The sequence below is a fragment of the Pseudomonas entomophila genome (assembly GCF_029478665.1).
GTDB classification, from domain to species: Bacteria; Pseudomonadota; Gammaproteobacteria; order Pseudomonadales; family Pseudomonadaceae; genus Aquipseudomonas; species Aquipseudomonas entomophila_F.
Genome location: NZ_JARPQB010000005.1, coordinates 1 through 112,659 on the forward strand (window position 1 = coordinate 1; position 112,659 = coordinate 112,659).

Below are 112,659 nucleotides of genomic sequence, written 5' to 3' on the forward strand. Positions count from 1 at the left end.
TCGTGCGCCATCAGGGCAATAAGCTGATGCAGACCCAGGCCTGGGACCCGGCCGGGCGCTTGCAGGAGCAACTGCTGGGCAGCCATGACGGCCAGTCCACGCTGCTCAAGCGTCAGTACCGCTACGACGCTGCCGGCCAGCTGACCAATATCCACGACAGCCGTCGGGGGCCGTTGGAGTACCAATACGATCCCGTCGGCCGCCTGCTTAAGGCCACCAGCCGCTTGGGCGTGGAAACCTTCGCCTTCGACCCGGCCGGTAACCTGCTGGACCAGAAAACCCAGGAACTGAACCGCCCGCTGGAAGCCGATCCGCGTCGCAACAAACTGATGGACAACCTGCTGCGCGAATACGCCGGGACCCACTACCGCTACGACGAACGCGGCAACCTGATCCACCGCCTGCACAACGGTGCCCATGCGCACTTCACCTGGGACTTGTTCGACCGGCTAACGGGTTACAACGACGACAAGCTCAAGGTCGACTACAGCTACGACGCCCTGGGTCGTCGTCTGCACAAACACTCGGTGGCGCACTTCTGGGACCGCCCCGAAGCGGGAACTGGCTGGAATCAACTGCAACGGGCCAAGCGCCAGCGTGAACTCGGCTGCGGTTTCACCCTGTTTGGTTGGGATGGCGACACCCTGGCCTGGGAAAGCTCACCGCCGCGTGATGAGGGTGACACCGGGCGCACCGTGCATTACCTGTACGAGCCGGGCAGCTTCGTACCGGTCGCCCAGGCCCTGCGCAAAAGCCCGATCCGTCTGCACAAGCAACCAGACTGGAGTCAGCGCGAATACGACTTCGATCAGGATCCACTGTGGCACACCGAGGTAAAACCACAGGCGTTCGAGGCGATTGCCTGGTACCAGTGCGACCACCTTGGCACGCCGATGGAGCTGACCGACGAACAGGGTAATGTCGCTTGGGCCGGGCAGTACAAGGCCTGGGGTGAGGTCCGTGAAGAACGCTCGGCGTGGGCCAAACAACACGGCCTGGGCAACCCAATTCGCTTCCAGGGTCAGTACCACGACCATGAGACAGGGCTGCACTACAACCGATATCGTTATTACGATAATCACAGTGGCCGTTTCATCTGTAAGGATCCTATAAGCTACGCAGGTGGGCTTAACCTCTTCACGTATGCACCTAATGCAATACAGTGGATTGATCCGAGAGGACTTACTAAGAAAAAAGGCAGTAAAAATTTCGGCTCTGCTGAAGAGGCTGCTGACGCTGCCTTGGCTTCGGGTAGGGAGAATGGTGCAGCAGCAGAGTTAAGAATCAACGGTCGGGTCTACACTGGCGTAAGCAGTGAAGTGGTCGATCATTCGCCAGTAGTAACCGGGGCGCTTATGGGAACGCCATTGGAAGAACAGGCACCTTGGCATGGCGGGTGTGCCGAAATCGTGTGTTTAGATAAAGCATTAGAGGATGGTGTCGACCCTGCAGGTGGTAAGGCCAAGGCCGTAAATATCGGAAAGTCGGGGAAGGGACATGGAACCCACAAGCCTGCATGCAAAAGCTGTCGTGATGTAATGAAGCATTTAGGAGTGGAATGGGAATGAGCTTTGCTTACGGTGAGATTGTATGGCCTGAAGATGGCCGAGAGGCAAATATATTGCTAAGAGACTTTATGCTCAAAGCCCTCAGAGCAATTGGCTATAAGTTTCCTGAAGTGTTGCCGGATCCAATGGGTCTAGCTGGCAAGTATGTTTCATGTGAAATCGGGCAGCTAGAATGCACAGAGTTGGCTGCAAAATGGAGGGGGCAAATTGCAGGCGTGGCGGGAGTTAGAGATTTCCATAGTAAAGATGCACTGAGCGCCCGTTTGGCTATGCTATTGCTTAGTATTGATGAGTCTGACGATCAAGAGATGATGTCAGAGAAATTAAGTTGGTTTATGGAGTTTCTTCAATGTGGTGGTGAGAACTACAGGTTGGCGGATGAAATTCTAGTAAAACATTTTATCAGCTACGTAGAGAAGTGATTCCGCAGTGAAGTACTAGAAAAATGGGGCGAGTTTATTTCCACTGCTCTATAGCGGGTGAAATAAATGCGTCCTTTTTTTGCGGAACCTGATCGCGGATTGACTAATAAGTTATGCAGAAGTTGTGGCTTCATAATGCTTTAAGGTTCAAGTGAAATGAAATCGGAAAAAGTAGTGTGGCCTGATAGTTTGGTCGATTCTGTTTTTTTATACCGGCGTTTTATTTTTGATCTTCTGGTGGAAGGTGGCGTCGATTATAGTAGCTTTCTTTATAATCCGCTGAGCATGTTAATTGGGGATGCTGGGAGTGCATCTGGTGAGAAGTCTCGAGAAGAGGCAGTTTTTTGGTGGTGGAAATATGTCGATGATAATGGGTATATCAGAGATCTTGACTCGGAGATGTCAATCAGGGCCAGATTTGCAATTGAGTTGCTAACAGCCGTGCCTAAAAGCGTTGAGGATTTTTATGAGCTGAGGGAGCGATTTTCCTGGGTTCTACAATTCTCAGGTAAGCTGGGTATTTCTGATGATTTATTGTCTGAAGTTGTGGCGAAGCATTTTTTAATTGGTGGGTAAGTTGATTTAAAGTGCAGATATTCGATTGATGTAGAGTAAAAGGGGATGGGTCTATTTTTTTGCTGCTCTAAAATAGAGAAAATAGACCCGTCCCCTTTCCTAAGTTTTTGTGCGCCATGCTCGGTTGTAATTAAAAGACTTGGGATTAAGGATGGAGTAGAGTAATGCTTGATCAATATTATTATTCAAAGGCTGACGAACTTGAAGAGCTGGCAATAGATAAGCGAGTGTCTGCAAGCCATTTGGCTGCTTGGTATGCTGATTTTCTTATTGTCATGCATGACCGGCTTATGGTGCTCACGCCAAATCATATTGTCATGAATGACGTGAGGGCTCGCATTGAAGCTCTTCGTTTAGCTGGAGTGGATAATATTGATAAAGAGCAGCGCGATAGTTCGCTGGTTATGCTTTGGCGAGTGCACGATACGAAAAAGGCTGAGGATGAAGTACTGGCGGCATATGCTAGGGCAGCAATATGTTGCTTTGCTGGTGATAAAGAATGGGAAGAAAGTAATGCGGATAGTGAAACGCCTATATACTATCTTTTTCTTTACTTGGTTGTTTTTGGTTCGGAGGCTTTAGATAGGTTCTATGATTTTCTGAAAAATAAGATTGCTTGCTTTTGATTATTGCTAGGGAGTAAAAGGGGACGAGTAAAAGGGGGCAGATTTATTTTCCTGTTTTTGAGTGGTGAAAATAAATCTGCCTCCTTTCTGCGTCCTTCACTTCAGGATTGAGTCATGAAATTTGCTATAGGGTTTATCGTTTGGCCGTCGGGAGCTAGAGCCGCTAATTTGCTGTTGAAGTGTTTTATGCTTAAGGCCTTGGAACTATCGAGGATCAATTTGTCAGATGGCGAGATTGATCCTGCAGAAGTGGTGCGTGGCTATGTCGCTGGAGATGTCTCTGCGGCTCATTGTAAGAAGCTGGCAGCAGATTGGCTCGCTAGACTGGATTCGGTTGATAGGGTTCGCGAGTTTCAAGATAAAAATATTTTGCTAGTTCGTCTGGCTAACTCATTGCTTGATGTTGATGAGGGAGGGGTGATGAGTTATGCGGATGAATTGGGGTGGTTTATTGAGCTGCTAGGTTTTTATGGGGTTGATTATTACGGGGCAGTCAGGCCTATGATGGTCGAATATTTTTCTCCTTATTTGGGTGAGTAGTCTTGGAAAAAGGGGGCGAGTAAAAGGGGCAGATTTACTTTTACTACTCCAAATCAGAGAAAATAAATCTGCTTCATTCTTCCTCTCATGGATACTATAGTTTTCCTTAAGGTATATTTATGTGGCTAAAGTATGCATTGAATAAAATTAAGGTTGACCACATGTTTGGTGATATTTTAGATATGGAGGGTGCCGAGCTAGTCGGCTTTAAATTTCATGACGGCTCTTCAGTTTATTTCTCGTTCTTGATAGTAGGGGTTCCAGATAAGTGTCCCGAGAAATGGAAGGGGCATGGGTATAATGCCATGAGTGTCACGTTGAATTTTGGAGGGGTGAAAGAGTTTAGGTCGAATCTGACCAGGGTAAATTTTTGCTGCGTTCCAATAATTAATAGCTCGCCAGACGGTGCCTCTATTTCAATTGAGGCGCCTGATGCGTCGATTTTTTGTGAGTCTGAGTATGTGAGTATAGATGGGGTGACGCCATATATTGATATTAGATGGGATTGATTTGTGTGTAAAAAATATTTGAACGGGCGGGTTACTGGAGGTTGGCTAGTAAAAAATGGGTGTTTGTTTTTCCTCTTTTTAGTGGGAGAAATACAGTAAGAGGGGACGGATTTATTTGTTTTGTGTGCTTGAAAGCAAGATGGAGGCATTCGAGGATTATGCAATGGAAGAGCTTAATGAGTTTGCCAGTGCAGAAGATGCCTTTGATTACTTTTGGCTAAAACAGGTTGATGTTGAAAAGTTTTCTTCTATCAAGGGGGTATTGCCTTTTTAGGTGGCGGAATAAGGGTGTTAGGTAGGTCTTGTGGCCATGTTGCGGAAAAGCGTAATGTTAGAAATGGAGTTTTACTATGCTTAGGGCGCTAGATCAGTTGATGGTTGATAGGTTTGAGGAAGATTTTTTAAGTTCCGATCTGACTATTTATGATCTTTCTTCCTGTTTGGCAGGCTATTTAAAATGTATGTTGGTCTCGGGGTATGTCGATTTTCCTGATGGTGAGGTGAAACGCCAACTTGTTAGCCTCTTGGGCTCTGCTGAGCGGAAAGAATGGCCCGCGACTGAGACCCCTGAAAAAGAGAAGGCCAGAAAATATTTCTGGTTTACAGTGAATTTGTACAAAGGTGTGGATGATGTTTTATCGTCTTTCGCCAGGTGCTGTGTTTTTTGCGCGAACAATGATGAGGATTGGGCGGATCAATTGTTAGGCGAAGACACACCTTTTCTGCTGTATGCTGATGAGTTGGATAGAATGCGGGGTGGGGAAACAAAGGAGTTAGTGGCGTACTTTAGAGCGGCTTTGAGCTTGCCCGCTCCAATGTGAAGTGAGTGGAAGCTTTAGCTTGTGACTGAAGCGCAGTACCTCTGCCTGATTATGATTGACAGGTTTGTCGCCAAGTGGGGATATATGTATTCCCCAGTGTTATTGAGTTGCCATGATATTAAAGATTGGAATGACGCTTACGCTGTTCAATGGATGAAAAAGGAAGATCTTGTGGATGAGTTTACCGAGATAGAAATAAGGCTGAATCAGGGTGAGATCAATGCCTTGAAAAAAGCCTTGCGGTATTTGAAGTTTGAGTGCGAAGAGACAGGGTCTTTGATCTTTTCGGGTAGTCCTTTGATTAATTCGGCCTTTGATAAGTTGATAGCGGGTAGTTATTTGGCTGAGTGTGAGTTGAGGTTCTATGCTGAAGGAAATTCATATACTGAGGAATGCATGTTGGATAAGTTAAGGCGAAATTGGGAGTTTGAGGGGCGAGGTGAATTCGAGGACGGTGTTGACTCCGAGTATTTTAGAGAGTGTATTCGCCCTTATAGGAAATTATGAAATTGCTTTGGTTGAGGGACCGATAGTGAACAATACGCTCAGGAACAGCCCTGATAGTCTTCAGGATGAGGTATGCAAGCGGTATGGTGTGACGCCAACCGCTCCCGAAGCGCGAGTGGCTGTCGCGCTTGGCACGCTGAATGGATCTCCAATCTATGGCACTCGTATCCGAGGTGCGGAAGAGGGTGGGGTGAGTTGGTTTTTCCACTGCGGGGAATTTTCGGAGGCGGACGATTTCTACCAGGCACTTCATACCTATCACCTGAAAGAGGATTTGCCAGAAGTCGTCAAGTATCTTTACCTTCCTGAAGGTGCTTATTTTATTATTGACAGAAATGGATACGAAGACGTCTGGTTTGATGAGTAACCTCGCTTGGCGCGTGAGGGTGCAATATAATCCGTCCTGCTGTGGAGTGGGTAGCACCTTGGTTTGGGAAAGCGCTGCCCTATAAAGTAATGGATATCTATTTAAGGGATTGTAGAAGCATTTTATGGAAAAGGTAGAAGCATTTTCGGTCATCAAGGTTTTTGTCTCGGACCGAGGCCCTGTCTATGAGGAGCTTCCTGCGCTTTGGAAAGGCGAGGGTGTTTATGAGCTTTTGTCCTCCCCCGGTTTGGCGCTGAATCTCGCAAAAGGCGATTTGATTAACATCGAGGACCCCAACGCCCCAGCCGTGGTGATAAAAAGGGGTGGGAATTTTTGCATCAATTTGTATGCGGATCATATTGATGCGGATACGCTGTCAACGCTGGAGTCACAGGTAAACGTTCTGTTGAACGGTACGCTTGATGGTGTGTATAGGGGGAACCTGGCGTTCAGTGTTCCAGCGAGAAGTGGAAAGGAGAACATAAGGGAGGTATTTAACCGCTTCAAAGAAGCTACCGGGATTGAGTGGTACTATTCAAATATATATAAAAATTATAATGACCTTGATGATGACACGCTGCTGGATTGGTGGCTTGAAGCTGATTGACTAGACCTTGGGTGCTCACAGGGTCGTACGTTTATATCGATGTGGTTTGACAAGCAGTTGTAGTTCGTTAGTGTTCATGAGTTTTTGTATTGGGTGATATTGTCTGGCCGGTAGAAGGGCGGGAATCAAACGCTTTTTGATCGCGCATGCAGGCAGAGATTGAGCCTGTCTTGGGGGCGGAAAACTTTGGCCGATTCGTTGATTATTTTTATGGCTGAAAGCCGTGCGGGTCGCACGGGCCGGTGACAAGGGGATCTGAATGTCTAAATTGACCCACACCCAGGTATCGGGATGTGAAGTCGGTTCTTCTGAATCGCTGAGGCTGGATGAGGTAACCCTCCACGCATCACCTGAGGCCTTCAACGCCCTTGGGACGTTCTTGATCGAGGCTGCGCAGCGGATGGCTGTGGAAGGGCTGGAGCATCTGCATTGGCAGGATGTGATGGATGACTTCGACCCTGACCATCATGTGGACTTCATCTTGGTCAACGCCACCGTCACGGTTCCCACCGCCACCGACTGAGCCGCAGATTTCACAGGAAGGCCAGACGCATGTATCCGCTGCCAGGTGATGTTCCAGGAGGATGAGATGTTCAAGGAGTTGGTGTTCACGCAGGAAGCTCCGACGGAAAACGATGCTTACGCCGGTGGCGGCGCTTACTTGCCCACGACCCTGGGTTGGCCGACGTCCAGTGATGGCGAGCCATTGATGCATCTGCTGGCGTTGCCGAGCCATTGGTTGGGTGACGCCGCTGCCAGGTGCTGGATATCGATCTTCATCCCGGTACAGACGGAGGGTGTGCCTAACTACCGAGCACTTCGTTATCAGGATGGGCGTTCACAGGCGGTGGTGTTGAGGTACGCAAGGCACGTTGAACTGCGCCATGGGGCCGATGCAGGGGGCGACCCTCCCGGCAAAGTCGTGCTCGTGCAAGTCGATGAGTGTGATGACGACGAGAACCTGGCTTCCAAGGTGGGTGGCGTCGATGCCTGGCTGCAGGCCCCGCTCGAACTACCGGGCGCTTATAGAAGGCTTTCGCTGTATGGCGGTGATCTGGACATGTCCTTGCCTGGGCACAAAGGCCTGCTCTGCGATGGCATGGGGTATCTGCTGTTGAGCGATGCATTCGTTGCTGGCGATACCGATGGCGTCAACGGCTTCTTCCTGCAACTTGGCTAGGCGAGGTGTACCAGCAAGCCAATGGCGTTTGATGCGATTGCCTGGGAGCCGGTGTGATTCCCCCCCAGGCACCGCGACACTCAGTGAGTCATTCCCAGCTCGGCGTCATCCATCAGCGCCTTGGCCAGTGCGCTCAGGTAATACGAGGCCCAGAGCAGTTGCGGCTTTTCTTCCATGATCCCGGTGATGGTCAGGTCGCGCACGCAGCCCATCAGTTCCGAGGCCTGTTCACGGGCGTGCTGGCAGGGGATGCCGGGTTCGATGCAGAACAATGGGATGGTCTGGCCTTCGCCTTGGTAGAGCTTGGTTTTGCCTGTGGTGGTGTTGGGGGTGGTTTCGTCTGTTGTCATTGTTTTGTCTCCCTGGATTTTTCGGGGCCTGGGCGGGCCCTTTCGCCAGCAAGGCTGGCTCCTACAGGTGAAACGCAGCCCTTGGTAGGAAGCCGGCTTGCCGGCGAACAGGGCCGGCAAGGGCTTAGTGCAGCGCACCGGCATCTGTACCTGGCTCAACGCTCATTCGAGCAGCACGCGCAGCGATTCGACTTCGTGCATCGACGCCGTCATCAGGATCGTGGCGGGGGACTTGGGCTGGGCCAGTCCCGCCTGCTGTCAAACAAGAAGGCGGCAGCTGTACATGGGTTGACAGACCGGTAGGCATCCCAAAACCCGGCGCACACGAAGTGCCCCACGCACAGCCGCCATAAGGGCAAGCCATGGGAATGAACCTAGGTCGGCCTGTCAAAACCGGTCGCTGATTTCGCAGTGACCGGCCGAGACTAGAGGCCATCTGGGAACACCGCAATGGCTCGGAGGGGGGCGGGAGTATGTTTGGGAAATGGACTACAAGAAATCGGCTTAACCTGATTTTTTTTGTGGTTCGTGGAGGAGATCGGCGTTGTGGGCGAGAGGGCCAGCCACAGAATCTTCAGCGCCTATCAGATCGAGCGCCGCCCGCGCGGCGCATCGCGGATGAATCCGCTCCTACGTTTGTTGCAACGTGCCGCACCTGCAAGGCCATGGTTGCCAGCCTTGGCGCATGGCGTGAGCCGAGCGGGGCGGCGGCAGCACCAGCCGAAAAACCACAAGGCGGACAACCATGGCCTATCAGGCATGGCCACGGTAGGAGCGGATTCATCCGCGATGCGCCGCGCGGGCGGCGCTCGGTTTGCGCACCACTACAAATCCTCAGGCGGGCACCTGGTCGTCATCACCGACCCAACGGCTGATGACTCCGCATCCCCTCTCAGAACTCAACCGACGTCTGCACATACAACGTCCGTGGTTCCCCCACATACTTGCCCTTGTTGTTGTCATCGAACGAGCGGGTGTAGTACTCGCGGTTGAACAGGTTCTTCACCCCCACCGCCACCTTCAAATTCGACAACTGCGGCCCGAAGTCGTAGCCGGCACGGGTGCTCACCAGCATGTAGCCCGGAATGCGCCCGGTGCTGCCATCGGCGCTCTCGGCACCGGTGTTGGCGTTGTCGGCGTACTGGCTGCTCTGGAAACTGCTGTCCAGGTTCAACTGCCACGGGCCTTCGGTGTAACCCACGCCCAGCGTGCCTTTGTGGCGCGACGAGAACGGCACCTGGTTGCCCTTGTTCGGCCCATCCTCACGGATGGTGGCGTCGACGAAGGCATAGCCGGCGTGCACATCGAAACCGGCCAGGGCCGGGCTCAGGCCATCGAGGGCGTAGCGCACGCTGGTCTCGATGCCCTGGTGGCGGGTTTCGCCGCGGGCGATCACCGAGTCGTTGGTCTGGTTGCTTTCGTACTGGTTGTCGAAGTTGATCAGGAAGGCGCCGATCTCGGCCTGCAGGTCGCCATTGTCATAGCGGGTGCCGACTTCCCAGGTGCGCGCCTTCTCCGGCTTCACTTCGCCGCTGCTGACACGGTTGGGCATCTGGCTGTACTGCACGCTGCCGAACGAGCCTTCGGTGTTGGCATAGAGGTTCCAGCTGTCGGTCAGGTGGTACATCACGTTCAACGCCGGCAGCGCGGTGTTGTAGCTGCCCTGGTAGCGCTGGCCGTTGAGCTTGTTGCTCTGCTCGGAGTCGATCATCTCGTAGCGCACGCCCGGGGTGATGGTCCAGCGGCCGATGTCGATGCGGTCGTCCAGGTAGATGGCGTGGGCTTCGGTGCTGCCACGGGTGTCGCGGTCGTTGCGGCTGGCGGTGGTGGGCAGGGCGCCGTTGACCGGCTCGCGGAAGCGCAGCTCGTGGCCGGCTTCGTTGACGTAGCGGTAGCCGATGCCCAGCTCGTGCCAGCTGTCGCCCAGGGCCAGGCCTTGCGAGAAGCGGGTCTCGATGCCGCGGACCCAGTACTCGCGTGGCGACAGCGAGACGAAGCTGCCCTGGTCGAGGTAGCCGCTGCGCAGGGTCTTGGTGAAGAAGCTGTTGACGCTGAACTGGCGGTCGTCCTGCTTGTAGTCGTAGCCGAAGTTGAACAGCGTGCGGCGGCCCCAGAACTTGTCTTTCAGGCGGGTCGACTGGTACGGGTCGGCGTCGAAGTCGGCAGTGCTCAGGCCACCAGGCATTTCGGCTTCGCCCTCGTAGTACTGGGCCATGGCATGCAGGCTGTTGGCTTCGTCTAACTGCAGCTTGCCCTTGAGCATCAGGTCGTCGATCTGCGTGTCGCTGTGTTCGCGCCAGTCGCTGCCGCGGGTGCCGGAGTAGAGCAGGGCGCCGCCCAGGCCGTTGGCGTTGGTGCCGCCGATCAGCAGGTTGGCGCTGTTCTTCAGGCCATCCTGGCTGGACGACGGGCTGATCTGGTTCTGCATCGCCGCCTTGAAGGTGGCTTCCTCGGGGATGGCGCGGGTGACGAAGTTGACGATGCCGCCGACGTTCTGAGGGCCGTAGCGCACCGCGCCGCCGCCGCGCACTACGTCCACCGCGTCCATGTTGCCCAGGCTGATGGGGGCCAGCGACAGCTGCGGCTGGCCGTAGGGGGCGAAGGGCACCGGGATGCCGTCCATCAGCACGGTGGAGCGCGAGGCCAGGCGGGGGTTGAGGCCGCGGATGCCGAAGTTCAGCGCCAGGTCGTGGCTGCCGGTGCCGTTGTTCTCGGGGGCGTTGACCCCGGGGATGCGGTTGAGCACTTCGCGGGCGCTGCTGGCGCCGCTGCGTTCGAAGTCTTCGCGGCGGACCACGTCGCGGGCGCCGGGGTGTTCGAAGACGTTGTCCTGGCGGGCCTCGGCCAGCCAGTCACCGACCACGGTCGAGGCGCCCAGCTCGACGGCCGTACCGTTGCCGCCAGTGGGCTGCGGTTGCAGGCTGTAGGCGTTGTCGGTTTCCCGGCGGGCTTGCAGGCCGCTGCCGCGCAGCAGGGCGTCGAGGCCCTGGCCGACGTCGTATTGCCCCTCCAGGCCCGGGCTGTCCAGGCCCTGGGTGATGGCCGGGCTGAACGAGATCAGCGCGCCGCTTTCGCGGCCGAACTGGTTCAGGGCCTGTTCCAGGGTGCCGGGGGCGATGTGGTAGTCGCGGGGTTCGGCGGCCAGGGCGAACGGCGCGGCGAGGATCAGGGCGAAGGCGAGCGGGCTGGGGCGCAGGGGCATGGGGCGGAGGTCCTGTGACGAGGGGTTCTGCCTTCTCTGTCACGCGAGGGTCGGGAAATGGCTCATGTGAATGAAAAATTTTTCGCGTAACGCTCTCTGTAGGAGCCAGCTTTGCTGGCGAACCGAGCCAACGCAGGTCTTGGATCCGTGCGTGGGGCTGTTCGCCAGCAAGGCTGGCTCCTACAGGGGAGGGTGGCGCGCCTGTTCAACTGGTGGCGGCTTCCACGCTGACCCAGTAGCGGGTGAAGCGCCGCACCCGTACCGGCAGCGCCACTTCGAGCATGTCGAGGATCCGCTCGCTGTCTTCCAGCGGATACGAGCCGGAGATCCGCAAGTCGGCCACTCGCTCGCTGCAAGCGAGCTGCCCGAGCCGGTAGCGCGACAACTCGGCGAGAAAGTCCGTCAGGCGCATCTGCGACACCACCAGCATGCCGTCCACCCAGGCCGCGCGGTTGGGGTCCAGGGGCGCGATGGCCTGCCAGCCACCCAGGGCGAAGCGGGCCTGGTGCCCAGCCAGCAGGGGTTGGCCGGCGACGCTGGCCTGGCCGCTGAACACCGAGACCAGGCTGAAGCCGTCGAACTGGCGAACATCGAAGCGGCCCCGAGCCAGGTGCAGCTCGCCTTCGGCCGTGCGCACGCGCAGCGGGCGGGGTTCCTCGACCACGTCGAGCAGCAACTCGCCTTCCCGCAGGCGTACCAGGCGCTGTTGGCCATCGAAACGCACATCGGCGGCGCTGCGGGTGTTCAGGTGCAACTGGCTGCCGTCGTCGAGGCTCAGGCGGCGGCGCTGGCCCACCGGGCTGCGGTAGTCGGCCATCAGCCCGGGCAGTGGATTGTGCTGTTGCAGGCCCAGCCCGCTGGCACTGGCCACGCCCACCAGCAGCAGGGCCTTGAGCGCCCGGCGTCGGGCTGGGGAGGGCGGTGCCTGCAGGGTGGCGTGGACCACCGGCGAGGCCACGCCGCGCAGGCGCTGGTTGACCTGCTGGATATGCGCCCAGGCGCGCTGGTGCTCGCTGTCGGCCTGCAACCAGTGCTCCAGGGCCTGGCGCTGCTGCTGGTCGAAGGCGTCGCCTTGGGATTCGATCAGCCAGTGCACCGCCTGCTCGGCGATCTGCGGCGAGAAAGTGGTGTTCACAGGGCGAAGTAGCAGCGCAGGGCTGCCTTGTTCAGGTAGCGCTTGACGGTGGCCAGCGAGATGCCCAGCTCGCGGGAGATCTCGCCCTGGCCCAGGCCATCGACCTGGGCCAGCAGGAAGGCGCGCTTGACCAGCGGCGCCAGGCCGTCGAGCAGGCGGTCGAGTTCGAGCAGGGTGGCGAAGATGATCGCCTTGTCTTCTTCGCTCGGCGCCACTTGCTCGGGCACCTGGGCCAGCGCCTCGAGGTAGGCGCGCTCCAGCTCCTGGCGGCGGAAGTGGTTGCACAGCACGCGCTTGGCCACGGTGGCGAGGAATGCGCGGGGCTCGATCAGCTGTGGTGTCTCGCGGGCCTGGAGCAGGCGCACGTAGGTGTCCTGGGCCAGGTCGGCGGCGCTCTGCGGGCAGCCCAGGCGCCGGCGCAGCCAACCGGTCAACCAGCTGTGGTGGGCGACATAGAGGCCTTCGACGGTGGAAGAGAGGGCGCTGGACACCGATGCGACTCCGGCGCTGGCTAGCGCAACTGGAAGTAAGAATTGTTCGCATTGTATTCATGCGGCCGATGTTCGGCAATTGCTGGCGACGTAAGGAGGGTCGGGATGCTTGTAGGAGCGGCTTCAGCCGCGATGAAGCCAACACGATGCAGGGCACCCGCTTCGCGGGTGATCGCGGCTGAAGCCGCTCCTACAGGTCCGAAGGGGTTTTGCTTATGAGAATTGAAATCATTACTATTGCACCCCCATTCCCCGGACCTCCGCCATGACCCGCAAAGCCGCCGGCCTCCCCCTGAGCTATCGCCTGGCCGTGACCTCACGCAGCCTGGCCGCGCTGTTGGGCGGTTACCTGCTGGCGTCCATGGCCAGTGTCTGCATCACCCTGCTGGCACCCATGAGCCAGGTGGACGCGACCATGACCGGCATGATGCTGTCGTTCGTGTTCTACCTGCTGGCCTTCCTCTGGTGCTTCGCCTGCCGCAGCGCCTGGCGCGCCTGGCTGGGGGTGCTGCTGCCGAGCGTGTTGCTGGGGGCGATCAACGGCCTGGCCTACTGGATGAAACAGCCATGAAAGAAGGCTTCCGCCAGGCCATGGCCTGGCTGCACACCTGGACCGGCCTGATCTTCGGCTGGCTGCTGTTCGCGATCTTCCTGACCGGCACGTTGTCGTACTTCAAGGACGAGATCAGCCACTGGACCCAACCGGAAGTCCGCAGCCACGCGCTCGATCCCGCGGCCAGCCTGACGGCGGCGCAACGCTACCTGGAGGCCAACGCCGGGCACGCCAGCGGCTGGTTCATCCGCCTGCCCAGCGAACGCGAGGCAGCGCTGAGCGTCGGCTGGCGCGACCCCGAGGCCGGTGGGCGTCGGGGCTTCGTCAGCAAGACGCTGGATGCGCGCAGCGGCCAGGAAGTCGAGGCCCGCGACAGCCGGGGCGGCGAGTTCTTCTATCGCTTCCACTTCCAACTGCAGATGCCGCACCCCTGGGGCCGTTGGCTGTCGACCTTCTGTGCGTTCATCATGCTGCTGGGGCTGGTGACCGGGATCATCACCCACAAGAAGATCTTCAAGGAGTTCTTCACCTTCCGCCCGGGCAAGGGCCAGCGCTCCTGGCTCGATGGGCACAACGCCATCGGCGTGCTGGTGCTGCCGTTCCACCTGATGATCAGCTACAGCAGCCTGGTGATCTTCATGTACATGGTGATGCCGGCCAGCATCATGGCCAGCTATGGCGACAGCAACCGTTACTTCAACGATGTGTTCGGCCGCGACGAAGTGCCCAAGGCGGCGGCCCAGGCCGCGCCGCTGGTGCCGTTGGGTGAACTGTACGGCAAGCTGCAGGCCCAGGCGCCGGGCGCGCGCCTGGGCTTCATCCAGGTGCAGAACCCTGGCGACCTGAACGCCCGCGTCACCTTCAACCGCGCTTCGTCCGACAGCGTGGCCTACCGGCGCAGCGCCAACTGGACCTTCGACGGCGCCAGCGGCGCGCTGCTCACCCAGGGCGCGCCGGAAAGCGCGGCGATGTTGACCTCGTTCACCTTCGTCGGCCTGCACATGGGCAACTTCGCCGGGCCCTGGTTGCGCTGGCTGTACTTCGTCTTTGGCGTGGCCGGCACCGCGGTGATCGGCACGGGCCTGGTGATGTGGCTGGGCAAGCGCCAGCTCAAGCACGCCAAAAGTGAATGCATGCCGGGCGAGCTGCGCCTGGTCGAAGTGCTCAATATCGCCAGCATGAGCGGCCTGATGCTGGGCGTGGCGGCGTTCTTCTGGGTCAACCGCCTGGTGCCGGCGACGCAGGAAGGGCGCGCCGACTGGGAGATCAGTGGGTTCTTCCTGGCCTGGGGGCTGTCGTTGCTGCACGCGATGCTGCGCCCCGGACGCCGTGCCTGGGGTGAACAGCTGGCATTGGGCGCGCTGGCGTTTGCCCTGTTGCCCGTGCTCAACGCGCTGACCACCGGCCAGGGCCTGAACCACTCCATTGCCGTGGGCGACTGGGCCATGGCCGGTTTCGACCTGACCGCGCTGGGCTCCGGGCTGTTCCTGGCCTGGGCCGCGGGCAAGATGCTGCGCGCGCCCAAGCCGGTAGCCAAGCGTGCGCCGCGTGTCGCGAAAGCTGTGGAGGCGAGCTGATGCTGAGTGTCGCCCTGATCGGTTTCGCCGGTTTTGCCGGGCTGTGCCTGGCCATGGAAAAGCATTTCAACGAATTGCTCGGGCGCAAGCCCACGGCTGTTCAACTGCGCGTCTTGCGCTTCGGTGGCTGGGCCTTGCTTCTGCTGTCGCTGGTACTTGCTGTGTACGGGCGTGGCTGGGCGCTGGGGCTGGTGGAGTGGATCGCGGTGCTGATGGCCGGGGTCACCGTCTGGGTGTTTGGCCTGCCGTATCAACCTCGCCTGTTGCTGGGGCTGGCGGCGGCGAGCCTGGTGCTCGGGCCGGTGCTGGCCGTGCTGGCGGTGTGAGGGCTTGAGCGAGCCGGGGGAGGTGATCGACGCCGAGGCCGACGGCGCTGGCCGGGCGCGCTTCGTCCAGGTGTTCCTGGCCCAGCGGGCGCGCATGGAGGCGCTGGTGAGCCGGCGCATCGGGTGCCGCGCCACCGCCTCCGACCTGGTCCAGGACCTGTTCCTGCGCTTCTGGCGCCGCCCCGAGGTGAAAGTCGAAGCCCTCGACACCTACCTGCTGCGCAGCGCCGGCAACCTGGCCATCGACTACCTGCGCAGCGAAGGCTCACGTGATCGCGCTACCGAAGGCCTGCATTTCAACGACGACGAACCAGGTAGCCAGGCGCCCGAGCAGGCGCTGGAAGTTGTCCACGACCTGCTGCGCATCGAGTCGGCCCTGCGCGCCTTGCCCGAGCGTACCCGCCAGATCTTCCTGCTCAACCGTATCCACGGTTGCACCTACGGCGAGATCGCCAGAGCCATGCAGCTGTCCCAGAGCGCCGTGGAAAAGCATATGATGCGCGCCCTCGAAGCGTGCAAGGCGAGTGTCGCCGAAGCCGCCCCCCCACCGCGCCGGCCAGGGAGCGCCCGTCGATGAATGTTGAACAGCCGATCACCGCCGAGCAATCCCGGGCGGCCCTGCGTTGGCTGGGGCGGATCAACCAGCAGGCCGAGCAGGCGCACAGCGCGGCGTTCAAGCGCTGGCTGCTGGAGGACCCCGCTCATCGCCGTGCTTATGCCGAGGCCGAGGCCCTGTGGCGCCTGAGCGAAGCCCCGGCGGCGCGCCTGGCCGCCGAAGAGCAGGACAGCCTGCGCCAATATCTTGAGGCGATCCGGCGGCCTCGTCGCACGAACCATTTGCGTCGTTTTGCGGTGGCCGCCTGCCTGGTACTTGGGGTGGGCAGCATGGCGGGTTGGCATCCGCAGGCCTGGCTGCAGGACCTGCGCGCCGACTACAGCAGCGGCGAACAAATGCGCCAGGTGACCCTGGCGGATCGCTCGCAGCTGACCCTGGATGCCGGCAGCGCGGTGGCCGTGGACTTCGACCATGGCGAGCGGCGGGTGCGGCTATTGCGGGGCGCGGCGTTCTTCGAGGTGACCCATACCGGGCAGCCGTTCCTGGTCGAGGCCGGTGGCGGCGAGGTGCGTGTGCTGGGGACGCAGTTCGAAGTGCGTGAGCAGGGCGCCGGGGCCCAGGTGACCGTGCGCAGTGGGCGGGTGGCGGTGACGGCGGCCGAGGGGCAGCAGGCCCGGGAGCTGACCGCCAACCAGCAGTTGGCCTACGCCGAGGGCGTGGCGGGTGGTGTCGAGGCGGTGGACAGTGAGGTGCGGCTGGCCTGGCGCCAGGGCTGGCTGAATTACTACCAGGTGCCGCTGGGGCAGGTGGTCGAGGATCTGGCGCGTTACTACCCGGGGCGGATCCTGTTGCTCGATGGCGAGTTGGCGCAGCGCAAGGTCAGTGGCAGTTTCCCGGTGACGGAGCCGCTGGCGGCACTGGATTCGCTGGGCAAGGTGCTGGGCTTTTCGCGGCAGACGCTGCTGGGGCGGCTGACGGTGTTGCACTGATATTCAGCCCCCAAACGCAGGCGCTGTAGGAGCCAGCCTTGCTGGCGAACACCGGCGACGCGGTGGATGGCACCGGCAGTGCCGGTGTTCGCCGGCAAGGCCGGCTCCTACGGTGATCGCGCAGTGGCGCAAAAAATTTAGAGCAGGGGGTGAGGTACTTCATCACGGCATCCGTGTAGTGAGTGGAAGTGCGATTCATTCGCAAACGTTCATTCCTCTCACAGGTCAGCGTCCATGAAGTTCACCCCGCGTTGCGTCCCTCTCTGGTTCGGCCTTTGCGCCTTGCCCGCCCTGGCCCTGGCACCCCAGGCCCTGGCCGAACAGCAGCGCCAGGCCTATGCCTTCGCCCAGCCGAGCCAGCCGCTGGCCCAGGCGCTCAACGCCTTCAGCCGGGCCACCGGGCAAAGCGTGGTCTACACCCTGGAACTGCCACGGCAACAGGCGCCCGCGCTCAATGGCACGTTCAGCGCCGAGCAGGCCCTGCAGCAACTGCTGGGCAATTCCGGGCTGGCCTGGCGCCGCCTCGATGCCCGCACCCTGACCCTGGAACCCGTCGACACCTCCGGTGCGCTGAACCTGCAGGCCACCACCATCAACTCGCAGATGGACGACTACAGCTACCAGCCGCCGGCCAGCGCCTCGATCATGCGCGGCCAGGGTTCGACCCTGGACATCCCCCAGGCGATCAACGTGGTGCCGGCCCAGGTGATTCGCGACCAGGCGCCACGCAACCTCGACGACGCGCTGTACAACGTCAGCGGCATCACCCAGGGCAACAACTTCGGTGGCACCGCCGACACTGTGATGAAGCGCGGCTTCGGCGACAACCGCGACGGCTCGATCATGCGCGACGGCATGCCGGTGGTGCAGGGCCGTGCGCTCAATGCCAGCACCGAGCGGGTGGAAGTGCTCAAGGGGCCGGCGTCGCTGCTGTATGGCATCCAGGACCCGGGCGGGGTGATCAACGTGGTCAGCAAGCGCCCGCAATTGCAGCAGTACAACGCCCTCACGCTGCGTGGCTCGACCTATGGCAGTGGCAAGAACGGCAGCGGTGGCGGCTTCGACAGCACCGGCGCGCTGGGCGACAGTCCGTTCGCCTACCGGCTGATCGTCGACCATGAGGACGAAGACTACTGGCGTAACTATGGTGTGCACCGCGAGTCGCTGGTGGCGCCGTCGCTGGCCTGGTACGGCGAGGACACGCAGGTGGTGCTGGCCTACGAGCACCGCGAATTTCTCTCGCCGTTCGACCGCGGCACAGCCATCAGCAACCGCACCAACCACCCGCTGGACATCCCCGCCACGCGCCGTCTGGACGAGCCGTTCAACGACATGGAAGGGCGCTCCGACCTGTACCGCCTGGAGGTCGATCACCAGCTCGCCGACGACTGGAAGCTGCATGTCGGCTACAGCTTCAACCGTGAAACCTACGACGCCAGCCAGGTGCGAGTGACCGGCGTCAACGACGCGCGTGGCACGCTCACCCGCAGCATCGACGGCACCCATGGCGCCATGAGCCGTGACCAGTTCGCCACCTTCAGCCTCAACGGCAGCGTGCAACTGGCGGGGCTGCAGCATGACTTGCTGGTGGGTGTCGACCACGAGGATCGCAAGGTCTACCGCGCCGACCTGATCCGCCAGGCCAGTCGCTCGACCTTCAGCTACCTCGACCCGGTGTACGGCCGCGAAGTCGAAGGCAGCACCGTGCGTGCAAGCGACAGCGACCAGACCGACAAGCTGCGCACCGACGCGCTGTTCTTCCAGGATGCCCTGCACCTGGACGAGCACTGGATCCTGGTGGCGGGTGCACGCCTGCAGCAGTACGACCAGTACGCTGGCCGTGGCCGCCCGTTCAGTGCCAACACCGATACCCGCGACCGCGCCTGGGTGCCCCACGCGGGCGTCGTGTACAAGGTGGACGAGCAGCTGTCGTTCTATGGCAGCTACAGCGAGTCGTTCAAGCCCAACTCCAGCATCGCGCCATTGACCGGCGGGCTGGTGCTTGACTCGTCGGTCGCCCCGGAGGAGGGCAAGTCCTGGGAACTGGGGGCCAAGCTCGATATGCCCGGGCGGCTCTCCGGCACCCTGGCGCTGTTCGATATCACCAAGCGCAATGTGCTGGTGTCCAACTTCGATACCAACACCGGCGAAACGTTGTACAGCAACGCCGGTGAAGTGAGCTCCCGTGGCGTGGAACTGGACCTGGCCGGCCAGCTCAGCGAGCGCTGGAGCCTGATCGGCGCCTATGCCTTCACCGATGCCGAGGTGACCAAGGATCCGGACCTGAAGGGCAACCGCTTGCAGAACGTCGCCCGCCACAGCGGTTCGCTGTCGGCGGTGTACGACTACGGCAGTTTGTTCGGCGGTGATCGACTGCGCCTGGGGGCGGGTGCCCGTTATGTAGGGGAGCGTGCGGGGAATGCGACCAACGACTTCGACCTGCCGGCCTATACCGTCGCCGACGCCTTCGCCAGCTACGAGACCCAGCTCGACGAGCACAAGGTACGCCTGCAACTGAACGTGAAGAACCTGTTCGACAAGGTGTACTACAGCTCGGCGGTGAACCGGTATTTCGTGGCGATCGGCGATGCGCGGCAGGTGAGCCTGTCGAGTACCTTCGAGTTCTAGATTGCTGGGACCGCGTTGCGGTCCTTTCGCGGCACAAGGCCGCTCCTACAGGAGACCGCGTACCTCTGTAGGAGCGGCCTTGCGCCGCGAAAGGGCCGCAAAGCGGCCCCCGGATCAACCGGCAAATGCTGCCCGGTACTCTCCCGGCGTCGCCCCCAGCGCCTGCCGGAACCGGTTGCTGAAATGGCTGGCGCTGGCGAACCCGCACAGCAACGCCACTTGCCCCAGCGGCAGGTCGCCCAGGCGCAGCAGTTCGCAGGCCCGGTGCAGGCGCCTGGCCAACAGGTACTGATGCGGCGGCAGGCCGAAGCTGGCGCGGAACATCCGGGCAAAGTGGTATTCGGAGAGGTTGCAGCGCAACGCCAGCTCGCCGAGGGTCAACGGTTGGTCGAGGTGGGTCTCGATGTACTCCACCAACTGCCGGCGCAAATGCGGCGCCAGTCCGCCCTTGAGCTTCAACCCCGCGCGCAAACCGGCCTGGTGCAGCACGGCGTGGTCGATGATGGCGTGGGCCAGGCTGCTGGCCAGCAGGCGTTCGCCGGGCTCGGCCCAGTCCAGGTGGATCAGCTGGCGGAAGCGCCGGGCCTGTTGCGGGTCGTCGAGGAAGGTTGCTTCGCGCAGCTGCATCTCGCGGGGCTCGCGGTCGAGCAGGCGGGCGCAGCCGAGGGCGAACTGTTCCTCGCTGATGTACAGGTGGGCCAGGCGGATCGAGCCGTTGATCACCCAGTTCGACTCGTGGCCGGCGGGCATGACACACAGTTTGTCCGGCGCGCCTTTGTCGGCCGGGCGCTGGCGGCGGAAGGTGCCGGTGCCCTCGGCGATGTAGCAGGACAGGGTGTGGTGGCTGGGGGCCTGATAGTCGCGGGCGTCGTGGCGGTTGCTCCACAGCGCCGCCGCCAGCCCGTCGCCCAGGTGCGCGCTCAGCTCCAGCTTGGCGTGGGGCGAGGCGTTCAGGACGTTGAAGACCTGCAGGTGATCGAGTGGGGGCATGGGCGACTCCTCTGGCGCCCATCGTACTGCGCGCGGGGCGGGCTGGCAGCTACCTGGGGTGGAAAAGCGCAAGTTTGTGCAAGCCGGAACAAACAGGGCGTTGGAAACTGACAGTGGGCTTGCCGGCGAAGGCCGCAACGCGGCCCTTGGCTCAATACCCGGAGGACTGCCATGAACCTGTCGCTCTACCTGCTCACCGTCCTGATCTGGGGTACCACCTGGATCGCCCTGAAACTGCAGCTGGGCGAGGTCGCCATCCCGGTGTCGATTGTCTACCGCTTCGCCCTGGCCGGGCTGATCCTGTTCGCCTTCCTGCTGCTCACCCGCCGCCTGCAACCGATGAACCGCCGCGGCCACCTGGTGTGCCTGGCCCAGGGGTTCTGCCTGTTCTGCGTCAACTTCATGTGCTTCCTCACTGCCAGCCAGTGGGTCGCCACCGGCCTGATCGCCGTGGTGTTCTCCACCGCCACCTTGTGGAACGCGATCAACGCGCGGATTTTCTTCGGCCAGCGCATCGCCGCCAATGTGCTGGCCGGCGGGGGCCTGGGCCTGCTTGGGCTGGGCTTGCTGTTCTGGCCGGAGCTCTCGCACCACGCCGCCAGCCGCGAGACCCTGTATGGCCTGGGGCTGGGGCTGCTCGGCACGTTGTGCTTCTCGGCGGGCAACATGCTGTCCAGCGTGCAGCAGAAGGCCGGGCTCAGGCCCATGACCACCAATGCCTGGGGCATGCTGTACGGCGCCTCGATGCTGGCGGTGTATTGCCTGGCCAAGGGCATTCCCTTCGATATGGAGTGGAACGTCCGCTACATCGGCTCGTTGCTGTACTTGGTGATCCCTGGCTCGGTGATCGCCTTTACCGCCTACCTGACCCTGGTCGGACGCATGGGGCCGGAGCGGGCAGCGTATTGCACGGTGCTGTTCCCGTTGGTGGCGCTGAATGTGTCGGCGGTGGCCGAGGGGTACCAGTGGACGGCGCCGGCGTTGCTGGGGCTGGTGGCGGTGATGGCGGGGAATGTGCTGGTGTTTCGCAAGCCCAAGCCCAAGGCCAAGCCTGCGGCAGTGGCCTTGGCACGTTGAAGGATGGCCGACAACTGTTAGATGTGACAGGTGCACGCTCTGGAGGGCTGGCTAGACTTGGCCGGGAGTCCTAGCCCGGGGAAGGGGAATGTCACTATCGTCGTCATGGAACAGGCCGCTCACGTCGGTCCAGCTGTGGCTGCTGTTATCGGCAGCCTTGGCACTGCATATCGTGCCATTGCTCATGGCCGACATGCCCTTCATGGATGACTTCGAACGTCAGCATCTGGCACGCAATGATTGGGTGGAACTAGGCCGGCCATTGGCATCTGTGTTGCTCGCAGCACTCAGTTTTGGGCCGTGGGCTGTCAACATCTACCCATTGCCAATGCTGCTGGCCGTGTTGGTTGCAGCACATGCCCTTGGCTGCCTTGTTCGGCAATGGTTTGCGGTTCCCACCCTCAGTTCCGTGTTGGTCGTGTTGCCGCTCTGGTATCAACCCTATTTCCTGCAGAATCTTTCCTACCATTACGACAGCGCGTCAATGGTGCTCTCGATGGTCCTCAGTCTTTGGGCCATTACTTTGTGGAATGGGCGTTTCAGCCATTGGTTCTGGGGCGTGTTGTTGGTGGCGGCGGTGGCTGCTCTCTATCAACCCGGCGTGAATGTATTTGCCGGGCTTTGCGCCATTGAGGTGATGAGGCTGGTCATGAATGGTCAGGCTCTGCCGGTAGTCTGTCGGTATGCCGTTGCTCGTCTGGGGCAGTTGCTGCTGGGGTGCATGATTTACTACTTCAGTTGCACCTGGATGATCCGCCCTGGCCGTTTAGGGCTGTTGGCAATCGATGGCCAGTGGTTGAGTGAAGTGGCGAGGCGCTCAAGGGAAACGACCGATGTCGTCGGTTTGTTGATCACGCCATGGGTTGGCTGGATTTTGCTCGGGCTGGCTCTGCTCGCCGGCTATGCACTGGTACGCGCCATTCTGCAGGTATGGCGTCGCCCGTTCGGTTGGGGGCAGCGACTGGGGCTTGTCTTCGCCCTGATACTGCCGCTGCCTGTCGTGGCCCTGTGTGTGTCGGGGATCATTCTGTTCCTGGTGAATTTCGATACGAATTCGCGCTTGTTGATGGGGCTCGGCGTGCTCCTGGCCCTGCTGTTCTATCTGGTTCATGGCGCTTTGGCAGGCTCACCGCGCACGCGTGTCGTGATCCTGACGATTCCTCTGCTGTTCATGTTGTCGTTTTCATTTGCCTATGGGCGGATTCTCGTTTTGCAGAAGACGTTGCAACAGGCGATCACTCAGTCGTTGGCACACGACCTTTCCACCGGGCCGGAGTTAGCGACGGCCAAGCATTACTACCTCCTTGGTTTCTGGCTGGAGCGCCTATGGATTCCGGCCGCAAGGGAAACGATTCGGCTGATGCCAGCCCTTGAGAAAGTCGACCCCTACAAATTCTTGCTGTTGCCGGAAATGCTGCCGCGCATGGGGGTCGATGATTTTCATGCTTTCCATGAGAGTCCTCCTCTTGGGCGACGCCAGGTTCTAATGCTCAGCCCCACGCCACTCGTCGTGGGCAGGTTCTATGACATCCATCTGGTCGGCGATGCCGCTTATGTATTGTTCAAGAATCCGGAGGCAGACAAGTGATATTGAGGCGTTTCTCTCGGTATGCGCTGGTGGGTGTTGGCAATACGCTGGCACATTGGCTGGTGTTCCTGGGGTTGCATCTGGCCCTGGGTCTTAGCCAGGCTCAGAGCAATTTCCTGGCCTTTGCAGTGGCGGCCAGCCTGTCGTACCAGGTCAATGCCCATTACACCTTCGCCGTGCGGCCCACAGGGCGGCATTACTTGTTGTTCCTGCTGGGCATGGGCTGCCTGAGCCTGGCCCTGGGTGCGCTGTCCGACTGGGCGGGCCTGCCACCGTGGCTGACCCTGGTGACCTTCTCGACCGTCAGCCTGGTGGTGGGCTACAGCTTTTCCCAGGCTGTGGTGTTCCGCCGGAGGGCGCCATGAACATCACTCTGATCGTGCCGGTGTTCAACGAGCAAGACACCCTCGAGCGCTTCTACTACGCCGTGCGCGAAGAGCCGACCTTGCAGGGCATGACGGTCGAGATCCTGTTCGTCAACGATGGCAGCAGCGATGCCAGCGAGCGCATCTGCGCGGCGCTGGCGGCGCGTGACGAGTGGGTGACGGTGATCAACTTCTCGCGCAACTTCGGCAAGGAGTCGGCGCTGTTCGCCGGCCTCGAGTACGCCGATGGCGATGCGATGGTGCCCATCGATGTCGACCTGCAGGACCCGATCGCGCTGATCGCGCAGATGGTCCAGCGTTGGCAGGACGGCGCCGACGTGGTCCTGGCCAAGCGCCGCAGCCGCGCTACCGACACCCCGCTCAAGCGCTGGAGCGCCGGGCTCTACTACCGCTTGCACAACCGCATCGCCTCCACCCAGATCGAAGAGAACGTGGGTGATTTTCGCCTGCTCGACCGCAAGGTGGTCGAGGCGATCCGGCAGATGCCCGAGCAGCAGCTGTTCATGAAGGGGGTGTTGTCATGGGTGGGCTTTCGTACCGACATCGTCGAGTACGATCGCCCGGAGCGTGCCGCAGGCAACAGCAAGTTCGGCTTCTGGCGCCTGTGGAACCTGGCGCTGGACGGCATCACTTCGTTCAGCACGGTGCCGTTGCGGCTGTGGTCCTACGTCGGCGGCGGCGTGTCGTTGTTCGCCTTGCTGTACGCGGTGTTCCTGGTGATCGACAAGGTGCTGTTCGGCAACGACGTGCCGGGTTATCCGTCGCTGATGACGGCGATCCTGTTTCTCGGTGGGGTGCAGTTGATCGGCATCGGCATCCTGGGGGAGTACATCGGGCGGATCTACCAGGAGACCAAGCACCGGCCGCGGTATGTGGTGCGCAAGGTGTTGGGCAGGCGGCGGCAGCCGAGGTGATCACGCTCTCCCGGTCAACCGCGATACCCCTGTAGGAGCCAGCCCTGCTGGCGAACAGCGCCGCGCACAGATCCCAGGCTTGCATTGGCCCCGGTTCGCCAGCGAAGCTGGCTCCTACAAGGTCGCGCCAACCGGCAGGAAACGGCGATCGCGCTTCAGTGCTTCCACACCTGCGGGTTCACCAGGTCCCGTGGCCGCTCACCCAGCAGCGCCGCGCGCAGGTTGTCCAGTGCCCGGTTGGCCATGGCTTCGCGGGTTTCGGCGGTGGCCGAGCCGATGTGCGGCAGGGTCAGGGCGTTGGGCAGCTTGAACAGCGGCGAATCGCTCAGCGGCTCCTTTTCGTACACGTCCAGCCCGGCACCGCGAATCGTGCCATTTTGCAGCGCATCGACCAGCGCCGCCTCGTCCACCACCGGCCCACGGGCGACGTTGACCAGGAACGCACTGGGCTTCATCAGCTTCAGTTCACGAGCGCCGATCAGCTTGCGGGTGGCCTCGGACAGCGGCACCACCAGGCAGACGAAATCGGCTTCGCCCAGCAGTTCGTCCAGGTTGCGGAACTGCGCGCCCAGCTCTTGCTCCAGCGCGGCCTTGCGGCTGTTGCCGGTGTACAGCACCTGCATGTTGAAACCGAAGCGGCCACGGCGGGCGATGGCCGCGCCGATGTTGCCCAGGCCGACGATGCCCAACTTCTTGCCGTGCACATCGCTGCCGAAGTGCGCCGGGCCCACGGTGGCCTGCCACTGGCCGGCCTTGGTCCAGGCGTCCAGCTCGGCGGTGCGCCGGGCGCAGCCCATGATCAGGGCGAAGCCCAGGTCGGCGGTGCTTTCGGTGAGCACGTCGGGGGTGTTGGTCAGGGCGATGCCGCGTTCGTTGAAGTAGTCCAGGTCGTAGTTGTCGTAGCCCACCGAGACGCTGGACACCACCTCCAGCTTGCCCGCGCCTTCGAGCTGCGCGCGGCCGAGCTTGCGGCCCACGCCGATCAGGCCGTGGGCTTCGGGCAGGGCTTCGTTGAACTGGGCATTGATGTCGCCGAGCTTGGGGTTCGGCACGATCACGTTGAAGTCTTGCTGCAGGCGTTCGGCCATGGCCGGGGTGATGCGGCTGAAGGCCAGGACGGTCTTTTTCATCGGGCTGCTTCTCTGCAAGGCGGGAGGACGGAGTCGGGCGCAGAGGGGGCCGCGGTGCGGCCCATCGCGGATAAATCCGCTCCCACCTGTTTTCTGTAGGAGCGGATTTATCCGCGATGGAGGGCGAAGCCCTCCCATGGCCCTGTCTGCCAGACGCTGGAATCAATGGTTAGCAACCTACCATTGTCCCCACCCCCAATGCAGCCCTTTTTCAGTTGGCGATCAGCACCTGGTGGGTCTTCAGGTCTGCCTCATGGGCGGCGAGGATCTCCGGCAGCGAATTGCGCAGGTACTCGACCCAGGTCTTGATCTTGGCATCGAGGTACTGGCGCGACGGGTAGATCGCGTACAGGTTCAGCTCCTGCAGGCGGTACTCCGGCATGATCCGCACCAGGCTGCCGTCGCGCAGGCCGTCGATGGCCGAGTAGATCGGCAGCACGCCCACCCCCATGCTGCTGCGGATCGCGGTCTTCATCGCGTCCGCCGAGTTCACCTGGAACGGCGAGCTGGTGATGTTGACCATCTCCTGGCCTTCCGGCCCGTCGAACAGCCACTTCTCCAGCGGAATCACCGGGCTGACCATGCGCAGGCAGGCATGCTTGAGCAGATCGGCCGGCTTGTGCGCGGTGCCGTGGCGGGCCACGTACTCGGGCGAGGCGCAGACGATGCTGTAGGTGATGCCCAGGCGCTGGGACACGAAGCCTGAGTCGGGCAGCTCGCTGGCCAGCACGATGGAAACGTCGTAGCCCTCGTCCAGCAGGTCGGGCACGCGGTTGGCCATGGTCAGGTCGAAGGTGACGTCCGGGTGCGACTCGCGGTAGCGAGCGATGGCGTCGACCACGAAATGCTGGCCGACCCCGGTCATCGAATGCACCTTCAACTGCCCGGCGGGGCGGGCGTGGGCGTCGCTGGCCTCGGCCTCGGCTTCTTCCACGTAGGTAAGAATCTGTTCGCAGCGCATCAGGTAGCGCTTGCCGGCCTCGGTCAGCGCGATGCGCCGGGTGGTGCGGTTGAGCAGGCGGGTTTGCAGATGGGCTTCCAGGTTGGAGACCGCCCGCGACACGTTCGCGGTGGTGGTGTCCAGTTGCGCCGCGGCGGCGGTGAAGCTGCCGAGCTGGGCCACGCAACTGAAAGCACGCATGTTTTGCAGGGTGTCCATGGGTCACTCTCGGTTTAGAGGACAAAATTGTGACATGAAGTAACGGAGTTTCGCCTCCGACTAAAGCCGGATTATCGCTGTTTTGGTAACAAAGATTCGCAGGATTATGCGCTTATCGCCAGTGCGGGCGGCCCCTAGAATTGCCCGGCCCCTCCACCTCTTCCTCGGGAAATCGCCGCTGTGCCGCGTCGCCACCTCAGAGCGCTCCATGCGTTCAGTGCCTGTGCCCTTTGTCTCACCTTGAGCGGCTGTATCGGAACCTGGGGCATCGCCCCGCAAAGCAAGACACTCCAAGCCAACCAATTGACCACCGACGCCGCGATCCGCGAGGCCGCGCGCGACGCCCACTGGCCGGCCCAGCAATGGTGGCGTGCTTATGGCGACCCGCAGCTCGACGCCTGGGTCGCCCAGGCGCTGGCCGGCAGCCCGAGCATGGCCATGGCCGCCGCGCGGGTGCGTGAAGCCAAGGCGATGGCCGGCGTGGTCGAGTCGGCGGAAAAGCTGCAGGCCAACGGCAATGCCACGCTCAAGCGCCACAACTGGCCGGAGGATCAGTTCTACGGCCCCGGCGCGCTGTCCGGTGCCAACACCTGGGACAACAATGCCGCCATCGGTTTCAGCTACGCCCTGGACCTGTGGGGCCGCGAGCGCAATGCCAGCGAGCAGGCCGTGGACCAGGCGCACATGAGCGCCGCCGAAGCGCGTCAGGCCCAGCTGGAGCTGGAGAGCAACGTGGTGCGCGCCTACATCCAGCTCAGCCTGCATTACGCCCGGCGCGATATCGTCCAGGCCGAGCTGGCGCAGCAGGAGCAGATCGTCGCCCTGGCCAAGCGTCGCCTCGACGGCGGCATCGGTACCCATTTCGAAGTCAGCCAGGCCGAGGCGCCGCTGCCGGAAACCCACCGGCAGATTGACAGCCTCAACGAAGAGATCGCCCTGGCCCGTAACCAGCTGGCCGCCCTGGCCGGCAAGGGGCCGGGGGAGGGCGCGAAGCTGCAACGCCCGACCCTGACCCTCGGCGCGCCGCTGAAACTGCCGTCGAACCTGCCCGCCGAACTGGTCGGCCAGCGCCCGGACGTGGTCGCCAGCCGCTGGCAGGTGGCGGCCCAGGCCCGTGGCATCGACGTGGCCCATGCCGGCTTCTTCCCCAACGTCGACCTGGTCGGCAGCCTCGGCTTCATGGCCACCGGCGGCGGCCCGCTGGAGTTCCTCACCGGGCGCAAGTTCAACTACAACGTGGGGCCGGCCATCAGCTTGCCGATCTTCGACGGCGGTCGCCTGCGTTCGCAACTGGGCGTGGCCTCGGCCGGCTATGACATGGCGGTGGCGCGCTACAACCAGACGGTGATCGGCGCGCTGAAGAACATCTCCGACCAACTGATCCGCCGCGAGTCGATGAAGGAGCAGGCGCACTTCGCCACCGAGTCCGTCGCCGTCGCGCAGAAGACCTACGACATCGCCACCGTCGCCTTCCAGCGTGGCCTGACCGACTACCTCAACGTGCTCAACGCCCAGACCCTGCTGTTCCGCCAACAGCACGTGCAGCAGCAGGTGCAGGCCGCGCGCCTGATGGCCCACGCCGAACTGGTGACCGCCCTGGGCGGTGGCCTGGAGGCGGGCAAGGACGTGCCGGACGAAGAGCGTCAGGCCGCACCGCAAACGCCGGCCACCCTGGCCATCTTCGACCAGCCGGACCACGCCGAATGAGCACACTGAGCTTGCCCCTGCGCTGGCTGCAAAGCCTGGAATGGCGCCGGGGCTTCTTCGCCTGGGCGCGTACCGACGGAGTCACCTGGGTCTACATCTTCAAGGTGCTGGCCGCCGCGTTCATCACCCTGTGGCTGGCCATGCGCCTGGAGCTGCCGCAACCGCGCACGGCGATGATCACCGTGTTCATCGTCATGCAGCCGCAGAGCGGCCATGTGTTCGCCAAGAGTTTCTACCGGGTGCTGGGCACCCTGGCCGGCTCGGCAATGATGATCGCGCTGATCGCCATCTTCCCGCAGAACACCGAGCTGTTCCTGCCCAGCCTGGCACTGTGGGTGGGCCTGTGCTCGGCGGGGGCCATGCGCTACCGCACCTTCCGCGCCTACGGTTTCGTGCTGGCGGGTTATACGGCGGCGATGATCGGCCTGCCGGTGCTGCAGCACCCCGACCAGGCGTTCATGGCGGCGGTGTGGCGGGTGCTGGAGATCGCCCTGGGGATCCTGGTCTCGACCTTCGTCAGCGCCGCGATCCTGCCGCAGTCGGCCAGTGCCGCCATGCGCAATGCCCTGTACCAGCGCTTCGGCGTGTTCGCCGGGGTGGTGGTCGAGGCCTTGCGCGGCGACAGCCAGCGCGACCGTTTCGAGACCAGCAACGTGCGCTTCGTCGCCGAGGCGGTGGGCCTGGAGAGCCTGCGCAACGTCACCGCCTTCGAAGACCCGCACATGCGTCGGCGCTCGGGCCGCCTGGTGCGCATGAACAGCGAGTTCATGGCCATCACCACGCGTTTCAACGCCCTGCACCGCTTGCTCGAACGCCTGCGCGCCCGTGGTCCGTTGCAGATCGTCGGCGCCATCGAGCCTGGCCTGGAAACCCTGGCCGAGCTGCTCAAGCCCTATGTGGGCCGGGCCTTGACCGATGCCGACGCCTTGCGCCTGGCACTGGAGCTGGGCACCTACAAGGATGGCCTGCAGGCCCAGGTGCGCGGCCTGCGCGCCGAGTACCTGGAGACCAACCCCAGCGAGTCCGACCTGCTCGATTTCCACACCGCTTTCGAGCTGCTCTATCGCTTCGTCGACGAGATGTACAGCTACGCCGAGACCCATGCCTCGCTGGCCGTGCACAAGCACGAGCGCGAACAGTGGGACGAGCCCTACGTGGCCCAGACCAGCTGGCTGGTGTCGCTGGCCGCCGGCGTGCGCGCCTCGGCGGTGCTGTTGCTGCTGGGCAGCTACTGGCTGCTCAGCGACTGGCCCAGCGGCGCCATGATGACCCTGATCGCCACGGTCACCGTGGGCCTGTCGGCGGCCTCGCCGAACCCCAAGCGCATGTCGTTCCAGATGGCCTGCGGCACGGCGATCGGCGCGTTCATCGGGTTCTTCGAGACCTTCTTCGTGTTCCCCTGGATCGACGGTTTCCCGCTGCTGTGCATGGTGCTGGCGCCGGTGTTCGTGCTGGGTGCGTTCCTCGCCTCACGCCCGGCCTATGCGGGCTACGGCCTGGGCCTGCTGGTGTTCTTCGCCATCGGTTCGGTACCCAACAACCTGACGGTCTACGACCCCTACACCTTCATCAACGACTACATCGGCATGGTCATCGGCATGTTCGTCTGCGCCGCGGCCGGGGCGATCATCCTGCCGCCCAACAGCCGCTGGCTGTGGAGCCGCCTGGAGCAGGAGCTGCGCGAGCAGGTGCTGTTCGCCATCGGCGGGCGCTTGCGCGGGTTGGGCTCGGCGTTCGAGAGCCGCACCCGCGACCTGCTGCACCAGGCCTATGGCCTGGCGGCCGGCAAGCCGCAGGTGCAGAGCGAGCTGATGGGCTGGATGTTCACCGTGCTGGAGATCGGCCACGCCATCATCGAGCTGCGCAAGGAGCAGGCCCGCGCACCGGTGCACCCGGCCTACGCCGAGTCGCAGCCCTGGCGCCAGGCGATCCGCGTGATGGGCCGGGCCCTGGCGCGATTGTTCCTGCAACCCAGCGCCAGTAACCACGAGCGCGCCCTGGTGGCGGTGGACCATGCCATCAGCCGCGTGCAGGCCACCGACGAACCGTTCGCCCGGCACTTCGACACCTCGGTGCTGCGCCGGGCGCAGAGCTACCTGCACTTCATCCGTTCCTCCCTGCTCGACCCACAGTCGCCGCTGGCTCCGGCGAAAGGACTGCACGATGTTCCGTGAAACCATGCCCCGTGAGATCGCCTTCCATGGCGTGTACATGCCCACCATGACCTTGATGTTCCTGTTCGCCCTGGGCCTGGCCTGGGGCCTGGACCGGTTCATCGCCAGCCATGATGGCTATCGCTTCTTCTGGCACCCGGCGCTGCTGCGCCTTTCCCTGTTCGTCTGCCTGTTCGGCGCCCTGGCGCTGTCGCTCTACTGGTGAGAAACCTTCGATGAAAAAGTTCTTCAGCCTGATCGCCACCCTGCTGGTGCTGGCCGCTGCCGTGGTGATCGGCCGCCAGTTGTGGCTGCACTACATGACCACGCCGTGGACCCGTGACGGCCGGGTGCGCGCCGACATCATCAACGTCGCCGCCGACGCGCCGGGCTATGTGGTGGATGTGCCGGTCAAGGATAACCAGCGGGTGAAAAAGGGCGATGTGCTGATCCGTATCGACCCCGAGCACTACCAGCTGGCGGTGGACCAGGCCAAGGCGCTGGTCGCTTCGCGCAAGGCCACCTGGGAGATGCGCAAGGTCAACGCCAAGCGCCGTGCCGACATGGACAACCTGGTGATCTCCAGGGAGAACCGCGACGACGCCAGTAACATCGCCAACTCGGCGCTGGCCGACTACCAGCAGGCCCAGGCCCAGCTGGCGGCGGCCGAGCTGAACCTCAAACGTACGCAGATCGTCGCCACCGTCGATGGCTACGTGACCAACCTGAACATCCACAAGGGCGACTACGCCCGCACCGGCGAGGCGGTGATGGCGGTGGTGGATGAGCAGTCGTTCTGGGTGTATGGCTTCTTCGAGGAGACCAAGTTGCCCCATGTGAAGGTGGGCGATGTGGCCGAGTTGCAGATGATGAGCGGCGAGCGCCTCACCGGGCATGTGGAGAGCATCGCCCGGGGTATCTACGACCGCGACAACCCACAGAGCCGCGAGCTGATCGCCGATGTGAACCCGACCTTCAACTGGGTGCGGCTGGCACAGCGGGTGCCGGTGCGCATTCATATCGATGAAGTGCCGGATGGGTTCCTGCTGGCGGCGGGGACGACCTGTACGGTGGTGGTGAAGCCGGGCGAGGAGTGAGTGCTGCTAACTGGGCCTGACATGCGCAGGCCCGCACTCGTTCAGCAATTGATCCCAATCGTCTGGAGGGTGGCCGGTCAGCAGCATCTTTTGAAAGACTTTGTAAGCGTCGTCGCTGCTGTCGTAGGCCCGCTTGCAAGATTCGTCATTGACCCATGCCAGTACGATGATCCGGCTGGAAGTGTGGTAGCGAAAGAACAACCGGTATTGCTGGAAGAACTTGGCTCTGAACCAGTGCTTGTGGTCACTGCCCAGCGTTGCGCCCTGCCGGTACTCCACTTTGGTCGGGTCCTGGGGAATGACATCAAATGCCAGGCGCCTGATGGCCGCCAGCCGCTTGAAAGCGTTCTTCTTCGTGTAACCCGCCGGGTCTTTCTGCATCTGGGCCTGAACTTGCGTGCTCAGCGCTTCCAGTTTGGCCAGGAACAGCGGGTGGGCAAAGACGGTCCATCCATGAATTACAAGCGGCTTCCTGTTCGCATCATTCATTCATCATCCGCCGACAGAGGTTGATCAAGGTCGACCTCTGCATCACCCACGAGCTTGTCGAGGCGAGCGATGAGGCCAGCATCGACAACCTGCAGCCGTTGAGGATTGGTTGCGATGTCGTGAGCCAGAAAATTCAGGAACTGGCCTAGCACGGGATCGTCCTCGGTTGCCTCCGCGCGGGTGAGTATCACATCACCGTCCGGGCGAATCGAGTAATGGATCTTGTCACGCTTTTTCAAACCCAAAGCACGGCGCACCGTTTCAGGAACGGTAGTCTGGTAGCGATCGGTCAGCGTGGACTCGACTTCGAAGGTGGTAGCCATGGGCAGTTGTCCATAGAGTTACAACGATGCTCATCAAGGTAATGCGATTGCATTGCTTGGTCAATGCAGTTGCATTACCTGACTGATCAGCGGTTCAACTAGCCCCCACCAACACCGGCACCTCGACCCGGTCAATCACCTTCGCGCTGATCGACGGGTCCAGCAACCGCCCCAGCCGCGACAGGTGGCGGTGGCCCATGATGATCAGCTCGCAGTTCAGTTCCTGTGCCTTGCCGACGATCGCCTCGACCGGCTGCCCGGCGACCATGCAGCCCTGGCTGCTGAAACCGGCCTGTTGCAGCAGCTCCACCGCTTCGGCCACCGCGCGGTCACCCAGGCGTTGTTCCTCGCAGGCGGCGGGGTATTCCTCCAGTTCCTCGGCGGTGTAGGGCGCGGGCTTGTCGTGCACGGCGAAGGTCGAGTCGATGGCCAGCAGCACGTGCAGGGTGTGTTCGCCCGGGCGGCAGTAGCGGCGGGCGAGGTCGAGCAGGGTGTTGCTGGCAGGGGAGGCGTCGATGGCGATCAGGACCGGGCGCGGCATGGGGGTTCCTTGAACAGGGCTGGCGGGCTTGCCTTTGAAGGGGGCACGCCATTCTTGATGCATTCCACGCTCGAATAAATGGCCCTCCACGCACGGTGCCATTGCGCCTGACGCAATCCAGCAACCTGATACCATCGCGTTTCCCACAGCTGTAACGGAAAACGGCCATGCAACTCCCGGACATGAACCTGCTCGTCGCCCTCGATGCCCTGCTCGATGAGGGCAGCGTGGTCGGCGCCGCCCAGCGCATGAACCTGAGCCCGGCGGCCATGAGCCGCACGCTGGGGCGTATCCGCGAGGCCATGGGCGACCCGATCCTGGTGCGTGCCGGCCGGGGCCTGGTGCCGACGCCCCGGGCGCTGGCCCTGCGCGACCAGGTGCGGGCGCTGGTGGAGCAGGCCGGGCTGGTATTCCGCAGTGGCGATGAGGTCGACCTGCCCAACCTTGATCGCGCTTTCAACATCCGCACCAATGACCTGTTCATCGCCCTCTACGGCGCCCGCCTGCTGCACATGATGCTCGCTCAGGCGCCGAACACCGTGCTGCGCTTCGTCCCCGAGCACCAGGGTGACGACGACCTGGTATTGCGCCATGGGCAGATCGACCTGGTGGTCAGCTCGAGCATCGAGCTGGGGCCGGAGATCAAGGTGCAGAGCCTGTTCGATACCTGGTTCGTCGGGCTGGCGCGGGCGGACCACCCGATCTTCGACGATGCGATCACCCCGGAGCGTTTTGCCCTGTACCCGCAGATCAGCGTATCGCGGCGCGGGCGGGCCAATGGGCCGATCGATGTGGAACTGGGCAGCCATGGCGTGCAGCGGCGGGTGGCGCTGATCACGCCGAGTTTCCATTCGGCGATGTTTTCGCTGCCCGAATCGGATTTGATCCTGCCGATGCCGGCGAACATCCTGGGCAGCGTGAAGAAGTTCGGCCTGCCGCTGCGTTCGTTCGAAATTCCGGTGCCGTTGGAGAGGGTGCGGGTGATGCAGGCCTGGCACCCGCGTTTCGACAACGACCCGGCGCATCGCTGGTTGCGCCAGACCATGCGCGCCTGCTGCGCGGGTGAGCCTTGAGCATCACTTGAGACGTGCAGGGCCCTGTAGGAGCGGCTTTAGCCGCGAAAGGGCTGCATAGCAGCCCCAGGATTCAGCGTTGATGCAACGATCGCCGGGGCCGCGATGCGGCCCTTTCGCGGCACAAGGCCGCTCCTACAGGGATCGAGCCCTGCCGATTGCGTCTGACGCAACATAAACCTTCCAACAAGTCAGTTTTCGTCAGCATTCGACCTTCTTAGACTTCTCCCAGCCCTGAATTTGTTGCTGGAGATGTCTATCCATGAGTTCCCTGACCGCGCCTTCCGCCGCACTGGCCGCCGCCCCCGCGCCGGCCGCCCCTGCGCAGACGGCGTTCGGCCTGCGGGTGGTGGTGGGGCTGTTCGGCGTGTTGCTGGCGGTGCTGTGCGCCGGGCTCAACGAGGCGGTGACCAAGATTTCCCTGGGCGACATCCGCGGCGCCATGGGCATCGGCGCCGACGAGGGGGCCTGGCTGCTGGCGGTGTACAGTGCCGCCTCGGTTTCGGCCATGGCCTTCGCGCCCTGGCTGGCCACCACCTTCTCGCTACGCCGCTTCACCATGAGCGCCGTCGGCCTGTTCGCCGTGCTGGGCCTGCTCCAGCCCTTCGCCCCCGACCTGCACAGCCTGATGCTGCTGCGCGTGCTGCAAGGTTTCGCCTCGGGCGCCTTGCCGCCGATGCTGATGAGCGTGGCGCTGCGTTTCCTGCCGCCGGGCATCAAGGTCTATGGCCTGGCCTGCTATGCCCTGACCGCCACCTTCGGGCCCAACCTCGGCACGCCGCTGGCGGGCCTTTGGACCGAGTACGTCGGCTGGCAGTGGGCGTTCTGGCAGATCATCCTGCCGTCGCTGCTGGCGATCTTCTGCGTCGGCTGGGGCCTGCCCCAGGACCCGCTGCGCCTGGAGCGCTTCCAGCAGTTCGACTGGCGCGGGGTGCTGCTTGGCCTGCCGGCGATCAGCGGCATCGTCCTCGGGTTGTCGCTGGGTGACCGCTGGGGCTGGTTCGACTCGTCGTTGATCTGCTGGCTGCTCGGCGGCGGCCTGCTGCTGCTGGTGTTGTTCCTGTACAACGAATGGTCCGAGCCGCTGCCGTTCTTCCAGTTGCGCATGCTGACCCGGCGCAATTTGAGCTTCGCCTTGCTGACCCTGGCCGGCGTGCTGATCGTGCTGTCGGGCGTGGGCAGTATCCCGTCGGCGTACCTGGCGCAGATCCAGGGTTACCGCCCGGCGCAGACCAGCCCGCTGATGCTGCTGGTGGCCATGCCGCAACTGATCGCCCTGCCGTTGACTGCGGCGCTGTGCAACATCCGCGCGGTGGACTGCCGCTGGGTGCTGGCCACCGGCCTGGCAATGCTGGCGGCCTCGTGCGTGGGCAGCAGCCTGCTGACCTCGCAGTGGATTCGTGGCGACTTCTACCCGTTCTACCTGCTGCAGGTGTTCGGCCAGCCGATGGCGGTGCTGCCGCTGCTGATGCTCTCCACCAACGGCATGACCCCGCAGGAAGGCCCGTTCGCCTCCGCCTGGTTCAACACGGTCAAGGGCCTGTCGGCGGTGATCGCTGGCGGCCTGCTCGATGCCTTGGGCACCGTGCGCCGGCATTTCCATTCCAACCACCTGGTCGACAGCCTGGGCAACGCGCCCCTGGTCGACGACAGCGCCGCTGGCCTGGCCAGGCGCATCCATGAACAGGCCCTGGTGCTGACCTCGGCCGACCTGTACCTGGTGATGGCGTGCTTCGCCATCGCCCTGATCTGCCTGATCCCCTTCGTGCCTACCCGGATCTACCCACCGCGCGCGGTGGCCTGAGCCCGTGGCTGAATTCGAGAAACCGAAAATGACCAACAAGCGCAAGACACTCCTCATTGGCTCGGTGCTCGCCGTCGCCGTGCTGGCCGCCACCCTCGGGCCCTGGCTGTTCGGCAGCGATCATCGGCAAAGCACCAACGATGCCTACGTGACCGCCGACTACACCGTGGTCGCGCCCAAGGTGGCCGGCTTCGTCAAGGACGTGCTGGTGGAGGACAACCAGCAGGTCAAGGCCGGCCAATTGCTGGCGACCATCGATGCGCGCGACTACCAGGCCGCCCTCGACGCCGCCCAGGCCCAGTTGCTGGTGGCCAAGGCCCAGAGCCTGGATGCCCGCGCCACCCTCGAGCGCCAGGCCGCGCTGATCGCCCAGGCCGAGGCCGCGGTGAAGGCGGCCCAGGCCGAGGCGGCCTTTGCCGATCACGAAGTGACCCGCTACGGCCGCCTGGCCGAGCAGGGCGCCGGCACCGTGCAGAACGCCCAGCAGGCGCGCAGCCGGGTCGACCAGGCCCGCGCGCGCCTGGCCAACACCCAGGCGGCGCTGGTGGCCACGCGCAAGCAGGTGGACATCCTCCAGGCCCAGGTGGCCAGCGCCGACGGGCAATTGAAGCGAGCCGAGGCGGGGTTGGAAAAAGCCCAGCTGGACCTGTCCTACACCCGCATCACCGCACCGGTGGACGGCATGGTCGGCGAGCGCGCCTTGCGCGTCGGTGCCTACGTCAATCCAGGGGCGCGCCTGCTGTCGGTGGTGCCGCTGGCCCATGCCTATATCGTCGGCAACTTCCAGGAAACCCAGCTGACCCATGTGCAGCCGGGCCAGCCGGTGAGCATCACGGTCGATACCTTCTCCGGCGAGAAGCTCCAGGGGCATGTCGAGAGCATCGCCCCAGCCACCGGCGTGACCTTCGCAGCAGTGAAGCCGGACAATGCCACTGGCAACTTCACCAAGGTGGTGCAGCGCATTCCGGTGAAGATCGTCTTCGATGATGGTCAGCCGCTGCTCGAACGCCTGCGCGTGGGCATGTCGGTGGAGGCAACCATCGATACCCAGGGCGACAGACTGGCGGGCAAAGAGGTGACCGTGCGATGAATGGCCAACTTGTTGGAGTGTTTGAACATCTTCAGGCCGTCGGGGCTGCCGTGCAGCCCTTTCGCGGCACAAGGCCGCTCCTACAGAGGATCGCGGTCGCCTGTAGGAGCGGTCTTGTGCCGCGAAAGGGGCGCGTAGCGGCCCCGGCCTTACACCTGAGCCCCCTGTTGCTGGCCGTGCTGCTGGCGGGCTGCACCCTCGGGCCGGACTTCCAGCGCCCGGACAGCGAGGCGCCGAAGGACTGGGCCGCGCTGCAAGGCGAGGCGGCGGCCAGCCAGCCCACGGCCGAGCCCCTGGAGCTACGCTGGTGGGACAGTTTTCACGACCCACGGTTGAGCGCATTGATCCAGAAGGTCACCGAGCGCAACCTCGACCTGCGAATGGCCAGCGCGCGCCTGCTGCAGAGCCGCGCCCTGCGCAGCACCGTGGCCGCCGACGAGGCGCCATCAGTGGATGTGAACGCCGGCTACAGCCGTGCGCGCAACAGCGCCGAAGGGTTGAACGACCCGTCCGGCAAGGCGGGCAAGTCGGCGTACAACCTGTGGCAGGGTGACCTGGTGGCCGGCTGGGAGCTGGACCTGTGGGGGCGCGTGCGCCGTCAGGTCGAAGCCGCCGACGCCACCGTCGAGGTTGCCGAGAACGACCGTCGTGGTGTGCTGCTGGCGTTGCTGTCGGAAACGGCAGGCAACTACATCCAGCTGCGTGCGGTGCAGCACACGCTGGAAGTGACCCAGGACAACCTCAAGGTCGCGCGACATAGCCTGAAGCTCTCCGAGGACCGTCAGGCAGAAGGTGTCGCCACCCGCCTCGATGTGGCCCAGGCCAGCGCCCAGGTGGCCTCGATCGAGTCGCGCCTGCCAACGCTCGAAGCTCGCCGCGACGACCTGATCAATGCGTTGAGCTTGCTGGCCGCCGAACCGCCGCGCAGCTTGCAGGGTGAGTTGCTGCCGACAGGCGAGTTGCCTGCGCCTCAGCAGCGGTTCGCCATTGGCCTGCCCTCGGAACTGGCCGAGCGCCGGCCGGATATCCGCCAGGCCGAGGCGCGGTTGCACGCGACCACGGCCAGCATTGGCGTGGCCAAGGCGGATTTCTACCCGAGCATCCGGTTGTCCGGCAGCGTTGGTTTCCAGGCCATGCAGTTGTCCGATTTCGGCGCCTGGGACTCGCGAAGGTTCGCCTTCGGGCCGCAGCTGTCGTTGCCGATCTTCGAAGGTGGGCGGCTCAAGGGCACGCTGGAGCTGCGCGAGGCGCAACAGCAGGAGGCCGCGCTGAACTACCGCAAAGTGGTGTTGGGGGCCTGGCATGAGATCGACGATGTGCTGCGGCTGTACAACGCCAGTCAGTTGCGTCGCGATCACCTGGCCGAGGCGGTGCGGCAGAACCGCATTGCGCTGGAGACCGCGCAGCGCCAGTACGTGGAAGGGGCGGTGGACTTTCTCAACGTGCTGACGGTGCAGTCGGCGCTGCTGGCCAGCGAGGAGCAGTGGATCGACAGCTCGGCGGCGGTGTCGCAGGCGTTGGTGGGGCTTTACAAGGCGCTGGGTGGCGGCTGGCAGGCCTTCGACCAGGTTTGAGCCGGCTTGATGCGACCTCTGTAGGAGCGGCTTCAGCCGCGATCACCCGCGAAGCGGGTGCCAGCCACCGTGCTGCCCTCATCGCGGCTGAAGCCGCTCCTACAGATTACAACGGCCGCAACAATCCGAAGCGCTTGCGCAGTACCCAGTCCAGCAGGCGCTGCGGCAACAGCCGGGCCATCAACGGCAACGCCGTGCTGCCATTGCCCAACCGCACCAAAGCGGGCGTCGGCGACTTGCGCGTCGCCGCCAGCAACCCTTGGGCAAACGCTGCCGCTGGCGTCGGCCGATCCTGCGACGCCCGGGCCCGCGCCTGCACCTGCTCACGCAAAGGCCACCACGGCGAGTCGGTCGCCAACACCTGCTCGGCCTGCTGCTGTGCATTGCTGGCGAACTGCGAGGCAATCGCGCCAGGTTGCACTTCCATCACCCGGATGCCAAACGGCGACAGCTCCAGGCGCAGGGCGTCGCTCAGCCCGTGCACGGCGGCTTTCGAGGCGCAGTAGGCGCCGGCGAACGGTGTCACCAGCACACCGGAGACACTGCCGATGTTCACCACCAGCCCACGGGCGCGGCGCAGCAGCGGGAACAGCGCGCGGGTTACGCCGACCAGGGCAAAGACGTTGGTCTCGAATTGCTGGCGCATGGCTTCGACACCGCCGTCGAGCAATGGGCCCATGGCGCCGTAGCCGGCGTTGTTGATCAGGATGTCGAGGTCTTGCAGTTCCTCGGCCAGGCGGGCCAGGGCGTCGGCGTCGTTCACGTCCAGTTGCCGGGCATTGAAACCGGCGGCGGCCAGTTGTTCGACATCCTGGGCTTTGCGGGCGGTGGCCCAGACTTCATGGCCGGCATCGCGGAAGGCGTCGGCCAGGGCGCGGCCGATGCCGCTGGAACAACCGGTGATCAGGACGGTGGGCATGCAGGGGACCTGTGATCAGAAATGGAAGGGCTCTACCGGCCTCTTCGCCGGCAAGCCGGCTTCTACAGGGGAATGTAGGAGCCGGCTTGCCGGCGAAGAGGCCGGTACAGACAAGCAATCAATTGGCGAATGTACCTTGCAGGTGCTCGGCACGGAACTCCAGGTTCTGCGGCCGATAGCCCGAACGCAGCGGTGGCAGTGGCAGGCAGTCGCGCCACTCGCCGCCCGGCTGCAAGTCACCAGGCCCACGATAACGTGGGGCGCTGTAGGCGTTCTCGGCCAGGTTCACGGTGTCGCCCGGCGCGTAGGCGCCGACGCGCCAGCGCAGTTCGGTGAGCGGGGCCTGGTTGCCGTTCTTCATGTGCACTTGCAAGGCGCGGTCGGCGGGGCACTGGTCGGGGGCGTAGCTGAGGCGAATGTCCAGGCGGGCCAGTTGCGAGGCCTCGCGGGTGTCCTGCCAGGCTACCCCCAGGGCCACCAGGCCCAGACCGCATACGGCCGCCATGGAGATGGCCAGGGCCTTGGACGGGTAGCGCAACAGCAGGACCAGCCAGGTGAGGACGAGCAGGGCGCCAATGATCATGGTAATGCGAGCCTTGGTTTCACACGATCTGCTCATCGTAGCCGCAAACCGCTCCCTGTAGGAGCCAGCTTGCTGGCGAACGGGGCCATCGCCAAACATCTTGTCGCCGGCCGACCTGTCATTTTTGTCAGTTGTGGAGAGTGTCAGCGGGTCTTAAAGTCTGGACGTGGTTACTTACTAAAACTGCGAAGAGGATCAAGGATATGAGCGCGACTTCCCCAACTGTATCGGCCAGCCAAAGAAAAGCCGGCTATTTCAAAGTCAAAATTCGTGAGAGTGGTGAAAGTAATCCGGCGTATGAGTTCTCGTCGAATTGGGGGTATATCAGGGATGAGGGGGAGTTTCAGTTCATCCAGGTGGAAGGTGACGGTTGGGACTTCCGCTTTCGCGTAAGTTCAAAAGCCTCAGGGGGTGCTAATGAGGTAAAAGATAGTGAGCTCCGGGGTAAAGTCACTGGGCAAGGAACAGGCGGATCTGTCTCAGGCTTTTACTATGGCGAGGAATATGCCGAATGTAGCAGTTACCTCTGCCAACATATCAAGTCAGGGGGTAAAGAGTGGGTGGTCGAAGGTGATTTCAATTTTGGTAAAGAACCTGAGTGATCAAGGTTTAACCGATAGTTGTCCCGCAAAATGGTAGGAAGGGCAGGTTCGCTATACGTATGTCTTCCCATGAACATATAGCGAACCCGCCACTGACCTGTAGTGTTGGTTACTGCGCGATGGTCTTCATCGAAACCCCACGCTCAACCGGCGTCGAGGTACGCCCATACACATCCTCGAAGCGCTCGATATCATCCTCGCCCAGGTAGCTCCCGGACTGCACCTCAATGATCTCCAGCGGGATCTTGCCCGGGTTGCGCAGGCGGTGCACCGAGGCGATCGGGATGTAGGTGGACTGGTTCTCGGTGAGCAGGAACACGTTCTCGTCACAGGTCACCTCGGCGGTGCCGGACACCACGATCCAGTGCTCGGCACGGTGGTGGTGCATCTGCAGCGACAGGCTGGCGCCCGGCTTGACGGTGATGTGCTTGACCTGGAAGCGCCCACCCATGTCCACCGAGTCGTACGAGCCCCAAGGGCGGTACACCTCCAGGTGGTTCTGGGTTTCCGTGCGGCCCTGGGCGTCGAGGGTGCTGACCAGTTGCTTGACCCCCTGAACCTTGTCTTTGTGGGCGATCATCATGGCGTCCTTGGTCTCGACCACCACGATGTTCTCCAAACCGATCACCGACACCAGCTTGCCGTTGCCGTGGATCATGCAGTTGCGGCTGTCCTGCACCACCACGTCGCCCTTGGTGACGTTGCCGTTGTCATCTTTCTCGTGCACGTCCCACAGCGACGACCAGCAACCCACGTCGCTCCAGCCGGCGGACAGCGGCACCACGCAGGCGCGCTGGGTCTTCTCCATCACCGCGTAGTCGATGGAGTTGTCCGGGCAGCAGGCGAAGGTGGCTTCGTCGATGCTCAGCACGTCGCCGGCCTCGTCGCTGCGCTCCAGGGCCAGCAGGCAGGTGTCGTAGATGTCCGGGTCGTGCTTCTTCAGCTCTTCGAGGAAGCGGCTGGCGCGGAACAGGAACATGCCGCTGTTCCAGAAGTAGCCTCCGGCGTGGACGAACTCGTTGGCGCGCTTCTCGTCGGGCTTCTCGACGAACTGCGCGACCCGCGCCACGCCCTCGGGCAGCAGCGCGTCCTGGCTGGAGCGGATGTAGCCGTAGCCGGTCTCGGGCTTGGTCGCCGGCACGCCGAACAGCACCATCTCGCCACGTTCGGCGGCCACGGTGGCCAGGGCCAGGGCGCGTTGCAGGGCCTTCTGGTCCTCGATCACGTGGTCGGCCGGCAGCACCAGCATCAGTTCATCACGGCCTTCGTTGACCAGTTTCATCGCGGTCATGGCCACCGCCGGCGCGGTGTTGCGGCCGAACGGCTCCATGAGGATCGCCTGGGTTTCCAGCTTCAGCGCGTTCAGCTGCTCCTGGACGATGAACTTGTGGTCCTTGTTGCAGACCACGATGGGGGTGTCCATGCCTTCGAACACCAGGCGCTCGATGGTCTGCTGGAACAGCGTGTGCTCGCCGGTCAGGGCCAGGAACTGCTTGGGGAACTGCTTGCGCGACAGCGGCCACAGACGGGAACCGCTACCACCAGAAAGAATTACCGGGATCATGTCGTTTCTCCAAAAAGGTCGTGAAGGGCAGGAATCAGTTAGTGGCTACGGGACGGGTGACCCACACCGGCGACAGGCTGCCGCCGGAGCCGGTGACGTACAGCACGGCGGCTTCGCCGCGCGCCAGGGCGACGGGTTTGACGTCGCCGACTTTCTTGTCGCCTTGGTACAGGGCCAGGTTGACCTTGACCGGGTTGATCTCCCGCTCGCCACGGCCCTTGGCCGCCACGGGGCTGACCACTTCGGTCTTGCCGTCGGCGGTCTTCAGGGTCACTGGCTGGTCGCTGAGGTTCTGCACGCGCACCAGGGCCTTCTGCTTGTTCTTGAACGGCGGCTCCTCGATCAATTGCGGGTTGCCGCCGCTGCTGTTGACCAGGGTGTAGTACTTGTCGGCGGCCAACTTCACCGGGACGCTCTTGCCACCCACCTGGGCGGTGTAGTCGCCACCGGGCAGGAAGCTGAAGTCGCTGCTGGCCTGGGCGCCGACCTGCTTGATCTGGGTGTTGCCCACGGAGGCGGCAGCGGGGGCGCTGGCCGCGTTGTACAAGCGTACGAAGGTCGAGCCCTTGGGCGCACTCGGGCCGTAGAGCGCGGCGTCGGCGCCGGCGAAGGCCTGCAGCGAGGCCAGGGACAGGCCCGCCGCGAGGGTGAGGGCTTTGGCAATGGTGGTCTTGGTAGTCATGTGCGTGTTCCTCTCTATCTTCAGTGGTCGGTCCGGTTGGACGACAGGGCCAGGTTGGCTTCGGACTTGCTGGCGTTCTTCAGCTGCGCGATCCACTGCGGATCGAAGGCGCCGAGATCGCTCTTCATTGGCAGATAACGTTCGGGGAACTCCCACACCACGACTTGTGGCGGGGCATTCTTGAAGGCGTCGCTTTGCAGGTACTTGAGCATCGGCAGCAGCGGGCCGTGGCCGTCCTCGGCGTAGTTGGCGACGTCGCTGCGCAGGGCCTGCTGCAGGGCGCCGAGGAAGTTCCAGTGCGGGTTGGCGCTGTAGCTGGTGCCCACCAGCGCCACCGGGATCCGGCTGTCGGCGAACAGGGCGTCGCCGGCTTCGCCTTCGGCCTGCACCGGGTGGGTCTTGCGCTGCTGCAGGTTGTCCGGGGTCGGCAACAGGTTGCTGAACAGCGGGTCGAGTGGCAGGAAGTTGGTCAGGTCGCCCTTGTACGGCGCGGTGGCGCCGGCCTCGGTGATGAAGGCCTGGGGCTCGCCGCTGAGCAGCTTCTGGCGGTTGACCGCCTCGGCGATGGCCTGCGCCACCACCTCGGCGCCCATCGGCGTCCAGTGGGTGTCGGTGCGCAGGAACACCTGGCCGCGGGCCTTGGCCTGCTCCAGCGGCGCCAGCAGGTCGGGGGCGAACACGTTGGCCTGGCGCGCCTGGGCGTGGAACTGGTTGAACAGCTGGTCGTGCAGGCTGGCCGGGTTCTGCTTGCCGATGTACTCGGAATACAGGCGTGCCTTGGCCGGCACGATCGCCAGCACCAGTTGGGTGCCCTGGCGCTCCAGGGCGTCGCGGATGCCGCGCACCAGTGCCAGGTTGTCCTGCATCTGTTGTTCGGCGTCGACGGTGGGCTTGAACTCCTCGTCGCTGAACAGCCACTGGTCGCGGCCCAGCACCACGCCGGGGCGGCCTTCGTTGAACAGCTTGAAGTCCAGCGCGGCCCACAGGTTGGTGCCGACGCGCTTGATCGGGAACTGCTCGTCGTAGTGGGTTTCGGCGGCCTTGGCCAGCTTGCCGTCGAGCAGGGTCATCTGCCCGGTGCGGCTGAAGCTGTCGAGCCCGCCGACCGACCAGGCGCCGAGCCCGACCAGCAGGCCCATGAACGACAGCGAGTAAGTGATGCGAAGTGTCCGGTTCATGGTCAGGGCCTCAGAACTGGAAGTAGAGGAACGGCGAGTAGCTCTGCGCCGAGAGCTTGAGCACCGAGGCGATGAACAGCAGCAGCACCAGGGCGCGGGTCATGATCCGCGTCCAGTCCAGGCCCACCGAGCCATCGGCGTTGACCTGCACCGGCGTCGCGCTCGGTGTTGGCCTGGCATTGCGGTAGAAGTCGCGCAGCCCGAAGAACGCCAGGGTCAGGTAGGCGACCACCAGCGTGGCCACCTGCAGGCCTGTGAGGTTGGCGCGATTGAGCTCCGACAGCTGCCAGTCGCCGAAGCTGAACATGGCGCCGTACATGCGCGCGGCCACGTGCAGGTTCTCGGCGCGGAAGATCACCCAGCCGACCACCACCAGCAGGAAGGTGAAGGCCCACTTCACCGGGTTGAAGCGCTGCGGGTTGGTGTCGATGCCCAGCGCCCGCTCGATGGCCAGCCACATGCCGTGCCAGGCGCCCCAGAGGATGTAGGTGAAGTTGGCGCCATGCCACAGCCCGCCCAGCAGCATGGTCAGGAACAGGTTGCGGTAGGTGTTGAAAGTGCCTTTGCGGTTGCCGCCCAGGGTGATGTACAGGTAGTCGCGCAGCCAGGTCGACAGGCTGATGTGCCAGCGCCGCCAGAACTCGGTGATCGACTGGCTGATGTACGGCTGCTTGAAGTTTTCCATGAAGCGAAAACCCATCATCAGCCCCAGGCCGATGGCCATGTCGCTGTAGCCGGAGAAGTCGAAGTACAGCTGCGCGGTATAGGCCAGGGCGCCGAGCCAGGCATCACCGGTGGTGGGGTTTTGCAGGGCGAAGCAATGGTCGGCGACCACCGCCAGGGTGTCGGCGATGAACACCTTCTTGATGAAGCCCTGCATGAAGCGCGTGCAGCCTTCGGAGAACTTGTCGAGGGTGTGGGTGCGGTTGTTGAACTGGTCGACCAGGTCCTTGAAGCGCAGCACAGGGCCGGCGATCAGGTGCGGGAAGATCGCCACGAACGCGGCGAAGTCGATCAGGTTGCGGGTGGCCGGGGTGTCGCCGCGGTACACGTCGATGATGTAGCTGATCGACTCGAAGATGTAGAACGAGATGCCGATCGGCAGCAGCACGTGGGTGAGGATGAACGGCTCCAGCCCGAACGAGGTGATGATGGCGTTGAGGCTGTCGACACCAAAGTTGGCGTACTTGAAGTAGCCGAGGATCGCCAGGTCGACCGCCACCCCCAGCAGCAGCCAACGCTGGGCGGGCTTGGTGCGCACGCCGGCGGCGCCGACCTTCAGGCCGATCCAGTAGTTCCACAGGGTGACCCCGGCGAACAGGGCGAGGAAGTCCACCCGCCACCAGGCGTAGAAGATGTAGCTGGCCACCAATAGCAGCAGGTTGCGATAGCGTTGCCCGCTCAAGTAGTACAAGCCGAGGAAAACCGGCAGGAACAGGAACAGGAACACATTGGACGAGAAGACCATCCCGGTTCTCCTTGTTGTTCACAGCATCCAGGGCAAAAGCGCCCCCCAAACCCCCCACGAAAACGCAGGGGGCACCTGGCCCCTGTAGGCGCGGATTCATCCGCGATTGCGCTCGTCATGGCAGCGGTTGTGGGCCTGCCGACGCCATCGCGGATGAATCCGCTCCTACAGGGGTTTGATTTACTTCTTCGCGCCCGGGTCGTAGACCCGGGTCACATCCCCGCCCAGCCTGAAGCTGTCGAACGGTTGCATGTCGTGCTTGCGTTCCAGGGTGTCGCCGACGCAGTGGTACAGCGCGCACCAGGGCTCGAGCCAGGCGTACTTGCTGTCGATCTTCAGGTCGTGCAGGTCCTGCTTCACGCCGGCGTGGGCGGTGAACTGGCTCGGGTCGCGCGCCCCGGCCAGCACGCCTTCACCCAGGCGTTGCAGGGCGAAGTTGTTTTCCTTGCGCAGGTCCACGCCATTGGCCTGGGCGAAGCTGGCGATCATCGCCAGCGGCGGCAGGGCGTAGTTGTGGTAGGCCAGGGCGCGCTGGCGGCGCTTGAGCTCGTTGGGCAAAAAGCCCTGCTCGTCGACCTGGTTGGCGCCGACCTTGTATTCCTTGATTGCCCAGTCGAACAGGTCGCGGCGGTCGGTCGCGACCGCAGTGGCCATCACCGACCAGGCCGCCCAGTAGCTGTGGTTGTTGATCTTCTCAAGGGGCAGGCCGCTCCAGTCGCGCACGGTCTGCTGGGCCAGGCGGGCGAACCATTTTTCGATCTGCTCGGCCTCGGCCTGGTGCGCGGCCAGCGGCTGCGAGTTGGAGAACTTCAGGCGCAGCCACGACCCGCTCATGCTGCCCAGCGCCCATTTGCGCATGGACTTGCCGGTGTGGTTGTAGTCGCTGGACATCAGCGCATCGGCGCGGGCCCAGGTGCCCAGCCAGGTCAGCGCGCAGTCGAGCTGCGCCGGGCGGCCGTCGCGCATGTACTGGCCGACCATCTTGCTGACGCCCTTCTCCAGGGTGGTGATGTCCTTGGTGGAGGCGCGGAAGGCCTTTTCCGAGGCGACGTTGAGCGTCGCCCGGGCCTTGTCCGAGCCCTCGTACTTGCTGCGAAAGCGCAACGAGCCGGTGTAGGGCCGGGGCGCGGCCTCACAACGGAAATCACCGTCGCTGCTCTTGGGTTTTTCGATGCCCTCGTAGTAACCCTGGGGCGGCACCAGCGCGGCCTGCGCCGCGCCGCCGAACAGGGCGAGGGCGAGCAGGGCAGGTGCGGTCTTGCTGTTGATGATGGTCATGGTCGCCTCACTGGCCAGCGTGCGCGGTGTGCTGCGCATGCCCGGCGAAGTTGTTGCGTTTGCACAGTTTCGCTTCGACTTTCTGGGTGCCGCTTTCCGGCCCCTGGACCTCCAGGGCGAGCAGGTTCTGCCCGGCCCAGTCCTCGTCCTCGCGCATCTGGAAGACGAAGCGCCCGTCGGTGTCGGAGGTCTCGGGCTTCTCGATCTTGATGTCCTCGTGGCGACCGTTCAGGTACCAGAGGGTGGCCTGCAGCACCTTCACCGAGGTGTCCTCGAAACGGATGTCGAACTGGTGGTTGCGGTTGACCAGGTCCTTGATCACGCCACCCTTGCCGTTGACCATCAGCTCGTTCTTGCCGGGCTTGAGGGTGGCGCTGGCGCTCATCTGCGCGGGGCGGTCGTCGCAGCCGTCGTCGAGCAGGCCGAGGATCTGCCGCCAGATGGTTTCCTGGTCCAGGCGGTAGAGCGGGGAGAACTCCCAGATCAGGATCTTCGGTGGGTTGTTCTGGAACTCCTCGCTGCCCAGGTACTGGATCATCGAGCCTTCCAGGCCGCCGCCGGGGAAGGCGACGTTGAGCACGTCGGCACCGATGTACTGCTCCAGGAAACCGGAGAAGTTGTAGTTCTTGCCGCTATGGCTGGTGCCGACCAGGGTGATCTGCGCGTTGCCCGAGTCGCCGAACAGATCGTCGCCGCCGCTGGCGCCTTTCGGCTCGGTGGCGAACTGGTCCATGTACTGCACCGCGTAGCTGGTACCGCACAGCTGGCCGGCGACGTTGTGCAGGGTGCCGGTCTTGCCCATGCGCCCGGACTTCCTGGTCTCGAACGCCTTGCGTGGGATGCCTTCGAAGGCCGGCATCCTGTGCACGGTGTCGGCGACGATCTTCGCCGCGCGCTCGGCGCCGTAGGGCGTCCAGTGCTGGTCGCCACGGAAGTAGAAGTCCTTGCCCTGGTCGGCCGCGGCCAGTTGTTCATTGGTCAGCGGCGACAGGTCGGGCACGTTGTAGCCCATTTTGGCGAAGCGCTGGAGCATGGCCTGGTAGTTGCCCAGGGCCTTCTGGTAGTCGAAGGCGGCCTTCTCCTCGGGCTTGAGCATGTTGCGATTCACCAGGCCCCGGGTCGGCTGGTACACCACCACCAGCTCGACGCCGCGCTTCTTGAACGCGTCGTGCACCTGCTGCAGGCGCTTGTAGCCGCCCGGGGTGGTGTCGAACTCGGTGCGCAGGTCTTCGCGGGTACGGAACAGCCAGTCGCCCTGGGCTTGCACCAGGGTGGTGAAGTTCTGCTGGTAGCGCGTGGTGTAGCGATTGGCGTCGTGGGCTTCGGGGCACAGCTGGCAGCAGGGCTCGGCAGTGAAGGTCGGCGCCTGGATGTCCTCGGCGTGCACGCCCTGGCTGATGGCCAGGAGGGCGGCGGACAGGCCCAGCAGTTTCATCAGGTGTGGAGTCATGGTCTGGGCTTCCTTAGTCGATCATTTCGGTCTGGCGCTCGACCGGGTCGATCAGCACGGCTTTCTGCTGGCGCACCAGCAGGTCGAGGATTTCGTCCTGGCGCTCGCCGAGCACGCCGTTGAAGCTGATGCCGTTGGCCTTGCGCGGCATCAGCATCGACACCTTGTACAGCTCCACCGACAGCGGCGAGTCGATCGACAGCGGGCCGGAGCCATTGGCCGCCAGCTCGCCGCCGACCACGATCAGCGACACCTTGGTGTCGAACGGATCGAGGGCGATGTCGCGGTCGGTGTCGGAGAGGTCCTTGATGTGCCCGTACACCCCCACCAGGCCGTTGGCCATGGCGACGTTCTCGTACAGGCGGATGTTCACGCTGTTGCGCACGCGGATGCCGTGGCGGCGGTTGTTGATCAGCTTGTTGCCCCAGATCAGGTTGTCGCCGCTTTCGTACAGGGTGATGCCGTCGGTGTGGTTGCGGTAGATCTCGTTGTAGGCGATCAGGTTGTTGACGCTGTTGCGGTCGATCACCACGCCGGAGAGTTTGTTGTCGTAGCTCTTGTTGTTGATGATCCAGCTGTCGTTGACCTCGCGCGAGACGATGATCCCGTGCTTTTTCCTGGTGCCGTACACGGTGTTGCCGGCGATGATCAGGCGGTGCGAGCGGTCGTGGGGGTCGATGCCGTAGACGATGTTGTCGCGGTACACCGAGTCCTTGACCACGAAGTCCTGGGTCTCGTAGCAGTAGAAGCCGTACCACATGTCGCTGAACTCGGAGCCGATGATCCAGCCGGTGGGTTCGGCGCGGCCCATCTGCTTGGCCATGTTCGGCGTGTACTGCGAAATGCTCACGCCGTAGGACTTGGACTTCGAGTAACCGAAGCTGGCCATCTTGCTGTTGACGATGTAGGTCTCGGTGCCGCCCCAGCTGAGCAGGAACGGGCGGAACGCGTCGGGCTTCTGGAAGGTGGCCGGGCCATTGGCTCGCTCACGCCAGCCCGTCACCTGGGTATCGGTGATGAACAGCTTGCCGTCGTTGACGATGAACGCGCCGCCTTCCTCGGACAGGCGCAGTTCCTTGACCTTGCCGTCGATCTCGAGCACGCCCTTGTGCCCGACCACGATCGGCAGGCGGGCGAGGTAGACGCCCGGCGCGGTTTCGCGCAGGTACTGGCCGGGCACTTTCTTGCTGAGCTCGACCAGGTCGATATGCCCGTCGTCGATGAAGATCGCCTGGGGGATGCCGTGCTGGCGGCGTACCCATTCGGCGCCCTTGTTGTCGCCGCCGACGAACTCCTTGAGCGTGTCCTCCTGGAGCATGCGGCGCACGCTGACCTTGCCCTTGTGAGTACGGTCGATCTTGCGCTGCACGGCCTGGGCGGTGTAGCCGGACAGGTCGGGCAGCTTGGGTGGGTCCATCAGCAGCGGCTCGATCGGCGCGCTGGCGACGGTGTAGGTCTTGGCCTGTTGCAGCCCTTTGGCCATCTCGGGCTCGACGGCCTGGGCGAGGCCGGCGACCAGCAGCAGGGCGCTGGCGAGCAGGCTGTGGCGAAGGTTCGGGTGCAGGGTCATGGTTTCCTCTCCCGGCCTCAGTAGCGCCAGATCACGTCGACGAAGGCGCGGTGCATGTACGAGTCGGCCTCTTTGCCGTAGGCGTCGCCTGGCTTGAACACACCGGCGCGCAGGCGCACCAGGGCCGACGGCTCGTCGATCGACTGGCTCAGCGAGGCCGGCAGCAGGCCCTGCTTGAAGTACTTGGTCACCACCACGTCCATCTCCTGGCCGAGGTCTTTCTCGCCCTGCACCAGCGGGCGGTTGATACCGCCGTCGTCGACCACCGCGTTGATGCCGCTGGAGGCGATGTTCTGCTTGCCGTCGACACGCCAGAACTTGTGGTAGATGAAGCTGGCGTCATAGTCGTCGCGCAGCTGCCAGGAGGCGAACAAGGTGGCCGCCTGCAGGTTGCCCAGCTCGCCGCGGAAGGCTTCGCCGAAGCGGTGCACGCGCGAGCGGGTGCCGGTGAAGTTGGAGCGGTTGCTCTCCAGGCCCGTCTGCTCGAAGTTGTTCGAGCCATCGCTGCCACCGCCGCCGCTGCCCCGGGCATAGGCCGCGCCGACCTGCCATTGCGGGTCCAGGCGCAGGCGGACGCCGAGGTCGGTGCCCCAGGCGTTGACGTCGCCGCTCTGCTTGCCGGTGGCGACCTGCTCGTTGCCGATGGCCTGGCTGCTCAGCGTATCGCGGTCGCCGGTCAGCCAGGTGACGCTGCCCCAGTAGTTGACGCTGTGGTCGTTGCGCCAGTTGTAGGCGTCGCTGTTGGCTTCCAGGCCAAGCCAGGTGAGGTCGCCGGTGCGGGTCTTGTCGAGGGCGTCGACGGTTTCGCCGGGGCTCTTCAGGCTGCCGCCGTCGTGGCTGTGGTGGGCGCGCAGGCCGACCCAGTGGCCAGGGGTCCACTGCGTGGCGACGTTGCCGTAGACATGGGTGCGGTCCTTGTCCTCCGGCGCCAGTTCGGTGAGGTCGGTACGGTATTCGCTGAAGCGCTGGGCCACACCCAGGTCGGCCTTGAGCAGGGTGGTGTCGAAGGTCCAGTTCAGCGCTTCGATATTGGTGTCGCGCCACATGCCGTCGTCGCTGCGCAGGCGCTGGCGGCCGAAGCGCAGCTGTTCGCCGGGGTAGGGCGTGAAACCGCTGTAGCCGACCCAGAATTCGCGCATGGCCAGGTAGCTCTTGTCCGGCTTGCGGCTGTCATCGCCGGTGTCGATGGCGGCGCCGGTGTCGGAGGCGCGCAGGGTGTCGGTCTCGATGATGTCGGTGGCGGCCACCGCCTGGCCCATGGCATAGGCGCTCCAGTTGCCGCGCTCGCCGTACACCCAGGGGCGCAGGTCCAGGCCCAGGCCGTTGACGTCGCCGCCGGAGCGGGTGCCGAGGTCGCGGTCGTCCTCGGACTGGCCGGTGATCTTCACGTCCAGGCCGAAGTTCTTCTGCGCGGTTTCCTGGGCGAGGGTCGGCATCGACCACAGCAGGGCGAAGCCCAGGCCGATGCCGGCTTTCACGAAGGGGTTGAGCGTCATAGCGAATCCTCGGCGTCTACGTCGTCGTTGTCGTCTTGCAGCGCTTCGATGGCCAGGGGGCTGTCGGCACGCTGGAGCATGCCGGCGCGAGCCTGTTTTTCCTGGGCCAGCAGGTTTTGCGCCTGGCTGCGTTGGGCGGGCGTCAGTTGCTGGTCGAGCTGTTGCAGCAGCGCGCTGGACTGCTCGGACGGGTTGGCCTGGGCCAGCTGGGCGAACACCCAGGCGTTGGCCGGCTCGGTACGGATGCCGTGGCCTTCGCTGAACAGCTGGGCCAGGGCGTAGTCGGCGCTGATCTGGCCGCCTCGGGCGGCGCTGAGCAGGTGGTCGACGGCTTTCTGCGGCTCGACGTTGCCCAGGTAGCCACGGCGGTAGAGCTGGCCGAGGTAGTAGTCGGCGCTGATCTCGCCAGCGTCGGCGGCAGCCTGGAGGTGTTGCTCGGCCTTCGGCGCGTCGGCCGGCACGGTCTTGCCTTCGTAGTAGAGCCGGCCCAACAGCAGCTCGGCACGGGGCTGCTCGGCCTCGCGGCCCTTGTCGATGTAGGCCATCAGCTGGTCGGTGTCGCCCAGCTCGGGGAAGTCGTAGAGCAGTTGGGCGAGGCTGACCCAGGAGGCCGGGTTGGCCGGGGCGACATGCTCCAGCAAGTCTTTCGCGGTCTTTTCGTCGGTCTGCCCCAGGCTGCGATCGGCCAGCACGCGGGCGACGCTGTCGACCCGGGTGGCCGGCACCGCGCCACGGGCATGGGCGGCCTTGAGTTGCTCCAGCAGTGCGGCCTGCTGCTCGGGCTGGGCGCGTTTCTGGTAGACGGTGGCCAGCTCGACGTAGCAGATGTCGGTGGTGGTCAGGGCGGCCTTGCAAATCTTTTCCACGTCGCCCAGGTGCTGGTCGTAGGTGCCCTGGGTGCGGTAGAGCAGCACCTGGGCCAGGCCGGCCTCGGGGTTGCCGGCGGCGCGCCACTGGTCGATCTGCTGCTGGGCGTTGATGTTGGGGAAGCTCTGCGGGTATTGCAGGTAGAGCATCGCCAGCGGGATCAGGGTGTTGCCCTCGCCCTGTTGCGCCGCATGCTTGAGCAGTGTTTCGGCCTCTTCGCGTTCGGCCTGGGTGCTGTCGGGCTTGGCCACCAGCAGGCGGCCGAGGCGGGCCTGGGCGCGGGGCGAGGTGGCGGCCGCGGCGCGGTAGGTGGCCTCGGCTTCCTTGAGCTTGGCCGGGTCGCGGGTGGCGACGCTGAGGTCGGCCAGGCCGACTTGCGCATCGCTGTAGCCGAGGTCGGCCAGGGCCTTGTAGTTGCGTTCTGCGGTGGCGGTATCACCGCGCTTGAGCGCCTCGTTGGCCAGGCGCTGGTCGGGCAGGCCGGCGCAGCCGGCCAGGGTGATGGCGGCGGCCAGGGCACACCATGTCAACGGGCGGGTGCTGCGCACCCGATCGCGGCTGAAGGCCGCTCCTACAGGGATCGAGTCGATCAGGACAGGCGCGGACTCTGTAGGAGCGGCCTTCAGCCGCGATCGAGGGCGCAGCCCTCGCAATACAGGCGGCACCAACCCCACGGCAGAATCACGATTGAAAGGTTTCATGATCCGTTCCTCTTACAGCCCGCGGGCCACGGCCTTGTCGATCAGCCAGTTCAGCGACGGCCCACGGTCGCTGTTGACCGCGGCCGGGCGGCCGGCGAGCTCGGCCGGCAGGCTTTCGTCAGGCTTGATCTGTACGCGGATGTCGGCGGCCAGGTTGTCGGTGTCCAGGCTGCTGCTGCCAACGATCCGGCCAGTGCGCACTTCGTCCTCGCCGGCCACCTGGAAGTTGACCCGGGTACCCGGTTTCACCTCGTCGAACTGGCGGTAGCTGAAGCGCGCCTCGACCGTCGGAGTGGTGGTACGCGGAATCAGCGCAAACACCGCCTGCCCCTTGCTGGCGTACTGGCCGTCGTCCACCAGCTGGCGCGACACCACGCAGTCGCAGGGGCTGGTGAGGGTGCCGGAGAGCTGCTTGCCGAACAGCTCCTCGACCTTGGCCGGCTCCAGTTGCGAGTCGTCCAGGTGGCCCTTGAGCAGGTCGAGCATGCTGGTGTTGAAGGTCGCCAGGGGCGCGCCCTTGCTCACCGTGGCGCCACTTTCCACCAGGCTCTGCAGGCTGCCGTCGCGGGGCATGGTGACGTTGGTGGTGGGCACCGCGACCACACCGGCCTCGGCGTGGCTGACGAAGTACAGGCCGTACAGCGACTTGGCGACAAAGCCGAAAGCCACCAGCCCGACCACGAACACCCCGGCAGTGACGGTGACCGCGCGCAGGCGGCCGAACGCCGACAGGCCCGAGCCCGAGTCTTTCTGCTTGCGCGCCTTGGTGAAGTTGTCGCGCTGCAGGGTACTGAGCACATCGCCGACGCTGATCAGCTCGCCAGACAAGTGGCTGGTGATGATGTGGCGCAGGGTGGCGATGTCACGTGGTTCGAGGTTCTGGAATTCGGCGCCGGTGCGGCCGGTCTCGGTGTTGCTGGTGCGCACCAGGATCTCCACATCCATCGACAGCCCGAGGTTGTCGACCACGAACTGCAGGCGGCCGCGCAGCACCTCGTTCACCGGCAGGGCTTTTTTCGCATGGAAGGACAGGCCCCCGGCGGACAGGTCGTCAACCTTCACTTCGTGCGGCTCGCGGTTGCCGTCCAGGTAGCGCAGCTTGGCGGGGATGCGCACCCGGGCGTGCTGGCGCTGCGCTTCGGACTCATGCACGACATTGACGTTCACGGCGGTATTCATGGCGATATTCGTTCCTGTTATCCGATCCGGGGTGGCTCACACGACCATGAACAGCACGGCGACGAAGATGCTCGCGGCCGAGAAGGTCATGGTCCGCGAGGACCAGGTGTTGAACCATTGTTGAAAGCTGGCCAGGTCGCGCTTGAGGGCAGTGGGCTGGCGGGTCCAGGACTGCTTGTCGAGGCGGAAGAACACGTAGATCTTCATCACCGCGCCGACGATCTGGTTGTAATAGAGAATCAGCGGGTAGGCCGGGCCGACGTTGTGGCCCGAGCACAGCAGCATCACGGTGAGGATCAGGCGGGTGATGCCGATCCACAGCAGGTACACCAGCAGGAACTGCAGGCCGAACTTGAAGCTGGCGATCACCGCCACGGTCAAACCCAGCAGGCTGGTCCACATCGACACGCGCTGGTCGAGCAGCACGATGCTGGTGAACAGCCCCAGGCGCCTGAGGCCCAGGCCCAGGGCGCGGGAGTTCTGCCGCAGGTTGTTGCCGTACCAGCGGTACATCAGCTTGCGGCTGGCCTTGACGAAGCTCTTCTCCGGCGGGTGCTCCACCGTGTTGATGGCGGCATCGGGCACGTAGAAGGTGTCGTAGCCCAGGCGCATCAGGCTGAACCAGCTGGACTTGTCGTCGCCGGTGAGGAACTTGAAGCGGCCCAGGCGCCAGTGCATCAGCGAGTCGCTCTCGACGTCGGCGATGAACTCGGGGTTGGTCACCACGCTGGCGCGGAACATCGACATGCGCCCGGTCATGGTCAGTACGCGCTTGCTCAGGGCCATCGAGCACATGTTGATGTGGCGCTGGGCGAAGCGCAGCTTGTGCCACTCGCTCATGATGTAGCCGCCGCGCACTTCGCAGAATTCGTTGGTGGTCAGGCCACCGACGTTGGGGTACAGGCGGAACCACGGCACGGTCTTGCGCACCACGCCTTCGGCCAGCACGGTGTCGCCGTCGATCACCGCCACCACGGCGTTTTCGTCCGGCAGCATCCGCGAGATGGCGCGGAAACCATAGGCCAGGCCGTCGCGCTTGCCGGTGCCGGCGATGCGCACGATGTCCAGGGTGACGTGGGCGGGCGGGTTGTACTTGGCCCACAGGCTTTTCACCAGCAGCTCGTCGGACTTCTCCACCAGCGAGCAGACCACCGTGGTGGGGTAGCCGCAGTCGATCGCCTCGCGGATCACCGAGCTGTACACCTGGGCGGTGGTCAGGGCCTCGATGCGAAAGCTGGTGACCATCAGGTACACGTGCGACGGGTCGGCCGCCTTGCCCAGCTTCTGCACCTTGCGCCGCAGGTACGGGTAGACGATGTACAGGAACAGCATGCCGCGGATGAAATGGGTGGCGCCCATGGAGTAGCGCCAGATGCCGACGGCGCCGACCAGGAAGATGAAATGCTTCGATTGCGAGTCGAAGATGTCGCTGGGCAACGCCAGGGCGATCAGCATCAGCAGGCTCATGTAGAGCAGCCAGCCGGCGCATTGCAGCAGCAGGGTCTGAAGCCTTTGCATGTTCGGCATCCGTCGAGAATTCAGGGGGCGAGGGCGGCGCGCTGGGGAGGGACGCGCCGCCCTGCCGGGTTTACCAGCAGATACCTTCGGTGCGGCTGGTGGCGCAGGTCGGCTTGCTCATGAAGCCGACCAGGTCGATCACCTGCTTGCCTTCCGGCGCCTGCTGGGCCAGGGCGCGGAACTGCTCGTCACGGTTGCCCAGCACGATGATCTCGGCGTTGTTCACCACCTGGTCGAAGTCGGCGTTGAGCAAGGATGAGACATGGGGGATCTTCGACTCGATGTAGTCCTTGTTGGCGCCGTGGACGCGGGCGTACTGGACGTTCTGGTCGTAGATGTTCAGCTCGTAGCCCTTGCCGATCAGGCGCTCGGCCAGTTCCACCAGCGGGCTTTCGCGCAGGTCGTCGGTGCCGGCCTTGAAACTCAGGCCGAGCAGGGCGACCTTGCGCTTGTCGTGGCTTTCGATGATGTCGAAGGCGTTCTGCACCTGGGACTCGTTGCTGCGCATCAGCGAGTCGAGCAGTGGTGCTTTCACATCGAGGCTGGCGGCGCGGTAGGTGAGGGCGCGCACATCCTTCGGCAGGCACGAGCCGCCAAAGGCGAAGCCCGGGCGCATGTAGTACTGCGACAGGTTCAGCGCCTTGTCCTGGCAGACCACGTCCATCACCTCGCGACCATCGACGCCCACCGCCTTGGCGATGTTGCCGATCTCGTTGGCGAAGGTGACTTTGGTGGCGTGCCAGACGTTGCAGGTGTACTTGATCATCTCGGCCACTTCGACCGGCTTGCGGATGATCGGCGCGTCCAGTTCCTGGTACAGGGCCTGCAGCACGTCGCCGCTGGCGCTGTCCAGCTCGCCGATGACGGTCATCGGTGGCTGGTCGTAGTCCTTGATCGCGGTGCTTTCGCGCAGGAACTCGGGGTTGACCGCCACGCCGAAGTCGACGCCGGCCTTCTTGCCCGAGCAGTCCTCGAGGATCGGAATCACCACGTTCTTGACGGTGCCCGGCAGCACGGTACTGCGCACCACCACGGTGTGGCGGGAGGTCTTGTCGCGCAGCACGTAGCCGATCTCGCGGCACACCGACTCGATGTACTCCAGGCCCAGGTCACCGTTCTTCTTGCTCGGGGTACCGACGCAGATCATCGACACATCGCTGGCGCGGATGGCGGCGGCGAAGTCGGTGGTGCCACGCAGGCGGCCGTTGGCGATGCCCTGTTGCAGCAGCGCTTCAAGGCCCGGTTCGACAATCGGCGACTTGCCCTGGTTGATCAGGTCGATCTTGGTGCTGGAAACGTCAACACCGATCACCTCATGGCCGCGTGCCGACAGGCAGCCCGCACAGACCGCACCCACATAACCCAAACCAAAGATGCTGATACGCATCGTAATCACCTCGTGTGTTTATCACGCCAGCCCTTCGGGGAAGAGCCGATCGGGTTGATTGACCAATAATTACTGGGCGAACGGATTCATGGCGAAATGACACTTCACCGAACGCAGGCATGAGTAAATCCGGAGCGCAAAAAAGTTGTGCGCTCAAAGTTGGCAGTCAAAGGCCAGTATTTAAATGACGTGCCCTGGAATGCAGTCGTCTTTATTGCAGCGCGCTATTTATCGTGCTGCTGTGCTTGTTTTTTCAATTGGATAAACCCTTTGAAATCAACCACTAGGACGGTAATAAAGGGGTGCGCTTGGCCTTCCTGGCGTTCGCGGTACGGCATATCCATTGCCACCTCTGAAGTTTTTGAAGTTGGGTGTAGTACCGAACATCTTTCATCTGTAAGTCATCTCTTACGCTAGGGCGCTTGAAACTCGTTACGGGTGCTATGAGCGATGAAGCGCAGGAGAAGTTCCGGGGTGAGTTGCGCCGAGATGAAAGATTTCTAAATATTTCTTCAGCGAAAAATACTTTCAAACTGATAGCACGAGACAGTTTTGCCCCCGTATATAAAGGGGGAAGTCGAGGTGGGATGGTTTTAGGCCAGCATGCAAAATTTTTTTTCAAAATTCGTCAAAAAACTACGAACGGTCTTATGGCGTTTTGCGATAAGAAGAGGCGTGCTGGTTTTATGGCGCCCAAGTATTGGCGTTTTGCGTTGGTTGTAGGAGCCAGCCTTGCTGGCGAACCCGTCACCACCAAGTAGCGGCTGTTCGCCAGCAAGGCTGGCTCCTACAAGGGAGGGGCGGGGTTACTCGGCGTGATCGCGCAGGAACACCAGGTGGTCCGGTTTCGATTGCTCGGGGCTGTAGTAGTAACTCTGGACGTCGAATTGCTTCAGTTGCTCGGGATCGTCGATGCGCTCCTGGATCACGAAGCGGCTCATCATCCCGCGGGCTTTCTTGGCGTAGAAACTGATGATCTTGTACTGGCCGTTCTTCAGGTCCTTGAAGTCGACGTCGATCACCCGCGCCTTCAGGGCGCTCTTCTTCACCGCGCTGAAGTACTCGTTGCTGGCCAGGTTGAGCAGCACGTCGTCGCCCTGCTCGGCCAGGGCCTGGTTCAGCCACTCGCTGATGCGCGTGCCCCAGAACGCATAGAGGTCCTTGCCGCGCGCGTTGGCCAGCTTGGTGCCCATCTCCAGGCGATAGGGCTGCATCAGGTCGAGCGGGCGCAGCAGGCCGTACAGGCCCGACAGCATGCGCAGGTGGTCCTGGGCATAGGTGAAATCGTCCTCGCCCAGGCTTTCGGCGTCGAGCCCGGTATACACGTCACCCTTGAAGGCCAGCAGCGCCTGCTTGGCGTTGGCTGGGGTGAAGTCCGGGGTCCAGCTGCCGAAGCGTGCGGCGTTGAGGCCGGCGAGCTTGTCGGACAGGTGCATCAGTTCGCTGATCTGCGCCGGCGACAGTTCGCGCAGTTGCAGGATCAGTGCCTGGGAATCGTCCAGGTACTGGGGCAGGGTGTGGCGTTGGGTGACCGGCGGGGTGTCGTAGTCGAGGGTCTTGGCGGGGGAAATCACCGTCAGCATCGGGTCGGCTCCTGGAATCGTCGGGCGAATTCTACGGGGCTGGTGGCGCAACGCCAAACTATGGCGACGATAGTCACGGAACATCGGCGGGCGGCGCGTTATAGTGCGCGCCATGCATTCGTGGAGAACGTTCATCGTGCGTATCGCTTTCGCCCTGTTCGCCGGCCTGTTGAGCCTGGGCGCGCAGGCAGCCCCTGCGGACTTCGTCAGTTTCGATCGCGGCCTGTGGCCGGAGCAGTTGGACAGCCCGGTGCTGTTCGACGTGGCGTCGCGTGCCGAGATCCTGTCTTTTGCCCGGGTGCTGCACGAGAACGAGATGCTCGATGAGCCTGCCCTGGCGGCGCGCCTGGGGCTGCGCCAGGTCAACCTGCCGACCGTCCGGGCTGTGAGGGCGCGCATGTGGCAGCGGCTGTGGCAGGGCTACCAGCAGGCCCAGCAGAGCTGCGAGCAGGACGCGTCGTTCTGCTACCCGGTGGAGTCGATGGCTGACTTGCGTATGCAAGCCGTCACGTTCGCCGGGGATGTCGGCACGTTCTACACCGGTTGGATCGAGCCCAGCCACCAGTTTCATGTCCGCTACCTGGACGAACAACTGCGCAAGGCCGCCGTGTATCCGCAGACCTCCAGCGAAGTGGAAAAGCTCTCCAGCCGGGAGCGCAATGGCGATGAACTGAACGACCGGATGTTCCTCCTGACCTTTGCCGGTGGCCCGGGCCCTGAAGGTAGTAGCACCGATGCCATGGCTGACTACCTGCGTCGGCAGAAGCTCGACGGTATCTTCTTCGTGCTTGGCAACCGCCTGCAGCAACGTCGTGACACAGGCCCGGTGGCCGAACTCTATGCGGGACAGTGCGTGGGGATCCAGGGCTGGGAATACCGTTCCCATGCCCAGTGGCAGGGCTGGCAGGATTCGCTGCGCCGTGCCCAGGCGCGGGTCCAGGCCGATCTGCCGGAGCAGTATGTGCCGCTGTTCCGCCCGCCCTATGGGCAGCGGCGCGGCGATGGCGAGGGGTTCATGGCCAGCCAGCAGTTGCACGTTTCGTTGTGGGATATCGATGCGCAGGATGATGGGCCATTGACCGCCGAGGCGTCGGCGCAGCGGGTGCTGACCTTGATGTTGCTGTGGCGCAAGGGCGTGATCCAGTTCCATGACAACCAGCCCAAGGCGCAGCCGGCGCTGGAGTGGGTGTTGCAGCATACGGCGCAGAGCGGGATCGGGTGGGAGGATTGTCGGGGGTATGGGGTGCGGGAGTAGGGGGGCGAAGCTGTGGTATTCCTTGGGCCGAGCACCGCTTGTGCGGTGCATCGCGGATGAATCCGCTCCTACAAAGGCGGTAACCGAAACATCGCGCCGGGTAAACAAGGCGGACAACCAGGGCCTGTAGGAGCGGATTCATCCGCGATGCGCCGCACCTGTTTCGGCAGGACCTTGCGGCCATCACCAGGAAACGAGCCCGAACCACAGCCACCTGATCCCTGAGCGTAGTCCTGCCATGCCCCCACGCCAAGCCCTGTTCGTCAATCCGAAAAATAAACTTCACCCAAGCGTAAAAAGTCTTTTTTCGGTCATGGTTTTTGCGGTATCAAGGAGTCAGACAGCCGAACCCTGCAGCACAGGTGGCGTCATCCACGCCCCCTCGCCAGGTGAGCTTCCCGCCCGTAACAACGCGGATACGGGAAGAACGGCAGTCACTCTGCGGCGCAGCCGTTCGCGCCGTGTGGCTTTCACATAAGGTGACCGAGTATGGATGACCAAGGACGCAACCCTTCCTCCAACCAGCCAATCCTGTATGTGCTCGATACCAACGTCCTGATTCACGACCCCAACGCCCTGCTCAACTTCGAGGAGCACCACGTCGCCATACCGATGACGGTGCTGGAGGAACTCGACAAGCTCAAGACCGGCAAGCACACCATCGCCGCCGAATGTCGCCAGGCCATCCGCCTGATCGACCAAACGCTAGGTGATGCATCCCCCAGCGATGTCGAGCAGGGCGTGCCGATCCAGCGCGGCAAGAGCGGGCCCAAGGGCTTCCTGTCCATTCTCATGAGCACGCGCAACGAACCCAACCGCCTGCTCCCGGAAAACCTCGCCGACAACATCATCATCAACCAGCTCCTGGACCTGCGCGCCAAGCGCAAGGACCTGGACGTGGTGCTGGTCACCAAAGACATCAACATGCGCCTGAAGGCGCGCGCCTGCGGGATCGCCGCCGAGGACTACAGCACCGACCAACTGGTCGATGACGTCTCCTTGCTGTCGAAGGGCTACCACTCGGTCACCGGCTCGTTCTGGGACCGCGTGAGCAAGGTCGACACCCGTCAGGAACGCGGCCGTACCTGGCACCGGGTGCAACTGATCGACAACCTGCCGGCGGTGCACGTCAACGAGTTCATCATCGATGAACAAGGCTTCGTCGGTTGGATCAAGGGCATCCGCAACGACGAGCTGCTGTTGCTCGACCTGCACCAGGAGCCCTTGCTGCACCAGGAAGCCTGGGGGCTCAAACCGCGGGACATCCACCAGAGCCTGGCGCTGTTCGCCTTGCTCGACCCGGATATCCACCTGGTCAACCTGACCGGCGCCGCCGGTTCGGGCAAGACCATCCTGGCGCTGGCCGCGGCCATCGAGCAAACGATGGTCAGCAAGCGTTACCGCCGTATCATCGCCACCCGCAGCGTGCAGGGGCTGGACCAGGAGATCGGCTTCCTGCCGGGCACCGAGGCGGAGAAGATGGAACCCTGGCTGGGGGCCATCACCGACAACCTCGAAGCCTTGCACATGGATGACGAGAGCACCCACGGCAGCGTCGAGTACATCCTCGAGCGGGTGCCGCTGCAGTTCAAGTCGCTGAACTACATCCGTGGCCGCAGTTTCCAGCAGAGCCTGATCCTGATCGACGAGTGCCAGAACCTCACGCCGCACCAGATCAAGACCATCATCACCCGTGCCGGTAACGGCTCGAAGGTGGTCTGCCTGGGCAACCTGGCGCAGATCGACACCCCCTACCTGTCGGCCACCAGCTCCGGGCTGACGTACCTGACCGAACGCTTCAAGGACTTCCCCCACGGCGTTCACATCACCCTCCAGGGCGTGCCACGCTCGGTGCTGGCCGAGTACGCCGAGTCCCACCTGTAAACCGCCTGTTCGCCGGCTCCTGCACCCCGCAGGAGCCGGCTTGCCGGCCAACCGGCCCCTGCGTCGAAACACCCTCTGCTCAAAGCTGACCGGCGGGTTTACACTCTGCATTCCCTTCCCAGGAGCAGAGCAGTGCTGACTCATCTTGATTCCCAGGGGCGCGCCAACATGGTCGACGTCACCGAAAAGGCCGTGACCGCGCGCGAGGCGACCGCCGAGGCGCGTGTGCGCATGTTGCCAGACACGCTGCGCATGATCGTCGATGGCCAGCACCCCAAGGGCGACGTGTTCGCCGTGGCGCGCATCGCCGGCATCCAGGCGGCGAAGAAGACCAGCGACCTGATCCCTTTGTGCCACCCGCTGATGCTCACCGGTGTCAAGGTCGAGCTGGCCGCCGAAGGCGAGGATGTCGTGCACATCGTCGCCCGCTGCAAGCTGGCCGGGCAGACCGGCGTCGAAATGGAAGCCCTGACCGCCGCCAGCGTCGCCGCCTTGACGATCTACGACATGTGCAAGGCCGTGGACAAGGGCATGGTCATCGAGCAGGTGCGCCTGCTGGAGAAGACCGGCGGCAAGAGCGGCCACTACAAGGTGGAGGCGTGATGAAGGTCAAGGTCATGTATTTCGCTCGTTACCGAGAGCAGCTGGGTGTCGATGCCGAGCGTCTGGAGGGCGACTTCAGGGTGCTGGACGACGTACGCCAGGCGCTGGTGGCCAAGGGTGGCAAGTATGCAGTGCTGGCCGAGCAGAACCTGATGTGCGCGCGCAACGAAGAGCTGTGCAAGCTCGGCGAGGCGCTGGAAGACGGCGATGAAGTGGCGTTCTTCCCGCCGGTGACGGGAGGCTGAGCATGAGTGTTCGAGTACAGGAGGCGGGGTTCGATCCAGGTGTGGAGGTCAATGCCATGCACGCCGCCAATGTCGGCGTGGGCGCGGTGGTCGGTTTCGTCGGCTATGTGCGAGATTTCAACGATGGCCTGGATGTGGCGGGGATGTTCCTCGAGCACTATCCGGGGATGACCGAGAAGGCATTGCAGAAGATCGTGATCGAGGCCGAGCAGCGCTGGCCGTTGCTCAAGGTCGAGGTGCTGCACCGCATTGGTGCGCTGGAGCCGGGTGAGCCGATCGTCTTCGTGGGCGTGGCCAGCGCGCACCGGCAGGCGGCATTCGACGCCTGCAACTTCATCATGGATTACCTGAAGACCCGGGCGCCGTTCTGGAAGAAGGAGAACACCCAGGACGGGCCGCGCTGGGTCGAGGGGAAGCAGAGCGACCAGGATGCGGCAGAGCGCTGGTAGAGCGGTTCGCCTGTAGGAGCGGCTTTAGCCGCGATGCGGGCATCGCGGTGCCTGGTACCCGCTTTGCGGGTGATCGCGGCTAAAGCCGCTCCTACAGGGCCGTGGAGATCAGTGATGCTTGCGCGGCACGGGCTTCAACAGCTCGTCCGGCGGCATCTCGCACTTGATCTTGCGCCCCAGCAGTTCCTCGATCGCCGGCAACTGGTACGAGTCGTCCTCACCGGCGAAGCTGATCGACACGCCACTGCTCCCCGCCCGCCCGGTACGGCCGATACGGTGCACGTAGTCGTCCGGATCCTCCGGCAGGGTGAAGTTGATCACGTGGCTGATGCCGTCGATGTGGATGCCGCGCCCGGCCACGTCGGTGGCCACCAGCACGCTGATGCGCCCCTCGCGGAAGTTCTCCAGGGTGCGGATGCGCTTGTGCTGCGGCACGTCGCCCGACAACTGGGCGGCGTTGATGCCATCACGCACCAGTTTTTCCTCGATGCGCCGCACTTCGTCCTTGCGGTTGGCGAACACCATCACCCGTTCCCACTTGTTCTGCGTGACCAGGTTGTACAGCAGCTTGTACTTGTCGCTGCCGGCCACGGCGTAGACATGTTGCTCGACGGTTTCGCTGGCGACGTTCTCCGGCTCGATCTCGACGATGGCCGGGTTGGTGGTCCACTGCTTGGCCAGGTTCATCACGTCGTCGGTGAAGGTGGCGGAGAACAGCAGGGTCTGGCGTTCGCTCTTCGGTGGCGTCTGGCGAATGATCTGGCGGACCTGGGGGATGAAGCCCATGTCGAGCATGCGGTCGGCTTCGTCCAGCACCAGTACCTCGACCATGTCCAGGTGCACCTCGCCGCGCTGGTTGAAGTCCAGCAGGCGGCCAGGGGTGGCCACCAGGATGTCGCAGTGGCGCGCTTCCAGTGACTTGAGCTGCTTGTCGAAGTCCATGCCGCCGACGAAGCTCATCACGTTCAGGCCGCTGTACTTGGTCAGCGCCATGGCGTCCTTGGCGATCTGCACCACCAGCTCGCGGGTCGGGGCGATGATCAGCGCCCGTGGTTCGCCCATGTAGCGTTCCTTGGGCGGTGGCACCTGCTGCAGCTGGGAGATGATCGAGATCAGGAACGCGGCAGTCTTGCCGGTGCCGGTCTGGGCCCGGCCGATGGCATCCTGGCCGCGTAGCGTATGGCCGAGCACCTGGGCCTGGATCGGGGTGCAGTAGGGGAAGCCGAGGTCATGGATGGCATGCATCACCTCGTTGGAGAGCTTGAAGTCGTGGAAGCGGGTCTTGCCCTCTTGCGGTTCGACCACGAAATCCTCGGGCTTCCACAGGCTGGCCTGGGGCTTTGGCTTGCGCTCGCGGCGTGGCTTGTCCTTGGCGGGCTGTTCGGCACGCGGCTGCTCGACCGGTTGCGCCTCGGCCTGCGGCTTGGGCGCGGGTTTGGGCCTGGGGCTCTTGTGCGCCGGAGCCTGGGTGGCAGCTGGTGGCACGGCCGGGGCGGGTTGGGGCACGGCGGCGGGCTCGGCGGCCTGCGGCGCGGCGTCTCCCTTGGCGAATATTTTCTTGAGTGCCTTGAGCACGGTCGTCTCGTCAACTGGTTAAGGAATGTACGCCGGGCAGTGTAATGCAAGAATCGGGCGCGGCGTAGTGGAATGCTCGATGGGCTACAGGCTCACTGCAGCTGGCGGCTCAGCCAGTCGTGGATGTCGGACAGCTCAGCCACCGCCACTTCGTGCTCCATCGGGTATTCGTGCCATTGGGCAGCCACACCCCAGGTATTGAGGTATTCGAAGGCCGTGCGGCCCATCGATGGGATCACCACCGGGTCGTGCACGCCGTGCAGGCATAGCGCCGGGGTGCGTTGCTGGCAGGCGCTCAGTTGTTGGCCATCGGTGAAGGTCGGGGCGTAGGTCGACAGGGCAATCACCCCCCCCAGGGCTTCCTGCCACTTTATATAGGCGGTGTGCAGCACCACGGCGCCACCCTGGGAGAAACCCGCCAGGACGATGCGCGCCAGGTCGATGCCCTTGGCCCGCTCGGCTTCGATCAGGGCAATGATCTGTTCGGCGGACTCTTCCAGCTGCGCTTCATCGATGGCCCGCGCCGGGGTCATGGCCTTGATGTCGTACCAGCTGGGCATTGCATAGCCGCCGTTGATTGTCACCGGGCGGGTGGGGGCCTGGGGCATTACGAAACGAGTACTGAGCAGGCGCTCCTGGAGAAACTCGGCCACCGGTAGGAAGTCGTAACGGTCGGCGCCGAGGCCGTGCAACCAGATCACACAGGCGTCTGCGCTCTTCTGGGGTTCGAGGATCAGCGGGTGGGTCATGGACTGCTCCGAATCTGTGCGTGCGTGCGTTTTGAGCGCGTAAAAAGAAGGCAGCGCTGGTTAATGCCAGAAAAAGATGTCGCAACTCTACAACTTTTACTACTTGACGACCGCTTAATCGCTTAAGCCCATGAACGTGGTACGCGCTTTGCTATGTCTATGCTGATGCGAGGGGATAGGCCGGTTACGGTAACACCCCCGCGTGGATTGAAGGCTGTCACAGAACAGCCCATTGCGCCAATTGACCCAAAAACAAGCCAACAAGGGGTCGGATGCGCCTCATAAGGGTGCGGTGCAATTCCGGCTCATACAACAAGAGCGATTTGGAGGTTGTTGATGAAGATGTTGAAAACCACCCTGGCAGTCCTCACCGCCGCCGCCGCGCTGGGCGCCACCAGCTTCGCCCAGGCCGGCGCCACCCTCGACGCGGTGAAGAAGAAGGGCTTCGTCCAGTGTGGCGTGAGCGACGGTCTTCCAGGCTTCTCCGTGCCGGACGCGCAAGGCAAGATCGTCGGTATCGACGCCGATGTGTGCCGTGCCGTGGCCGCCGCCGTGTTCGGCGACGCAACCAAGGTCAAGTTCAGCCAGCTTAACGCCAAGGAGCGCTTCACCGCGTTGCAGTCCGGCGAAGTCGACGTGCTGTCGCGCAACACCACCTGGACCAGCTCGCGCGATGCCGGCATGGGCCTGGTGTTCGCCGGTGTCACCTACTACGACGGCGTCGGTTTCCTCGCCAACAAGAAGCTTGGCGTCTCCAGTGCCAAGGAACTCGACGGCGCGACCATCTGCATCCAGGCCGGCACCACCACCGAGCTGAACGTTTCCGACTACTTCCGCGCCAATGGGCTGAAGTACACCCCGATCACCTTCGACACTTCCGACGAAAGCGCCAAGTCGCTGGAATCCGGCCGCTGCGACGTGCTGACCTCCGACAAGTCGCAGCTGTTCGCCCAGCGCTCCAAACTGGCCGCGCCGACCGAGTACGTGGTGTTGCCGGAAACCATCTCCAAGGAACCGCTGGGCCCGGTGGTGCGCAAGGGCGACGAGGAGTGGTTCAGCATCGTCAAGTGGACCCTGTTCGCCATGCTCAATGCTGAAGAAGCGGGCATCACCTCGAAGAACGTCGAGGCCGAGGCCAAGGCCACCAAGAACCCTGACGTCGCCCGCCTGCTGGGCGCCGATGGCGAGTACGGCAAGGACCTCAAGCTGCCCAAGGACTGGGTAGTGCAGATCGTCAAGCAAGTTGGCAACTATGGCGAAGTGTTCGAGAAGAACCTGGGCCAGAGCACCGACCTGAAGATCGACCGTGGCATGAACGCCCTGTGGAACAACGGCGGCATCCAGTACGCGCCACCGGTGCGCTGATGGCTGCACCCCGCGGCGGCATCCTGCCGCCGCGGGTCGTTCGAATCCCTTCTTTTCGGGGCACTTCATGCAAAATCAAATCGGCGCACGGAAAGGGTTTTCCCTTAGTGATCCACGTGTGCGCGCGTGGCTGTTCCAGATCCTCACGGTGGTTTTCGTGGCGGGCCTGGGCTGGTACCTGTTCCACAACACTCAAACCAACCTGGAGCACCGAGGCATTACCTCGGGCTTCGACTTTCTCGAGCGCAGCGCCGGGTTCGGCATCGCCCAGCACCTGATCCCCTACGTGGAGTCGGACAGCTATGCGCGGGTGTTCGTCATCGGCTTGCTCAACACGCTGCTGGTGACCTTCATCGGCATCATCCTGGCGACGCTGCTGGGCTTCATCATCGGCGTGGCGCGGTTGTCACCGAACTGGATGATCAGCAAGCTGGCGACGGTGTATGTGGAGACCTTCCGCAACATTCCGCCACTGCTGCAAATCCTGTTCTGGTATTTCGCGGTGTTCCTCACCCTCCCGGGGCCAAGGGGCAGCATCAATATCCAGGACACGTTCTTCATCAGCAACCGCGGCCTGAACATGCCCGGCGCCTCGCTCGCCGAAGGCTTCTGGCCGTTCGTCGCGGCCCTGGCCCTGGCGATCGTCGCCATCGTGCTGATGGTGCGTCACGCCAACAAGCGCTTCGACGAAACCGGCGAGCCGTTCCACAAGTTCTGGGTCGGCCTGCTGTTGCTGGTCGGCATCCCTGGCGTGTGCGCGCTGCTGTTCGGCAGCCCGGTGCACTGGGAAGTGCCGCAACTCAAGGGCTTCAACTTCGTTGGCGGCTGGGTGCTGATCCCCGAGCTGCTGGCGCTCACTTTGGCGCTGACCATCTATACCGCGGCGTTCATCGCCGAGATCGTGCGTTCCGGCATCCGCTCGGTCAGCCACGGCCAGACCGAGGCAGCGCGTTCGCTGGGCCTGCGCGAAGGCCCGACGCTGCGCAAGGTGATCATTCCCCAGGCGCTGCGGGTGATCATTCCACCACTGACCAGCCAGTACCTGAACCTGGCGAAGAACTCGTCGCTGGCGGCCGGTATCGGCTACCCGGAAATGGTCTCGCTGTTCGCCGGTACCGTGCTCAACCAGACCGGCCAGGCCATCGAGGTGATCGCCATCACCATGAGCGTCTATCTCGCCATCAGCATCAGCATTTCGCTGCTGATGAACTGGTACAACAAGCGCATTGCGCTGATCGAGCGGTGAGGGTACTTCCGTGACAGCCCATGTTTTCAAACCCGACATGCCGCCACCGGTGAAGACCGTTGGCGTGCTCGCCTGGATGCGGGCCAACCTGTTTTCCAGCTGGCTCAACACACTACTGACCTTGTTCGCCCTGTACCTGGTGTGGCTGATCGTGCCACCGCTGCTGCAGTGGGCATTCATCGACGCCAACTGGGTCGGCACCACCCGCGCCGACTGCACCAAGGACGGCGCCTGCTGGGTGTTCATCCAGCAGCGCTTTGGCCAGTTCATGTATGGCTACTACCCGACGGAACTGCGCTGGCGCGTCGACCTGACCGTGTGGCTCGCCGTGCTCGGCGCCGCGCCGCTGTTCATCAAGCGCTTCCCGCGCAAGGCCGTGTATGGCCTGGGCTTCCTGGTCCTGTACCCGGTGCTCGCCTACACCCTGCTGCACGGCGGCTTCCTGGGCCTGGCCACGGTCCAGACCAGCCAGTGGGGTGGCCTGATGCTCACCCTGGTGATCGCCACCGTCGGCATCGTCGGCGCGCTGCCGCTGGGCATCCTGCTGGCGCTGGGGCGGCGTTCGAACATGCCGGCGGTGAAGGTGGTCTGCGTCACCTTCATCGAGTTCTGGCGCGGCGTGCCGTTGATCACCGTGCTGTTCATGTCGTCGGTGATGCTGCCGCTGTTCCTGCCCGAGGGCATGAGCTTCGACAAGCTGCTGCGGGCAATGATCGGCGTGATCCTGTTCCAGTCGGCGTACATCGCCGAGGTGGTGCGCGGCGGCCTGCAGGCCATCCCCAAGGGCCAGTACGAAGCCGCCGCGGCCATGGGCCTGGGCTACTGGCGGGCGATGGGCCTGGTGATCCTGCCGCAGGCGCTCAAGCTGGTGATCCCCGGCATCGTCAACACCTTCATCGCCCTGTTCAAGGACACAAGCCTGGTGATCATCATCGGCCTGTTCGACCTGCTCAACAGCGTCAAGCAGGCCGCGGCCGACCCGACCTGGCTGGGCATGGCGACCGAGGGCTACGTGTTCGCCGCCCTGGTGTTCTGGATTTTCTGTTTCGGTATGTCCCGCTACTCCATGCACCTGGAGCGCAAGCTGGACACTGGCCACAAGCGTTAGGAGTTTCGAAATGAGTGAAGCGATCAAGCAGCCTGCCGGTCCCGAAGGCATCATCCAGATGCAGGGCGTGAACAAGTGGTATGGCCAGTTCCATGTGCTCAAGGACATCAACCTGAACGTGCGTCAGGGTGAGCGTATCGTGTTGTGCGGGCCGTCCGGCTCGGGCAAGTCGACCACCATCCGTTGCCTCAACCGTCTTGAGGAGCACCAGCAGGGGCGCATCGTCGTCGATGGCGTGGAGCTGACCAACGACCTCAAGCAGATCGAGGCGATCCGCCGCGAGGTGGGCATGGTGTTCCAGCACTTCAACCTGTTCCCGCACCTCTCCATCCTCGAGAACTGCACCCTGGCACCCATGTGGGTACGCAAGATGCCGCGGCGCAAGGCCGAGGAAATCGCCATGCACTTTCTCGAGCGCGTGCGCATTCCGGAGCAGGCGCACAAGTACCCGGGGCAGTTGTCCGGTGGTCAGCAGCAGCGCGTGGCGATCGCCCGCGCACTGTGCATGAAACCGAAGATCATGCTGTTCGACGAACCCACGTCGGCGCTGGACCCGGAAATGGTCAAGGAGGTGCTCGACACCATGGTCAGCCTGGCCGAGGACGGCATGACCATGCTCTGCGTGACCCACGAAATGGGCTTTGCCCGCACCGTGGCGAACCGGGTGATCTTCATGGACAAGGGCGAGATCGTCGAGCAGGCCGCGCCGGATGACTTCTTCGACCGGCCGCGCAGTGATCGGACCAAGCTGTTCCTGAGCCAGATCCTGCATTGATGCACAAGGGGCCGCTTTGCGGCCCTTTCGCGGCGCAAGGCCGCTCCTACAGGAACAGCGCGATCCTTGTAGGAGCGGCCTTGTGCCGCGAAAGGGCTGCGCGGCAGCCCCAATAAAGCACGATCAATTGTCTTCTTTGGTGGTCACCGGCGCCGGTGGCGGCCGCAGCCCCACTTCGGCGACCAGCTTCAGCTGTTGCCCGTTACGCACCACCTCGATGGTGATCTTCTCGTTGGGCTTGATCCGCGCCACCTGGTTCATCGACTTGCGCCCGTCGCCGGCCGGCTCGCCATTGATACTCAGGATCACATCACCCAATTGCAGCCCCGCGCGCGCCGCCGGCCCGTCGCGGAAGATCCCGGCCACGACGATGCCCGGGTGGCCCTGCATGCCGAACGACTCCGCCAGTTCCTGGCTCAGCGGCTGCACTTCGATGCCCAGCCAGCCACGGATCACCTGGCCATGCTCGACGATCGACTTCATCACTTCCAGCGCCAGCTTGATCGGGATGGCGAAGCCGATGCCCTGTGAACCACCGGACTTGGAGAAGATCGCCGTATTGATACCCACCAGGTTGCCATTGGCGTCCACCAGCGCGCCACCGGAGTTGCCCGGGTTGATCGCCGCGTCGGTCTGGATGAAGTCCTCGTAGTTGTTCAGGCCCAGCTGGTTGCGGCCGGTGGCGCTGATGATGCCCATGGTCACGGTCTGGCCGACACCGAACGGGTTGCCGATGGCCAGGCAGACATCACCGATATGGATGCTGTCGGAGCGGCCGATGGTGATCGCCGGCAGGTTCTTCAGGTCGATCTTCAGTACCGCCAGGTCGGTTTCCGGGTCGCTGCCGATCACCCGCGCCAAGGTTTCGCGGCCGTCCTTGAGCGCCACGACGATCTGGTCGGCGCCGCTGGTGACGTGGTTGTTGGTCAGCAGGTAACCCTCCGGGCTCATGATCACCGCCGAACCCAGGCTCGACTCCCAGCGGCGCTGCTTGGGCAGGTTGTCGCCGAAGAAACGGCGGAACTGCGGGTCCTCGAACAGCGGGTGGGCGCTCTTGTTCACCACTTTTGTGGTGTACAGGTTGACCACTGCCGGGGCGGCGAGGGTCACGGCGTCGGCATAGGAGACCGGGCCCTGCATGATCCGCGAGGTCTGCGGCGCCTGCTGCAGGTTGACGTCCTGGCTGGGCAGGCCGACCCATTGCGGGAAGCGCTGGATGATCAGCAGGGCGATCAGCACACCGGTGAGCAGGGGCCAGCCGAAGTAACGCAGAGCCTTGAGCATGAATGAATCCTGGGAGTAGGGCGGGGGCCATGTCAGTACGGCCCGGGGCGAGCGCGCGCGATCATACACCTGAAAATGTCGATCGGCGACGGCTCTCCTCGATCGCGGGGCAAGCCCGCTCCCTCTGTGTGATGAGGTGGCGTGGGAGCGGGCTTGCCTCGCGATGGCTTGGATCCCCAGGCAACTGCCGCCGGTTTCCCCGAAGCCGGCGACGGCCCATAATGGCGGCCATTATAGGGCCTCGCGCCCAGCCGCAACGCCGAATCCGAGGAGATTTTTCATGGCCGTCGCCCTCAATACCCTGGTCGAGGAAGCCGAGCGCTATCTCGCCAGCGCGAAGATCCAGGACTACTGCCCCAATGGCCTGCAAGTCGAGGGCCGGCCACAGGTCAGCCGCATCGTCAGTGGCGTCACCGCCAGCCAGGCGCTGCTGGACGCCGCGGTCGAGGCCGGCGCCGACCTGGTGCTGGTGCACCACGGCTACTTCTGGAAGGGTGAGAACCCGTGCATCACCGGTATCAAGCAACGCCGCCTGAAGACCCTGCTCAAGCACGACATCAGCCTGCTGGCCTACCACCTGCCGCTGGACGTGCACCCTGAAGTGGGCAACAACGTGCAACTGGCGCGCCAGCTGGACATCACCGTCGAGGGGCCGCTGGACCCGAACAACCCCAAGGTGGTGGGCTTGGTCGGTTCGTTGGCAGAACCACTGTCGGCGCGCGACTTCGCCCGTCGCGTGCAGGAGGCCCTCGGGCGTGAGCCGCTGGTGGTCGACGGCGAGCGGATGATTCGCCGGGTGGGTTGGTGCACCGGAGGCGGGCAGGGCTATATCGACACCGCCATCGCCGCAGGCGTCGACCTGTTCATCAGTGGCGAGGCGTCCGAGCAGACCTTCCACAGTGCCCGCGAAAACGGCATCAGCTTCATCGCCGCCGGGCACCACGCCACCGAGCGCTATGGCGTGCAGGCGCTGGGCGATTACCTGGCGCGTCGGTTCGCGGTAGAGCACCTGTTCATCGATTGCCCGAACCCGATCTGAAGCCGCCGCCACAACACCCTGTAGGAGCCAGCCTTGCTGGCGAACCGGCCGTCATTCGCCAGCAAGGCTGGCGCCTGCAAAAGCGTGCGTGAACGGCCAAACCCCCAGTCATATGGTTAGATTGTTTCGATCTAGGCAGCCTCCTAAATAGAATCAGGCGCTGTGATAAAGTGGCTCGCTCGAACACGGCCCGCAGGCCGTCCATAAGATCGTTTTTCGTGAGTAGCCATGGTCGACAATCTGACGCACTTGAAACAGCTGGAGGCGGAGAGCATCCACATCATCCGCGAGGTGGCCGCCGAGTTCGACAACCCGGTGATGCTGTACTCGATCGGCAAGGATTCCGCGGTCATGCTGCACCTGGCGCGCAAGGCGTTCTTCCCGGGCAAGCTGCCGTTCCCGGTGATGCACGTCGACACCCAGTGGAAGTTCCAGGAGATGTACCGCTTCCGCGACAAGATGGTCGAAGAGATGGGCCTGGAGCTGATCACCCACGTCAACCCGGAAGGGGTGGCGCAGGGTATCAACCCGTTCACCCATGGCAGCTCCAAGCACACCGACATCATGAAGACCCAGGGCCTGAAGCAGGCACTGGACAAGCATGGCTTCGACGCCGCCTTCGGTGGCGCGCGCCGCGACGAAGAGAAGTCGCGGGCGAAAGAGCGCGTCTACTCGTTCCGTGACAGCAAGCACCGCTGGGACCCGAAGAACCAGCGCCCGGAGCTGTGGAACATCTACAACGGCAAGGTCAACAAGGGCGAGTCGATCCGCGTGTTCCCGCTGTCGAACTGGACCGAGCTGGACATCTGGCAGTACATCTACCTCGAAGGCATCCCGATCGTGCCGCTGTACTTCGCTGCCGAGCGTGAAGTGATCGAGAAGAACGGCACCCTGATCATGATCGACGACGAGCGCATCCTCGAGCACCTCTCCGAGGAAGAGAAAGCGCGCATCGTCAAGAAGAAGGTGCGTTTCCGTACCCTCGGCTGCTACCCGTTGACGGGGGCGGTCGAGTCGGAAGCCGAGACGCTGACCGACATCATTCAGGAAATGCTCCTGACGCGCACTTCCGAGCGCCAGGGCCGAGTCATCGACCACGATGGCGCCGGTTCCATGGAAGACAAGAAACGTCAGGGCTACTTCTAATTTTCAGGGTTACTCCATGTCGCACCAATCCGATTTGATCAGCGAAGACATCCTCGCTTATCTGGCTCAGCATGAGCGCAAAGAACTGCTGCGTTTCCTCACCTGCGGCAACGTGGACGACGGCAAGAGCACCCTGATCGGGCGCCTGCTGCACGACTCGAAGATGATCTACGAGGACCACCTCGAGGCCATCACCCGCGATTCGAAGAAGTCTGGCACCACCGGCGAAGAGGTCGACCTGGCGTTGCTGGTCGACGGCCTGCAGGCCGAGCGCGAGCAGGGCATCACCATCGATGTCGCCTACCGCTACTTCTCCACCGCCAAGCGCAAGTTCATCATCGCCGACACCCCGGGCCACGAGCAGTACACCCGCAACATGGCCACCGGCGCCTCGACCTGCGACCTGGCGATCATCCTGGTCGATGCCCGCTATGGTGTGCAGACGCAAACCCGCCGGCACAGCTACATCGCCTCGTTGCTGGGCATCAAGCACATCGTCGTCGCGGTCAACAAGATGGACCTCAAGGGCTTCGACGAGCAGGTCTTCGAGTCGATCAAGGCCGACTACCTGAAGTTCGCCGAGGGCATCAACCTCAAGCCATCGAGCCTGCACTTCGTGCCCATGTCGGCGCTCAAGGGCGACAACGTGGTCAACCGCAGCGAGCGTTCGCCGTGGTACACGGGCCCTGCGTTGATGGAGATCCTCGAAACCGTCGAGATCGCCGCCGACCGCAACGTCACCGACCTGCGCTTCCCGGTGCAGTACGTCAACCGCCCGAACCTGAACTTCCGCGGCTTCGCCGGCACCATCGCCGGTGGCGTGGTGCACAAGGGCGACGAGATCGTCGTGCTGCCGTCGGGCAAGAGCAGCCGGGTCAAGTCCATCGTCACCTACGAAGGTGAGCTGGAGAGCGCCGGCCCTGGCCAGGCGATCACGCTGACCATGGAAGACGAGATCGACATCTCCCGTGGCGACCTGCTGGTGCATGCCGACAACGTCCCGGCGGTGACCGACCAGTTCGACGCCATGCTGGTGTGGATGGCCGAGGAGCCGATGCTCCCGGGCAAGAAGTACGACATCAAGCGCGCCACCAGCTATGTGCCGGGCTCGATCGCCAGCATCACCCACAAAGTGGATGTGAACACCCTCGAGCAGGGCGCCGCCAGCGCGTTGCAGCTCAACGAGATCGGCCGGGTCAAGGTCGCGCTGGACAGCGCCATCGCCCTGGACGGTTACGACAGCAACCGCACCACTGGCGCGTTCATCGTCATCGATCGCCTGACCAACGGCACCGTGGGTGCCGGCATGATCATCGCGCCGCCGGTGCTGCCGCACGGCAGCTCCGGCCAGCATGGCAAGCTGGCCCACGTCGCCACCGAAGAGCGCGCCCTGCGCTTCGGCCAGCAGCCGGCCACGGTGCTGTTCAGCGGCCTGTCCGGCGCCGGCAAGAGCACCTTGGCCTATGCCGTGGAGCGCAAGCTGTTCGACATGGGCCGCGCGGTCTACGTGCTCGACGGCCAGAACCTGCGCCACGACCTGAACAAGGGCCTGCCGCAGGACCGCGCCGGGCGCACCGAGAACTGGCGCCGTGCCGCTCATGTGGCGCGTCAGTTCAACGAAGCCGGCCTGCTTACCCTGGCCGCCTTCGTCGCCCCGGACGCCGAAGGCCGCGAACAGGCCAAGGCGCTGATCGGCAAGGAACGTCTGATCACCGTGTACGTCCAGGCATCGCCGCTGGCCTGCCGCGAGCGCGACCCACAGGGCTTGTACGCTGCCGGTGGCGACAACATCCCGGGCGAGAGCTTCCCGTTCGATGTGCCGCTGGACGCCGACCTGGTGATCGATACCCAGTCGCTGAGTGTTGATGAGGGCGTGAAGTTGGTGCTGGATGTGCTGCGCCAGCGCGGTGCGATTTGATCGCTGGCCTGATGTGAAAAACCCCGCCTCGGCGGGGTTTTTTATTTGGCCCGGGCCAGGAAATGCGTTGTTTGCGAGATCCGGGGCTGCTTTGCAGCCCTTTCGCGGCACAAGGCCGCTCCTACAGGGATCGTGCTGTTCCTGTAGGAGCGGCCTTGTGCCGCGAAAGGGGCGCAGGGCGCCCCCAAAACGCTAGATATGTTTCTCGGACACCGGAATCACCCGCCGCTCCTTGACCGCCTTGTACGAAAAACTCGAGTAGATCTCCTTCACCCCAGGCAATCGCTGCAGCACCTCCCGGGTGAATTCACCAAACGACTCCAGGTCCCGCGCCAGAATCTCCAGCAGGAAGTCATAGCGCCCGGACACATTGTGGCAAGCGACGATCTCGGGGATCTCCATCAACCGGCGCTCGAACGCCAGGGCCATCTCCTTGGTGTGCGAGTCCATCATGATGCTGACGAAAGCGGTCACCCCAAAGCCTAGCGACTTGGGCGAGAGGATGGCCTGGTAGCCGGTGATATAGCCGTTGTCCTCCAGCAGCTTGACCCGTCGCCAGCAGGGCGAAGTGGTCAGGGCGACCTGGTCGGCGAGTTCGGAAACGGTGAGGCGGGCGTTGTCCTGCAGGGCGGCCAGCAGGGCGCGGTCGGTACGGTCTAGGGTCGAAGGCATGGTTTGCCCTCCTGGTTCGATTTTTATTGTTTTTCTTTCAAAAACCACAGGGAACGGTGGGCTACTTTGGAAAAATTGCGCCAGCCCAGTGGCATAAGCTTATAACAAACCACAAGAGGCTGTTGCCATGCGCGACTCCAATAACAACACCGGTTTTTCCACGCGGGCCATCCACCATGGCTATGACCCGCTGTCCCATGGCGGCGCCCTGGTGCCACCCGTCTACCAGACCGCCACCTATGCATTCCCCACCGTCGAGTACGGCGCCGCCTGCTTTGCCGGTGAACAAGGCGGGCACTTCTACAGCCGCATCTCCAACCCCACGCTGGCCTTGCTTGAGCAGCGCATGGCTGCGCTCGAAGGGGGAGAGGCCGGGCTGGCCCTGGCCTCGGGCATGGGCGCCATCACCTCCACGTTATGGACCCTGCTGCGCCCGGGCGATGAACTGATCGTCGGGCGCACCTTGTATGGTTGCACCTTCGCCTACCTGCACCATGGCATCGGCGAGTTCGGGGTAAAGATCCAGCATGTCGACCTCAACGACCTGCAGGCGCTGAAAGCCGCGATCACTCCGAAAACCCGGATGATCTACTTCGAAACCCCGGCCAACCCCAACATGCAACTGGTGGACATCGCCGCCGTGGCCGACGCGACGCGTGGCCATGACCTGAACATCGTGGTCGACAATACTTACTGCACGCCCTATCTGCAGCGGCCACTGGAGCTGGGCGCCGACCTGGTCGTGCACTCGGCCACCAAGTACCTCTCCGGGCATGGTGACATCACCGCCGGGCTGGTCGTCGGGCGCAAGGCGTTGATCGACCGGATCCGCCTGGAAGGCCTCAAGGACATGACTGGCGCGGTGCTCTCGCCCCACGACGCGTCGCTGCTGATGCGTGGCATCAAGACCCTGGCCCTGCGCATGGACCGCCATTGCGCCAATGCGCAACAGGTGGCCGAGCACCTGGCGCGGCAACCGCAGGTGGAACTGATCAACTATCCGGGGCTGCCATCCTTCGCCCAGTACGCCCTGGCCCAGCGGCAGATGCGCCTGCCGGGCGGGATGATCGCCTTCGAGCTCAAGGGTGGCATCGAGGCGGGTCGGCGCTTCATGAATGCCCTGCAGCTGTTCAGCCGGGCGGTGAGCCTGGGCGACGCCGAGTCACTGGCCCAGCACCCGGCGAGCATGACCCACTCCAGCTACACGCCGCAGGAGCGCGCGCACCATGGCATCTCGGAGGGATTGGTGCGGTTGTCGGTGGGCCTCGAGGATGTCGACGACCTGCTGGCCGACATCGACCAGGCCCTGAAGGCTTGTGCCTGAACCGCCACGGACGAGGCCTGCGCAATGGTTGCAATGATGAACCCGAACGAGCCGTTGAGCGCTCATGATGTGAACCTGGACAGCGACCCGCTGGAAACCGCCGAGTGGTGCCAGGCCCTGGAATCCACCCTGGCCCATTGCGGCCCGGCGCGGGCGCGCTATTTGTTGCAGCGACTGCAGGCCCATGCCCTGGAGCTTGGCCTGGAGCGCGAGGCCCAGGCATTTTCCGCGTACCGCAACACCTTGCCGGTGGAGCAGCAGGGTGCCTACCCCGGTGACCTCGAACTGGACGAGCGCATCACCGGCATCCTGCGCTGGAATGCCCTGGCCATGGTGGTGCGGGCCAACCATGCCTATGGCGAGCTGGGCGGGCATATCGCCAGCTACGCCTCGGCGGCGGAGATCTTCGAGGTGGGCTTCCAGCATTTTTTCCGTGGCGAAAGCGGCGGCGAGCGGCGCACGGGCGACCTGGTGTTCTTCCAGCCGCACTCGGCGCCGGGCATTTACGCTCGCGCTTTTCTTGAAGGGCGGCTCACTGAGCAGCAACTGGCCAACTACCGGCAGGAGGTTGCAGGCAATGGCCTGTGCTCCTACCCGCACCCTTGGTTGATGCCCGACTTCTGGCAGTTCCCTACCGGCTCCATGGGGATCGGCCCGCTCAATGCGATCTACCAGGCCCGCTTCATGCGCTACCTGCGGCATCGTGGGCTGCTCGACACATCGGATCGACATGTCTGGGGCGTGTTCGGCGACGGTGAGATGGACGAGCCGGAATCGACCGCCGGCCTTACCCTGGCCGCCCGTGAAGGCCTGGACAACCTCACCTTCATCGTCAACTGCAACCTGCAGCGCCTGGATGGCCCGGTACGCGGCAACGGCCAGATCATCCAGGAACTCGAAGCACTGTTCAGCGGCGCCGGCTGGAACGTGATCAAGGTGCTATGGGGCTCGGAGTGGGATGCGTTGTTCGCCCGTGACCACGAGCACGCGCTGTTGCGCCAGCTGGCGGCGACACCCGACGGGCAGTTCCAGACCCTCGGTGCCAAGGATGGCAGCTACAACCTGGAGCACTTCTTCAACCAGGACCCTGCGCTACAGCGCCTGGTCGCGCACATGAGCACCGAGGAGATCAACGCCCTCAAGCGCGGCGGTCACGATTTTCGCAAGCTGCATGCGGCCTATGCCGCGGCCAGGGCCTGCAAGGGCCGGCCGACGGTAATCCTGGCCAAGACCAAGAAAGGTTATGGCATGAGCAGCGCGGGCGAGTCGCGGATGACCGCGCACCAGGCCAAGAAGCTGGATGTGCAAGCGCTGCTGGCATTCCGTGATCGCTTCCACCTGCCCTTGTCCGACGAGGCGGTCGAACAGTTGCAGTTTTATCGTCCTGCCGAGGACAGCGCGGAAATGGTCTATCTGCGTCAGCGCCGCGCCGCGTTGGGTGGACCGCTACCGCTCAGGCACGGCGACTGCGCCAGCTTGCCGGTGCCGGACCTTGAGGCGTTCGCCGGCTTTGCCCTGCATGCAGACGGCAAGGAAATGTCCACGACCATGGCCGCCGTGCGCTTGCTGGGCCACTGGCTGAAGGCACCGGGGCTGGGATCGCGAGTGGTGCCGATCGTCGCTGACGAGGCGCGCACCTTCGGCATGGCCAGCCTGTTCCGCCAGATCGGTATCTACTCGCCGGCCGGTCAACGATACGAGCCCGAGGATGCCGGTTCATTGCTGGCCTACAAGGAGGCCCGCGACGGCCAGTTGCTGGAGGAAGGCATCACCGAGGCCGGGGCGATCTCGTCCTGGGTCGCGGCGGCGACGTCCTACGCGGTACACGGCGAGCCAATGCTGCCGGTGTACATCTATTACTCGATGTTCGGTTTCCAGCGCGTTGGCGACCTGATCTGGGCCGCCGCCGACCAGCGCGCCCGCGGCCTGTTGCTGGGCGCCACCGCTGGGCGCACCACACTCGGCGGGGAAGGGTTGCAGCACCAGGATGGCTCCAGCCTGGTCATGGCCGCCATGGTGCCCAATTGCCGGGCCTGGGATCCGTGTTTCGCCGGTGAGCTGGCGGTGATTCTCGACCATGCGGCGCGGCGCATGCTGGTGGAGCAACGTGACGAGTTCCATTACGTGGCGGTGATGAATGAAAACTATCCACAACCTTCGCTGCCAGAGGCGATGCATGGCGATGTGCTACTAGGTATGTACCGTTATGTCGTACAGCAGGCTCTCAAGTCCCGTGGGCAGGTGCGATTGCTGGGTTCGGGCGCGATCCTGCGTGAAGTGATCGCTGCCAGCGAGTTGCTGGCGACCGAATGGCAGGTCGACAGTGAAGTGTTCAGTGTCACCAGCTTCAGCGAACTGGCGCGTGAGGCGCGCAATGCCCGCAGGCATGCGATGTCCGGGGGAGAGGAGGACAGTCATCTGCGGCGCTGCCTGGCGGGGGATGCACCGGTGATCGCCGCCAGCGACTATGTGCGTGCCTGGCCGCAGTTGATTGCCGAGTATGTCGACGCCCCCTACATCACCCTGGGCACCGATGGCTTCGGGCGCAGCGATACGCGGCAGCAACTGCGGCGCTTCTTCGAGGTGGACCGTTACGCGGTGGTGATGGCGGCGTTGTACAGCCTGGTTCGCCAGGGGCAGTTGCCCGAGCAGGTGGTGGCTCACGCCAGGGCGCGCTATTCGATCACGGATGATGCCGCACCTTGGTATCGCTGACTACGCAACACCTGCAGGAGCCGGCTTGCCGGCGAACGCAAGGCGCAGCCTTGCTTGTCGGTACCGCGTTGCCTGCTTCGCCAGCAAGGCTGGCTCCTACGGTCCAGACTGCGGTACAAAAAAAGGCCTCTTGCGAGGCCTTGTTCATGTCATCGAATCAGCGCTTGAGGCCATAGCTCTCATCGAGCATGCCCGGCGAGTTCGGTGCCTTCGGTGCGTAGTCACGCGGCACTTCGGCGGTATCCTTCGGCGGCGTCAGGCGATCACGCGGCGCTTGCGCCGCTTCCGAATGCAGCGCGGCCAGCAGGCGTTGGCGAGTCAGATCGTCGAGCGCCAGGCGGTTGGCGCCGTCAGCCAGGTGATCCTGCACGTCCTGGTAGCTCTGCGTGAGCTTCTGTACCAGCGACGCGGTGCTGTTGAAGTGGGTGACCACCTCGTTCTGGTAATTGTCGAATCGCTGCTGGATGTCATCCAGCTGGCGTTGGGTGTTGCTCGGTGCCGCATTGGGCAGCAGGCGGGCCAGCGCGAAACCGACGACGACGCCGACAGCCAGGGCCAGGGTCGGCAGCAACCAAACAAGGAGCGAGTGTTCCACGAGTCCTTCCTCTATAAACGGCTTTGCTTTACGTTAACGGCTCAGACCTGCGCTGTATACCGCGAGCGATCGCAAATCAGAACAGAATTCCTCAGCTAGACGAGTCGACCCTCCTCGAGGTCACGGAGTAGTGCCTTGCTTATCCGCGAAACACCCTTGTTCATCGATGGCCCCTGCGGCCAGCTGGAAGCCTTGTACCTGGACGTGGCCGATGCACGTGGCGCGGTGCTGATCTGCCACCCCAACCCGGTCCAGGGCGGCACCATGCTCAACAAGGTGGTCTCGACCCTGCAGCGCACGGCCCGCGATGCGGGTTATGTGACCTTGCGTTTCAATTACCGCGGCGTCGGCCAGAGCGCCGGCAGCCACGACATGGGCGCGGGCGAGGTAGCTGACGCCGAGGCGGTCGCTGCCTGGCTGCGTGAGCAGCATCCCGAGCTGCCGCTGGTGCTGATGGGCTTCTCCTTCGGTGGCTTCGTCGCCACCAGCCTGGCCGGTCGCCTGGAGGCCGAAGGCGTCGAGCTGCAGCACCTGTTCATGATCGCCCCGGCGGTGATGCGCCTGACGCAGCAGTTCCCGCTGCCCGAGCGTGCGCCCCTGACCATTGTGCAGCCAGATACCGACGAGGTCGTCGACCCGCAGTTGGTATACGACTGGTCCGATGCCCTGTCGCGCCCCCATGAGCTGCTGAAAGTGGCAGAATGCGGACACTTCTTCCATGGCAAGCTGACCGATCTGAAGGATCTGCTGCTGCCGCGCCTTTCGAATTGAGCCAAGCCTGAATAAGCGAACACCCATGACCACGCGCATCCTCACCGGTATCACCACCACCGGCACCCCGCACCTGGGCAACTACGCCGGCGCCATCCGCCCGGCCATTCTCGCCAGCCAGCAGCCCGGTGCCGACTCGTTCTACTTCCTGGCCGACTACCACGCCCTGATCAAGTGCGACGACCCGCTGCGCATCCAGCGCTCGCGCCTGGAAATCGCCGCCACCTGGCTGGCCGGTGGCCTGGACCCGGACAAGGTCACCTTCTACCGCCAGTCGGATATCCCCGAGATCCCTGAGCTTACCTGGCTGCTGACCTGCGTCGCCGCCAAGGGCCTGCTCAACCGCGCCCACGCCTACAAGGCTTCGGTGGACAAGAACGTCGAGGCCGGCGAAGACCCGGACGCCGGCGTGACCATGGGCCTGTTCAGCTACCCGGTGCTGATGGCTGCCGACATCCTGATGTTCAACGCCAACAAGGTGCCGGTCGGCCGTGACCAGATCCAGCACGTGGAAATGGCCCGCGACATCGGCCAGCGTTTCAACCACCTGTTCGGCCAGGGCAAGGACTTCTTCGCCCTGCCGGAAGCGGTGATCGAGGAGAGCGTGGCCACCCTGCCGGGCCTGGACGGGCGCAAGATGTCCAAGAGCTACGACAACACCATCCCGCTGTTCACCAGCGCCAAGGACATGAAGGACGCCATCTCGCGCATCGTCACCGACTCCAAGGCGCCGGGCGAGGCGAAGGACCCGGACAACGCGCACCTGTTCACCCTGTTCCAGGCCTTCTCGACGCCCGCGCAGTGCGCCGAGTTCCGTGAAGAGCTGATGCAGGGCCTGGGCTGGGGCGAGGCCAAGCAGCGCCTGTTCCAACTGCTCGACGGCCAGCTGGCCGAGAAGCGCGAGCACTATCACCAGCTGATTTCGCGCCCGTCGGATCTGGAGGACATCCTCCTGGCCGGCGCCGCCAAGGCCCGCAAGACCGCCACGCCGTTCCTCGAGCAACTGCGAGAGGCGGTTGGCCTGCGTTCGTTCCGTACCACCGTGCAAGCCGCCACCGAAGTGAAGAAGAAGGCCACCAAGAGCGCCCGCTTCGTCAGCTTCCGTGACGAAGACGGCAGCTTCCGCTTCCGCCTGCTGGCCGCCGACGGCGAGCAACTGCTGCTTTCGCGCAGCTTTGCCGATGGCAAGAGCGCCGGCGCCGTGAGCAAGCAGCTGCAACAGGGGGGCGAGGCCGACGTGCGTGTCGAGGGCCTGGGCTTCAGCCTGTGGCTGGACGACGAGCCGGTGGCCGTGGGCCCGCAGTTCGACAATGCCGAAGCCCGTGATGGGGCTATTGCTACCCTGCGTGAGGCCCTGGCACCACAGCAGGCCTGAAGCGCGGTCTTGTAGGAGCCAGCCTTGCTGGCGAACACCGGCTTCGCCGGTGCCAGGCATTCGCGGTGCCTGTTTCGCCAGCAAGGCTGGCTCCTACGGTCCGAGGCAAACCCTTGGGTTTGTGCAAGCCGACCATCGACACACGGATGGTCATATGTATGATTGCCATCAGGCGGGCCGGTCGCTACAGTGACGGCCCGTTTTTTGTTGCCTCGCTAACGAAATCATGACTCCCCTAGAACGCTATCAAGCAGATCTGAAACGTCCCGACTTCTTCCATGACGCGGCGCAGGAAACTGCGGTGCGTCACCTGCAGCGCCTGTACGACGACCTGGTGCACGCGCAGAACAACAAGCCGGGCATGTTCGGCAAGTTGTTCGGCAAGAAGGAACAGACGCCGGTCAAGGGCCTGTACTTCTGGGGTGGGGTAGGGCGAGGCAAGACCTACCTGGTCGACACCTTCTATGAAGCGCTGCCGTTCAAGCAGAAGATGCGCACGCACTTCCACCGCTTCATGAAGCGTGTGCACGAAGAGATGAAGACCCTCAAGGGCGAGAAGAACCCGCTGACCATCATCGCCAAGCGCTTCAGCGAAGAAGCCAAGGTGATCTGCTTCGACGAGTTCTTCGTTTCCGACATCACCGATGCGATGATCCTCGGCACCCTGATGGAAGAGCTGTTCAAGAACGGCGTATCGCTGGTGGCGACCTCCAACATCGTGCCGGACGGCCTGTACAAGGATGGCCTGCAACGTGCGCGCTTCCTGCCGGCCATCGCCATGATCAAGCAGTACACCGACGTGGTGAACGTCGACAGCGGTGTCGACTACCGCCTGCGCCACCTGGAACAGGCCGAGTTGTTCCACTTCCCGCTCGACGCCGCCGCCCACGAGAGCCTGCGCGCCAGCTTCAAGGCGCTGACGCCCGAGTGCACCCAGGCCGTCGAGAACGACGTGCTGATGATCGAGAACCGTGAGATCCACGCCCTGCGCACCTGCGACGACGTGGCCTGGTTCGACTTCCGCGCCTTGTGCGACGGCCCTCGCAGCCAGAACGACTACATCGAACTGGGCAAGATCTTCCACGCCGTGCTGCTGAGCAACGTCGAGCAGATGGGCGTGACCACCGATGACATCGCCCGCCGCTTCATCAACATGGTCGACGAGTTCTACGACCGTAACGTGAAGCTGATCATCTCGGCGGAAGTGGAACTGAAGGACTTGTACACCGGTGGACGCCTGAGCTTCGAGTTCCAGCGCACGCTCAGCCGCCTGCTGGAGATGCAGTCCCACGAGTTCCTGTCGCGGGCGCACAAGCCGTAAGTTTTCGAAAACTGACGCGATTGTCGTAGGAGCCGGCTTTGCCGGCGAACGACGGCGCAGCCGGTGCCATGCACCGCGGCGCCTGGTTCGCCAGCAAGGCTGGCTCCTACTGGTTTGTGCGGTGACGCATCTCAGGCTTCCTGCATGAACTGCTGCCGATACTGGTTCGGCGACAGCTCCGTGTGCTGGCGGAACAGCCTGGCAAAGAAGCTCGCGTCGTCGTAGCCCACCTCGTAGCTGATGGTCTTGATGCTCTTGCGCGTGCTCGACAGCAGGCCTTTGGCGGTTTCGATGCGCAGGCGCTGCAGGTAATGCAGCGGCTTGTCGCCGGTGGCGCCCTGGAAGCGGCGCATGAAATTGCGGATGCTCATGCCGTGGTTGCGGGCCACGTCCTCGAAACGGAACTTGTCGGCGAAGTGCTCTTCGAGCCAGTGCTGGATCTGCAGGATGATCAGGTCCTGGTGCAGCTTCTGGCCACCGAAACCCATGCGCCCCGGCGTATAGCTGCGCTGTACTTCGTAGAGGATGTCGCGGGCCACGGCGCGGGCCACGTTGGCGCCGCAGAAGCGCTCGATCAGGTAGATGTACAGGTCGCAGGCTGAGGTGGTGCCGCCGGCGCAATAGAGGTTGTCGGCGTCGGTGAGGTGCTTGTCCTGGTTCAGGCGGATCTTCGGGTAGCGCTCGGCGAAGTTGCTGAAGAAGCGCCAGTAGGTGGTCGCCTCCTTGCCATCGAGCAGGCCGGATTCCGCCAGCCAGAATACCCCGCTGGCCTCGGCGCACAGCACCGCGCCACGGGCGTGCTGGGCGCGCAGCCAGGGCAGTACCTGGGGATAGCGTTGCAGCAGATTGTCGAAGTCGTCCCAGAAGGCCGGGAGGATGATCACATCGGCGTCGTTCAGGCCACTGTCGACCGGCAGTTGCACATTGCTGAAGCTGTCCACGGGCAGGCCGTCGGGGCTCACCAGGCCGATTTCGAACATCGGCTGCAGGCCCAGGCCCAGCTGCTTGCTGTAGCGCAGGCTGGCGAGGTGGAAGAAGTCCTTGGCCTGCATCAGTGTCGAAGCGAACACTTTATCAATGGCCAGGATGCTGACGCGCCGCAGCGACGCGGAGGGTTGGGTAAACATCATTGTCATTGTTCTTATAGGGTAGAGTGGTCAATCACCGGCTGGATCGTCTTATTTTTTGGCGATTGTGTCTACCCCGATGCACTGCGGTGTACTTTTCGCGGCTAAAGCCGCTCCTACAGGATGGGCGCTGAACTCTGTAGGAGCGGCTTCAGCCGCGATTTGGTTCAAGGCGCCGGGTTGGGCTGCTCCTGGTGAATCGCCTCGATCGCCGCGAGCAATTCATCGCCCAGGCTCAGCGCCAGGCTGTCGATATTGCTCTGCAGTTGTTCCACCGTCGTCGCTCCAATGATGTTGCTGGTCACGAACGGCTGCCGCGTCACGAACGCCAAGGCCATCTGCGCCGGGTCCAGGCCATGCTCGCGGGCCAGTTGCACGTAACGGCTGCAGGCCGCCACGGTCTGCGGATTGGAGTAGCGGGCGAAGCGGCTGAACAGGGTCAGGCGGCCATCGGCCGGGCGGGCGCCGTCCTCGTACTTGCCCGACAGCATGCCAAAGGCCAGCGGCGAATAGGCCAGCAACCCGCACTGCTCGCGGATCGCCACTTCCGCCAGGCCCACCTCGAAGCTGCGGTTGAGCAGGTTGTAGGGGTTCTGGATCGACACCGCGCGCGGCCAGCCGCGGGTTTCGGCCAGGTGCAGGAACTTCATCGTGCCCCACGGGGTTTCGTTGGACAGGCCGACATGGCGGATCTTGCCGGCGCGCACCTGCTCATCGAGCACCTCCAGGGTTTCTTCCAATGGCGTGAAGATGTCCTGGGGCAGGTGCTGGTAGCCCAGCTTGCCGAAGAAGTTGGTGCTGCGCTCGGGCCAGTGCAGTTGATACAGGTCGATGCGGTCGGTCTGCAGGCGTTCCAGGCTCGCGTCCAGCGCGGCGACGATGTGCTGGCGGTTGTGCTTGAGCTGGCCATCGCGGATGTGGCTGATGCCGTTGCCGGGGCCGGCGACCTTGCTGGCCAGCAGCCAGTCGTCACGGTCGTCATTTTTCGCGAACCAGTTGCCGATGATGCGCTCGGTGGCGGCGTAGGTTTCGGGGCGCGGCGGCACCGGGTACATCTCGGCGGTGTCGATGAAGTTGATACCGGCGTTCTTGGCCAGGCCGATCTGGGCGAAGGCCTGGGCCTGAGTGTTCTGCTCGCCCCAGGTCATGGTGCCCAGGCACAGGGCGCTGACGTTGAGGTCGGTACGACCGAGCTTGCGGTATTCCATCGGGGAACTGCTCCTGGGCAAAGATAGCCATAAAAGCAGGTTGAAATTTTTTGCGCAATCTGGATAATTCTGCCCCTCTCCGTGTGGCGGAAGTGATGCACCACCACGCAGGATGAACCCCGTCGAACATTGGCGTGCCCGACCCGAGCCCCCAAAAGCGTCAGCGTTCGGCTGCGCGCTTGCCCTTGGCAAGTTGTGCACTATCCAGTAAGATTCGCCGTCTATTTTTCGCTGGGCGGCCTCTGAGGCTTTAGAGAATGAAAACTTTTACTGCTAAACCGGAAACAGTAAAGCGCGAGTGGTTCGTAGTCGACGCCGCTGGTCAGACCCTGGGTCGTCTGGCTACCGAAATCGCTAGCCGCCTGCGTGGCAAGCACAAGCCAGAATACACCCCTCACGTTGACACCGGCGACTACATCGTCGTCATCAACGCCGAGCAGGTTCGTGTGACTGGTGCCAAGTCTTCCGACAAGATGTACTACTCCCACTCCGGCTTCCCGGGCGGTATCAAGGAAATCAACTTCGAGAAGTTGATCGCCAAGGCCCCTGAGCGTGTTATCGAAACCGCGGTCAAAGGCATGCTGCCGAAGAACCCGCTGGGTCGCGACATGTACCGTAAGCTGAAAGTGTACGCGGGTGCTGCTCACCCACACACTGCTCAGCAGCCTCAAGAACTGAAGATCTAACGGGATAGTTCATTATGTCGGCGACTCAAAACTACGGCACTGGCCGTCGCAAGACCGCAACCGCACGCGTTTTCCTGCGTCCGGGTACTGGCAACATCTCCATCAACAACCGTTCTCTGGACGTGTTCTTCGGCCGCGAAACCGCTCGCATGGTTGTTCGCCAGCCGCTGGAACTGACCGAAACCGTTGAGAAATTCGACATCTACGTCACCGTTTCCGGTGGTGGTGTCAGCGGTCAGGCCGGTGCAATCCGCCACGGCATCACCCGCGCCCTGATGGAATACGACGAAACCCTGCGTGGCGCCCTGCGTCGTGCTGGCTACGTCACCCGCGACGCCCGTGAAGTCGAGCGTAAGAAAGTGGGTCTGCGTAAAGCGCGTAAGCGTCCTCAGTACTCCAAGCGTTAATACCGCTTCGGCAGTCGAAAAAAGCCCGGTTCCCTGGAACCGGGCTTTTTTTATGTCTTGAACTAACCTGTCAGCTAGTCCGTGGTTGTTTGCCGCATAGACACAGATCAAGCAAAGCGAGGGTTGCACCCCAACTAGTGGGTAATCACCTTGTCAGTGTGTGGATTTGTTCCTTACCATTGCGGCCAATTTTTAGTGCCACAGACATACCTAAGTAGATGCCTGTTAGAGCAGGCCAAGCAAGCTGATGGGAGAGGACTGAATGAGCAATGACGGCGTCAACGCAGGCCGGCGCCGCTTCCTCGTAGCCGCGACATCCGTGGTCGGGGCAGCGGGGGCAGTGGGGGCTGCGGTACCGTTCGTAGGGTCATGGTTTCCCAGTGCCAAGGCGAAAGCCGCGGGTGCACCGGTGAAGGTCAATATTGCCAAGGTCGAGCCCGGGCAGCAGATGGTGGCTGAGTGGCGTGGCCAACCTGTATTCATTGTGCGGCGAACGGAAGAGATCCTCGGTAATCTGAAAAAGATCGCTGGTGAGCTCTCCGACCCTGAATCGAAGGCGTCGGTGCAGCCCACCTACGTCGACCCGCAGAACCGTTCGATCAAGCCCGAGATCCTCGTCCTGGTCGGCCTGTGCACCCACCTGGGTTGCTCGCCGACGTTCCGTCCTGAAGTCGCCCCGGCCGACCTCGGCCCGAAATGGGTTGGTGGCTACTTCTGTCCGTGCCACGGTTCGCACTACGACCTGGCAGGCCGTGTCTACAAGTCCCAGCCGGCGCCGCTGAACCTGCCAGTGCCACCGCACTCGTACGAGTCGGACGATCTCATCGTCATCGGCATCGATCAGGAGAAAGCATGATGAGCAAGTTCATGGAGTGGATCGATGCGCGCTTCCCCGCGACGAAAATGTGGGAAGACCATCTGAGCAAGTATTACGCGCCCAAGAACTTCAATTTCCTGTACTTCTTCGGCTCGCTGGCGCTGCTGGTGCTGGTCAACCAGATCGTCACCGGCGTGTGGCTGACCATGAGCTTCACCCCCTCGGCGGAAGAGGCCTTTGCCTCGGTCGAGTACATCATGCGTGACGTCGAGTACGGCTGGATCCTGCGCTACCTGCACTCCACCGGCGCCTCGGCATTCTTCATCGTGGTCTACCTGCACATGTTCCGCGGCCTGCTCTACGGCTCCTACCAGAAGCCCCGCGAACTGGTCTGGCTGTTCGGCATGCTGATCTACCTGGCACTGATGGCCGAGGCCTTCATGGGCTACCTGCTGCCGTGGGGCCAGATGTCGTACTGGGGGGCCCAGGTGATCATCTCGCTGTTCGGTGCGATCCCGGTGATCGGCGGCGACCTCACCCAGTGGATCCGTGGTGACTACCTGATTTCCGGTATCACCCTGAACCGCTTCTTCGCCCTGCACGTGGTGGCCCTGCCGATCGTCATTCTTGGCCTGGTGGTGCTGCACATCCTGGCGCTGCACGAAGTGGGTTCGAACAACCCGGATGGCGTGGACATCAAGAAGAAAAAGGACGAGAACGGCATTCCGCTGGATGGCATTCCGTTCCACCCGTACTACACCGTCAAGGATATCGTCGGCGTGGTGGTGTTCCTCTTCGTGTTCTGCGCCGTGGTGTTCTTCTTCCCGGAAATGGGCGGCTACTTCCTGGAAAAACCGAACTTCGAGCAGGCTAACGCCTTCAAGACGCCTGAGCACATCGCACCGGTTTGGTACTTCACACCGTTCTACGCGATCCTGCGCGCGGTCCCTGACAAGCTGTTCGGTGTCATCGCCATGGGTGCCGCCATCGCCGTGCTGTTCGTGCTGCCCTGGCTCGACCGCAGTCCCGTGCGCTCCATGCGCTACAAGGGCTGGCTGAGCAAGATCTTCCTGCTGGTGTTCTGCGTGGCCTTCGTCATCCTCGGCGTGCTGGGCGTACTGGCGCCAACGCCGGGCCGGACCTTGCTGTCGCAGGTGTGTACGGTGCTGTACTTCGCCTACTTCCTGCTGATGCCGTTCTACACAAGGCTTGAGAAGACCAAACCGGTTCCGGAAAGGGTGACTGGCTGATGAAAAAGTTGATTGCAGTATTTTTGCTGGCACTGATGCCTGGCCTGTCCTTCGCTGCCGAACACAGCCTGGAACTGGACAAGGTCGATGTCGACCTGACCGACAAGGCCGCCCTGCAGGACGGTGCGCGTACCTTCGCCAACTATTGCATGGGCTGTCACAGCGCCAAGTTCCAGCGCTATGAGCGGGTAGCCGACGATCTGGGGATACCCCACGAGCTGATGCTCGAGAACCTGGTGTTCACCGGTGCCAAGATCGGCGACCACATGAAGATCGGCATGCAGCCGAACGACGCCAAGACCTGGTTCGGCGCGGCGCCACCCGATCTCACCCTGGTCGCCCGGGTGCGCGGCAACGATTGGTTGTACACCTACCTGCGCAGCTTCTACGAGGATCCGACGCGGCCCTACCGGGTGAACAACAAGGTATTCCCTAATGTCGGCATGCCCAACGTGCTGGTCGGGCTGCAGGGCAACCAGGTGATCGGTTGCAAGCAGGTGCAGACCGTGATCGACGGCAAGAAGCAATTCGACCCGCTGACCGGCAGCCCGTTGACCCATGAAGCGTGCGACCAGCTGACCGTCGAGGAGAAATCCGGTACCCTGACCACCGAGCAGTTCGACGAGAAGGTCAAGAACCTGGTGACCTTCCTGGCCTATTCGGCCAACCCGGTCAAACTGGAAAGCCAGCGCATAGGCACCTATGTACTGCTGTACCTGGCTTTCTTCTTCGTGTTCGCCTACTTGCTCAAGCGCGAATACTGGAAGGACGTGCACTGATCACGCAGTAGTTTCTGGTAGTTGAACGCGCCCGGGGCGCCTTGGCAGACATGCCAGGGTGCCCCGGGCGCGTTTTCATTTAGAGTTTTACAAGCATCCCGTGCGAGGAGGCGCTACATGGGCGCAACCAACAGGTTAGCCTGCTATTCCGACCCCGCTGATCATTATTCTCATCGGGTACGCCTCGTGCTCGCGGAGAAAGGCATCACGGTGCAGATCATCGATGTCGACCCCAAGCGTCTACCGCCCAAGCTGGTTGAAGTGAACCCCTACGGCAGCCTGCCGACCCTGGTCGATCGAGACCTGGCGTTGTACGAGTCATCGGTGGTGATGGAGTATCTCGAAGAGCGCTATCCACACCCACCGCTGATGCCGGTCTATCCGGTGGCTCGTGGCAACAGCCGCCTGCTGATGCACCGCATTCAGCGCGACTGGTGCGCCTTGGCCGATACTGTGCTCGATACCCGAGGCAGTGACGCGGCGCGCGCTCAGGCACGCAAGGAGCTGCGTGAAAGCCTTACGGGTGTGGCGCCGCTGTTTGGCGAGATGGCCTGCTTCATGAGCGAGGAGCAAAGCCTGGTCGATTGCTGTCTACTGCCCATCCTCTGGCGTTTGCCGGTGATGGGTATCGAATTGCCGCGGCAGGCCAAGCCGCTGCTGGATTACATGGAGCGACAGTTCGCCCGCGAGCCTTTCCAGGCGAGCCTGTCCGCTACCGAACGTGAAATGCGCAAGGTTTAAAAAAGGAGCCGTTGATGAACTCCAGTCGCCCTTATCTGGTTCGAGCGCTGTACGAGTGGATCGTCGACAACGATTGCACCCCCCACATGCTGGTCAATGCCGAGTATCCGGCCGTCCAGGTGCCCCAAGGTTTCGCCAGTGATGGCCAGATCGTGCTGAATATCTCCCCCAGCGCCGTGCGCAGCCTGCACATGGACAACGAGGCGGTGAGCTTCGAGGGGCGCTTCGGTGGCGTGGCCCACACGCTGTACGTACCGATCGGTGCGATCCTGGGTATCTATGCCCGGGAGAATGGCCAGGGCATGGTCTTCGAGCTCGAGCCGCCGCTCGACGATGAAGATGATCTGCCGGCTGATGAGGGTGTCGAGCCGAATGACGATGGCCCGCCGGAAGGCGGTGGCCAGCCGCCGCGTCCGAGCGGTCGACCCAGCCTCAAGGTGGTCAAGTAACAAAAAAGGCGATCCGGATGGATCGCCTTTTTTGTTACTGCTGTCGGATCACAGGTCCTTGATGCTCTGTACCTGGTCCTTGTTGATGCGGGTCGGCTTGCCGTCCAGTTGCTTGAACTCGTAGAAGCCCGAGGCGCGGTCGAATTCCGGCGTGTCGGTGGTCTGCAGTTCGCGGCCATCGTTGAGGGTGATCACGCTCGGGGTGGAGCACCCGACCAGGGTGGCGAAAGCGCCGATGAGCAGGGCGGGCAGCAGAAGCTTCTTCATGAGTGTTTCCTGGGTTTCGAGGGTTGTTCGCCGGTAAGGCGGTTCCTGCGCAGGTCTGCAGGGGCCGCCTTGCCGGCGAAGGAGTCAGTCGATGTATTCGAACAGCTTGACGATCTTCTGCACGCCCGACACGCCCTGTACCACGTTGGTGGCGGCGTTGGCTTCTTGCTGCCTGACCAGGCCGAGCAGGTAGACGATGCCGTTTTCGGTGATCACCTTGATGCGTGAGCTGGGCACGCTCTCGTCGGCCAGCATCTGGGTCTTGATCTTGGTGGTCAGCCAGGCGTCGTTGTTGCGCGCGAGGATGGACGAAGGTTGGATGACCTGCAGTTCGTTGTGCACCTTCTTGACCCGCTGGACCTGGCTGGCGGTCTGTTCAGCCAGGGACTTGAGGTCGGCGCGCGGGGTCTGGCCGGCGAGCAGTACAACACCGTTGTAGCTGCTGACGACGATGTGCGAGCCCTTGTCCAGCTCAGGGTTGGCCTTGGCGATGTTGACCGAGACCTTGGTTTCGATCAGCGAGTCGTCGATCTTGCTGCCGATGGTGCGGGTGCCACGGTCATCCTCGATCGGTGAGTTGCGGGTCGAGGTCAATACCGAGCTGCAGCCGGAGAGGCTCAGGCACAGGGTGAGGGCCATCAGGCCGAGACGCTTGGGGATCATTCTTCACTCCCGAACAGTTGGCTGTCGATCAGGTCGCACAAGCAGTGGATCGCCAGCAGGTGGACTTCCTGGATGCGTGCGGTGACCGTCGAGGGTACGCGGATCTCCACGTCCTCGGGCAGCAGCAGCGACGCCATGCCGCCGCCGTCGCGGCCGGTCAGGGCGACGACAATCATTTCGCGGTCATGGGCGGCCTGGATCGCCTGGATCACGTTGGCCGAGTTGCCGCTGGTGGAGATCGCCAGCAGCACATCGCCGGGTTGGCCCAGGGCGCGAATCTGCTTCGAAAAGACTTCGTTGTAGCTGTAGTCGTTGGCGATCGAGGTGAGTGTGGAGCTGTCGGTGGTCAGGGCGATGGCCGGCAGGCTCGGGCGCTCGCGCTCGAAGCGGTTGAGCAGCTCCGAGGAAAAGTGCTGGGCGTCGCCGGCCGAGCCGCCATTGCCGCAGGCGAGCATCTTGCCGTCGCTGAGCAGGGCGTTGACCATGACCAGGCTGGCCTGCTCGATGTGGGGTGCCAGGATGTCCATTGCCTGTTGCTTGGTGTCGATGCTGGCCTGGAACAGCCGGCGAATTCGGGATTGCATGTCCATCTGGGTGACCTTAAGTAGGGCGGTGGCTGGCGCGACGCGCGACAGGGACCAGCCCGCGAAACATAGAGCTTGGAATTCGGATAGGGTTCAGCATTCGAAGGCGTTTTTCAGCCATTGAAGCGGTTGCCCCGCGTGCCCCTGGCCCTGCAGGGCGACAACATCGAAGCGGCAGGGTTTTTGGGCCCAGCGGGGTTCGCTCTGCAGGAAAAGGTTGGCGGCAAGCGTCAGTCGCTGCTGCTTGCGCCCATCGATACTGCCGAGCGCGCCACCAAAGCCCGCGTGCAACCGATAGCGGACTTCGACGAATACTACTGTATCGGCATCGAGCATGACCAGATCGAGCTCACCACCCTTGCATCGCCAGTTGCGGGCCAGCAGCCGCAAACCCTGCCCTTGAAGATGCTCGAGGGCGTAGTCTTCGGCAGCCTGGCCGGCGCAGGATGGCGACGCGTCGGGCATCAGCGAGGCGTGTCCGGCAGGCGCTTGACCTGGCCGCCGGAGAACTCGGCCCAGGGCAGTTGGCGCTCGACGCGCTGGTTGGCGTTCATGCTCAGGCTGCCAGACTGGCCTTCGATACGGTTGCCTGGCAATGCCTTGAGCTGGTCCAGGCGAGGGGCCAGGCTGTAGGCGTCGACGCCCATGGCGTACAGGCGGCCGAGGCTGCCCGCGGCCTGGGGCCACTGCTGCACCACCTGCTGGCGCAGGCTGTTGGTGCTGTCGAGCAGCCACGGGGTTTCGCAGAAGCGGATGCCGTTCATGTCGTTGTACTGGTTGACGTCACCGCTGGCGCTGTAGAGGTTCGAGGTGGCGTAGACCGGTACGTCGCCGGCGTACTGGAAGTTGAGGGTGGGCTTGATCTGCTGGGCTTGCTGCGGGGTGGCGGCCAGGAAGATGAAATCGATGTCCTGTCGGCGCGACGGTTGTGCGGCGATGTTGCCGCCCACGGTGCTTTGCAGGCTCTTGGCGCGACCTTCGCTCTGGCGCAGCTGGAACAGTTCGGCGATCTGCTGGGCCAGGGCGACCGGCTGGGCGATACGTTCGGCGGCGAGCAAGGTGCCACCATTGGCTTCCCAATCCTTGCGGAAGGCAGCAAGTACACGATCACCCCATTCACCACTCGGGACCAGCGCAACAGCACGGGCCATGCCGTCGGCGCGGGCACGGCGGGCGACTTCGCGGGCTTCGTCCTCGGCGGCGAGACCGAACTGGAACAACTGCGGCGGTGCTTTCTGGCCGGCGTCGGCGTAGTTCAACGCCAGGGTGGTGATGGGCAGTTGCGGATAGGCGGCGAGTTTCTTCACCAGGGGTTTTTCCAGCGGGCCGACGACCAGTTGCACGCCAGCGGCCTGGGCCTGGCGGTAGAAGTCATCGAGCGAGGTGATGCGCGAGCTGTCGAAAACCTGAACTGCAGGCACCGGCTGGCCACCTTGCTGGGCCTGGAAGTGGGCGGCCATGAAACCGTCGCGCAGGGCGCGGGCAACGCCTGCCAGCGGGCCTTCCTGCGGCAGCAGCAGGGCGATTTTGGTCAGTGGCTGGCTGGCCAGTTCCTTGAGTTTGGTCAGGGCCACCGGCAGTTGTTTCGAGGCAGGGTGGTCAGGGTGTTGCTTGCGCCAGGCGTCAATGGCCGCCTGCTGCTGTTCCAGGGTGCCTGCGCTCTTGACTGCGAGCGCCAGGCTGGTCCAGCCGGCGAGTGTCGCGTCGCTGGAGGGCTGCTGCAGTTGTTCGGCGGGCAGCGAGGCGACCAGGGCCCAGATGGCATCATTGTTGGTCGCGGCCGCCTGGGTGTTGAGCAGTGGGGCGAGCAGCACACGCTGCTGGGCGGCGGCCAGGGCCTGGCCGTCGGCTTCCAGTGCGGCGGCATGCACGCTGTAGGTGCGTGCCTGCTGTTCCTCCGGCAGTTCGCCAGCGCGTTGCAGGCTCGGGTGGGCGAGGGCGGTGAGGGCGGCCTTGGGCTGGTTGCGGCTCATGGCCAGCTCGGCGGCCAGCGTGGAGGCGAATACTTGCTGGGCGGGTTTGAGCGAGTCCAGCGGCACCTGTTCGAGAATGCGGGCCGCGCGGGGGAAGTCCTTCTGCTTGTAGGCCAGGTCGGCGGCGCTCAGGCGCAGTAGCGCAGCGTCTTCGGCCGACTTGCTGGAGGCGGCCTTGTCGAGCAGTTGCTCGATGCTGGCGTCCGGGGTGCGTGGCAGTTCGCCCAGGCTGGATGAGGGCGAGCTGGCGCAGGCTGCCAGCAGGGCGGCGAGGCAGAGGGCTGTGAACAGCCGCAGGCAAGCGATCATGTAAAGGTCCTGTTACTCGATCAAGTTGGCCGACAATTGTACCCAAGCGGCGGTCTGGGCGCGATCTTGCCGATGCGGAACCTTCACTATAGGTGGCGACAGCCGGGTGAGAAGTGAAGTTCGTTGCGCCCTGTTACCGGTGCTCGGGCTACAATGGCGCCTTTGATCCGAAATGCAGGTGTGCGCAGTGACTGATGTTGCAGGGGCTTCGAAATCCACCATGGGAACGCTGTATGTGGTCGCCACGCCCATCGGCAACCTCGACGACATGAGCGCCAGGGCGTTGAAGGTGCTGGCCGATGTCAGCCTGATCGCCGCGGAGGACACTCGCCACTCGGTGCGCCTGCTCCAGCATTTCGGTATCGACACACCATTGGCGGCCTGCCATGAGCACAACGAGCGCGACGAAGGCGGTCGCTTCATCACCCGGTTGCTGGCCGGTGACGATGTGGCGCTGGTGTCCGATGCCGGCACGCCGCTGATTTCCGACCCTGGCTATCACCTGGTGCGCCAGGCGCGGGCGGCGGGTGTACAGGTGGTGCCGGTGCCAGGCGCGTGTGCGCTGATCGCGGCGTTGTCGGCGGCGGGGCTGCCGTCGGATCGGTTCATCTTCGAAGGGTTCCTGCCGGCCAAGACAGCAGGGCGTCGGGCACGCCTGGAGCAAGTGAAGGAAGAGCCCCGGACCCTGATCTTCTATGAGGCACCCCATCGTATCCTCGAATGCCTGGAGGACATGGAGGCGGTGTTCGGTGATGAGCGCCCGGCGGTGCTGGCGCGTGAAATCACCAAGACTTTCGAGACGCTCAAGGGCCTGCCGCTGGCAGAACTGCGTGCCTTCGTGCAGGGCGATAGCAATCAGCAGCGTGGTGAGTGCGTGGTGCTGGTGGCGGGTTGGAGCGCGCCTGAGGGTGAGCAGGCTATCAGCAGCGAGGCGCAGCGCGTTCTGGATCTGCTGTTGGGAGAGATGCCGTTGAAGAAGGCTGCTGCATTGGCGGCCGAGATCACGGGGGTGCGCAAGAATCTGCTCTATCAGCTGGCGTTGGATAAACAGAAACTCAGCTGATCTGGGGCTTTCGAGGTGTTCGACGGTCAAGTTGTGGGGGTAATGGGATCGAGCGCCGCCCGCGCGGCGCATCGCGGATGAATCCGCTCCTACATTGGTTGCAACGTGCCGCACCTGTCAGGCCATGGTTGTCAGCCTTAAAGCCACGTGTTGCCGACAATGCGATCACCGATGCCCTCCCAGGCATGACTGGCCCGAAACAAACGTGTAGGAGCGGATTCATCCGCGATGCGCCGCGCGGGCGGCGCTCGATCTCGAGAGCGCTGCAAGGCTGTCGCCGAACGCCTGGCCGCCATCACGCGATTGATGCCTCTGCGGCCAAGGAATCGACCGGGGTCGCAGTGATGGCCTAATGATATTGTTTGTTACATCGCTTGTTCTTGAGCGCGCCTGCCGGTAATCTTGTCGGCGGAGAGTCGATCGGACAGTCGCTGCCGTCTTTTGTTCCGCAAGAGGCGGGGGAGGAAAGTCCGGGCTCCATAGGGCAGAGTGCCAGGTAACGCCTGGGAGGCGCGAGCCTACGGAAAGTGCCACAGAAAACAACCGCCTAAGCGCTTCGGCGCCGGTAAGGGTGAAAAGGTGCGGTAAGAGCGCACCGCGCGACTGGCAACAGTTCGTGGCTAGGTAAACCCCACTCGGAGCAAGACCAAATAGGGTTCCATACGGCGTGGCCCGCGTCGGAACCGGGTAGGTTGCTAGAGGCGTCCAGTGATGGCCGTCGTAGAGGAATGACTGTCCTCGACAAAACCCGGCTTACAGATCGACTCTCCACCCCTCCCTTCCTGCTTGATTCGATAGCAGAAGCGCCTTGGTAATACCGAAAAAATCTTACTCTTAATAAATCACTTTAACTCTGCGCTCTATCCGCTTGAGTGGATTTGATTTTTCTCGTCAGTTTTTCTCTTTCACACTCCTTTCACCTTCCAATGTTGCGCTAAATCGCCGTCCTGTAAGGGTTTTCCTTATGAACGTGCCTTGACGGTGTGGCGGGCGGATTCCTATAGTGTGCGCAAGTGGCAGAAAGTGGGATGAAGTGGGTTTTCTGGCACAAAAAAGCTAACATTGTGGGGAATCGCAGCCGTGTTCCGCGGAGCCAACGCCGTCAGCCTCGATGCCAAGGGTCGTCTCGCCATGCCGAGCCGGTACCGTGACGAGCTCGATTCGCGCTGCAATGGTCAGTTGATCGTGACCATCGACGCTGTTGACCCCTGCTTGTGTGTTTATCCCCTCGATGAGTGGGAGCAGATAGAAGCCAAGTTGCGCGCCTTGCCGTCGTTGCGTGAGGAAAACCGTCGCCTGCAGCGTTTGCTGATCGGTAATGCGGTTGACCTGGAGCTCGACGGCAGTGGGCGTTTCCTGGTGCCGCCCCGCCTGCGCGAGTACGCCAAGCTCGACAAGAAGGCGATGCTGGTGGGGCAACTGAACAAATTCCAGCTGTGGGACGAGGATGCCTGGAACGCGGTTTCGGCAGCCGACCTTGCAGCTATTCAACAACCGGGCGCCATGCCCGATGATTTGCGTGACCTGATCCTGTGACCATAGATAGCGGCTTCAACCACATCACCGTCCTCCTCGACGAAGCCGTCGAGGCATTGGCCCTGCGCGCCGACGGTTGCTATCTGGACGGCACCTTCGGGCGTGGCGGCCACAGCCGCCTCATCCTCAGCAAGCTCGGGCCGCAAGGGCGGCTGCTGGGGTTCGACAAGGATCCACAGGCGATTGCCACAGGGCAAGCGCTGGCGGCCGAAGACGGCCGCTTTGTCATTGTGCAGCGCAGCTTTGCCGAGCTGGGCGCCGAGGTCGCGGGGCGTGATCTGGCCGGCAAGGTCAGCGGCATCCTGCTCGACCTCGGGGTGTCGTCGCCACAGCTGGATGACCCGGAGCGTGGCTTCAGCTTCCTCAATGACGGCCCGCTCGACATGCGCATGAACCCGAACCAGGGCATCAGCGCCGCCGAGTTCATCGCCACCGCGCCTGTGGAAGAAATCGCCCGGGTGTTCAAGGAATATGGCGAAGAGCGTTTTGCCGGGCGCATGGCCCGTGCGGTAGTGGAGCGTCGTGAAAAGCAACCGTTCACCCGCACTGCGGACCTGGCCGAGGTGCTCAAGGTCGCCAACCCTGCCTGGGAAAAGGGCAAGAACCCGGCGACCCGTGCGTTTCAGGGCCTGCGCATCCACGTCAACAACGAGCTGGGCGATCTCGAGGCCGGTCTTGAAGCGGCGCTCGATGCGCTGGAGGTCGGCGGGCGTCTGGCGGTGATCAGCTTCCATTCCCTTGAAGACCGCATCGTCAAGCTGTTCATGCGCAAGCTGGTCAAGGGCGAGGCGGACAACCTGCCGCGCAACCTGCCGGTGCAGCACAAGACTTTCGAGCCGAAGATCAAGCTCATCGGCAAGGCGCAATTCGCCTCCGAGGCCGAGCTCAAGGCCAACCCGCGGTCGCGCAGCGCCGTGATGCGGGTGGCGGAGAAGCTGCGGTGAGCCGGCTGTTCGCCAAGCCTTTGCCGGGCGGAAGCTTCCTGATGCTTCTGCTGTTTGTCGGCGTGCTGGTTTCGGCGATCGCCGTATCCTACAGCGCCCACTGGAACCGTCAGTTGCTCAACACCTTGTACGGTGAACTGAACGAGCGCGACAAGGCCCAGGCCGAATGGGGGCGTCTCATTCTCGAGCAGAGTACCTGGACCGCCCACAGCCGGATCGAGACGCTGGCCAGCGAACAGCTGAAAATGCGTGTGCCGGCTGCTGACGAAGTACGGATGGTGGCGCCATGATGAAGCTCGAGGGCGCACTCTACCCTTGGCGTTTCCGCGTGGTCGTCGGCCTGCTGGCGCTGATGGTCGGCGCCATCTGCTGGCGCATCATCGACCTGCAGGTGGTCGACCGCGACTTCCTCAAGGGGCAGGGCGATGCCCGCAGCCTGCGTCATATCCCGATCCCCGCGCACCGTGGCCTGATCACCGACCGCAATGGCGAGCCTTTGGCTGTGAGCACGCCGGTCACCACGCTGTGGGCCAACCCCAAGGAAATGCAGGTGGCCAAGGACCGCTGGCCGCAACTGGCCGCCGCCCTTGGGCAGAACCCGCAGCAATTGATCGAGCGCCTGACCCAGCAGGCCAGCAAGGAATTCATCTACCTGGTCCGTGGCCTGACCCCGGAGCAGGGGCAGCAGGTGCTCGACCTGAAAGTGCCGGGCGTCTACGGGCTGGAAGAGTTCCGTCGTTTCTATCCGGCCGGTGATGTCACCGCGCACATGGTCGGCTTCACCGACCTGGACGACCACGGTCGCGAAGGGGTCGAGCTGGCCTACGACGAGTGGCTGGCCGGCGTGCCCGGCAAGCGGCAGGTGATCAAGGACCGGCGCGGCCGGCTGATCAAGGATATCCAGGTAACCAAGAACGCCAAGGCCGGCAAGACCTTGGCGTTGTCGATCGACCTGCGCCTGCAGTACCTGGCCACCCGCGAACTGCGCAACGCCATCGCTGAGCAGGACGCCAAGGCCGGCAGCCTGGTGATCATGGACGTCAAGACCGGCGAGGTCCTGGCCATGGTCAACCAGCCAACCTACAACCCCAACAACCGTCGCAGCATGTTCCCGGCGGCGATGCGCAACCGGGCGATCATCGACGTCTTCGAGCCAGGTTCCACGGTCAAGCCGATTTCCATGAGTGCCGCGCTGCAGAGCGGCCGCTGGAAGCCCACCGACAAGGTCGAGGTATATCCGGGCAGCCTGCAGATCGGCCGCTACACCATCAAGGACGTATCGAAGAGCGAGGGCCCGATCCTCGACCTGACCGGCATCCTGATCAACTCCAGTAACGTCGGCATGAGCAAGATCGCCTTCGATATCGGCGGCGAGGCCATCTACCGGGTAATGTCGCAGGTTGGCCTCGGGCAGTACACCGGGTTGGGTTTCCCTGGCGAGCGCGTCGGTAACCTGCCCAACCACCGCGAATGGCGCAAGGCCGAGACCGCGACCCTGTCGTACGGCTATGGCGTCTCGGTGACCGCCCTGCAGCTGGTGCATGCCTATGCCGCCCTGGCCAACGACGGCAAGATGGTGCCGTTGTCGATTCTCAAGGTCGACAAGGCGCCGGAAGCGGTGCAGGCCATTCCGAAAGAAACCGCCGAAACCGTGCAGGGCATGCTGCAGCAGGTGATCGAGGCGCCGCGCGGTGTGTTCCGCGCCCAGGTACCGTTCTATCACGTGGCTGGCAAGTCCGGTACGGCGCGTAAAGCCACGGTCGGTTCCAAGGGCTACACCGAGAACGCTTACCGCTCCCTGTTCGCCGGCTTCGGCCCGATGAGCGACCCGCGCTATGCCATCGTCGTGGTCATCGACGAGCCGGGCAAGGGTGGGTATTTCGGCGGCCTGGTCTCGGCCCCCGTATTCAGCAAAGTGATGTCGGGCACCCTGCGCCTGATGAACGTACCGCCGGACAACCTGCCGCCACCTTCGACGCAGCAAGCCAGCGCAGTACCCGCCAAGGGAGGGCGAGGTTGATGACGATGCCATTGAGCAAACTGTTTGCCCATGCCAGCCGCGATCCGCTGATCCGCGAGCTGACGCTGGACAGCCGCGCTGTGCGTCCGGGCGATCTGTTCCTGGCTGTGCCTGGCGCCAAGGTCGACGGCCGCGCCCATATCGCCGACGCCCTGGCCCGTGGCGCCGCCGCGGTAGCCTACGAAGAGCAAGGTGCCAGCGTACTGCCGATCACCGACGCGCCGCTGATCCCGGTCAAGGGTTTGATCGGCCAGCTGTCGCAGATTGCCGGGCGCTTCTATGGTGAGCCGAGCCGCCAGCTGAACCTGGTGGGCGTCACCGGTACCAATGGCAAGACCAGTGTCACCCAGCTGCTGGCCCAGGCTCTCGATGCCCTCGGCCAGCGTTGCGGCCTGATCGGCACCCTGGGTACCGGCTTCTATGGCGAGCTGCAGAGTGGTCGCTTGACCACCCCGGACCCGATTGCCGTGCAGGCGACGCTCAACGACCTGAAGAAGGGCGGCGCCAAGGCTGTGGCCATGGAAGTGTCCTCTCATGCCCTGGAGCAGGGGCGCGTGGCTGCGCTGGAATTCGACATTGCGGTGATGACCAACCTGTCCCGCGACCACCTCGACTACCACGGCAGCATGGAGGCCTACGAGGCCGCCAAGGCCAAGCTGTTCGCCTGGCCGAGCCTGCGTTGCCAGGTGGTCAACCTGGACGATGCGTTTGGCCGCCGCCTGGCTGATGATTTTGCCCGTCGCCCCAGCAGCGATCACAGCGAGACCCGGCTGCTCAGCTACAGCCTGGAAAACCCGGACGCCTCGCTGTTCTGTCGCGAAGCCAGCTTCAATGACGATGGTGTGCGCGCCACCCTGGTCACCGCCCAGGGCGAGCGTACCCTGCGCAGTCAACTGCTGGGTCGCTTCAACTTGAGCAACATGCTCGCCGCCGTGGCAGCACTGCTGGCGCTGGATTACTCGCTGGACGAGATCCTCAAGGTCACCCCGCAACTGCAGGGCCCGGTGGGCCGCATGCAGCGCCTGGGTGGCGGCGACAAACCCTTGGTGGTGGTCGATTACGCGCACACGCCAGATGCACTGGAAAAAGTCCTCGAAGCCTTGCGCCCGCATGCCCACGGCCAGTTGCAGTGCCTGTTCGGCTGCGGTGGCGACCGTGACAGCGGCAAGCGTCCGCTGATGGCGGCAGTGGCCGAGCGCCTGGCCGATCGTGTGCTGGTCACCGACGACAACCCGCGTACCGAAGACCCGCTGCGCATCTTCGATGACATTCGCCCTGGTTTCGCCAAGCCCGCCGACGTCGAGTTCGTCGCCGGCCGTGGCGAGGCCATTGCCCACCTGATCGCCACTGCCGCTGCCGACGATGTCATTGTCCTGGCCGGCAAGGGCCATGAGGATTACCAGGAGATCAATGGCGAGCGCCATGACTTCTCCGACCTGGTCGAAGCCGAGAAGGCCCTTGCAGCCTGGGAGGCTCCACATGCTTAAGCCCATGACACTCAGCCAGCTGACCGCGGCACTGGGTGCTCGCCAGTTCGGCGACGACGCTAGTTTCACCGGTGTCAGCATCGACAGCCGTAGCGTTGCCGCCGGGCAGTTGTTCGTCGCCCTGACGGGGCCGCGTTTCGATGGCCACGACTACCTGGCCGATGTGAAAGCAAAGGGGGCCGTGGCAGCGCTGGTCGAGCGTGAAGTTGCCGATATCGACCTGCCGCAGTTGGTGGTCGCCGACTGCCGCGTTGCCCTTGGCCAGCTTGGTGCATTGAATCGCGCCGCCTTCGACAAGCCGGTCGTCGCCATCACCGGCTCCAGCGGCAAGACCACGGTGAAGGAAATGCTTGCGGCGATCCTGCGCACCCGAGGGCCGGTTCACGCTACCCGCGGCAATCTGAACAATGACCTCGGCGCGCCGCTGACGTTGCTGGAGATCGCCCCTGAGCACAGCGCCGCGGTCATCGAGCTGGGTGCTTCGCGCATTGGCGAGATCCGCTACACCGTCGGCCTGACCAAGCCGCAGGTGGTCATCATCAACAACGCCGGGACTGCCCATGTCGGTGAGTTCGGTGGCCCGGAGAAGATCGTCGAAGCCAAAGGCGAGATTCTCGAAGGGCTGGGTGAAGGTGGCATTGCCATCCTCAACCTGGACGACAAAGCCTTCTCCACCTGGAAGGCGCGTGCCGGTGCGCACAAGATCGTCGCTTTCGCCCGCAAGGACGTCCGCGCCGACTTCTACGCCACGGATATCGGTCGTGATGCGCGTGGCTGCCCCTCGTTCACGCTGCATGGCGCGGGTGAGTCGGTAGCTGTGCAACTCAATGTGCTGGGCGAGCACAACGTCAGCAACGCCCTGGCCGCCGCCGCCGCCGCTCATGCCGTTGGTCTGAGCCTGAATGGCATCGCCGCCGGGCTGAATGCCGTGCAGCCGGTCAAGGGCCGTACCGTGGCGCAGATCGCACCGAACGGCGTGCGGGTGATCGACGACAGCTACAACGCAAATCCCACCTCCATGTGCGCGGCCATTGATATACTCGCCGGCTTTTCCGGACGCACCGTCCTGGTGCTCGGGGATATCGGCGAACTGGGGCAATGGGCGGAGGAAGGCCACCGTCAGGTGGGCGACTACGCGCGTGGCAAGGTCGACGCATTGTACGCGGTGGGCAATAACATGGCCCATGCGGTCAAGGCGTTCGGCGAAAAAGGGCGCCATTTCGCTACTCAAGCTGAGCTGATCGATGCCGTTCGCGCGGAAACAGCCAGCGACACCACTATCTTGATCAAGGGCTCGCGCAGCGCTGCGATGGAAAACGTCGTGGCCGCACTGTGCGGTGCCAGCGGGGAGAAACATTAATGCTGCTGCTGTTGGCTGAGTATCTGCAACAGTTCCACAAGGGCTTCGCGGTCTTCCAGTACCTCACCCTGCGCGGGATCCTGGGTGTGCTGACCGCGCTGTCCCTGGCCCTGTGGTTGGGCCCGTGGATGATCCGTACCCTGCAGATCCGCCAGATCGGTCAGGCCGTGCGTAACGACGGCCCGCAATCGCACCTGTCGAAGTCCGGCACCCCCACCATGGGCGGCGCGCTGATCCTGTCCGCCATCGCCATCAGCACCCTGCTGTGGGCCGACCTGACCAACCGCTACGTGTGGGTGGTGCTGGTCGTCACCCTGGCCTTCGGCGCCATCGGTTGGGTCGACGACTACCGCAAGGTGATCGAGAAGAACTCCCGCGGCCTCCCCAGCCGCTGGAAGTATTTCTGGCAGTCGGTGTTCGGCCTGGCCGCGGCGATCTTCCTGTACAAGACCGCCCCCACCAGCGTCGAGACCACACTGATCATCCCGATGCTGAAAGACCTGGCCATCCCGCTGGGGGCCGGGTTCATCGTGCTCACCTACTTCGTCATCGTCGGTTCCAGCAACGCGGTCAACCTGACCGACGGCCTCGATGGCCTGGCGATCATGCCGACGGTGATGGTCGGCGGCGCCCTGGGTATCTTCTGCTACCTGTCGGGCAACGTGAAGTTCGCCGAGTACCTGCTGATCCCTTATGTGCCGGGCGCGGGCGAGCTGATCGTGTTCTGCGGCGCGCTGATCGGCGCAGGCCTGGGCTTCCTGTGGTTCAACACTTACCCGGCCCAGGTGTTCATGGGCGACGTCGGCGCCCTGGCGCTGGGCGCGGCGCTGGGCACCATCGCCGTGATCGTCCGCCAGGAAGTCGTCCTGTTCATCATGGGCGGCGTGTTCGTGATGGAAACCCTGTCGGTGGTCATCCAGGTGGCGTCCTTCAAGCTCACCGGCAAGCGTGTGTTCCGCATGGCGCCGATCCATCACCACTTTGAACTCAAGGGCTGGCCCGAGCCGCGCGTGATCGTCCGCTTCTGGATCATCACGGTGATCCTGGTGCTGATCGGCCTTGCCACCCTGAAACTGAGGTAAACGAGCGTGTCACTGATCGCTTCCGACCAATTCCGCATCGTTGTCGGCCTCGGCAAGAGCGGCATGTCCCTGGTTCGCTTCCTGGCGAGCCGGGGCATTGCCTTTGCGGTCGCCGACACCCGCGAGCAACCGCCGGAACTGGATACCCTGCGCCGTGATTACCCGCAGGTGGAAGTGCGCTGTGGCGAGCTGGACGTCGACTTCCTCTGCCGCGCCAACGAGCTTTACGTGAGCCCCGGCCTGGCCCTGGCCACCCCGGCCCTGCAGCAGGCGGCGGCGCGCGGCGTGACGCTGTCCGGCGACATCGAGCTGTTCGCCCGCCACGCAAAAGCGCCGATCATCGCGATCAGTGGCTCCAACGCCAAGAGCACCGTGACCACCCTGGTCGGCGAGATGGCCATCAAGGCAGGCAAACGTGTGGCAGTGGGCGGCAACCTGGGCACGCCGGCGCTGGACCTGCTCGACGACAGCGTGGAGCTGTACGTGCTCGAGCTGTCGAGCTTCCAGCTGGAAACCACCGACCAGCTCAACGCCGAAGTGGCCACGGTGCTGAACATCAGCGAAGACCACATGGACCGCTACAGCGGCCTGCCGGCCTATCACCTGGCCAAGCACCGGATATTCCGCGGTGCCCGCCAGGTGGTGGTGAATCGCCAGGATGCCCTGAGCCGTCCACTGCCGGTCGAAGGTCGGCCGAGCTGGAGCTTTGGTCTGAATGCGCCGGACTTCAAGTCCTTCGGTCTGCGGGAAGTCGATGGCGAGAAGCACCTGGCCTTCGAATTCCAGGCGCTCATGCCGGTGCGTGAATTGAAGATCCGTGGCGCCCACAACCAGAGCAACGCCCTGGCCGCGCTGGCCCTCGGCCATGCCGCCGGCCTGCCGTTCGAGCCCATGCTCGAGGCGCTGCGCGAGTTCAAGGGCCTGGCCCATCGCTGCCAGTGGGTCCGTGAACGCAATGGCGTGAACTGGTACGACGACTCCAAGGCCACCAACGTCGGTGCCGCGCTGGCTGCCATCGAAGGCTTGGGTGCCGATATCGAGGGCAAGCTGGTGCTGATCGCCGGTGGCGATGGCAAGGGCGCAGACTTCGCCGCCTTGCGCGAGCCGGTGGCGCAACACTGCCGCGCCGTGGTGCTGCTTGGCCGTGACGCCGAGCGCCTGGCCGAAACCTTGGGCGATGCCGTGCCACAAGTGCGGGTCAAGACCCTCGACGAAGCCGTGCAACGCTGCGCCGAACTCGCCCAGCCAGGTGATGCCGTGCTGCTGTCGCCCGCTTGCGCCAGCCTCGACATGTTCAAGAACTTCGAAGAACGCGGGCGCCTGTTCGCCCAGGCAGCGGAGGGGCTGGCATGATCTTCGGCATCCTCAAGCCTTATCCGTCGCCGCTGATCAGCGGCCGTGGCATCGACCTGGACTTCCCGCTGCTGGCCGGCTGCCTGGCGCTGCTCGGCCTGGGCCTGGTGATGATCACCTCGGCCTCCTCGGAAGTGGCCGCAGTGCAGTCGGGCAACCCGCTGTATCACATGATCCGCCACCTGGTGTACGTCACCCTCGGCCTGGGCGCCGGGGTGATGACCATCATGGTGCCGATCGCCACCTGGCAGCGCATGGGGTTCCTCATGCTGATCGGCGCCTTCGGCCTGCTCGTACTGGTGCTGGTGCCGGGCATCGGCCGCGAGGTGAACGGTTCGATGCGCTGGATCGGCTTCAGCTTTTTCAACGTCCAGCCCTCCGAGATCGCCAAGGTCTTCGTGGTCATCTACCTGGCCGGCTATCTGGTGCGCCGGCAGACCGAGGTGCGCGAGAGCTGGATGGGCTTCTTCAAGCCGTTCATCGTGCTGTTGCCGATGGCGGGCCTGCTGCTGATGGAGCCCGACTTCGGCGCCACGGTGGTGATGATGGGGGCTGCGGCGGCCATGCTGTTCCTCGGTGGGGTGGGGCTGTTCCGCTTCTCGCTGATGGTGGTGCTGGCGGTCATTTCGGTGGTGGTCCTGGTCCAGGCCCAGCCATACCGGATGGCGCGCCTGATCACGTTTACCGACCCTTGGTCCGACCAGTTCGGTTCCGGCTACCAGCTGACCCAGGCACTGATCGCCTTCGGCCGCGGCGAATGGCTGGGCGTGGGCCTGGGCAACAGCGTGCAGAAGCAGTTCTACCTGCCCGAGGCGCACACCGACTTCGTGTTCTCGGTGCTGGCCGAGGAACTGGGCGTGGTCGGCTCGCTGCTGACCATCGCGTTGTTCGTCTTCGTCACGGTTCGTGCCCTGTACATCGGCCTGTGGGCGGAGAAGGCCAAGCAGTTCTTCGCCGCCTACATGGCCTTTGGCTTGTCGTTCCTGTGGATCGGCCAGTTCCTCATCAACATCGGCGTGAACGTCGGCCTGCTGCCCACCAAGGGCCTGACCCTGCCATTCCTCAGCTACGGGGGCAGCTCGCTGGTGATCTGCTGCGCCTGCGTGGGGCTGTTGCTACGGATCGAGTGGGAAAGCCGCACGCACCTGGGCAGCGAGGAACATGAATTCAAGGAGAGCGATTTTGCCGAGGAGACCAGCCATGGCCGCTGACGGCAAGAACGTGTTGATCATGGCCGGCGGCACCGGGGGGCATGTGTTCCCGGCCCTGGCCTGTGCCCGCGAGTTCCAGGCCCGTGGCTACAGCGTGCACTGGCTGGGCACCCCGCGTGGCATCGAAAACGAACTGGTGCCCCAGGCGGGGTTGCCGTTGCACCTGATCCAGGTCACTGGCCTGCGTGGCAAGGGCAAACTGTCGCTGCTCAAGGCGCCGTTCACCCTGGTCAAGGCGGTGCTGCAGGCGCGGCGCATCGTGCGTGAACTCAAGCCGGTCTGCGTGATCGGCTTCGGTGGTTATGTGACCGGCCCCGGCGGCGTCGCCGCGAAGCTATGCGGCGTGCCACTGGTCATTCACGAGCAGAACGCCCGCGCCGGTACCGCCAATCGCCTGCTGGTGCCGCTGGCGGCACGCGTCTGCGAAGCGTTCCCGGGCACTTTCGAGGCCAACGACAAGCTGCGCACCACCGGCAACCCGGTGCGCCCGGAGCTGTTCATGGATGCGCAGCGCGCGCCCCTGGCCGAGCGCCGTGCCCGCCTGTTGGTCATGGGCGGCAGCCTGGGTGCGGAACCATTGAACAAATTGTTGCCTAAGGCCCTGTCCGAGGTGCCCGCGAACCTGCGGCCCGAGGTGTTCCACCAGGCCGGCAAGCACCACGCGACGACCACCGCCGAGCGCTATCACGAAGCGGGTGTCGAGGCTCAGGTAGAGCCGTTCATCAAGGACATGGCCCACGCCTATGGCTGGGCCGACATGGTGGTGTGCCGGGCCGGCGCCCTGACCGTCAGCGAACTCGCGGCGGCGGGCCTGCCCTCGATGCTGGTGCCCTTGCCCCACGCGATCGACGACCACCAGACCCACAACGCCCAATATCTGGCTCGTGAAGGCGCCGCCTTCCTGATGCCGCAAGCGACAACTGGCGCAGCGCAACTCGCTGAACGCCTGAACGAGGTGCTGATGCAACCCGAGAAACTCAACACCATGGCCGGCACCGCGCGTCGCCTGGCCAAACCTGCCGCAACCAGCACCGTGGTCGATATCTGCCTGGAGGTGGCCCATGGTTGAGAGCCAGAAAGCCATGCCGCAACCGAAGATGGGCCGTATCCGTCGCATCCACTTCGTCGGTATCGGCGGCGTGGGCATGTGCGGCATCGCCGAGGTGCTGCTGAACCTGGGCTATGAAGTGTCCGGTTCCGACCTCAAGGCTTCGCCGGTCACCGAGCGCCTGGAGTCGTTCGGTGCCGAGATCTTCGTCGGCCACCGTGCCGAGAACGCCGCCAGCGCCGACGTGCTGGTGGTGTCCAGCGCGATCAACCCGGCCAACCCGGAAGTCGCCACCGCGCTGGAGCGCCGTATCCCGGTGGTACCGCGCGCCGAAATGCTCGCCGAGCTGATGCGCTATCGCCATGGCGTGGCCGTTGCCGGCACCCACGGCAAGACCACCACCACCAGCCTGCTGGCGTCGGTGTTCGCCGCCGGCGGCCTCGACCCGACGTTCGTCATCGGTGGGCGTCTGACCGCTGCCGGTACCAACGCGCAGCTGGGCACCAGCCGCTACCTGATCGCCGAAGCCGATGAAAGCGACGCCAGCTTCCTGCACCTGCAGCCGATGGTCGCTGTCGTTACCAACATCGACGCCGACCATATGGCCACCTACGAGGGCGACTTCAACAAGCTGAAGAAGACCTTCGTCGAGTTCCTGCACAACCTGCCGTTCTACGGGCTGGCGGTGATGTGCCTGGACGATCCGGTGGTGCGTGAGATCCTGCCGCAGGTCAAGCGCCCGACCGTCACCTACGGTTTCAGCGAAGAGGCCGATATCCGCGCCATCAACGTGCGCCAGCAGGGCATGCAGACCCACTTCACCGTGCTGCGCCGCGACTGCGAGCCGCTCGAGGTGTCGGTGAACATGCCGGGCAACCACAACGTGCTCAATGCACTGGCCACCATCGCCATCGCCACTGACGAAGGTATCAGCGACGAGGCCATCGTCCAGGGCCTGTCCGGTTTCCAGGGCGTCGGCCGACGCTTCCAGGTGTATGGCGAGCTGCCGGTCGAAGGCGGCAGCGTGATGCTGGTCGACGACTACGGCCACCACCCGACCGAAGTCGCCGCTGTGATCAAGGCCGTGCGTGGCGGCTGGCCGAGCCGCCGCCTGGTCATTGTCTACCAGCCGCACCGCTACAGCCGCACCCGCGACCTGTACGACGATTTCGTGCAGGTGCTGGGCGATGCCAACGTGCTGCTGCTGATGGAGGTCTACCCGGCCGGCGAAGAGCCGATCCCCGGTGCCGACAGCCGCCAGCTGTGCCACAGCATCCGTCAGCGCGGCAAGCTCGACCCGATCTACATCGAACGTGGCGCTGAACTCGCGCCGCTGGTCAAGCCGCTGCTGCGTGCCGGCGACATCCTGATCTGCCAGGGTGCCGGTGATGTCGGTGGCCTGGCCCCGCAATTGATGAAAAGCCCGCTGTTCGCTGGCGCCAAGCAGGAGAAGTCGAAATGACCAGCGCCTACGACAAGCTGCACTCCACTCTCGACGTCAAGGCCTTCGGCCGCGTTGCCGTGCTCTACGGGGGCAAGAGCGCCGAGCGCGAGGTCTCGCTGAAATCCGGGGCGGCGGTGATCGAAGCGCTGACCAGCGCTGGTGTCGACGTGGTCGCCATCGATGTGGGCGACGACCTGCTGGCGCGCCTGCAGCACGAGAAGATCGACCGCGCCTTCATCATCCTCCACGGCCGTGGCGGTGAAGACGGCAGCATGCAGGGCCTGCTCGAGTGCCTGGGGATCCCCTACACCGGCAGCGGCATCCTTGCCTCGGCACTGGCCATGGACAAGCTGCGCACCAAGCAGGTGTGGCAGAGCCTGGGCATCCCCACGCCACGCCACGCGGTGCTGGCCAGCGAGCAGGACTGCGTTGCCGCCAGCGCGGAACTGGGCTTCCCGTTGATCGTCAAACCTGCCCATGAAGGTTCGAGCATCGGCATGGCCAAGGTGAACAGCGAGCAAGAGTTGGTCGCCGCCTGGAAAGACGCCGCCAAGTACGACTCGCAGGTACTGGTCGAGCAGTGGATCCACGGCCCGGAGTTCACCATCGCCGTGCTGCGTGGCCAGGTGCTGCCGCCGATCGCGTTGGGCACCCCGCACGTGTTCTACGACTACGACGCCAAGTACATCGCCAATGACACCCAGTACCGCATTCCGTGCGGCCTGGACAGCGTCAAGGAGCAAGAGCTGATCGACCTGACCGCGCGCGCCTGCGATGCCATCGGCATCGAGGGCTGGGGCCGGCTGGACGTGATGCAGGACGAGCAGGGCCGGTTCTGGCTGCTCGAAGTCAACACCGCACCCGGCATGACCGATCATAGCCTGGTGCCCATGGCGGCCCGCGCGGCCGGCCTGGACTTCCAGCAACTGGTGCTGGCGATCCTTGCCGAAAGCGTAGCGACGCGAGGTTAACCACCATGCAAGGCGCGATGGTACGTCAGCAACCACCTGTTACCGGCCGCAGCAAGCCGGTGCCGCGTGGTGCCAGCCGACTGGTGGCCGACGAGCCCGTATCGGCGCGCCTGCCACGGCCGAGCTTCGGCGGCCTCAAGCGCCTGCTGTGGCCGGTCCTGCTGGTGGCTGCGGGCTTTGGCGCCTATGAGGGCGCCATCCGCCTGATGCCGTACGCCGACAGGCCGATCACCAAGATCGACGTGCAGGGCGACCTCAGCTACATCAGCCAGCAGTCGGTGCAGCAGCGGATCGCCCCCTATGTGGCGGCGAGCTTCTTCACCGTCGACCTGGCGGCGATGCGCGTGGAACTGGAGCAGATGCCATGGATCGCCCACGCCGAAGTGCGTCGGGTCTGGCCGGACGAGGTGGTGATCCGTCTGGAGGAACAGTTGCCGGTGGCGCGCTGGGGCGACGAGGCCTTGCTCAACAACCAGGGCCAGGCCTTCACCCCGCGCGAGCTGGCCAACTACGAGCACCTGCCGCAGCTGTTCGGGCCGCAGCGCGCTCAGCAACAAGTCATGCAGCAGTATCAGGTATTGAGCCAGATGCTGCGCCCCATGGGCTTTTCCATCGCTCGCCTGGAGCTGCGCGAGCGAGGCAGCTGGTTCCTGACCACCGGTGCGGGTAGTGCCGGGCCAGGCATCGAGCTGCTGCTGGGGCGCGACCATCTGGTGGAGAAGATGCGCCGTTTCATTGCCATTTACGACAAGACGCTTAAAGACCAGATCACCAATATCGCCCGCATCGATCTGCGTTACGCCAATGGACTTGCCGTTGGCTGGCGGGAACCGAATGCACCGACGACGGCCCAACCCGCCGTTGCGAAGAATTAGAGAGAGGCAGGACCATGGCAAACGCGCATAGCGGCAAAATGATCGTCGGGCTGGACATCGGCACCTCCAAGGTGGTGGCGCTGGTGGGTGAGGTCGGCGAGGACGGCACCCTGGAGATCGTGGGCATCGGCACCCACCCATCGCGCGGCCTGAAGAAGGGCGTGGTGGTGAACATCGAGTCGACCGTGCAGTCGATCCAGCGCGCCGTGGAAGAGGCCCAGCTGATGGCCGGCTGCCGTATCCATTCGGCATTCGTCGGCGTGGCCGGCAATCACATCCGCAGCCTGAACTCCCACGGCATCGTCGCCATCCGCGACCGCGAAGTCAGCACCGCCGACCTCGAGCGTGTGCTCGACGCCGCACAGGCCGTGGCCATCCCGGCCGACCAGCGCGTGTTGCACACCCTGCCGCAGGACTACGTGATCGACAACCAGGAAGGCGTGCGCGAGCCACTGGGCATGTCGGGCGTGCGCCTGGAAGCCAAGGTCCACGTGGTCACCTGCGCGGTCAACGCCGCGCAGAACATCGAGAAATGCGTGCGCCGTTGCGGCCTGGAAATCGACGACATCATCCTCGAGCAACTGGCCTCGGCCTACTCGGTGCTGACCGACGATGAGAAAGAGCTGGGCGTGTGCCTGGTGGACATCGGTGGTGGTACCACCGACATCGCCATCTTCACCGAAGGCGCGATCCGCCACACCGCGGTGATCCCGATCGCCGGCGACCAGGTCACCAACGACATCGCCATGGCCCTGCGCACCCCCACGCAGTACGCCGAGGAAATCAAGATCCGCTACGCCTGCGCCCTGGCCAAGCTGGCCGGTGCCGGTGAAACCATCAAGGTACCGAGCGTCGGCGACCGTCCGCCGCGTGAGTTGTCGCGCCAGGCCCTGGCTGAAGTGGTGGAGCCGCGTTACGACGAGCTGTTCACCCTGATCCAG

The 112,659-nt window shown here is 63.5% G+C and carries 108 protein-coding genes and 1 other RNA gene (1 of these 109 only partly in view); 72 read left to right on the forward strand and 37 right to left on the reverse strand.

The features are described 5' to 3' along the window. From P5705_RS03875 to P5705_RS03930, 12 genes are all read left to right on the forward strand, one after another. Nucleotides 1-1,568, forward strand: a 1,568-nt coding sequence (locus P5705_RS03875; protein WP_277459643.1) for an RHS repeat-associated core domain-containing protein, incomplete at its 5' end; no start/stop codon positions are given. After that, on the forward strand, nt 1,565-1,990 hold the full coding sequence (locus tag P5705_RS03880) for a hypothetical protein (RefSeq protein WP_277459644.1): 426 nt from the start codon (nt 1,565-1,567) through the stop codon (nt 1,988-1,990). The genes P5705_RS03875 and P5705_RS03880, both read left to right, overlap by 4 nt. A gap of 156 nt (nt 1,991-2,146) precedes the next feature. Next, entirely contained in the window at nt 2,147-2,566 is a 420-nt protein-coding gene (locus P5705_RS03885) for a hypothetical protein (protein ID WP_277459645.1), read from the forward strand. Between the two features lie 164 nt (nt 2,567-2,730). Beyond that, nucleotides 2,731-3,192 carry a hypothetical protein gene (locus tag P5705_RS03890; protein WP_277459646.1) on the forward strand — a complete coding sequence of 154 codons (462 nt, stop codon included), beginning with the start codon at nt 2,731-2,733 and terminating at the stop codon, nt 3,190-3,192. Between the two features lie 114 nt (nt 3,193-3,306). Next, complete coding sequence (locus tag P5705_RS03895; protein WP_277459647.1) at nt 3,307-3,732, forward strand: hypothetical protein; 426 nt, start codon at nt 3,307-3,309, stop codon at nt 3,730-3,732. Between the two features lie 119 nt (nt 3,733-3,851). Next, nucleotides 3,852-4,241, forward strand: a complete 390-nt coding sequence (locus P5705_RS03900) for an Imm50 family immunity protein (RefSeq protein WP_277459648.1) — start codon at nt 3,852-3,854, stop codon at nt 4,239-4,241. Between the two features lie 350 nt (nt 4,242-4,591). After that, nucleotides 4,592-5,062, forward strand: coding sequence for a hypothetical protein (locus P5705_RS03905; protein ID WP_277459649.1), 471 nt, complete (start codon nt 4,592-4,594; stop codon nt 5,060-5,062). Between the two features lie 21 nt (nt 5,063-5,083). After that, nucleotides 5,084-5,569 (forward strand): hypothetical protein, encoded by a 486-nt coding sequence (locus tag P5705_RS03910; protein ID WP_277459650.1) that lies wholly within the window; start codon nt 5,084-5,086, stop codon nt 5,567-5,569. A 25-nt stretch (nt 5,570-5,594) separates the two neighbouring features. After that, nucleotides 5,595-5,936, forward strand: coding sequence for an immunity protein Imm33 domain-containing protein (locus tag P5705_RS03915; protein ID WP_277459651.1), 342 nt, complete (start codon nt 5,595-5,597; stop codon nt 5,934-5,936). Between the two features lie 124 nt (nt 5,937-6,060). Continuing rightward, nucleotides 6,061-6,543, forward strand: coding sequence for a DUF4265 domain-containing protein (locus tag P5705_RS03920; protein ID WP_277459652.1), 483 nt, complete (start codon nt 6,061-6,063; stop codon nt 6,541-6,543). 259 nt (nt 6,544-6,802) lie between these two features. After that, nucleotides 6,803-7,066 (forward strand): Imm32 family immunity protein, encoded by a 264-nt coding sequence (locus P5705_RS03925; RefSeq protein WP_277459653.1) that lies wholly within the window; start codon nt 6,803-6,805, stop codon nt 7,064-7,066. Nucleotides 7,067-7,132: 66 nt separating this feature from the next. After that, nucleotides 7,133-7,723 carry a hypothetical protein gene (locus P5705_RS03930; RefSeq protein ID WP_277459654.1) on the forward strand — a complete coding sequence of 197 codons (591 nt, stop codon included), beginning with the start codon at nt 7,133-7,135 and terminating at the stop codon, nt 7,721-7,723. Between the two features lie 80 nt (nt 7,724-7,803). On the opposite strand, the gene P5705_RS03935 is transcribed toward P5705_RS03930, so the two are convergent. The 4 genes from P5705_RS03935 to P5705_RS03950 all read right to left on the reverse strand — a co-directional run bounded on the left by P5705_RS03935 (nt 7,804) and on the right by P5705_RS03950 (nt 12,901). Beyond that, the gene (locus P5705_RS03935) at nt 7,804-8,073 is read right to left on the reverse strand and encodes a DUF3077 domain-containing protein (RefSeq protein WP_277459655.1); all 270 of its coding nucleotides are present in this window, start codon (nt 8,071-8,073) and stop codon (nt 7,804-7,806) included. Between the two features lie 892 nt (nt 8,074-8,965). Continuing rightward, nucleotides 8,966-11,275 (reverse strand): TonB-dependent Fe(3+) dicitrate receptor FecA, encoded by a 2,310-nt coding sequence (gene fecA, locus P5705_RS03940; RefSeq protein WP_277459656.1) that lies wholly within the window; start codon nt 11,273-11,275, stop codon nt 8,966-8,968. Nucleotides 11,276-11,480: 205 nt separating this feature from the next. Then, nucleotides 11,481-12,410: a FecR domain-containing protein gene (locus P5705_RS03945; RefSeq protein ID WP_277459657.1), complete on the reverse strand. Its 930-nt coding sequence runs from the start codon at nt 12,408-12,410 to the stop codon at nt 11,481-11,483. Further along, on the reverse strand, nt 12,407-12,901 hold the full coding sequence (locus P5705_RS03950; protein ID WP_277459658.1) for a sigma-70 family RNA polymerase sigma factor: 495 nt from the start codon (nt 12,899-12,901) through the stop codon (nt 12,407-12,409). Before P5705_RS03950 ends, P5705_RS03945 begins: the two co-directional genes overlap by 4 nt. A gap of 265 nt (nt 12,902-13,166) precedes the next feature. Between P5705_RS03950 and P5705_RS03955 the strand changes: the two genes are divergently transcribed. The 6 genes from P5705_RS03955 to P5705_RS03980 all read left to right on the forward strand — a co-directional run bounded on the left by P5705_RS03955 (nt 13,167) and on the right by P5705_RS03980 (nt 19,530). Continuing rightward, on the forward strand, nt 13,167-13,472 hold the full coding sequence (locus tag P5705_RS03955; RefSeq protein ID WP_277459659.1) for a DUF3649 domain-containing protein: 306 nt from the start codon (nt 13,167-13,169) through the stop codon (nt 13,470-13,472). Further along, nucleotides 13,469-15,031 (forward strand): PepSY-associated TM helix domain-containing protein, encoded by a 1,563-nt coding sequence (locus P5705_RS03960; RefSeq protein ID WP_277459660.1) that lies wholly within the window; start codon nt 13,469-13,471, stop codon nt 15,029-15,031. The genes P5705_RS03955 and P5705_RS03960 overlap by 4 nt, the downstream gene beginning before the upstream one ends. Next, entirely contained in the window at nt 15,031-15,357 is a 327-nt protein-coding gene (locus P5705_RS03965; RefSeq protein ID WP_277459661.1) for a DUF3325 domain-containing protein, read from the forward strand. The genes P5705_RS03960 and P5705_RS03965 overlap by 1 nt, the downstream gene beginning before the upstream one ends. 4 nt (nt 15,358-15,361) lie before the next feature. Then, nucleotides 15,362-15,934 carry an RNA polymerase sigma factor gene (locus P5705_RS03970; protein ID WP_277459662.1) on the forward strand — a complete coding sequence of 191 codons (573 nt, stop codon included), beginning with the start codon at nt 15,362-15,364 and terminating at the stop codon, nt 15,932-15,934. Beyond that, nucleotides 15,931-16,902, forward strand: coding sequence for a FecR family protein (locus P5705_RS03975; protein ID WP_277459663.1), 972 nt, complete (start codon nt 15,931-15,933; stop codon nt 16,900-16,902). The genes P5705_RS03970 and P5705_RS03975 overlap by 4 nt, the downstream gene beginning before the upstream one ends. A gap of 234 nt (nt 16,903-17,136) precedes the next feature. Next, nucleotides 17,137-19,530: a TonB-dependent siderophore receptor gene (locus tag P5705_RS03980; RefSeq protein WP_277459664.1), complete on the forward strand. Its 2,394-nt coding sequence runs from the start codon at nt 17,137-17,139 to the stop codon at nt 19,528-19,530. A gap of 114 nt (nt 19,531-19,644) precedes the next feature. On the opposite strand, the gene P5705_RS03985 is transcribed toward P5705_RS03980, so the two are convergent. Next, a complete protein-coding gene (locus tag P5705_RS03985; RefSeq protein ID WP_277459665.1) occupies nt 19,645-20,520 on the reverse strand; it encodes a helix-turn-helix domain-containing protein in 876 nt (291 codons plus the stop codon). Between the two features lie 171 nt (nt 20,521-20,691). Here P5705_RS03985 and P5705_RS03990 point away from each other — a divergent pair, with 171 nt between their 5' ends. The 4 genes from P5705_RS03990 (at nt 20,692) to P5705_RS04005 (ending at nt 24,485) form a co-directional block, all read left to right on the forward strand. Then, nucleotides 20,692-21,597 carry a DMT family transporter gene (locus P5705_RS03990; protein WP_277459666.1) on the forward strand — a complete coding sequence of 302 codons (906 nt, stop codon included), beginning with the start codon at nt 20,692-20,694 and terminating at the stop codon, nt 21,595-21,597. Between the two features lie 88 nt (nt 21,598-21,685). After that, nucleotides 21,686-23,185 (forward strand): glucosyltransferase domain-containing protein, encoded by a 1,500-nt coding sequence (locus P5705_RS03995; protein ID WP_277459667.1) that lies wholly within the window; start codon nt 21,686-21,688, stop codon nt 23,183-23,185. Continuing rightward, nucleotides 23,182-23,550: a GtrA family protein gene (locus P5705_RS04000; RefSeq protein WP_277459668.1), complete on the forward strand. Its 369-nt coding sequence runs from the start codon at nt 23,182-23,184 to the stop codon at nt 23,548-23,550. The genes P5705_RS03995 and P5705_RS04000 overlap by 4 nt, the downstream gene beginning before the upstream one ends. Beyond that, nucleotides 23,547-24,485, forward strand: a complete 939-nt coding sequence (locus tag P5705_RS04005) for a glycosyltransferase family 2 protein (RefSeq protein WP_277459669.1) — start codon at nt 23,547-23,549, stop codon at nt 24,483-24,485. Before P5705_RS04000 ends, P5705_RS04005 begins: the two co-directional genes overlap by 4 nt. A gap of 155 nt (nt 24,486-24,640) precedes the next feature. Here the strand turns inward: P5705_RS04005 and P5705_RS04010 are convergent, their stop codons facing one another. Both P5705_RS04010 and P5705_RS04015 read right to left on the reverse strand, forming a co-directional pair. After that, on the reverse strand, nt 24,641-25,615 hold the full coding sequence (locus P5705_RS04010; protein WP_277459670.1) for a 2-hydroxyacid dehydrogenase: 975 nt from the start codon (nt 25,613-25,615) through the stop codon (nt 24,641-24,643). Between the two features lie 211 nt (nt 25,616-25,826). Then, nucleotides 25,827-26,774: a LysR family transcriptional regulator gene (locus tag P5705_RS04015; protein ID WP_011535608.1), complete on the reverse strand. Its 948-nt coding sequence runs from the start codon at nt 26,772-26,774 to the stop codon at nt 25,827-25,829. A 180-nt stretch (nt 26,775-26,954) separates the two neighbouring features. Between P5705_RS04015 and P5705_RS04020 the strand changes: the two genes are divergently transcribed. The 4 genes from P5705_RS04020 to P5705_RS04035 are packed head-to-tail and all read left to right on the forward strand — an operon-like array spanning nt 26,955 to nt 31,731. After that, a complete protein-coding gene (locus P5705_RS04020) occupies nt 26,955-28,481 on the forward strand; it encodes an efflux transporter outer membrane subunit (RefSeq protein WP_277459671.1) in 1,527 nt (508 codons plus the stop codon). Next, complete coding sequence (locus tag P5705_RS04025; protein WP_277459672.1) at nt 28,478-30,655, forward strand: FUSC family protein; 2,178 nt, start codon at nt 28,478-28,480, stop codon at nt 30,653-30,655. The genes P5705_RS04020 and P5705_RS04025 overlap by 4 nt, the downstream gene beginning before the upstream one ends. Nucleotides 30,656-30,659: 4 nt before the next feature. Continuing rightward, nucleotides 30,660-30,860: a DUF1656 domain-containing protein gene (locus P5705_RS04030; protein WP_008097766.1), complete on the forward strand. Its 201-nt coding sequence runs from the start codon at nt 30,660-30,662 to the stop codon at nt 30,858-30,860. Between the two features lie 10 nt (nt 30,861-30,870). Then, the gene (locus P5705_RS04035) at nt 30,871-31,731 is read left to right on the forward strand and encodes an efflux RND transporter periplasmic adaptor subunit (protein WP_277459673.1); all 861 of its coding nucleotides are present in this window, start codon (nt 30,871-30,873) and stop codon (nt 31,729-31,731) included. Between the two features lie 6 nt (nt 31,732-31,737). Here P5705_RS04035 and P5705_RS04040 read toward each other — a convergent pair whose 3' ends face one another. The 3 genes from P5705_RS04040 to P5705_RS04050 all read right to left on the reverse strand — a co-directional run bounded on the left by P5705_RS04040 (nt 31,738) and on the right by P5705_RS04050 (nt 33,084). Further along, a complete protein-coding gene (locus P5705_RS04040) occupies nt 31,738-32,220 on the reverse strand; it encodes a type II toxin-antitoxin system YhaV family toxin (protein ID WP_277459674.1) in 483 nt (160 codons plus the stop codon). Next, on the reverse strand, nt 32,217-32,543 hold the full coding sequence (locus P5705_RS04045; RefSeq protein ID WP_277459675.1) for a type II toxin-antitoxin system PrlF family antitoxin: 327 nt from the start codon (nt 32,541-32,543) through the stop codon (nt 32,217-32,219). The genes P5705_RS04040 and P5705_RS04045 overlap by 4 nt, the downstream gene beginning before the upstream one ends. A gap of 94 nt (nt 32,544-32,637) precedes the next feature. Next, nucleotides 32,638-33,084: a universal stress protein gene (locus tag P5705_RS04050; RefSeq protein ID WP_277459676.1), complete on the reverse strand. Its 447-nt coding sequence runs from the start codon at nt 33,082-33,084 to the stop codon at nt 32,638-32,640. Between the two features lie 167 nt (nt 33,085-33,251). On the opposite strand from P5705_RS04050, the gene P5705_RS04055 reads away from it, so the two are divergent. From P5705_RS04055 to P5705_RS04070, 4 genes are all read left to right on the forward strand, one after another. After that, nucleotides 33,252-34,157, forward strand: a complete 906-nt coding sequence (locus P5705_RS04055; RefSeq protein WP_277459677.1) for a LysR family transcriptional regulator — start codon at nt 33,252-33,254, stop codon at nt 34,155-34,157. 262 nt (nt 34,158-34,419) lie between these two features. Beyond that, nucleotides 34,420-35,961 (forward strand): MFS transporter, encoded by a 1,542-nt coding sequence (locus P5705_RS04060; protein WP_277459678.1) that lies wholly within the window; start codon nt 34,420-34,422, stop codon nt 35,959-35,961. A gap of 28 nt (nt 35,962-35,989) precedes the next feature. Next, entirely contained in the window at nt 35,990-37,051 is a 1,062-nt protein-coding gene (locus tag P5705_RS04065; protein ID WP_277459679.1) for an HlyD family secretion protein, read from the forward strand. Between the two features lie 116 nt (nt 37,052-37,167). Continuing rightward, complete coding sequence (locus tag P5705_RS04070; RefSeq protein WP_277459680.1) at nt 37,168-38,625, forward strand: efflux transporter outer membrane subunit; 1,458 nt, start codon at nt 37,168-37,170, stop codon at nt 38,623-38,625. A 106-nt stretch (nt 38,626-38,731) separates the two neighbouring features. Here the strand turns inward: P5705_RS04070 and P5705_RS04075 are convergent, their stop codons facing one another. Together P5705_RS04075 and P5705_RS04080 are read right to left on the reverse strand one after the other, a co-directional pair. Then, complete coding sequence (locus P5705_RS04075) at nt 38,732-39,544, reverse strand: SDR family oxidoreductase (RefSeq protein WP_277459681.1); 813 nt, start codon at nt 39,542-39,544, stop codon at nt 38,732-38,734. Nucleotides 39,545-39,662: 118 nt separating this feature from the next. Beyond that, a complete protein-coding gene (locus P5705_RS04080; protein WP_277459682.1) occupies nt 39,663-40,127 on the reverse strand; it encodes a multidrug transporter in 465 nt (154 codons plus the stop codon). Nucleotides 40,128-40,330: 203 nt separating this feature from the next. Between P5705_RS04080 and P5705_RS04085 the strand changes: the two genes are divergently transcribed. Continuing rightward, nucleotides 40,331-40,729 carry a hypothetical protein gene (locus P5705_RS04085; protein ID WP_277459683.1) on the forward strand — a complete coding sequence of 133 codons (399 nt, stop codon included), beginning with the start codon at nt 40,331-40,333 and terminating at the stop codon, nt 40,727-40,729. A 109-nt stretch (nt 40,730-40,838) separates the two neighbouring features. Here the strand turns inward: P5705_RS04085 and P5705_RS04090 are convergent, their stop codons facing one another. From P5705_RS04090 to P5705_RS04145, 12 genes are all read right to left on the reverse strand, one after another. Beyond that, a complete protein-coding gene (locus P5705_RS04090; protein ID WP_277459684.1) occupies nt 40,839-42,293 on the reverse strand; it encodes a mannose-1-phosphate guanylyltransferase/mannose-6-phosphate isomerase in 1,455 nt (484 codons plus the stop codon). Between the two features lie 34 nt (nt 42,294-42,327). Then, entirely contained in the window at nt 42,328-42,975 is a 648-nt protein-coding gene (locus tag P5705_RS04095) for an alginate O-acetyltransferase AlgF (RefSeq protein ID WP_277459685.1), read from the reverse strand. 20 nt (nt 42,976-42,995) lie between these two features. Next, on the reverse strand, nt 42,996-44,153 hold the full coding sequence (locus tag P5705_RS04100) for an alginate O-acetyltransferase (protein WP_277459686.1): 1,158 nt from the start codon (nt 44,151-44,153) through the stop codon (nt 42,996-42,998). Between the two features lie 10 nt (nt 44,154-44,163). Further along, nucleotides 44,164-45,621, reverse strand: a complete 1,458-nt coding sequence (locus P5705_RS04105) for an MBOAT family O-acyltransferase (protein ID WP_277459687.1) — start codon at nt 45,619-45,621, stop codon at nt 44,164-44,166. A 180-nt stretch (nt 45,622-45,801) separates the two neighbouring features. Further along, entirely contained in the window at nt 45,802-46,899 is a 1,098-nt protein-coding gene (locus P5705_RS04110; protein WP_277459688.1) for a mannuronate-specific alginate lyase, read from the reverse strand. Nucleotides 46,900-46,906: 7 nt separating this feature from the next. Then, complete coding sequence (locus tag P5705_RS04115) at nt 46,907-48,349, reverse strand: alginate O-acetyltransferase (RefSeq protein WP_277459689.1); 1,443 nt, start codon at nt 48,347-48,349, stop codon at nt 46,907-46,909. Between the two features lie 13 nt (nt 48,350-48,362). After that, nucleotides 48,363-49,919, reverse strand: a complete 1,557-nt coding sequence (algG, locus tag P5705_RS04120) for a mannuronan 5-epimerase AlgG (RefSeq protein WP_277459690.1) — start codon at nt 49,917-49,919, stop codon at nt 48,363-48,365. Between the two features lie 17 nt (nt 49,920-49,936). Next, complete coding sequence (locus P5705_RS04125) at nt 49,937-51,415, reverse strand: alginate export family protein (protein ID WP_277459691.1); 1,479 nt, start codon at nt 51,413-51,415, stop codon at nt 49,937-49,939. Then, nucleotides 51,412-52,983 (reverse strand): alginate biosynthesis TPR repeat lipoprotein AlgK, encoded by a 1,572-nt coding sequence (algK, locus tag P5705_RS04130; protein WP_277459692.1) that lies wholly within the window; start codon nt 52,981-52,983, stop codon nt 51,412-51,414. The genes P5705_RS04125 and algK overlap by 4 nt, the downstream gene beginning before the upstream one ends. Before the next feature lie 12 nt (nt 52,984-52,995). Then, on the reverse strand, nt 52,996-54,162 hold the full coding sequence (locus P5705_RS04135) for an alginate biosynthesis protein Alg44 (RefSeq protein ID WP_277459693.1): 1,167 nt from the start codon (nt 54,160-54,162) through the stop codon (nt 52,996-52,998). A gap of 36 nt (nt 54,163-54,198) precedes the next feature. Continuing rightward, nucleotides 54,199-55,680 (reverse strand): glycosyltransferase family 2 protein, encoded by a 1,482-nt coding sequence (locus P5705_RS04140; RefSeq protein ID WP_277459694.1) that lies wholly within the window; start codon nt 55,678-55,680, stop codon nt 54,199-54,201. A gap of 70 nt (nt 55,681-55,750) precedes the next feature. Beyond that, nucleotides 55,751-57,067 carry a nucleotide sugar dehydrogenase gene (locus tag P5705_RS04145; RefSeq protein WP_277459695.1) on the reverse strand — a complete coding sequence of 439 codons (1,317 nt, stop codon included), beginning with the start codon at nt 57,065-57,067 and terminating at the stop codon, nt 55,751-55,753. A gap of 443 nt (nt 57,068-57,510) precedes the next feature. Here P5705_RS04145 and P5705_RS04150 point away from each other — a divergent pair, with 443 nt between their 5' ends. Continuing rightward, the gene (locus P5705_RS04150) at nt 57,511-57,828 is read left to right on the forward strand and encodes a hypothetical protein (protein ID WP_277459696.1); all 318 of its coding nucleotides are present in this window, start codon (nt 57,511-57,513) and stop codon (nt 57,826-57,828) included. Between the two features lie 45 nt (nt 57,829-57,873). On the opposite strand, the gene yaaA is transcribed toward P5705_RS04150, so the two are convergent. Next, nucleotides 57,874-58,650: a peroxide stress protein YaaA gene (gene yaaA / locus P5705_RS04155; protein WP_277459697.1), complete on the reverse strand. Its 777-nt coding sequence runs from the start codon at nt 58,648-58,650 to the stop codon at nt 57,874-57,876. 136 nt (nt 58,651-58,786) lie between these two features. Here yaaA and P5705_RS04160 point away from each other — a divergent pair, with 136 nt between their 5' ends. The 5 genes from P5705_RS04160 to moaE all read left to right on the forward strand — a co-directional run bounded on the left by P5705_RS04160 (nt 58,787) and on the right by moaE (nt 63,086). Further along, nucleotides 58,787-59,905 (forward strand): polysaccharide deacetylase family protein, encoded by a 1,119-nt coding sequence (locus P5705_RS04160; protein ID WP_277459698.1) that lies wholly within the window; start codon nt 58,787-58,789, stop codon nt 59,903-59,905. A 489-nt stretch (nt 59,906-60,394) separates the two neighbouring features. After that, complete coding sequence (locus P5705_RS04165; protein WP_277459699.1) at nt 60,395-61,789, forward strand: PhoH family protein; 1,395 nt, start codon at nt 60,395-60,397, stop codon at nt 61,787-61,789. A gap of 132 nt (nt 61,790-61,921) precedes the next feature. Next, a complete protein-coding gene (gene moaC / locus P5705_RS04170) occupies nt 61,922-62,392 on the forward strand; it encodes a cyclic pyranopterin monophosphate synthase MoaC (RefSeq protein WP_213658245.1) in 471 nt (156 codons plus the stop codon). Further along, a complete protein-coding gene (locus P5705_RS04175) occupies nt 62,392-62,637 on the forward strand; it encodes a MoaD/ThiS family protein (protein ID WP_277459700.1) in 246 nt (81 codons plus the stop codon). Before moaC ends, P5705_RS04175 begins: the two co-directional genes overlap by 1 nt. A 2-nt stretch (nt 62,638-62,639) precedes the next feature. Beyond that, on the forward strand, nt 62,640-63,086 hold the full coding sequence (gene moaE, locus P5705_RS04180; protein WP_277459701.1) for a molybdopterin synthase catalytic subunit MoaE: 447 nt from the start codon (nt 62,640-62,642) through the stop codon (nt 63,084-63,086). A gap of 108 nt (nt 63,087-63,194) precedes the next feature. Here moaE and rhlB read toward each other — a convergent pair whose 3' ends face one another. Next, nucleotides 63,195-64,661, reverse strand: coding sequence for an ATP-dependent RNA helicase RhlB (gene rhlB / locus P5705_RS04185; protein ID WP_277459702.1), 1,467 nt, complete (start codon nt 64,659-64,661; stop codon nt 63,195-63,197). A 92-nt stretch (nt 64,662-64,753) separates the two neighbouring features. Continuing rightward, nucleotides 64,754-65,410, reverse strand: a complete 657-nt coding sequence (locus P5705_RS04190; RefSeq protein ID WP_277459703.1) for an alpha/beta hydrolase — start codon at nt 65,408-65,410, stop codon at nt 64,754-64,756. Between the two features lie 336 nt (nt 65,411-65,746). Here P5705_RS04190 and P5705_RS04195 point away from each other — a divergent pair, with 336 nt between their 5' ends. From P5705_RS04195 to P5705_RS04210, 4 genes are all read left to right on the forward strand, one after another. Continuing rightward, entirely contained in the window at nt 65,747-66,775 is a 1,029-nt protein-coding gene (locus P5705_RS04195) for an amino acid ABC transporter substrate-binding protein (protein ID WP_240065879.1), read from the forward strand. A gap of 67 nt (nt 66,776-66,842) precedes the next feature. Next, nucleotides 66,843-68,021, forward strand: a complete 1,179-nt coding sequence (locus tag P5705_RS04200; RefSeq protein ID WP_277459704.1) for an amino acid ABC transporter permease — start codon at nt 66,843-66,845, stop codon at nt 68,019-68,021. 10 nt (nt 68,022-68,031) lie between these two features. Continuing rightward, entirely contained in the window at nt 68,032-69,129 is a 1,098-nt protein-coding gene (locus P5705_RS04205; RefSeq protein ID WP_277459705.1) for an amino acid ABC transporter permease, read from the forward strand. 10 nt (nt 69,130-69,139) lie between these two features. Further along, nucleotides 69,140-69,904, forward strand: a complete 765-nt coding sequence (locus tag P5705_RS04210; protein WP_011535571.1) for an amino acid ABC transporter ATP-binding protein — start codon at nt 69,140-69,142, stop codon at nt 69,902-69,904. A 123-nt stretch (nt 69,905-70,027) separates the two neighbouring features. Here P5705_RS04210 and algW read toward each other — a convergent pair whose 3' ends face one another. After that, complete coding sequence (gene algW / locus P5705_RS04215) at nt 70,028-71,188, reverse strand: Do family serine endopeptidase AlgW (protein WP_248917341.1); 1,161 nt, start codon at nt 71,186-71,188, stop codon at nt 70,028-70,030. A 280-nt stretch (nt 71,189-71,468) separates the two neighbouring features. On the opposite strand from algW, the gene P5705_RS04220 reads away from it, so the two are divergent. The 3 genes from P5705_RS04220 (at nt 71,469) to cysN (ending at nt 75,291) form a co-directional block, all read left to right on the forward strand. Next, a complete protein-coding gene (locus P5705_RS04220; protein ID WP_277459706.1) occupies nt 71,469-72,227 on the forward strand; it encodes a Nif3-like dinuclear metal center hexameric protein in 759 nt (252 codons plus the stop codon). Nucleotides 72,228-72,455: 228 nt separating this feature from the next. Then, nucleotides 72,456-73,373 carry a sulfate adenylyltransferase subunit CysD gene (cysD, locus tag P5705_RS04225; protein ID WP_038707406.1) on the forward strand — a complete coding sequence of 306 codons (918 nt, stop codon included), beginning with the start codon at nt 72,456-72,458 and terminating at the stop codon, nt 73,371-73,373. Between the two features lie 16 nt (nt 73,374-73,389). Then, nucleotides 73,390-75,291 (forward strand): sulfate adenylyltransferase subunit CysN, encoded by a 1,902-nt coding sequence (gene cysN, locus P5705_RS04230; RefSeq protein ID WP_277459707.1) that lies wholly within the window; start codon nt 73,390-73,392, stop codon nt 75,289-75,291. Nucleotides 75,292-75,483: 192 nt separating this feature from the next. On the opposite strand, the gene P5705_RS04235 is transcribed toward cysN, so the two are convergent. Next, on the reverse strand, nt 75,484-75,963 hold the full coding sequence (locus P5705_RS04235) for an Lrp/AsnC family transcriptional regulator (protein WP_213658235.1): 480 nt from the start codon (nt 75,961-75,963) through the stop codon (nt 75,484-75,486). Nucleotides 75,964-76,090: 127 nt separating this feature from the next. Here P5705_RS04235 and P5705_RS04240 point away from each other — a divergent pair, with 127 nt between their 5' ends. Both P5705_RS04240 and mdeB read left to right on the forward strand, forming a co-directional pair. After that, nucleotides 76,091-77,287 carry a methionine gamma-lyase gene (locus P5705_RS04240; RefSeq protein ID WP_277459708.1) on the forward strand — a complete coding sequence of 399 codons (1,197 nt, stop codon included), beginning with the start codon at nt 76,091-76,093 and terminating at the stop codon, nt 77,285-77,287. Between the two features lie 24 nt (nt 77,288-77,311). After that, nucleotides 77,312-80,002 carry an alpha-ketoglutarate dehydrogenase gene (mdeB, locus tag P5705_RS04245; protein WP_277459709.1) on the forward strand — a complete coding sequence of 897 codons (2,691 nt, stop codon included), beginning with the start codon at nt 77,312-77,314 and terminating at the stop codon, nt 80,000-80,002. Between the two features lie 157 nt (nt 80,003-80,159). Here mdeB and P5705_RS04250 read toward each other — a convergent pair whose 3' ends face one another. Then, entirely contained in the window at nt 80,160-80,597 is a 438-nt protein-coding gene (locus tag P5705_RS04250) for a YhcB family protein (protein ID WP_277459710.1), read from the reverse strand. A 135-nt stretch (nt 80,598-80,732) separates the two neighbouring features. Between P5705_RS04250 and P5705_RS04255 the strand changes: the two genes are divergently transcribed. The 3 genes from P5705_RS04255 to zapE all read left to right on the forward strand — a co-directional run bounded on the left by P5705_RS04255 (nt 80,733) and on the right by zapE (nt 84,064). Further along, on the forward strand, nt 80,733-81,368 hold the full coding sequence (locus tag P5705_RS04255; RefSeq protein WP_277459711.1) for an alpha/beta hydrolase: 636 nt from the start codon (nt 80,733-80,735) through the stop codon (nt 81,366-81,368). Between the two features lie 25 nt (nt 81,369-81,393). Then, nucleotides 81,394-82,743: a tryptophan--tRNA ligase gene (locus P5705_RS04260; protein ID WP_277459712.1), complete on the forward strand. Its 1,350-nt coding sequence runs from the start codon at nt 81,394-81,396 to the stop codon at nt 82,741-82,743. 226 nt (nt 82,744-82,969) lie between these two features. Further along, nucleotides 82,970-84,064 (forward strand): cell division protein ZapE, encoded by a 1,095-nt coding sequence (gene zapE / locus P5705_RS04265; protein WP_277459713.1) that lies wholly within the window; start codon nt 82,970-82,972, stop codon nt 84,062-84,064. 131 nt (nt 84,065-84,195) lie between these two features. On the opposite strand, the gene P5705_RS04270 is transcribed toward zapE, so the two are convergent. Further along, a complete protein-coding gene (locus P5705_RS04270; protein ID WP_213661241.1) occupies nt 84,196-85,116 on the reverse strand; it encodes a GlxA family transcriptional regulator in 921 nt (306 codons plus the stop codon). 242 nt (nt 85,117-85,358) lie between these two features. After that, complete coding sequence (locus tag P5705_RS04275) at nt 85,359-86,399, reverse strand: NADP(H)-dependent aldo-keto reductase (protein ID WP_277459714.1); 1,041 nt, start codon at nt 86,397-86,399, stop codon at nt 85,359-85,361. A 257-nt stretch (nt 86,400-86,656) separates the two neighbouring features. Here P5705_RS04275 and rplM point away from each other — a divergent pair, with 257 nt between their 5' ends. From rplM to P5705_RS04310, 7 genes are all read left to right on the forward strand, one after another. Next, entirely contained in the window at nt 86,657-87,085 is a 429-nt protein-coding gene (gene rplM, locus P5705_RS04280) for a 50S ribosomal protein L13 (protein ID WP_003260798.1), read from the forward strand. 14 nt (nt 87,086-87,099) lie between these two features. Further along, entirely contained in the window at nt 87,100-87,492 is a 393-nt protein-coding gene (rpsI, locus tag P5705_RS04285) for a 30S ribosomal protein S9 (RefSeq protein ID WP_003260797.1), read from the forward strand. A 262-nt stretch (nt 87,493-87,754) separates the two neighbouring features. Beyond that, on the forward strand, nt 87,755-88,348 hold the full coding sequence (gene petA / locus P5705_RS04290) for a ubiquinol-cytochrome c reductase iron-sulfur subunit (protein WP_011535557.1): 594 nt from the start codon (nt 87,755-87,757) through the stop codon (nt 88,346-88,348). Then, nucleotides 88,348-89,559, forward strand: coding sequence for a cytochrome b (locus P5705_RS04295; protein ID WP_011535556.1), 1,212 nt, complete (start codon nt 88,348-88,350; stop codon nt 89,557-89,559). Before petA ends, P5705_RS04295 begins: the two co-directional genes overlap by 1 nt. After that, nucleotides 89,559-90,338, forward strand: a complete 780-nt coding sequence (locus tag P5705_RS04300) for a cytochrome c1 (RefSeq protein WP_277459715.1) — start codon at nt 89,559-89,561, stop codon at nt 90,336-90,338. The genes P5705_RS04295 and P5705_RS04300 overlap by 1 nt, the downstream gene beginning before the upstream one ends. 117 nt (nt 90,339-90,455) lie before the next feature. Further along, nucleotides 90,456-91,079, forward strand: a complete 624-nt coding sequence (locus tag P5705_RS04305) for a glutathione S-transferase N-terminal domain-containing protein (protein WP_277459716.1) — start codon at nt 90,456-90,458, stop codon at nt 91,077-91,079. Nucleotides 91,080-91,093: 14 nt separating this feature from the next. Next, entirely contained in the window at nt 91,094-91,528 is a 435-nt protein-coding gene (locus P5705_RS04310) for a ClpXP protease specificity-enhancing factor (protein ID WP_213658228.1), read from the forward strand. Nucleotides 91,529-91,576: 48 nt separating this feature from the next. On the opposite strand, the gene P5705_RS04315 is transcribed toward P5705_RS04310, so the two are convergent. The 5 genes from P5705_RS04315 to P5705_RS04335 all read right to left on the reverse strand — a co-directional run bounded on the left by P5705_RS04315 (nt 91,577) and on the right by P5705_RS04335 (nt 95,324). After that, on the reverse strand, nt 91,577-91,795 hold the full coding sequence (locus tag P5705_RS04315) for a YgdI/YgdR family lipoprotein (RefSeq protein ID WP_277459717.1): 219 nt from the start codon (nt 91,793-91,795) through the stop codon (nt 91,577-91,579). Nucleotides 91,796-91,879: 84 nt separating this feature from the next. After that, entirely contained in the window at nt 91,880-92,458 is a 579-nt protein-coding gene (locus P5705_RS04320) for a BON domain-containing protein (RefSeq protein WP_011535551.1), read from the reverse strand. Then, entirely contained in the window at nt 92,455-93,048 is a 594-nt protein-coding gene (locus P5705_RS04325) for a phosphoheptose isomerase (RefSeq protein ID WP_011535550.1), read from the reverse strand. The genes P5705_RS04320 and P5705_RS04325 overlap by 4 nt, the downstream gene beginning before the upstream one ends. An 87-nt stretch (nt 93,049-93,135) precedes the next feature. Next, nucleotides 93,136-93,507, reverse strand: coding sequence for a YraN family protein (locus tag P5705_RS04330; RefSeq protein WP_277459718.1), 372 nt, complete (start codon nt 93,505-93,507; stop codon nt 93,136-93,138). Further along, nucleotides 93,507-95,324, reverse strand: a complete 1,818-nt coding sequence (locus tag P5705_RS04335; protein WP_277459719.1) for a penicillin-binding protein activator — start codon at nt 95,322-95,324, stop codon at nt 93,507-93,509. The genes P5705_RS04330 and P5705_RS04335 overlap by 1 nt, the downstream gene beginning before the upstream one ends. A 220-nt stretch (nt 95,325-95,544) precedes the next feature. On the opposite strand from P5705_RS04335, the gene rsmI reads away from it, so the two are divergent. The 16 genes from rsmI to ftsA form a co-directional block, all read left to right on the forward strand. After that, entirely contained in the window at nt 95,545-96,387 is an 843-nt protein-coding gene (gene rsmI / locus P5705_RS04340) for a 16S rRNA (cytidine(1402)-2'-O)-methyltransferase (RefSeq protein WP_277459730.1), read from the forward strand. A gap of 412 nt (nt 96,388-96,799) precedes the next feature. Beyond that, an RNA gene (rnpB, locus tag P5705_RS04345) (RNase P RNA component class A) lies at nt 96,800-97,159 on the forward strand. A gap of 308 nt (nt 97,160-97,467) precedes the next feature. Continuing rightward, nucleotides 97,468-97,923 (forward strand): division/cell wall cluster transcriptional repressor MraZ, encoded by a 456-nt coding sequence (gene mraZ / locus P5705_RS04350; RefSeq protein ID WP_011535546.1) that lies wholly within the window; start codon nt 97,468-97,470, stop codon nt 97,921-97,923. Further along, nucleotides 97,920-98,867, forward strand: a complete 948-nt coding sequence (rsmH, locus tag P5705_RS04355) for a 16S rRNA (cytosine(1402)-N(4))-methyltransferase RsmH (protein WP_431196920.1) — start codon at nt 97,920-97,922, stop codon at nt 98,865-98,867. Before mraZ ends, rsmH begins: the two co-directional genes overlap by 4 nt. Beyond that, a complete protein-coding gene (gene ftsL, locus P5705_RS04360) occupies nt 98,864-99,157 on the forward strand; it encodes a cell division protein FtsL (RefSeq protein WP_011535544.1) in 294 nt (97 codons plus the stop codon). Before rsmH ends, ftsL begins: the two co-directional genes overlap by 4 nt. Beyond that, nucleotides 99,157-100,887 carry a peptidoglycan D,D-transpeptidase FtsI family protein gene (locus P5705_RS04365; RefSeq protein WP_213661239.1) on the forward strand — a complete coding sequence of 577 codons (1,731 nt, stop codon included), beginning with the start codon at nt 99,157-99,159 and terminating at the stop codon, nt 100,885-100,887. The genes ftsL and P5705_RS04365 overlap by 1 nt, the downstream gene beginning before the upstream one ends. Next, entirely contained in the window at nt 100,887-102,374 is a 1,488-nt protein-coding gene (locus P5705_RS04370; RefSeq protein ID WP_277459720.1) for a UDP-N-acetylmuramoyl-L-alanyl-D-glutamate--2,6-diaminopimelate ligase, read from the forward strand. Before P5705_RS04365 ends, P5705_RS04370 begins: the two co-directional genes overlap by 1 nt. Beyond that, the gene (locus P5705_RS04375) at nt 102,367-103,734 is read left to right on the forward strand and encodes a UDP-N-acetylmuramoyl-tripeptide--D-alanyl-D-alanine ligase (protein ID WP_277459721.1); all 1,368 of its coding nucleotides are present in this window, start codon (nt 102,367-102,369) and stop codon (nt 103,732-103,734) included. The genes P5705_RS04370 and P5705_RS04375 overlap by 8 nt, the downstream gene beginning before the upstream one ends. Beyond that, a complete protein-coding gene (gene mraY / locus P5705_RS04380) occupies nt 103,734-104,816 on the forward strand; it encodes a phospho-N-acetylmuramoyl-pentapeptide-transferase (protein ID WP_277459722.1) in 1,083 nt (360 codons plus the stop codon). Before P5705_RS04375 ends, mraY begins: the two co-directional genes overlap by 1 nt. Nucleotides 104,817-104,822: 6 nt before the next feature. Then, on the forward strand, nt 104,823-106,169 hold the full coding sequence (gene murD, locus P5705_RS04385; RefSeq protein WP_277459723.1) for a UDP-N-acetylmuramoyl-L-alanine--D-glutamate ligase: 1,347 nt from the start codon (nt 104,823-104,825) through the stop codon (nt 106,167-106,169). Beyond that, nucleotides 106,166-107,380: a putative lipid II flippase FtsW gene (gene ftsW, locus P5705_RS04390; RefSeq protein WP_431196921.1), complete on the forward strand. Its 1,215-nt coding sequence runs from the start codon at nt 106,166-106,168 to the stop codon at nt 107,378-107,380. The genes murD and ftsW overlap by 4 nt, the downstream gene beginning before the upstream one ends. After that, nucleotides 107,370-108,449, forward strand: coding sequence for an undecaprenyldiphospho-muramoylpentapeptide beta-N-acetylglucosaminyltransferase (murG, locus tag P5705_RS04395; protein ID WP_277459724.1), 1,080 nt, complete (start codon nt 107,370-107,372; stop codon nt 108,447-108,449). Before ftsW ends, murG begins: the two co-directional genes overlap by 11 nt. Beyond that, complete coding sequence (gene murC / locus P5705_RS04400; protein ID WP_011535536.1) at nt 108,442-109,890, forward strand: UDP-N-acetylmuramate--L-alanine ligase; 1,449 nt, start codon at nt 108,442-108,444, stop codon at nt 109,888-109,890. Before murG ends, murC begins: the two co-directional genes overlap by 8 nt. Further along, entirely contained in the window at nt 109,887-110,843 is a 957-nt protein-coding gene (locus P5705_RS04405; RefSeq protein ID WP_277459725.1) for a D-alanine--D-alanine ligase, read from the forward strand. Before murC ends, P5705_RS04405 begins: the two co-directional genes overlap by 4 nt. 5 nt (nt 110,844-110,848) lie before the next feature. Further along, complete coding sequence (locus P5705_RS04410) at nt 110,849-111,718, forward strand: cell division protein FtsQ/DivIB (RefSeq protein WP_277459726.1); 870 nt, start codon at nt 110,849-110,851, stop codon at nt 111,716-111,718. Nucleotides 111,719-111,732: 14 nt separating this feature from the next. Beyond that, nucleotides 111,733-112,659 carry the 5' portion of a cell division protein FtsA gene (gene ftsA / locus P5705_RS04415; protein ID WP_277459727.1) on the forward strand. The gene runs 336 nt beyond the window's last position, so 927 of the gene's 1,263 nt are visible here — the first part of the coding sequence; its start codon is at nt 111,733-111,735; its stop codon lies off the right edge, out of view.

What these genes read in the sequence shown, in the direction of transcription:
- P5705_RS03880 (WP_277459644.1), top strand. Translation starts at nt 1,565, where the DNA reads ATGAGCTTTGCTTACGGTGAGATTGTATGGCCTGAAGATGGCCGAGAG.
- P5705_RS03885 (WP_277459645.1), top strand. Translation starts at nt 2,147, where the DNA reads ATGAAATCGGAAAAAGTAGTGTGGCCTGATAGTTTGGTCGATTCTGTT.
- P5705_RS03890 (WP_277459646.1), top strand. Translation starts at nt 2,731, where the DNA reads ATGCTTGATCAATATTATTATTCAAAGGCTGACGAACTTGAAGAGCTG.
- P5705_RS03895 (WP_277459647.1), top strand. Translation starts at nt 3,307, where the DNA reads ATGAAATTTGCTATAGGGTTTATCGTTTGGCCGTCGGGAGCTAGAGCC.
- P5705_RS03900 (WP_277459648.1), top strand. Translation starts at nt 3,852, where the DNA reads ATGTGGCTAAAGTATGCATTGAATAAAATTAAGGTTGACCACATGTTT.
- P5705_RS03905 (WP_277459649.1), top strand. Translation starts at nt 4,592, where the DNA reads ATGCTTAGGGCGCTAGATCAGTTGATGGTTGATAGGTTTGAGGAAGAT.
- P5705_RS03920 (WP_277459652.1), top strand. Translation starts at nt 6,061, where the DNA reads ATGGAAAAGGTAGAAGCATTTTCGGTCATCAAGGTTTTTGTCTCGGAC.
- P5705_RS03925 (WP_277459653.1), top strand. Translation starts at nt 6,803, where the DNA reads ATGTCTAAATTGACCCACACCCAGGTATCGGGATGTGAAGTCGGTTCT.
- P5705_RS03930 (WP_277459654.1), top strand. Translation starts at nt 7,133, where the DNA reads ATGTTCAAGGAGTTGGTGTTCACGCAGGAAGCTCCGACGGAAAACGAT.
- P5705_RS03935 (WP_277459655.1), bottom strand. Translation starts at nt 8,073, where the DNA reads ATGACAACAGACGAAACCACCCCCAACACCACCACAGGCAAAACCAAG.
- fecA (WP_277459656.1), bottom strand. Translation starts at nt 11,275, where the DNA reads ATGCCCCTGCGCCCCAGCCCGCTCGCCTTCGCCCTGATCCTCGCCGCG.
- P5705_RS03955 (WP_277459659.1), top strand. Translation starts at nt 13,167, where the DNA reads ATGACCCGCAAAGCCGCCGGCCTCCCCCTGAGCTATCGCCTGGCCGTG.
- P5705_RS03960 (WP_277459660.1), top strand. Translation starts at nt 13,469, where the DNA reads ATGAAAGAAGGCTTCCGCCAGGCCATGGCCTGGCTGCACACCTGGACC.
- P5705_RS03965 (WP_277459661.1), top strand. Translation starts at nt 15,031, where the DNA reads ATGCTGAGTGTCGCCCTGATCGGTTTCGCCGGTTTTGCCGGGCTGTGC.
- P5705_RS03975 (WP_277459663.1), top strand. Translation starts at nt 15,931, where the DNA reads ATGAATGTTGAACAGCCGATCACCGCCGAGCAATCCCGGGCGGCCCTG.
- P5705_RS03980 (WP_277459664.1), top strand. Translation starts at nt 17,137, where the DNA reads ATGAAGTTCACCCCGCGTTGCGTCCCTCTCTGGTTCGGCCTTTGCGCC.
- P5705_RS03985 (WP_277459665.1), bottom strand. Translation starts at nt 20,520, where the DNA reads ATGCCCCCACTCGATCACCTGCAGGTCTTCAACGTCCTGAACGCCTCG.
- P5705_RS03990 (WP_277459666.1), top strand. Translation starts at nt 20,692, where the DNA reads ATGAACCTGTCGCTCTACCTGCTCACCGTCCTGATCTGGGGTACCACC.
- P5705_RS03995 (WP_277459667.1), top strand. Translation starts at nt 21,686, where the DNA reads ATGTCACTATCGTCGTCATGGAACAGGCCGCTCACGTCGGTCCAGCTG.
- P5705_RS04005 (WP_277459669.1), top strand. Translation starts at nt 23,547, where the DNA reads ATGAACATCACTCTGATCGTGCCGGTGTTCAACGAGCAAGACACCCTC.
- P5705_RS04010 (WP_277459670.1), bottom strand. Translation starts at nt 25,615, where the DNA reads ATGAAAAAGACCGTCCTGGCCTTCAGCCGCATCACCCCGGCCATGGCC.
- P5705_RS04015 (WP_011535608.1), bottom strand. Translation starts at nt 26,774, where the DNA reads ATGGACACCCTGCAAAACATGCGTGCTTTCAGTTGCGTGGCCCAGCTC.
- P5705_RS04025 (WP_277459672.1), top strand. Translation starts at nt 28,478, where the DNA reads ATGAGCACACTGAGCTTGCCCCTGCGCTGGCTGCAAAGCCTGGAATGG.
- P5705_RS04030 (WP_008097766.1), top strand. Translation starts at nt 30,660, where the DNA reads ATGCCCCGTGAGATCGCCTTCCATGGCGTGTACATGCCCACCATGACC.
- P5705_RS04035 (WP_277459673.1), top strand. Translation starts at nt 30,871, where the DNA reads ATGAAAAAGTTCTTCAGCCTGATCGCCACCCTGCTGGTGCTGGCCGCT.
- P5705_RS04040 (WP_277459674.1), bottom strand. Translation starts at nt 32,220, where the DNA reads ATGAATGATGCGAACAGGAAGCCGCTTGTAATTCATGGATGGACCGTC.
- P5705_RS04045 (WP_277459675.1), bottom strand. Translation starts at nt 32,543, where the DNA reads ATGGCTACCACCTTCGAAGTCGAGTCCACGCTGACCGATCGCTACCAG.
- P5705_RS04050 (WP_277459676.1), bottom strand. Translation starts at nt 33,084, where the DNA reads ATGCCGCGCCCGGTCCTGATCGCCATCGACGCCTCCCCTGCCAGCAAC.
- P5705_RS04055 (WP_277459677.1), top strand. Translation starts at nt 33,252, where the DNA reads ATGCAACTCCCGGACATGAACCTGCTCGTCGCCCTCGATGCCCTGCTC.
- P5705_RS04060 (WP_277459678.1), top strand. Translation starts at nt 34,420, where the DNA reads ATGAGTTCCCTGACCGCGCCTTCCGCCGCACTGGCCGCCGCCCCCGCG.
- P5705_RS04065 (WP_277459679.1), top strand. Translation starts at nt 35,990, where the DNA reads ATGACCAACAAGCGCAAGACACTCCTCATTGGCTCGGTGCTCGCCGTC.
- P5705_RS04075 (WP_277459681.1), bottom strand. Translation starts at nt 39,544, where the DNA reads ATGCCCACCGTCCTGATCACCGGTTGTTCCAGCGGCATCGGCCGCGCC.
- P5705_RS04080 (WP_277459682.1), bottom strand. Translation starts at nt 40,127, where the DNA reads ATGATCATTGGCGCCCTGCTCGTCCTCACCTGGCTGGTCCTGCTGTTG.
- P5705_RS04085 (WP_277459683.1), top strand. Translation starts at nt 40,331, where the DNA reads ATGAGCGCGACTTCCCCAACTGTATCGGCCAGCCAAAGAAAAGCCGGC.
- P5705_RS04090 (WP_277459684.1), bottom strand. Translation starts at nt 42,293, where the DNA reads ATGATCCCGGTAATTCTTTCTGGTGGTAGCGGTTCCCGTCTGTGGCCG.
- P5705_RS04095 (WP_277459685.1), bottom strand. Translation starts at nt 42,975, where the DNA reads ATGACTACCAAGACCACCATTGCCAAAGCCCTCACCCTCGCGGCGGGC.
- P5705_RS04100 (WP_277459686.1), bottom strand. Translation starts at nt 44,153, where the DNA reads ATGAACCGGACACTTCGCATCACTTACTCGCTGTCGTTCATGGGCCTG.
- P5705_RS04105 (WP_277459687.1), bottom strand. Translation starts at nt 45,621, where the DNA reads ATGGTCTTCTCGTCCAATGTGTTCCTGTTCCTGTTCCTGCCGGTTTTC.
- P5705_RS04110 (WP_277459688.1), bottom strand. Translation starts at nt 46,899, where the DNA reads ATGACCATCATCAACAGCAAGACCGCACCTGCCCTGCTCGCCCTCGCC.
- P5705_RS04115 (WP_277459689.1), bottom strand. Translation starts at nt 48,349, where the DNA reads ATGACTCCACACCTGATGAAACTGCTGGGCCTGTCCGCCGCCCTCCTG.
- algG (WP_277459690.1), bottom strand. Translation starts at nt 49,919, where the DNA reads ATGACCCTGCACCCGAACCTTCGCCACAGCCTGCTCGCCAGCGCCCTG.
- P5705_RS04125 (WP_277459691.1), bottom strand. Translation starts at nt 51,415, where the DNA reads ATGACGCTCAACCCCTTCGTGAAAGCCGGCATCGGCCTGGGCTTCGCC.
- algK (WP_277459692.1), bottom strand. Translation starts at nt 52,983, where the DNA reads ATGAAACCTTTCAATCGTGATTCTGCCGTGGGGTTGGTGCCGCCTGTA.
- P5705_RS04135 (WP_277459693.1), bottom strand. Translation starts at nt 54,162, where the DNA reads ATGAATACCGCCGTGAACGTCAATGTCGTGCATGAGTCCGAAGCGCAG.
- P5705_RS04140 (WP_277459694.1), bottom strand. Translation starts at nt 55,680, where the DNA reads ATGCAAAGGCTTCAGACCCTGCTGCTGCAATGCGCCGGCTGGCTGCTC.
- P5705_RS04145 (WP_277459695.1), bottom strand. Translation starts at nt 57,067, where the DNA reads ATGCGTATCAGCATCTTTGGTTTGGGTTATGTGGGTGCGGTCTGTGCG.
- P5705_RS04150 (WP_277459696.1), top strand. Translation starts at nt 57,511, where the DNA reads ATGAGCGATGAAGCGCAGGAGAAGTTCCGGGGTGAGTTGCGCCGAGAT.
- yaaA (WP_277459697.1), bottom strand. Translation starts at nt 58,650, where the DNA reads ATGCTGACGGTGATTTCCCCCGCCAAGACCCTCGACTACGACACCCCG.
- P5705_RS04165 (WP_277459699.1), top strand. Translation starts at nt 60,395, where the DNA reads ATGGATGACCAAGGACGCAACCCTTCCTCCAACCAGCCAATCCTGTAT.
- P5705_RS04175 (WP_277459700.1), top strand. Translation starts at nt 62,392, where the DNA reads ATGAAGGTCAAGGTCATGTATTTCGCTCGTTACCGAGAGCAGCTGGGT.
- moaE (WP_277459701.1), top strand. Translation starts at nt 62,640, where the DNA reads ATGAGTGTTCGAGTACAGGAGGCGGGGTTCGATCCAGGTGTGGAGGTC.
- P5705_RS04190 (WP_277459703.1), bottom strand. Translation starts at nt 65,410, where the DNA reads ATGACCCACCCGCTGATCCTCGAACCCCAGAAGAGCGCAGACGCCTGT.
- P5705_RS04195 (WP_240065879.1), top strand. Translation starts at nt 65,747, where the DNA reads ATGAAGATGTTGAAAACCACCCTGGCAGTCCTCACCGCCGCCGCCGCG.
- P5705_RS04200 (WP_277459704.1), top strand. Translation starts at nt 66,843, where the DNA reads ATGCAAAATCAAATCGGCGCACGGAAAGGGTTTTCCCTTAGTGATCCA.
- P5705_RS04210 (WP_011535571.1), top strand. Translation starts at nt 69,140, where the DNA reads ATGAGTGAAGCGATCAAGCAGCCTGCCGGTCCCGAAGGCATCATCCAG.
- algW (WP_248917341.1), bottom strand. Translation starts at nt 71,188, where the DNA reads ATGCTCAAGGCTCTGCGTTACTTCGGCTGGCCCCTGCTCACCGGTGTG.
- P5705_RS04220 (WP_277459706.1), top strand. Translation starts at nt 71,469, where the DNA reads ATGGCCGTCGCCCTCAATACCCTGGTCGAGGAAGCCGAGCGCTATCTC.
- cysD (WP_038707406.1), top strand. Translation starts at nt 72,456, where the DNA reads ATGGTCGACAATCTGACGCACTTGAAACAGCTGGAGGCGGAGAGCATC.
- cysN (WP_277459707.1), top strand. Translation starts at nt 73,390, where the DNA reads ATGTCGCACCAATCCGATTTGATCAGCGAAGACATCCTCGCTTATCTG.
- P5705_RS04235 (WP_213658235.1), bottom strand. Translation starts at nt 75,963, where the DNA reads ATGCCTTCGACCCTAGACCGTACCGACCGCGCCCTGCTGGCCGCCCTG.
- P5705_RS04240 (WP_277459708.1), top strand. Translation starts at nt 76,091, where the DNA reads ATGCGCGACTCCAATAACAACACCGGTTTTTCCACGCGGGCCATCCAC.
- mdeB (WP_277459709.1), top strand. Translation starts at nt 77,312, where the DNA reads ATGGTTGCAATGATGAACCCGAACGAGCCGTTGAGCGCTCATGATGTG.
- P5705_RS04260 (WP_277459712.1), top strand. Translation starts at nt 81,394, where the DNA reads ATGACCACGCGCATCCTCACCGGTATCACCACCACCGGCACCCCGCAC.
- zapE (WP_277459713.1), top strand. Translation starts at nt 82,970, where the DNA reads ATGACTCCCCTAGAACGCTATCAAGCAGATCTGAAACGTCCCGACTTC.
- P5705_RS04270 (WP_213661241.1), bottom strand. Translation starts at nt 85,116, where the DNA reads ATGCAGGCCAAGGACTTCTTCCACCTCGCCAGCCTGCGCTACAGCAAG.
- P5705_RS04275 (WP_277459714.1), bottom strand. Translation starts at nt 86,399, where the DNA reads ATGGAATACCGCAAGCTCGGTCGTACCGACCTCAACGTCAGCGCCCTG.
- rplM (WP_003260798.1), top strand. Translation starts at nt 86,657, where the DNA reads ATGAAAACTTTTACTGCTAAACCGGAAACAGTAAAGCGCGAGTGGTTC.
- rpsI (WP_003260797.1), top strand. Translation starts at nt 87,100, where the DNA reads ATGTCGGCGACTCAAAACTACGGCACTGGCCGTCGCAAGACCGCAACC.
- petA (WP_011535557.1), top strand. Translation starts at nt 87,755, where the DNA reads ATGAGCAATGACGGCGTCAACGCAGGCCGGCGCCGCTTCCTCGTAGCC.
- P5705_RS04295 (WP_011535556.1), top strand. Translation starts at nt 88,348, where the DNA reads ATGAGCAAGTTCATGGAGTGGATCGATGCGCGCTTCCCCGCGACGAAA.
- P5705_RS04300 (WP_277459715.1), top strand. Translation starts at nt 89,559, where the DNA reads ATGAAAAAGTTGATTGCAGTATTTTTGCTGGCACTGATGCCTGGCCTG.
- P5705_RS04305 (WP_277459716.1), top strand. Translation starts at nt 90,456, where the DNA reads ATGGGCGCAACCAACAGGTTAGCCTGCTATTCCGACCCCGCTGATCAT.
- P5705_RS04310 (WP_213658228.1), top strand. Translation starts at nt 91,094, where the DNA reads ATGAACTCCAGTCGCCCTTATCTGGTTCGAGCGCTGTACGAGTGGATC.
- P5705_RS04315 (WP_277459717.1), bottom strand. Translation starts at nt 91,795, where the DNA reads ATGAAGAAGCTTCTGCTGCCCGCCCTGCTCATCGGCGCTTTCGCCACC.
- P5705_RS04320 (WP_011535551.1), bottom strand. Translation starts at nt 92,458, where the DNA reads ATGATCCCCAAGCGTCTCGGCCTGATGGCCCTCACCCTGTGCCTGAGC.
- P5705_RS04325 (WP_011535550.1), bottom strand. Translation starts at nt 93,048, where the DNA reads ATGGACATGCAATCCCGAATTCGCCGGCTGTTCCAGGCCAGCATCGAC.
- P5705_RS04330 (WP_277459718.1), bottom strand. Translation starts at nt 93,507, where the DNA reads ATGCCCGACGCGTCGCCATCCTGCGCCGGCCAGGCTGCCGAAGACTAC.
- P5705_RS04335 (WP_277459719.1), bottom strand. Translation starts at nt 95,324, where the DNA reads ATGATCGCTTGCCTGCGGCTGTTCACAGCCCTCTGCCTCGCCGCCCTG.
- rsmI (WP_277459730.1), top strand. Translation starts at nt 95,545, where the DNA reads ATGGGAACGCTGTATGTGGTCGCCACGCCCATCGGCAACCTCGACGAC.
- P5705_RS04365 (WP_213661239.1), top strand. Translation starts at nt 99,157, where the DNA reads ATGAAGCTCGAGGGCGCACTCTACCCTTGGCGTTTCCGCGTGGTCGTC.
- P5705_RS04370 (WP_277459720.1), top strand. Translation starts at nt 100,887, where the DNA reads ATGACGATGCCATTGAGCAAACTGTTTGCCCATGCCAGCCGCGATCCG.
- P5705_RS04375 (WP_277459721.1), top strand. Translation starts at nt 102,367, where the DNA reads ATGCTTAAGCCCATGACACTCAGCCAGCTGACCGCGGCACTGGGTGCT.
- mraY (WP_277459722.1), top strand. Translation starts at nt 103,734, where the DNA reads ATGCTGCTGCTGTTGGCTGAGTATCTGCAACAGTTCCACAAGGGCTTC.
- ftsW (WP_431196921.1), top strand. Translation starts at nt 106,166, where the DNA reads ATGATCTTCGGCATCCTCAAGCCTTATCCGTCGCCGCTGATCAGCGGC.
- murG (WP_277459724.1), top strand. Translation starts at nt 107,370, where the DNA reads ATGGCCGCTGACGGCAAGAACGTGTTGATCATGGCCGGCGGCACCGGG.
- murC (WP_011535536.1), top strand. Translation starts at nt 108,442, where the DNA reads ATGGTTGAGAGCCAGAAAGCCATGCCGCAACCGAAGATGGGCCGTATC.
- P5705_RS04405 (WP_277459725.1), top strand. Translation starts at nt 109,887, where the DNA reads ATGACCAGCGCCTACGACAAGCTGCACTCCACTCTCGACGTCAAGGCC.
- P5705_RS04410 (WP_277459726.1), top strand. Translation starts at nt 110,849, where the DNA reads ATGCAAGGCGCGATGGTACGTCAGCAACCACCTGTTACCGGCCGCAGC.